Source organism: Enterobacter sp. SM3 (assembly GCF_009811935.2).
Classification (GTDB): Bacteria; Pseudomonadota; Gammaproteobacteria; order Enterobacterales; family Enterobacteriaceae; genus Enterobacter; species Enterobacter asburiae_D.
The window spans coordinates 287,248-402,590 of record NZ_CP099971.1 but is presented as its reverse complement, the minus strand read 5'-3'; the positions used below and the strand labels follow the sequence as shown (position 1 = coordinate 402,590).

101 protein-coding genes and 3 rRNA genes (2 of these 104 only partly in view) are annotated in these 115,343 nt (G+C 56.6%); 32 read left to right on the top strand and 72 right to left on the bottom strand.

The window, feature by feature from the left end:
- From GVO84_RS01760 to GVO84_RS01745, 4 genes are all read left to right on the top strand, one after another.
- Positions 1 to 856 carry the 3' portion of an ABC transporter substrate-binding protein gene (locus GVO84_RS01760; protein WP_021242935.1) on the top strand. 86 nt of this gene lie to the left of the window's left edge, so the window shows 856 of its 942 coding nt (coding positions 87-942); the start codon falls outside the window, past its left edge; its stop codon occupies positions 854 to 856.
- Positions 857 to 967: 111 nt separating this feature from the next.
- Complete coding sequence (locus tag GVO84_RS01755; RefSeq protein ID WP_159515344.1) at positions 968 to 1,654, top strand: D-lyxose/D-mannose family sugar isomerase; 687 nt, start codon at positions 968 to 970, stop codon at positions 1,652 to 1,654.
- Positions 1,655 to 1,664: 10 nt separating this feature from the next.
- Positions 1,665 to 2,525 (top strand): ketose 1,6-bisphosphate aldolase, encoded by an 861-nt coding sequence (locus tag GVO84_RS01750; RefSeq protein ID WP_159515698.1) that lies wholly within the window; start codon positions 1,665 to 1,667, stop codon positions 2,523 to 2,525.
- A complete protein-coding gene (locus GVO84_RS01745) occupies positions 2,525 to 3,529 on the top strand; it encodes a carbohydrate kinase family protein (RefSeq protein ID WP_159515343.1) in 1,005 nt (334 codons plus the stop codon). The genes GVO84_RS01750 and GVO84_RS01745 overlap by 1 nt, the downstream gene beginning before the upstream one ends.
- Here GVO84_RS01745 and GVO84_RS01740 read toward each other — a convergent pair.
- A complete protein-coding gene (locus GVO84_RS01740) occupies positions 3,526 to 4,257 on the bottom strand; it encodes a response regulator (protein WP_159515342.1) in 732 nt (243 codons plus the stop codon). The genes GVO84_RS01745 and GVO84_RS01740 overlap by 4 nt on opposite strands.
- A 256-nt stretch (positions 4,258 to 4,513) precedes the next feature.
- Between GVO84_RS01740 and fdhF the strand changes: the two genes are divergently transcribed.
- The 3 genes from fdhF to GVO84_RS01725 all read left to right on the top strand — a co-directional run bounded on the left by fdhF (position 4,514) and on the right by GVO84_RS01725 (position 7,932).
- Positions 4,514 to 6,661: a formate dehydrogenase subunit alpha gene (gene fdhF, locus GVO84_RS01735; RefSeq protein ID WP_159515341.1), complete on the top strand. Its 2,148-nt coding sequence runs from the start codon at positions 4,514 to 4,516 to the stop codon at positions 6,659 to 6,661.
- 322 nt (positions 6,662 to 6,983) lie between these two features.
- A complete protein-coding gene (locus tag GVO84_RS01730; protein WP_042719158.1) occupies positions 6,984 to 7,136 on the top strand; it encodes a Hok/Gef family protein in 153 nt (50 codons plus the stop codon).
- A gap of 121 nt (positions 7,137 to 7,257) precedes the next feature.
- Positions 7,258 to 7,932 (top strand): tetratricopeptide repeat protein, encoded by a 675-nt coding sequence (locus GVO84_RS01725; protein ID WP_121426249.1) that lies wholly within the window; start codon positions 7,258 to 7,260, stop codon positions 7,930 to 7,932.
- Positions 7,933 to 8,012: 80 nt separating this feature from the next.
- On the opposite strand, the gene gltP is transcribed toward GVO84_RS01725, so the two are convergent.
- Positions 8,013 to 9,326, bottom strand: coding sequence for a glutamate/aspartate:proton symporter GltP (gene gltP, locus GVO84_RS01720; protein ID WP_023310067.1), 1,314 nt, complete (start codon positions 9,324 to 9,326; stop codon positions 8,013 to 8,015).
- 423 nt (positions 9,327 to 9,749) lie between these two features.
- Between gltP and acs the strand changes: the two genes are divergently transcribed.
- From acs to actP, 3 genes are all read left to right on the top strand, one after another.
- Complete coding sequence (gene acs, locus GVO84_RS01715; RefSeq protein WP_159515340.1) at positions 9,750 to 11,708, top strand: acetate--CoA ligase; 1,959 nt, start codon at positions 9,750 to 9,752, stop codon at positions 11,706 to 11,708.
- Positions 11,709 to 11,795: 87 nt separating this feature from the next.
- Positions 11,796 to 12,110, top strand: coding sequence for a DUF485 domain-containing protein (locus tag GVO84_RS01710; RefSeq protein ID WP_023310065.1), 315 nt, complete (start codon positions 11,796 to 11,798; stop codon positions 12,108 to 12,110).
- Positions 12,107 to 13,756, top strand: coding sequence for a cation/acetate symporter ActP (gene actP, locus GVO84_RS01705; RefSeq protein ID WP_121426247.1), 1,650 nt, complete (start codon positions 12,107 to 12,109; stop codon positions 13,754 to 13,756). Before GVO84_RS01710 ends, actP begins: the two co-directional genes overlap by 4 nt.
- A gap of 32 nt (positions 13,757 to 13,788) precedes the next feature.
- Here the strand turns inward: actP and GVO84_RS01700 are convergent, their stop codons facing one another.
- Positions 13,789 to 14,478: an LrgB family protein gene (locus tag GVO84_RS01700; protein ID WP_159515339.1), complete on the bottom strand. Its 690-nt coding sequence runs from the start codon at positions 14,476 to 14,478 to the stop codon at positions 13,789 to 13,791.
- Complete coding sequence (locus GVO84_RS01695) at positions 14,471 to 14,881, bottom strand: CidA/LrgA family protein (protein WP_159515338.1); 411 nt, start codon at positions 14,879 to 14,881, stop codon at positions 14,471 to 14,473. Before GVO84_RS01695 ends, GVO84_RS01700 begins: the two co-directional genes overlap by 8 nt.
- Positions 14,882 to 14,983: 102 nt before the next feature.
- Here GVO84_RS01695 and GVO84_RS01690 point away from each other — a divergent pair, with 102 nt between their 5' ends.
- Positions 14,984 to 15,871, top strand: a complete 888-nt coding sequence (locus GVO84_RS01690; protein WP_159515337.1) for a LysR family transcriptional regulator — start codon at positions 14,984 to 14,986, stop codon at positions 15,869 to 15,871.
- Between the two features lie 81 nt (positions 15,872 to 15,952).
- Here the strand turns inward: GVO84_RS01690 and GVO84_RS01685 are convergent, their stop codons facing one another.
- From GVO84_RS01685 to soxR, 4 genes are all read right to left on the bottom strand, one after another.
- Entirely contained in the window at positions 15,953 to 17,599 is a 1,647-nt protein-coding gene (locus tag GVO84_RS01685) for a Na+/H+ antiporter (protein ID WP_029740207.1), read from the bottom strand.
- Between the two features lie 152 nt (positions 17,600 to 17,751).
- Entirely contained in the window at positions 17,752 to 19,101 is a 1,350-nt protein-coding gene (gene ghxP / locus GVO84_RS01680; protein ID WP_029740208.1) for a guanine/hypoxanthine transporter GhxP, read from the bottom strand.
- Positions 19,102 to 19,395: 294 nt separating this feature from the next.
- Complete coding sequence (locus GVO84_RS01675; protein WP_159515336.1) at positions 19,396 to 20,067, bottom strand: glutathione S-transferase family protein; 672 nt, start codon at positions 20,065 to 20,067, stop codon at positions 19,396 to 19,398.
- 376 nt (positions 20,068 to 20,443) lie between these two features.
- Positions 20,444 to 20,902 carry a redox-sensitive transcriptional activator SoxR gene (soxR, locus tag GVO84_RS01670; protein WP_023331806.1) on the bottom strand — a complete coding sequence of 153 codons (459 nt, stop codon included), beginning with the start codon at positions 20,900 to 20,902 and terminating at the stop codon, positions 20,444 to 20,446.
- Between the two features lie 98 nt (positions 20,903 to 21,000).
- Between soxR and soxS the strand changes: the two genes are divergently transcribed.
- Positions 21,001 to 21,327 (top strand): superoxide response transcriptional regulator SoxS, encoded by a 327-nt coding sequence (gene soxS, locus GVO84_RS01665; RefSeq protein WP_013095071.1) that lies wholly within the window; start codon positions 21,001 to 21,003, stop codon positions 21,325 to 21,327.
- A gap of 6 nt (positions 21,328 to 21,333) precedes the next feature.
- Here the strand turns inward: soxS and GVO84_RS01660 are convergent, their stop codons facing one another.
- Positions 21,334 to 22,899, bottom strand: a complete 1,566-nt coding sequence (locus GVO84_RS01660; RefSeq protein ID WP_111964200.1) for an EAL domain-containing protein — start codon at positions 22,897 to 22,899, stop codon at positions 21,334 to 21,336.
- Between the two features lie 644 nt (positions 22,900 to 23,543).
- Between GVO84_RS01660 and GVO84_RS01655 the strand changes: the two genes are divergently transcribed.
- Positions 23,544 to 23,825 carry a YjcB family protein gene (locus tag GVO84_RS01655; RefSeq protein ID WP_008503385.1) on the top strand — a complete coding sequence of 94 codons (282 nt, stop codon included), beginning with the start codon at positions 23,544 to 23,546 and terminating at the stop codon, positions 23,823 to 23,825.
- 62 nt (positions 23,826 to 23,887) lie between these two features.
- Here the strand turns inward: GVO84_RS01655 and ssb1 are convergent, their stop codons facing one another.
- On the bottom strand, positions 23,888 to 24,418 hold the full coding sequence (ssb1, locus tag GVO84_RS01650; RefSeq protein ID WP_023310055.1) for a single-stranded DNA-binding protein SSB1: 531 nt from the start codon (positions 24,416 to 24,418) through the stop codon (positions 23,888 to 23,890).
- 250 nt (positions 24,419 to 24,668) lie between these two features.
- Here ssb1 and uvrA point away from each other — a divergent pair, with 250 nt between their 5' ends.
- Entirely contained in the window at positions 24,669 to 27,491 is a 2,823-nt protein-coding gene (gene uvrA, locus GVO84_RS01645; protein WP_029740212.1) for an excinuclease ABC subunit UvrA, read from the top strand.
- Positions 27,492 to 27,494: 3 nt separating this feature from the next.
- Here uvrA and GVO84_RS01640 read toward each other — a convergent pair whose 3' ends face one another.
- The 8 genes from GVO84_RS01640 to dnaB form a co-directional block, all read right to left on the bottom strand.
- Positions 27,495 to 27,848 carry an MmcQ/YjbR family DNA-binding protein gene (locus GVO84_RS01640; protein WP_148244255.1) on the bottom strand — a complete coding sequence of 118 codons (354 nt, stop codon included), beginning with the start codon at positions 27,846 to 27,848 and terminating at the stop codon, positions 27,495 to 27,497.
- Between the two features lie 2 nt (positions 27,849 to 27,850).
- Positions 27,851 to 28,267 carry a secondary thiamine-phosphate synthase enzyme YjbQ gene (locus GVO84_RS01635; protein WP_029740213.1) on the bottom strand — a complete coding sequence of 139 codons (417 nt, stop codon included), beginning with the start codon at positions 28,265 to 28,267 and terminating at the stop codon, positions 27,851 to 27,853.
- Between the two features lie 113 nt (positions 28,268 to 28,380).
- Complete coding sequence (gene aphA, locus GVO84_RS01630) at positions 28,381 to 29,094, bottom strand: acid phosphatase AphA (protein ID WP_159515335.1); 714 nt, start codon at positions 29,092 to 29,094, stop codon at positions 28,381 to 28,383.
- A gap of 259 nt (positions 29,095 to 29,353) precedes the next feature.
- Positions 29,354 to 30,547: an aromatic amino acid transaminase gene (gene tyrB / locus GVO84_RS01625; RefSeq protein WP_159515334.1), complete on the bottom strand. Its 1,194-nt coding sequence runs from the start codon at positions 30,545 to 30,547 to the stop codon at positions 29,354 to 29,356.
- A gap of 75 nt (positions 30,548 to 30,622) precedes the next feature.
- On the bottom strand, positions 30,623 to 31,633 hold the full coding sequence (locus tag GVO84_RS01620) for an AAA family ATPase (RefSeq protein WP_159515333.1): 1,011 nt from the start codon (positions 31,631 to 31,633) through the stop codon (positions 30,623 to 30,625).
- Positions 31,630 to 32,187, bottom strand: coding sequence for a nicotinamide riboside transporter PnuC (gene pnuC / locus GVO84_RS01615; protein WP_159515332.1), 558 nt, complete (start codon positions 32,185 to 32,187; stop codon positions 31,630 to 31,632). Before pnuC ends, GVO84_RS01620 begins: the two co-directional genes overlap by 4 nt.
- Positions 32,188 to 32,209: 22 nt before the next feature.
- The gene (gene alr / locus GVO84_RS01610; protein WP_159515331.1) at positions 32,210 to 33,289 is read right to left on the bottom strand and encodes an alanine racemase; all 1,080 of its coding nucleotides are present in this window, start codon (positions 33,287 to 33,289) and stop codon (positions 32,210 to 32,212) included.
- Between the two features lie 16 nt (positions 33,290 to 33,305).
- Positions 33,306 to 34,718 carry a replicative DNA helicase gene (dnaB, locus tag GVO84_RS01605; RefSeq protein ID WP_023310046.1) on the bottom strand — a complete coding sequence of 471 codons (1,413 nt, stop codon included), beginning with the start codon at positions 34,716 to 34,718 and terminating at the stop codon, positions 33,306 to 33,308.
- 66 nt (positions 34,719 to 34,784) lie between these two features.
- Between dnaB and GVO84_RS01600 the strand changes: the two genes are divergently transcribed.
- A complete protein-coding gene (locus GVO84_RS01600) occupies positions 34,785 to 35,768 on the top strand; it encodes a quinone oxidoreductase (RefSeq protein ID WP_159515330.1) in 984 nt (327 codons plus the stop codon).
- A gap of 184 nt (positions 35,769 to 35,952) precedes the next feature.
- Here GVO84_RS01600 and pspG read toward each other — a convergent pair whose 3' ends face one another.
- From pspG to GVO84_RS01580, 4 genes are all read right to left on the bottom strand, one after another.
- Positions 35,953 to 36,195 carry an envelope stress response protein PspG gene (gene pspG / locus GVO84_RS01595; RefSeq protein WP_023310044.1) on the bottom strand — a complete coding sequence of 81 codons (243 nt, stop codon included), beginning with the start codon at positions 36,193 to 36,195 and terminating at the stop codon, positions 35,953 to 35,955.
- Positions 36,196 to 36,331: 136 nt separating this feature from the next.
- Positions 36,332 to 37,327: a tRNA dihydrouridine(20/20a) synthase DusA gene (gene dusA / locus GVO84_RS01590; protein ID WP_159515329.1), complete on the bottom strand. Its 996-nt coding sequence runs from the start codon at positions 37,325 to 37,327 to the stop codon at positions 36,332 to 36,334.
- Positions 37,328 to 37,409: 82 nt separating this feature from the next.
- A complete protein-coding gene (locus GVO84_RS01585) occupies positions 37,410 to 38,720 on the bottom strand; it encodes a conjugal transfer protein TraF (protein WP_159515328.1) in 1,311 nt (436 codons plus the stop codon).
- A gap of 172 nt (positions 38,721 to 38,892) precedes the next feature.
- Positions 38,893 to 39,381: a cupin domain-containing protein gene (locus tag GVO84_RS01580; RefSeq protein ID WP_121426231.1), complete on the bottom strand. Its 489-nt coding sequence runs from the start codon at positions 39,379 to 39,381 to the stop codon at positions 38,893 to 38,895.
- Between the two features lie 115 nt (positions 39,382 to 39,496).
- On the opposite strand from GVO84_RS01580, the gene zur reads away from it, so the two are divergent.
- Positions 39,497 to 40,009, top strand: coding sequence for a zinc uptake transcriptional repressor Zur (zur, locus tag GVO84_RS01575; protein WP_008503369.1), 513 nt, complete (start codon positions 39,497 to 39,499; stop codon positions 40,007 to 40,009).
- A 47-nt stretch (positions 40,010 to 40,056) separates the two neighbouring features.
- Here zur and GVO84_RS01570 read toward each other — a convergent pair whose 3' ends face one another.
- From GVO84_RS01570 to GVO84_RS01555, 4 genes are all read right to left on the bottom strand, one after another.
- On the bottom strand, positions 40,057 to 40,266 hold the full coding sequence (locus GVO84_RS01570) for a CsbD family protein (RefSeq protein ID WP_024906712.1): 210 nt from the start codon (positions 40,264 to 40,266) through the stop codon (positions 40,057 to 40,059).
- Between the two features lie 120 nt (positions 40,267 to 40,386).
- Positions 40,387 to 41,724, bottom strand: a complete 1,338-nt coding sequence (dinF, locus tag GVO84_RS01565) for an MATE family efflux transporter DinF (protein ID WP_159515327.1) — start codon at positions 41,722 to 41,724, stop codon at positions 40,387 to 40,389.
- Positions 41,725 to 41,787: 63 nt separating this feature from the next.
- Positions 41,788 to 42,396 carry a transcriptional repressor LexA gene (lexA, locus tag GVO84_RS01560; protein WP_024906710.1) on the bottom strand — a complete coding sequence of 203 codons (609 nt, stop codon included), beginning with the start codon at positions 42,394 to 42,396 and terminating at the stop codon, positions 41,788 to 41,790.
- A 108-nt stretch (positions 42,397 to 42,504) separates the two neighbouring features.
- Complete coding sequence (locus GVO84_RS01555; protein ID WP_023334158.1) at positions 42,505 to 42,873, bottom strand: diacylglycerol kinase; 369 nt, start codon at positions 42,871 to 42,873, stop codon at positions 42,505 to 42,507.
- 154 nt (positions 42,874 to 43,027) lie between these two features.
- Between GVO84_RS01555 and plsB the strand changes: the two genes are divergently transcribed.
- A complete protein-coding gene (gene plsB / locus GVO84_RS01550; protein ID WP_063144995.1) occupies positions 43,028 to 45,448 on the top strand; it encodes a glycerol-3-phosphate 1-O-acyltransferase PlsB in 2,421 nt (806 codons plus the stop codon).
- A gap of 118 nt (positions 45,449 to 45,566) precedes the next feature.
- On the opposite strand, the gene gntU is transcribed toward plsB, so the two are convergent.
- From gntU to GVO84_RS01525, 5 genes are all read right to left on the bottom strand, one after another.
- Positions 45,567 to 46,907 (bottom strand): gluconate transporter, encoded by a 1,341-nt coding sequence (gntU, locus tag GVO84_RS01545; protein ID WP_159737319.1) that lies wholly within the window; start codon positions 46,905 to 46,907, stop codon positions 45,567 to 45,569.
- A gap of 3 nt (positions 46,908 to 46,910) precedes the next feature.
- Positions 46,911 to 47,438 (bottom strand): gluconokinase, encoded by a 528-nt coding sequence (gene gntK, locus GVO84_RS01540; protein WP_008503362.1) that lies wholly within the window; start codon positions 47,436 to 47,438, stop codon positions 46,911 to 46,913.
- A gap of 126 nt (positions 47,439 to 47,564) precedes the next feature.
- Positions 47,565 to 48,560, bottom strand: a complete 996-nt coding sequence (gene gntR / locus GVO84_RS01535; RefSeq protein WP_021242747.1) for a gluconate operon transcriptional repressor GntR — start codon at positions 48,558 to 48,560, stop codon at positions 47,565 to 47,567.
- A 91-nt stretch (positions 48,561 to 48,651) separates the two neighbouring features.
- Positions 48,652 to 49,347, bottom strand: a complete 696-nt coding sequence (locus GVO84_RS01530; protein ID WP_000639796.1) for a pirin family protein — start codon at positions 49,345 to 49,347, stop codon at positions 48,652 to 48,654.
- A gap of 123 nt (positions 49,348 to 49,470) precedes the next feature.
- A complete protein-coding gene (locus GVO84_RS01525; RefSeq protein ID WP_159515326.1) occupies positions 49,471 to 50,508 on the bottom strand; it encodes an oxidoreductase in 1,038 nt (345 codons plus the stop codon).
- A 256-nt stretch (positions 50,509 to 50,764) separates the two neighbouring features.
- Here GVO84_RS01525 and yhhY point away from each other — a divergent pair, with 256 nt between their 5' ends.
- Complete coding sequence (gene yhhY, locus GVO84_RS01520; protein WP_045143059.1) at positions 50,765 to 51,253, top strand: N-acetyltransferase; 489 nt, start codon at positions 50,765 to 50,767, stop codon at positions 51,251 to 51,253.
- 106 nt (positions 51,254 to 51,359) lie between these two features.
- On the opposite strand, the gene ggt is transcribed toward yhhY, so the two are convergent.
- Positions 51,360 to 53,105, bottom strand: a complete 1,746-nt coding sequence (gene ggt, locus GVO84_RS01515; RefSeq protein ID WP_201283084.1) for a gamma-glutamyltransferase — start codon at positions 53,103 to 53,105, stop codon at positions 51,360 to 51,362.
- Between the two features lie 123 nt (positions 53,106 to 53,228).
- On the opposite strand from ggt, the gene GVO84_RS01510 reads away from it, so the two are divergent.
- Positions 53,229 to 53,606 carry a DUF2756 family protein gene (locus tag GVO84_RS01510; protein WP_045402505.1) on the top strand — a complete coding sequence of 126 codons (378 nt, stop codon included), beginning with the start codon at positions 53,229 to 53,231 and terminating at the stop codon, positions 53,604 to 53,606.
- On the opposite strand, the gene ugpQ is transcribed toward GVO84_RS01510, so the two are convergent.
- From ugpQ to livK, 10 genes are all read right to left on the bottom strand, one after another.
- The gene (ugpQ, locus tag GVO84_RS01505; protein WP_159515325.1) at positions 53,590 to 54,336 is read right to left on the bottom strand and encodes a glycerophosphodiester phosphodiesterase; all 747 of its coding nucleotides are present in this window, start codon (positions 54,334 to 54,336) and stop codon (positions 53,590 to 53,592) included. The two genes, GVO84_RS01510 and ugpQ, sit on opposite strands and share 17 nt — an antisense overlap.
- Positions 54,333 to 55,403: a sn-glycerol-3-phosphate import ATP-binding protein UgpC gene (locus GVO84_RS01500; protein WP_121426226.1), complete on the bottom strand. Its 1,071-nt coding sequence runs from the start codon at positions 55,401 to 55,403 to the stop codon at positions 54,333 to 54,335. Before GVO84_RS01500 ends, ugpQ begins: the two co-directional genes overlap by 4 nt.
- Before the next feature lies 1 nt (position 55,404).
- Complete coding sequence (gene ugpE / locus GVO84_RS01495; RefSeq protein ID WP_013099125.1) at positions 55,405 to 56,250, bottom strand: sn-glycerol-3-phosphate ABC transporter permease UgpE; 846 nt, start codon at positions 56,248 to 56,250, stop codon at positions 55,405 to 55,407.
- Positions 56,247 to 57,134, bottom strand: a complete 888-nt coding sequence (ugpA, locus tag GVO84_RS01490; RefSeq protein ID WP_159515324.1) for a sn-glycerol-3-phosphate ABC transporter permease UgpA — start codon at positions 57,132 to 57,134, stop codon at positions 56,247 to 56,249. The genes ugpE and ugpA overlap by 4 nt, the downstream gene beginning before the upstream one ends.
- 102 nt (positions 57,135 to 57,236) lie before the next feature.
- Positions 57,237 to 58,553: a sn-glycerol-3-phosphate ABC transporter substrate-binding protein UgpB gene (gene ugpB / locus GVO84_RS01485; protein WP_159515323.1), complete on the bottom strand. Its 1,317-nt coding sequence runs from the start codon at positions 58,551 to 58,553 to the stop codon at positions 57,237 to 57,239.
- 247 nt (positions 58,554 to 58,800) lie between these two features.
- Entirely contained in the window at positions 58,801 to 59,514 is a 714-nt protein-coding gene (gene livF / locus GVO84_RS01480; RefSeq protein WP_159515322.1) for a high-affinity branched-chain amino acid ABC transporter ATP-binding protein LivF, read from the bottom strand.
- Position 59,515: 1 nt separating this feature from the next.
- A complete protein-coding gene (livG, locus tag GVO84_RS01475; RefSeq protein ID WP_023310024.1) occupies positions 59,516 to 60,283 on the bottom strand; it encodes a high-affinity branched-chain amino acid ABC transporter ATP-binding protein LivG in 768 nt (255 codons plus the stop codon).
- Positions 60,280 to 61,557, bottom strand: a complete 1,278-nt coding sequence (locus GVO84_RS01470) for a high-affinity branched-chain amino acid ABC transporter permease LivM (protein ID WP_121426225.1) — start codon at positions 61,555 to 61,557, stop codon at positions 60,280 to 60,282. Before GVO84_RS01470 ends, livG begins: the two co-directional genes overlap by 4 nt.
- Positions 61,554 to 62,480 (bottom strand): high-affinity branched-chain amino acid ABC transporter permease LivH, encoded by a 927-nt coding sequence (gene livH / locus GVO84_RS01465; protein ID WP_047646901.1) that lies wholly within the window; start codon positions 62,478 to 62,480, stop codon positions 61,554 to 61,556. The genes GVO84_RS01470 and livH overlap by 4 nt, the downstream gene beginning before the upstream one ends.
- Before the next feature lie 46 nt (positions 62,481 to 62,526).
- Entirely contained in the window at positions 62,527 to 63,636 is a 1,110-nt protein-coding gene (gene livK / locus GVO84_RS01460; protein ID WP_159515321.1) for a high-affinity branched-chain amino acid ABC transporter substrate-binding protein LivK, read from the bottom strand.
- 424 nt (positions 63,637 to 64,060) lie between these two features.
- Between livK and panM the strand changes: the two genes are divergently transcribed.
- Positions 64,061 to 64,450 (top strand): aspartate 1-decarboxylase autocleavage activator PanM, encoded by a 390-nt coding sequence (panM, locus tag GVO84_RS01455; protein ID WP_121426223.1) that lies wholly within the window; start codon positions 64,061 to 64,063, stop codon positions 64,448 to 64,450.
- A gap of 109 nt (positions 64,451 to 64,559) precedes the next feature.
- Here panM and livJ read toward each other — a convergent pair whose 3' ends face one another.
- The 6 genes from livJ to ftsY all read right to left on the bottom strand — a co-directional run bounded on the left by livJ (position 64,560) and on the right by ftsY (position 71,545).
- Complete coding sequence (gene livJ, locus GVO84_RS01450; RefSeq protein WP_146198314.1) at positions 64,560 to 65,660, bottom strand: branched chain amino acid ABC transporter substrate-binding protein LivJ; 1,101 nt, start codon at positions 65,658 to 65,660, stop codon at positions 64,560 to 64,562.
- A gap of 197 nt (positions 65,661 to 65,857) precedes the next feature.
- A complete protein-coding gene (locus tag GVO84_RS01445; protein ID WP_159515320.1) occupies positions 65,858 to 67,123 on the bottom strand; it encodes a 4-aminobutyrate--2-oxoglutarate transaminase in 1,266 nt (421 codons plus the stop codon).
- A gap of 136 nt (positions 67,124 to 67,259) precedes the next feature.
- A complete protein-coding gene (gene rpoH / locus GVO84_RS01440) occupies positions 67,260 to 68,117 on the bottom strand; it encodes an RNA polymerase sigma factor RpoH (protein ID WP_024906692.1) in 858 nt (285 codons plus the stop codon).
- 251 nt (positions 68,118 to 68,368) lie between these two features.
- A complete protein-coding gene (gene ftsX, locus GVO84_RS01435) occupies positions 68,369 to 69,424 on the bottom strand; it encodes a permease-like cell division protein FtsX (protein WP_029741817.1) in 1,056 nt (351 codons plus the stop codon).
- Entirely contained in the window at positions 69,411 to 70,082 is a 672-nt protein-coding gene (gene ftsE, locus GVO84_RS01430) for a cell division ATP-binding protein FtsE (protein ID WP_023310016.1), read from the bottom strand. Before ftsE ends, ftsX begins: the two co-directional genes overlap by 14 nt.
- Before the next feature lie 2 nt (positions 70,083 to 70,084).
- Positions 70,085 to 71,545, bottom strand: a complete 1,461-nt coding sequence (gene ftsY, locus GVO84_RS01425; RefSeq protein ID WP_159515319.1) for a signal recognition particle-docking protein FtsY — start codon at positions 71,543 to 71,545, stop codon at positions 70,085 to 70,087.
- A 127-nt stretch (positions 71,546 to 71,672) separates the two neighbouring features.
- On the opposite strand from ftsY, the gene rsmD reads away from it, so the two are divergent.
- The gene (rsmD, locus tag GVO84_RS01420; protein ID WP_023334140.1) at positions 71,673 to 72,275 is read left to right on the top strand and encodes a 16S rRNA (guanine(966)-N(2))-methyltransferase; all 603 of its coding nucleotides are present in this window, start codon (positions 71,673 to 71,675) and stop codon (positions 72,273 to 72,275) included.
- Complete coding sequence (locus tag GVO84_RS01415; RefSeq protein WP_010436509.1) at positions 72,259 to 72,540, top strand: DUF1145 family protein; 282 nt, start codon at positions 72,259 to 72,261, stop codon at positions 72,538 to 72,540. The genes rsmD and GVO84_RS01415 overlap by 17 nt, the downstream gene beginning before the upstream one ends.
- 82 nt (positions 72,541 to 72,622) lie before the next feature.
- Here GVO84_RS01415 and GVO84_RS01410 read toward each other — a convergent pair whose 3' ends face one another.
- Positions 72,623 to 72,982, bottom strand: coding sequence for a DUF2500 domain-containing protein (locus GVO84_RS01410; protein ID WP_159515318.1), 360 nt, complete (start codon positions 72,980 to 72,982; stop codon positions 72,623 to 72,625).
- A 129-nt stretch (positions 72,983 to 73,111) separates the two neighbouring features.
- On the opposite strand from GVO84_RS01410, the gene GVO84_RS01405 reads away from it, so the two are divergent.
- On the top strand, positions 73,112 to 73,738 hold the full coding sequence (locus GVO84_RS01405) for a lysoplasmalogenase (protein WP_159515317.1): 627 nt from the start codon (positions 73,112 to 73,114) through the stop codon (positions 73,736 to 73,738).
- A 76-nt stretch (positions 73,739 to 73,814) separates the two neighbouring features.
- Positions 73,815 to 75,986, top strand: coding sequence for a Zn(II)/Cd(II)/Pb(II) translocating P-type ATPase ZntA (gene zntA, locus GVO84_RS01400; RefSeq protein WP_159515316.1), 2,172 nt, complete (start codon positions 73,815 to 73,817; stop codon positions 75,984 to 75,986).
- Between the two features lie 88 nt (positions 75,987 to 76,074).
- Here the strand turns inward: zntA and ubiA are convergent, their stop codons facing one another.
- The 5 genes from ubiA to malK all read right to left on the bottom strand — a co-directional run bounded on the left by ubiA (position 76,075) and on the right by malK (position 81,219).
- Positions 76,075 to 76,944: a 4-hydroxybenzoate octaprenyltransferase gene (gene ubiA / locus GVO84_RS01395; RefSeq protein WP_063145314.1), complete on the bottom strand. Its 870-nt coding sequence runs from the start codon at positions 76,942 to 76,944 to the stop codon at positions 76,075 to 76,077.
- Positions 76,945 to 76,956: 12 nt separating this feature from the next.
- Positions 76,957 to 77,454, bottom strand: coding sequence for a chorismate lyase (ubiC, locus tag GVO84_RS01390; protein WP_023334136.1), 498 nt, complete (start codon positions 77,452 to 77,454; stop codon positions 76,957 to 76,959).
- 180 nt (positions 77,455 to 77,634) lie between these two features.
- Positions 77,635 to 78,588, bottom strand: coding sequence for a maltose operon protein MalM (gene malM, locus GVO84_RS01385; RefSeq protein WP_159515315.1), 954 nt, complete (start codon positions 78,586 to 78,588; stop codon positions 77,635 to 77,637).
- Between the two features lie 112 nt (positions 78,589 to 78,700).
- A complete protein-coding gene (locus tag GVO84_RS01380; protein WP_159515314.1) occupies positions 78,701 to 80,038 on the bottom strand; it encodes a maltoporin in 1,338 nt (445 codons plus the stop codon).
- Between the two features lie 71 nt (positions 80,039 to 80,109).
- Positions 80,110 to 81,219 carry a maltose/maltodextrin ABC transporter ATP-binding protein MalK gene (malK, locus tag GVO84_RS01375; RefSeq protein ID WP_023310005.1) on the bottom strand — a complete coding sequence of 370 codons (1,110 nt, stop codon included), beginning with the start codon at positions 81,217 to 81,219 and terminating at the stop codon, positions 80,110 to 80,112.
- A gap of 370 nt (positions 81,220 to 81,589) precedes the next feature.
- Between malK and malE the strand changes: the two genes are divergently transcribed.
- The 3 genes from malE (at position 81,590) to malG (ending at position 85,348) form a co-directional block, all read left to right on the top strand.
- Positions 81,590 to 82,780, top strand: a complete 1,191-nt coding sequence (gene malE / locus GVO84_RS01370; RefSeq protein WP_048990584.1) for a maltose/maltodextrin ABC transporter substrate-binding protein MalE — start codon at positions 81,590 to 81,592, stop codon at positions 82,778 to 82,780.
- Positions 82,781 to 82,898: 118 nt separating this feature from the next.
- Positions 82,899 to 84,443 (top strand): maltose ABC transporter permease MalF, encoded by a 1,545-nt coding sequence (malF, locus tag GVO84_RS01365; protein ID WP_159515313.1) that lies wholly within the window; start codon positions 82,899 to 82,901, stop codon positions 84,441 to 84,443.
- 14 nt (positions 84,444 to 84,457) lie between these two features.
- Positions 84,458 to 85,348 (top strand): maltose ABC transporter permease MalG, encoded by an 891-nt coding sequence (gene malG / locus GVO84_RS01360; RefSeq protein ID WP_023310002.1) that lies wholly within the window; start codon positions 84,458 to 84,460, stop codon positions 85,346 to 85,348.
- A gap of 97 nt (positions 85,349 to 85,445) precedes the next feature.
- On the opposite strand, the gene psiE is transcribed toward malG, so the two are convergent.
- The 6 genes from psiE to pgi all read right to left on the bottom strand — a co-directional run bounded on the left by psiE (position 85,446) and on the right by pgi (position 91,841).
- Positions 85,446 to 85,856, bottom strand: coding sequence for a phosphate-starvation-inducible protein PsiE (gene psiE / locus GVO84_RS01355; RefSeq protein WP_000202963.1), 411 nt, complete (start codon positions 85,854 to 85,856; stop codon positions 85,446 to 85,448).
- 193 nt (positions 85,857 to 86,049) lie between these two features.
- Positions 86,050 to 88,146 (bottom strand): YjbH domain-containing protein, encoded by a 2,097-nt coding sequence (locus GVO84_RS01350; RefSeq protein WP_159515312.1) that lies wholly within the window; start codon positions 88,144 to 88,146, stop codon positions 86,050 to 86,052.
- On the bottom strand, positions 88,146 to 88,883 hold the full coding sequence (locus tag GVO84_RS01345; RefSeq protein WP_159515311.1) for a capsule biosynthesis GfcC D2 domain-containing protein: 738 nt from the start codon (positions 88,881 to 88,883) through the stop codon (positions 88,146 to 88,148). The genes GVO84_RS01350 and GVO84_RS01345 overlap by 1 nt, the downstream gene beginning before the upstream one ends.
- Positions 88,880 to 89,518: a YjbF family lipoprotein gene (locus GVO84_RS01340; RefSeq protein WP_126797440.1), complete on the bottom strand. Its 639-nt coding sequence runs from the start codon at positions 89,516 to 89,518 to the stop codon at positions 88,880 to 88,882. Before GVO84_RS01340 ends, GVO84_RS01345 begins: the two co-directional genes overlap by 4 nt.
- A 63-nt stretch (positions 89,519 to 89,581) precedes the next feature.
- Positions 89,582 to 89,824 carry an exopolysaccharide production protein YjbE gene (gene yjbE / locus GVO84_RS01335; protein WP_008503423.1) on the bottom strand — a complete coding sequence of 81 codons (243 nt, stop codon included), beginning with the start codon at positions 89,822 to 89,824 and terminating at the stop codon, positions 89,582 to 89,584.
- Positions 89,825 to 90,191: 367 nt separating this feature from the next.
- A complete protein-coding gene (gene pgi / locus GVO84_RS01330; protein ID WP_159515310.1) occupies positions 90,192 to 91,841 on the bottom strand; it encodes a glucose-6-phosphate isomerase in 1,650 nt (549 codons plus the stop codon).
- A 374-nt stretch (positions 91,842 to 92,215) separates the two neighbouring features.
- Between pgi and lysC the strand changes: the two genes are divergently transcribed.
- The 3 genes from lysC to GVO84_RS01315 all read left to right on the top strand — a co-directional run bounded on the left by lysC (position 92,216) and on the right by GVO84_RS01315 (position 94,926).
- Positions 92,216 to 93,565 carry a lysine-sensitive aspartokinase 3 gene (gene lysC / locus GVO84_RS01325; protein ID WP_023309996.1) on the top strand — a complete coding sequence of 450 codons (1,350 nt, stop codon included), beginning with the start codon at positions 92,216 to 92,218 and terminating at the stop codon, positions 93,563 to 93,565.
- A gap of 93 nt (positions 93,566 to 93,658) precedes the next feature.
- Complete coding sequence (gene panS, locus GVO84_RS01320; protein ID WP_159515309.1) at positions 93,659 to 94,603, top strand: ketopantoate/pantoate/pantothenate transporter PanS; 945 nt, start codon at positions 93,659 to 93,661, stop codon at positions 94,601 to 94,603.
- A gap of 50 nt (positions 94,604 to 94,653) precedes the next feature.
- Positions 94,654 to 94,926, top strand: coding sequence for a DUF3811 domain-containing protein (locus GVO84_RS01315; RefSeq protein WP_032662654.1), 273 nt, complete (start codon positions 94,654 to 94,656; stop codon positions 94,924 to 94,926).
- On the opposite strand, the gene rluF is transcribed toward GVO84_RS01315, so the two are convergent.
- The 5 genes from rluF to metH form a co-directional block, all read right to left on the bottom strand.
- Positions 94,927 to 95,799: a 23S rRNA pseudouridine(2604) synthase RluF gene (gene rluF / locus GVO84_RS01310; RefSeq protein ID WP_159515308.1), complete on the bottom strand. Its 873-nt coding sequence runs from the start codon at positions 95,797 to 95,799 to the stop codon at positions 94,927 to 94,929.
- A 54-nt stretch (positions 95,800 to 95,853) separates the two neighbouring features.
- Positions 95,854 to 96,171 carry a CcdB family protein gene (locus tag GVO84_RS01305; protein ID WP_159515307.1) on the bottom strand — a complete coding sequence of 106 codons (318 nt, stop codon included), beginning with the start codon at positions 96,169 to 96,171 and terminating at the stop codon, positions 95,854 to 95,856.
- A complete protein-coding gene (locus tag GVO84_RS01300) occupies positions 96,171 to 96,464 on the bottom strand; it encodes a type II toxin-antitoxin system CcdA family antitoxin (protein ID WP_014830260.1) in 294 nt (97 codons plus the stop codon). Before GVO84_RS01300 ends, GVO84_RS01305 begins: the two co-directional genes overlap by 1 nt.
- A gap of 95 nt (positions 96,465 to 96,559) precedes the next feature.
- The gene (locus tag GVO84_RS01295) at positions 96,560 to 98,191 is read right to left on the bottom strand and encodes a Na/Pi cotransporter family protein (RefSeq protein WP_159515306.1); all 1,632 of its coding nucleotides are present in this window, start codon (positions 98,189 to 98,191) and stop codon (positions 96,560 to 96,562) included.
- Between the two features lie 217 nt (positions 98,192 to 98,408).
- Entirely contained in the window at positions 98,409 to 102,092 is a 3,684-nt protein-coding gene (gene metH, locus GVO84_RS01290) for a methionine synthase (protein ID WP_063440326.1), read from the bottom strand.
- Positions 102,093 to 102,285: 193 nt separating this feature from the next.
- Between metH and iclR the strand changes: the two genes are divergently transcribed.
- On the top strand, positions 102,286 to 103,113 hold the full coding sequence (iclR, locus tag GVO84_RS01285) for a glyoxylate bypass operon transcriptional repressor IclR (RefSeq protein WP_159515305.1): 828 nt from the start codon (positions 102,286 to 102,288) through the stop codon (positions 103,111 to 103,113).
- 37 nt (positions 103,114 to 103,150) lie between these two features.
- Here iclR and aceK read toward each other — a convergent pair whose 3' ends face one another.
- From aceK to GVO84_RS01250, 7 genes are all read right to left on the bottom strand, one after another.
- Positions 103,151 to 104,887, bottom strand: a complete 1,737-nt coding sequence (gene aceK / locus GVO84_RS01280) for a bifunctional isocitrate dehydrogenase kinase/phosphatase (RefSeq protein WP_159515304.1) — start codon at positions 104,885 to 104,887, stop codon at positions 103,151 to 103,153.
- 51 nt (positions 104,888 to 104,938) lie between these two features.
- Complete coding sequence (aceA, locus tag GVO84_RS01275) at positions 104,939 to 106,243, bottom strand: isocitrate lyase (protein ID WP_029742132.1); 1,305 nt, start codon at positions 106,241 to 106,243, stop codon at positions 104,939 to 104,941.
- 31 nt (positions 106,244 to 106,274) lie between these two features.
- A complete protein-coding gene (gene aceB, locus GVO84_RS01270) occupies positions 106,275 to 107,876 on the bottom strand; it encodes a malate synthase A (protein WP_121426201.1) in 1,602 nt (533 codons plus the stop codon).
- 270 nt (positions 107,877 to 108,146) lie between these two features.
- Positions 108,147 to 109,076 carry a homoserine O-acetyltransferase MetA gene (gene metA / locus GVO84_RS01265; RefSeq protein WP_024906663.1) on the bottom strand — a complete coding sequence of 310 codons (930 nt, stop codon included), beginning with the start codon at positions 109,074 to 109,076 and terminating at the stop codon, positions 108,147 to 108,149.
- Positions 109,077 to 109,249: 173 nt separating this feature from the next.
- Positions 109,250 to 109,365 (bottom strand): 5S ribosomal RNA (gene rrf / locus GVO84_RS01260).
- A gap of 71 nt (positions 109,366 to 109,436) precedes the next feature.
- Positions 109,437 to 112,342: ribosomal RNA gene (locus GVO84_RS01255) — 23S ribosomal RNA — on the bottom strand.
- A 209-nt stretch (positions 112,343 to 112,551) separates the two neighbouring features.
- Positions 112,552 to 114,093, bottom strand: a 16S ribosomal RNA gene (locus tag GVO84_RS01250).
- Together the 16S, 23S and 5S rRNA genes form the textbook arrangement of a ribosomal RNA operon.
- A 560-nt stretch (positions 114,094 to 114,653) precedes the next feature.
- Here GVO84_RS01250 and purH point away from each other — a divergent pair.
- Positions 114,654 to 115,343: the 5' end (the start) of a bifunctional phosphoribosylaminoimidazolecarboxamide formyltransferase/IMP cyclohydrolase gene (gene purH, locus GVO84_RS01245; RefSeq protein ID WP_121425949.1), read on the top strand. The gene runs 900 nt beyond the window's last position; only the first 690 of its 1,590 coding nucleotides appear in the window; its start codon is at positions 114,654 to 114,656; the stop codon falls past the right edge of the window.

The following is a 115,343-nucleotide window of genomic DNA, read 5'->3' as shown; positions in this document are numbered from 1 at the left end:
CATCGGCGTGACGGTGGGCGACCTGGCCAACCCGTTCTTCGTGCAGATCACCAAAGGTGCCGAGCTGGAAGCGCGCAAGCTGGCTGGCGATAACGTCAAGGTGACGCTGGTCTCCAGCGGGTACGATCTGGGCCAGCAGGTGGCGCAGATCGACAACTTTATTGCCGCGAAGGTAGACATGATCATCCTCAACGCTGCGGATTCCAAAGGGATCGGCCCGGCGGTGAAGCGCGCGAAGGACGCCGGGATCGTGGTTGTTGCGGTTGACGTGGCGGCGGAAGGGGCTGATGCCACCATCACCTCCGATAACACCCAGGCGGGCGAAATGGCCTGTAAGTACATTACCGACCGCCTGAAAGGCAAAGGCAACGTGGTGATCATCAACGGACCACCGGTCTCTGCGGTGCAAAACCGCGTGGAAGGTTGTCAGACGGAATTCAAAAAACATCCGGATATCAAGGTGCTCTCGGATAACCAAAACGCCAAGGGCAGTCGTGAAGGCGGTCTGGAAGTCATGACCTCCCTGCTGGCGGCCAATCCGAAGATCGACGGCGTGTTTGCGATTAACGATCCGACCGCGATCGGCGCCGATCTGGCCGCGAAGCAGGCGCAGCGCAATGAGTTCTTTATCGTCGGCGTGGATGGTTCTCCGGACGGTGAGGAAGCGCTGAAGCGCGAAAACTCCCTGTTTGTCGCAACCCCGGCGCAAGATCCGCAGGTGATGGCGGCAAAAGCGGTGGAGATCGGCTATGACATTCTACAGGGTAAACCTGCGCCGAAAGCGCCGGTGCTGATCCCGGTGACGATGATCGATAAAAAGAACGTCGGTACCTATAAGGGTTGGACGGTTAAGTAACCCCCTCAGCCGGCCCTCTCCCCAAAGGGGCGAGGGTGTTCAAGTTCCCTCTCCCCTTTGGGGAGAGGGTTAGGGTGAGGGGTGGTTTTGCATAAAATTCCAGGAGTCCCCATGAAACGCTCCGACATCAATGAAATTCTCGGCCACACGCGACAGTTCTTTTCCATGCACGACGTGCATCTCCCGCCGTTTGCCAGCTTTCCGCCAACAAAATGGCAGCAGCTTGACCAGGCCGCATGGCAGGAGGTATTCGACCTCAAGCTCGGCTGGGACGTGACGGCGTTCGGCGGCAACAGCTTTGCCGCTGAGGGCCTGACGCTGTTTACCCTGCGCAACGGCTCGCCCAACGGCGTGCCTTATGAAAAAGGCTATGCCGAAAAAATTATGCACGTGCGCGACGGCCAGGTGACGCCGATGCATTTTCACTGGCGCAAGCGGGAGGACATCATCAACCGGGGCGGCGGGAATCTGATTATTGAGTTATGGAATGCCGGGGCGCATGAAGAGACGGAAAACACCGACGTGACGGTCACCGTCGACGGCTGTCGTCAGACCCACGCGCCCGGCAGCCAGCTGCGCCTCATGCCAGGGGAAAGCATCTGCCTGACACCCGGTCTGTACCACAGCTTCTGGGGCGAACGCGGCTTCGGCGACGTGCTGGTTGGGGAGGTGTCATCGGTAAACGACGACGAGCACGATAAACACTTTTTGCAGCCCGTTGCCCGCTATAACAACATCGAAGAAGACGAACCGGCGCTGCTGGTGCTGTGCAACGAGTACAACCTGTTTCGGATATAAGGGGTGAATGATGCCATTGATTTCTCTTGCCGACGGTCTGGAGCACGCCAGGACGCATCGCTACGCGCTGGGCGCGTTTAACGTGCTCGACTCCCACTTCCTGCGCGCGCTGTTCGCCGCCGCGAAGCAGGAACGCTCGCCGTTTATCATCAACATCGCCGAAGTGCATTTTAAGTACGTCTCCCTGGATTCGCTTGTCGAAGCGGTGAAGTTCGAGGCCGCCCGCCACGATATTCCCGTGGTGCTCAACCTCGACCACGGCCTGCATTTCGAGGCGGTGGTGCGCGCCCTGCGCCTGGGGTTCAGCTCGGTGATGTTCGACGGCTCGACGCTGAGCTACGAGGAAAACATTCGCCAGACGCGGGAGGTGGTGAAGATGTGCCACGCGGTGGGCGTGTCGGTAGAGGCGGAGCTGGGCGCGGTCGGCGGTGATGAAGGCGGCGCGCTTTACGGGCATGCGGACGAAGCGTTCTTTACCGACCCGCAGCTGGCGCGCGAATTTGTCGATAAGACCGGCATCGACGCGCTGGCGGTTGCCATCGGCAACGCGCACGGCAAATACAAGGGCGAGCCGAAACTCGATTTCCCCCGTCTGGACGCCATTCGCCAGCAGACGGGGCTGCCGCTGGTTTTACACGGCGGCTCCGGGATTAGCGATGCCGATTTCCGCCGCGCCATCGAGCTGGGCATTCATAAAATCAACTTCTATACCGGCATGTCGCAGGCCGCGCTTGCCGCCGTTGAGCAGCGCATGGCGAACCGCCAGCCGCTGTACGATGAATTTGCCGAGCTGCTGCTGGGGATAGAAGAGGCGATAACGGATACGGTCGCCGAACAGATGCGCATCTTCGGCAGCGCGGGGCAGGCATAATGGAACGCAAAGGCATCATCGCCGCAGGCAATATGCTGGTGGATCACGTCCACCAGATCGTGCAGTGGCCGGAGCGCGGCTGGCTGGCGGAAATCACCCACAGCGAACGCTCAACCGGCGGCGCGCCGCTCAACGTGCTGCTGACGCTGGCCAAAATGCACGTTGGACTGCCGCTGCAGGCGGTGGGGCTGATTGGCGAAGACGGCGACGGGGATTACATTCTGGCGATGCTCGACCAGTACCACGTCAACCGCCAGCGCGTGCAGCGCACCACCTTTGCACCGACCTCCATGTCGCAGGTGATGACCGATCCCAGCGGACAGCGCACCTTTTTCCACTCGCCGGGCGCCAACCGCCTGCTGGATCTTCCCGCCTTTGATCGCTTAGACGAATCGATGAAGATCTTCCATCTCGGCTACCTGCTGCTGCTCGACAGCCTGGATATGCCCGATGACGAGTTCGGCACCCGCAGCGCGCGGCTGCTGGCACAGATGCGCGACCAGGGGTATGAAACCTCGCTCGATCTGGTGTCCCGCAAGGGCGACCCGCGCTACCAGCCGCTGGTGCTCCCTGCCCTGCGTCATCTGGATTATCTGGTGATTAACGAGCTGGAAGCCGGGGAGTTTAGCGGGCTTGAGATGCGCGACGGCGACGATGCGCTGAATATCGCCCATATCGCCGATGCCGCCGCGCAGCTGCTGGCGGCAGGCGTTCGCCAGCGGGTGGTGATCCACTGCCCGGAAGGCGCGTGGGGTGAAGCACCGGGTGAGCAAGGCCGCTGGATCCCATCATGGTTACTGGAGCAGAAAGACATTGTCGGCAGCGTCGGCGCGGGCGATGCGTTTTGCGCGGGGTTTTTATACGGTTGCCATGAATCGCTGCCGCTCACGGAGAGCATTTATCTGGCGCACGCCTGCGCGCGGGCAAGCCTGCTGGCCGCCAACGCGATTGACGGCGCAAAAACGCTGGCCGAACTGCAGCTGTTTATCAAAGAGAATACCTAGGCCGCTTTCTCGCTATGGGAAACGTCGGAGGCAAACACATAGCCCAGCCCACGGATGGTTTTGATGAGCGCTGGCTGATGCGGGTTAGCCTCGATCTTCCGGCGCAGGCGCATGATCAGCACGTCAATCGTGCGGTCGAACACGTCGGCGCTTTCACTGTGGGTCAGCTCAAGCAGCCGGTCACGGCTCAGTACCCGACGGGCATTTTGCGTGAGCGCCAGCAGCAGGCCGTACTCGCCCTGGGTTAATGGCACAGGATTGCGCTGCGGATCGCTCAGCTCGCAGCGGGTGGTATCGAGTGTCCATCCGTTAAAAGCAATGCCCGCCACGGGCGCTGCCGGGACTTCAGCAGCCAGCACGCCGGTACGGCGCAATACCGCTTTAACACGGGCGACCACCACGCGCGGGTTGAACGGTTTGCCAATATAATCGTCGGCCCCCATCTCCAGCCCCACCACCACGTCTGACTCACTCCCCAGCCCGGTTAGCATCACAACCGGTAGCGCCGGCCGCTGCTTTTGCAGCTGCAGCAGAACCTGCAGGCCGTTGATATCCGGCAGCATCATATCCAGCAGCACCAGCGCGATATTCGGCTCCTGCTGTACCTGCCGCAGTGCATCCTGGCCGTTATGGCAGACAAGCACGCTAAAGACGTGCTCGCTCAGCACGTCCTGAAGCAGTTCGCAGACTGCCGTATCGTCATCTACCACCAGAATCGCCGGTTTCATCGTATGCTTCCGTCAGGGGATTATGTTAAGTCTGAACCATTCTGCCGTCGGCTCCAGTCAAATGGTTTTTTCAGTGACGGAAATTCAACCCATGTCACATCCGCTGCCCTGTCGACACGTCAATTTTGACGATTGGCTGTTTTTTGTCAGGGTTTTCACCGCGAATGAACCGTAAAGTCAGGGTATACCCATACGAAAAACATGGCATAGAAGCTGCATAGTGGGTGCGAATGATTCGATTAACTGGAGCAGACTGATGAAAAAAGTCGTCACGGTTTGCCCTTATTGTGCCTCAGGTTGCAAGATCCACCTGGTGGTCGATAACGGCAAAATCGTCCGGGCGGAGGCCGCACAGGGGAAAACCAACCAGGGCACGCTATGCCTGAAAGGTTACTACGGCTGGGATTTTATTAACGATACCCAAATCCTCACCCCGCGCCTGAAAACCCCAATGATCCGCCGCGAGCGCGGCGGCAAGCTGGAAGCCGTCAGCTGGAGCGAGGCGCTGGATTACGTCGCTACGCGCCTTAGCGCTATCAAGGCCAAATATGGCCCGGATGCGATTCAGACCACCGGCTCTTCACGCGGGACGGGGAATGAAACTAACTATGTGATGCAAAAATTCGCGCGCGCCGTTATTGGAACCAATAACGTCGACTGCTGCGCTCGCGTTTGACACGGCCCATCGGTTGCAGGTCTGCACCAGTCGGTCGGTAACGGCGCAATGAGTAATGCCATCAACGAGATAGATAATACCGATCTCGTGTTTATTTTCGGCTATAACCCGGCGGATTCTCACCCTATCGTCGCGAACCACGTTATTCGCGCCAGGCAGAATGGGGCGAAAATCATCGTCTGCGATCCGCGCAAAATTGAAACTGCGCGCATTGCGGATATGCACATCGCGTTGAAAAACGGCTCGAACATCGCGCTGCTGAACGCAATGGGGCACGTCATTATTGAGGAGAACCTGTACGACCAGGCGTTTGTCGCGACCCGTACGGAAGGCTTTGAAGAATATCGGAAAATCGTCGAAGGCTATACGCCAGAGTCGGTGGAAACGATAACCGGCGTGAGCGCGCAGGAGATTCGCCAGGCGGCACGGATGTATGCCGGGGCGAAAACCGCCGCCATCCTGTGGGGCATGGGCGTGACCCAGTTCTACCAGGGTGTGGAAACCGTGCGTTCCCTGACCAGCCTCGCCATGCTGACGGGAAATCTTGGCAAGGCGCACGTTGGCGTCAACCCGGTACGCGGTCAGAATAACGTCCAGGGCGCCTGCGACATGGGCGCGCTGCCGGATACCTATCCGGGCTACCAGTACGTGAAGTTCCCGGAAAACCGCGCCAAGTTCGCGAAAGCCTGGGGCGTGGAAAGCCTGCCGGAACACACCGGATATCGCATCAGCGAGCTGCCGCACCGCGCGGCGCACGGCGAAGTGCGTGCGGCCTACATCATGGGTGAAGATCCGCTCCAGACCGACGCCGAGCTGTCTGCGGTACGCAAAGGGTTTGAGGATCTGGAGCTGGTGATTGTCCAGGATATTTTCATGACCAAAACCGCGGCGGCGGCGGATGTGATTCTACCGTCGACCTCCTGGGGCGAGCATGAAGGCGTCTACACGGCGGCGGACCGCGGCTTCCAGCGCTTCTTTAAAGCGGTCGAGCCGAAGTGGGATTTGAAAACGGACTGGCAGATCATCAGCGAAATCGCCACCCGCATGGGCTACCCGATGCACTACAACAACACTCAGGAGATCTGGGACGAGTTGCGCAGTCTGTGTCCGGACTTTTATGGGGCAACCTATGAAAAAATGGGTGAGCTGGGGTACATCCAGTGGCCGTGCCGCGATGAGTCCGAAGCCGACCAGGGGACGTCGTATCTCTTTAAAGAGAAGTTCGACACCCCGAACGGGCTGGCGCAGTTCTTCACCTGCGACTGGGTCGCGCCGATCGATAAGCTCACCGACGAGTATCCGATGGTGCTCTCCACCGTGCGTGAAGTGGGCCACTACTCCTGTCGTTCGATGACCGGCAACTGCGCCGCGCTGGCGGCGCTGGCGGACGAACCGGGCTATGCGCAAATCAATACCGCCGACGCGAAGCGCCTTGGTATTGAGGACGAAGCGCTGGTGTGGGTGAATTCGCGCAAAGGGCGGATCATCACCCGCGCGCAGGTCAGCGATCGTCCGAACAAAGGGGCGGTCTATATGACCTACCAGTGGTGGATTGGCGCCTGTAACGAGCTGGTGACGGAGAACTTAAGCCCGATAACCAAAACGCCGGAGTATAAATACTGCGCCGTGCGCGTGGAGCCGATTGCGGATCAACACGCAGCGGAACAGTATGTGATCGACGAATATAACAAGCTGAAAGCCCGACTGCGTGAAAGCGCAATGGGTTGATGCCGTTAATTAAATGATGAACAAAGGGAGTGAGATATTCACTCCCTTTTTATTTCCGCTTAACACATTAAAAATATCAATTGTTATTCTGGAAAGCGGCTCGCAGAAATAATGTAATTCTCGCGAAAAAGAATTACATCTTTGCATTTTAATTCAGAGGGATAAGATGTGCGGCGGGTGCTTAAGACTTTCTGTCTTGAGCATTGTTGAGGGACAGAAAGTAAGAAGCCCCGGGAAATTTTCATTTACCCGAGGCTACTCCCTCAACTACCAACAGGTTGAGAGTAGCCTCTTATTCTTTTTTACACAAGGAGTAAAAGGCATGACGCCATTAAAAACTGCGTTAGGCATCGTCTTTATTATCTGCCTGACGATAGTGATCTTTACCTTTATTACTCGCGGCAGGCTCTGCGAGTTTTCAATAAAGAGTGAACATCAGGAGGTGGCGGCTAAATTAGCCTGCAACGCAGGCTAACCTCTACGGGCGAAAAAAGGGTTCCGCCCGGCTTGTAGGATGCTGAGGTCTTAATGCACCCATTTTTTTCTTCCGCCACCGCGATTATACTGCGCGGCGTGTACCCAGATGATAAGAATCCATGAAACCCATTTTTCTGTTGTTATTCTTTTTAACCTCTTTCGCCCGCGCGGATGAGATAGGCAGCCAGTATAAAGAACAGGCTGAAGCGGGTGACGCCCGCGCCCAGTATTATCTTGCCGATACGTACTTCAGTTCCGGTGACAGCAAGCAGGCAGCGCTGTGGGCCGAGAAAGCCGCTAAAGGCGGCGACGTCGACGCCATGGGGCTGCTCTCGCAAATCCTCTTTACCCAGGGAAATTATGCGCAGGCTAAAGCACTGGCGCAGCAGGCAACTATCGCGGGCAGCAAACGTGGCGCAATCATGCTGGCGCGCGTGCTGGTGAACACCCAGGCGGGGAAAACCGACTATCCGCAGGCCATTAAACTGCTGCAAACGGCGACCGAGGATATCGACAACGACTCCGCGGTTGATGCGCAACTGCTGCTGGGGTTGATTTATGCCAACGGCGTTGAAGTGGCCCAGGACGATGTGCAGGCTGCCTCGTGGTTTAAGCGCAGTTCAGCACTCTCACGTACGGGCTACGCCGAGTACTGGGCAGGGATGTTGTTCAGGCAGGGCGAGAAAGGCTTTATCACGCCAAATAAACAGAAAGCGCTCTACTGGTTGAACCTGAGCTGTACGGAAGGGTTTGATACGGGATGCGAAGAGTTTGATGCGTTAAGCGGAGAATAAAGTGCCGGGTGGCGGCTTCGCCTTACCCGGCCTACAAAACCCGTAGGCCCGGTAAGCGCAGCGCCACCGGGCTTAGGATGTTACTGGTCAGCCGTCTTATCAAAACGACCCAGCACCTCGCGTTCATACGCCAGCGCCTTTTTACGGTCGAATTTGTGTTCCCACTTGGCGATAACCAGCACCGCCAGGGCATTCCCCACCACGTTCAGCGCCGTACGCGCCATGTCGAGGATACGGTCCACACCGGCGATAAATGCCAGACCTTCCAGCGGAATACCGACGCTGCCGAGCGTGGCCAGCAGCACCACGAAGGAGACGCCCGGAACGCCTGCAATACCTTTGGACGTCACCATCAGCGTCAGTACAAGGACGATCTCCTGCCACAGCGACAGGTCAATGCCGTACAGCTGCGCAATAAAGATAGCGGCGATACTCTGGTACAGCGTCGAACCATCCAGGTTAAAGGAGTAGCCGGTCGGTACCACGAAGCTGGTAATAGAGGCAGGCGCGCCGTAGGCTTCCATCTTCTCAATGATACGCGGCAGCACGCTCTCAGAGCTTGCCGTGGAGTACGCCAGAATCAGTTCATCTTTCAGGATACGAATCAGGATCCAGATGCTCAGCCCGCACAGGCGCGCCACGATCCCCAGCACCACCAGCGCGAAGAACAGGATGGCGAAGTGCACCAGGAGCACCAGCTTCGCCAGCGGCCACAGGGAGGCAAAACCGAAGTTCGCCACGGTGACGGCAATAAGCGCAAACACCCCTACCGGCGCGTAGCGCATCACCATATGGGTCACTTTAAACATGGTTTCGGAGATAGAGCGGAACACGGTCACCAGCGGCTCACGGTGCGTCGCTGGCAGTGAAGAGAGTCCCAGACCAAACAGCACCGAGAAGAAGATGATAGGCAGCATCTCGCCCTTCGCCATCGACGCCACGATGTTGGTCGGCACCAGCGACAGGATAGTGCCCATCAGGCCATGCGCGTGGCTCTGCACGTCAGCGGTCGTACTTTGGTATTTCGAAATATCCACCGTGGCCAGCTGCGACATATCAATCCCGGAACCCGGCTGGAACACGTTCGCCAGCGTGATACCGAGGATAATCGCCACCGTAGTGATCACTTCGAAATAGATAATGGTTTTCGCACCAATACGGCCTAACTGCTTCGCATCGCCGACGCCCGCAATACCGACCACCAGCGTCGAGATCACAATCGGTACCACAATCATCTTGATCAGATGAATAAAGATATCCCCTGCCGGTGAAAGCAGGTTCGCAATCAGCCATTCGCGGCTGTCGCTGTGATAGTGAAGGTAGCTGCCCAGCAAGATGCCCAGCACAAGGGCGATTAAGATCTGCCAGGCAAGGCTGACTTTAACGTTTTTCATAGAAACTGACTTCCTCAATGAAGCGCCTTATTCACTCAAACTGCATGAATATGGAGACATACTGAAAGGGTATGAATTGTGTTGCGTTGGTTTATGGGATTTTTTAACGCGGCGTATGAGTATCATTTGCGCGACCTGTTGCGCAAGCCTTAAAGAACGACGCGTTTCACTCACAAAAGCGACGATGACGGGAGTTTGTTCTAATTCTGATAAATAACCTTTTGTTATAAAAACGCTTTTTTAAACATAAATGTGAATAATCGTCAGCATAAATTATTTTCCTTCAAAGTTTCATTCGCTCATTTTTCATACTCTTCAAACAATGCGTGATCTGTAGCCCAAATACTAAACAAAGCTTGTAAAGCCCCTACAATTAACGTTTTTGCGACATATTATTAACATCTTACAAGGAGAAAAAAAGCCATGAGCCAAATCCACAAACATGACATTCCCGCAAATATTGCGGACCGTTGCCTGATCACCCCGGAGCAGTACCACGAGAAATATCAGCAATCTATCACCGCCCCAGACACCTTCTGGGGTGATCAGGGCCATATCCTTGACTGGATCAAACCTTATCAGAAGGTGAAGAACACCTCCTTTGCGCCCGGCAATGTCTCCATTAAATGGTATGAAGATGGCACCCTGAACCTGGCGGCGAACTGCCTTGATCGTCACCTTGCCGAGCGCGGGAACGAGACGGCCATCATCTGGGAAGGCGATGACGCCTCGCAAAGCAAACACATTACCTACAAAGAGCTGCACCGCGACGTGTGCCGCTTCGCCAACGTCCTGCTGGAAAAAGGCATTAAAAAAGGCGACGTAGTCGCTATCTATATGCCGATGGTGCCGGAAGCGGCGGTGGCCATGCTGGCGTGCGCGCGTATCGGCGCGATTCACTCGGTGATTTTCGGCGGGTTCTCGCCAGAGGCGGTTGCGGGTCGTATTGTCGATTCAAGTTCAAAACTGGTGATCACCGCCGATGAAGGCGTGCGCGCCGGACGCGGTATCCCGCTGAAGAAAAACGTCGACGAAGCGCTGAAAAACCCGAACGTCAAAACGGTCAGTAACGTCATCGTCCTGAAGCGTACCGGCGGCAAAATCGACTGGAACGAGGGGCGCGACCTGTGGTGGAGCGACCTGATTGAAAAAGCGAGCGACCAGCATCAGCCGGAAGAGATGAACGCAGAAGATCCGCTGTTCATTCTTTATACCTCCGGCTCAACCGGTAAGCCGAAAGGCGTGCTGCACACCACCGGCGGCTATCTGGTCTATGCGGCTACCACCTTCAAATACGTCTTCGACTACCATCCGGGCGATATCTACTGGTGCACCGCCGACGTGGGCTGGGTCACCGGACACAGCTACCTGCTGTACGGCCCGCTGGCCTGTGGCGCAACAACGCTGATGTTTGAGGGCGTACCAAACTGGCCGACCCCGGCGCGTATGTGTCAGGTGGTCGACAAGCACCAGGTCAACATTCTCTACACCGCACCAACGGCGATCCGCGCATTAATGGCGGAAGGCGATAAAGCCATCGAAGGCACGGACCGTTCTTCATTGCGCATCCTCGGTTCCGTGGGTGAGCCAATCAACCCGGAAGCCTGGGAGTGGTACTGGAAGAAAATCGGCAACGAGAAATGCCCGGTGATGGACACCTGGTGGCAGACCGAAACCGGCGGCTTCATGATCACCCCGATGCCGGGTGCCACGCAGCTGAAGGCTGGTTCCGCAACCCGTCCGTTCTTCGGCGTGCAGCCTGCGCTGGTGGATAACGAAGGCAACCCGCTGGAAGGCGCCACCGAAGGCAACCTGGTGATCACAGACTCCTGGCCGGGTCAGGCGCGTACCCTGTTCGGCGATCACGATCGCTTCGAGCAGACCTACTTCTCGACCTTTAAAAACATGTATTTCAGCGGCGACGGCGCGCGCCGTGACGAAGACGGTTATTACTGGATAACCGGGCGCGTGGACGACGTGCTGAACGTTTCCGGCCACCGTCTGGGCACCGCTGAGATTGAATCGGCGCTGGTGTCGCATCCGAAAATTGCCGAAGCCGCCGTTGTCGGTATTCCGCACAACATCAAAGGCCAGGCGATTTACGCCTATGTCACCCTGAACCACGGCGAAGAGCCGTCGCCAGAGCTGTATACCGAGGTGCGCAACTGGGTACGTAAAGAGATTGGCCCGCTGGCGACGCCGGACGTGCTGCACTGGACCGACTCGCTGCCGAAAACCCGCTCCGGCAAAATTATGCGTCGTATCCTGCGCAAAATCGCGGCAGGAGACACCAGCAACCTCGGCGATACCTCAACGCTCGCGGATCCTGGCGTGGTGGAAAAACTGCTCGAAGAGAAGCAGGCCATCGCAATGCCATCGTAATCTTTTCTCCCTCTCCCCTCACCCTAACCCTCTCCCCATAGGGGAGAGGGGATAAAACAAACCAACCTTACCTTTGGAGACTCTGTGATGAATAACGATATTTGTCAGCAGATAGAGAATAGTGCGCACTACAGGGAGCTCGTCGATAAGCGGCAACGGTTTGCCTTCATCCTTTCCATCATCATGCTGGTTATCTACGTCGGCTTTATTCTGCTGATCGCCTTTGCCCCACACTGGCTGGGCACCCCGCTGCACGAGGGGACCAGCGTGACGCGCGGCATTCCGATTGGCATTGGCGTGATTGTGATTTCATTCTTGCTGACCGGCGTCTACGTCTGGCGCGCGAACGGTGAATTCGATCGTCTTAATAAAGCAGTACTGCAAGAGGTAAAAGCATCATGAAGCGAGTTCTGACGGCGCTTGCCGCCACACTTCCCTTTGCTGCCAACGCGGCGGATGCCATTACCGGCGAGGTCCAGCGCCAGCCAACCAACTGGCAGGCGATTATCATGTTCCTGATTTTCGTGGTGCTGACGCTGTACATTACGTACTGGGCGTCGAAACGCGTGCGCTCACGTAACGATTACTACACCGCAGGCGGCAACATTACCGGCTTCCAGAACGGGCTGGCGATTGCGGGTGACTTTATGTCCGCGGCCTCGTTCCTCGGGATCTCCGCGCTGGTCTACACCTCCGGCTATGACGGCCTGATCTACTCTCTCGGTTTCCTCGTCGGCTGGCCGATCATCCTGTTCCTGATTGCCGAGCGCCTGCGTAACCTGGGCCGCTATACCTTCGCAGACGTGGCTTCGTATCGCCTGAAACAGGGGCCGATTCGCACCCTCTCCGCCTGCGGCTCGCTGGTGGTGGTGGCGCTGTATCTGATTGCGCAGATGGTGGGCGCGGGTAAATTGATCCAACTGCTGTTCGGCCTCAACTACCACATCGCGGTGGTGCTGGTTGGCGTGCTGATGGTGATGTACGTCCTGTTCGGCGGCATGCTGGCGACCACCTGGGTGCAGATCATCAAAGCCGTCCTGCTGCTGTTCGGCGCCAGCTTTATGGCCTTTATGGTGATGAAGCACGTCGGCTTCAGCTTCAATAACCTGTTCACCGAAGCGATGGCGGTCCACCCGAAAGGGGAAGCGATCATGAGCCCGGGCGGGCTGGTGAAAGACCCGATATCCGCGCTCTCGCTGGGTCTCGGCCTGATGTTCGGTACCGCAGGTCTGCCGCATATCCTGATGCGCTTCTTTACCGTGAGCGATGCGCGTGAAGCGCGCAAGAGCGTCTTCTACGCCACCGGTTTCATGGGTTACTTCTATATCCTGACCTTTATCATCGGCTTTGGCGCGATCATGCTGGTGGGGGCGAACCCGGCGTTTAAAGACGCGGCGGGCGCGCTGATTGGCGGTAACAACATGGCGGCGGTGCACCTGGCCGACGCGGTGGGCGGTAACCTGTTCCTCGGCTTTATCTCCGCCGTGGCCTTCGCCACTATTCTTGCGGTGGTTGCAGGGCTGACGCTGGCCGGCGCGTCTGCGGTGTCGCATGACCTCTACGCCAACGTCATCCGCAAAGGCGCGAGCGAGCGCGATGAGCTGAAGGTCTCGAAAATCACCGTGCTGGTGCTGGGCGTTGTAGCGATTCTGTTAGGCATTCTGTTCGAGAAGCAGAACATCGCCTTTATGGTGGGGCTGGCCTTCTCGATTGCGGCAAGCTGTAACTTCCCGATCATCCTGCTCTCCATGTACTGGTCGAAACTGACCACCCGTGGCGCAATGATTGGCGGCTGGCTGGGGCTGCTGACGGCGGTGATCCTGATGATTCTGGGCCCAACCATCTGGGTGCAGATCCTCGGTCACGCAAGCGCCATCTTCCCGTATGAATACCCGGCGCTGTTCTCTATCGCCGTGGCGTTTATCGGCATCTGGTTCTTCTCCGCTACCGACAATTCGCCGGAGGGTAACCTGGAGCGTGAGAAATTCCGCGCCCAGTTTATCCGCTCACAAACCGGTCTCGGCGTTGAGCAGGGCCGCGCGCACTAAGCCTTTCTCCCCGGTCAATCTGGCCGGGGAGCTTAGAACATCACCCACGCCACCAGCGGCGCAATCAGCACCATTACCACGCCCGAAAGCATCATCACCAGGCTCGCGACAACGCCCTCCTGCTGCCCCAGCTCATACGAACGTGCCGTGCCCGCCCCGTGCGACGCCGCGCCAAACCCTGCCCCTTTTGCCATCCCTTCACGGATCGACAAGCGCAGGAATAGCATATCGCCGACCGCCATACCGAACACACCCGTCACGACAACAAACAGCGCCACCAGATCCGGCTGCCCGCCGAGCGGTTTAGCCGCCGCCAGCGCAAACGGCGTGGTCACCGAACGCACGGCCAGGCTGCGCTGAATTTCATCGGACAGGGTAAACAGCCGCGCCAGCCAGACGGAGCTGCACACCGCCACCACCGTGGCGGTGACAACGCCCGCGCTGAGCGACATCCAGTGGCGTTTGATAATCGCCAGGTTGTCATAAACGGGGACGGCAAACGCGATGGTCGCCGGGCCGAGCAGCCACAGCAGCCAGTGGGATTCACCAATGTAGTTTTGCCAGGAGATATGGCCGAAGACCAGCATCATCACCAGCAGGATCGGCGTGAAGACCAGCGGCATCAGCGGCAGGGCATGGAAACGGCGATACAGCCGCTTGTTGGTAAAGTAGATAATTAGCGTGGCAATCAGGCACAAGACGCTGATCTGAAAGTTAGTCATGCTTCTGCCTGCTGATTTCAAAGCGATACACTTTATCCACCACCCAGGCGGTCGCCCCCAGCACCATCATCGTACTCAGCGCGATAACGGCAAAGATTCGCCAGCCGTCGACCATCAGCAGCTGCGCGTAGTTCACCACCGCCACCACGGCAGGCACAAAAAACAGCAGCATCTCCGCCAGCAGCCAGCGAGCGCCTGCACGCACCCAGTTCAGGGGGATCACGCGACACAGAATAAGCGTCAGCATCAGCAGCATCCCCACCAGGTTGGCAGGCAGCGGCAGATGCAGCCAGCCGACAAGATATTCCGCGAAAACAAACAGTCCCGCGTAGAGCAGTACCTGAACCGGGACCTGGAGTCGTTGCACAACGGCAGGCGTAACACGGCTTAACGCCACGGCCATGGAGGGTTTCCTCAAAAATGAGACGAGGCGCCAGTATAGAGACCGCACGGAGTGGACTGAAATGAATTAAAATCATCGAAGGTATAGTTTCGAGGAATAATCATGGACATAAGAACGCTGCGCTATTTTGTCGAAGTGGTTCGTCAGCAAAGTTTTACCCGCGCAGCGGAGAAGTTGTTTGTGACCCAGCCGACTATCAGCAAGATGCTGAAAAACCTCGAAGACGAGCTGAACTGTACCCTGCTGATCCGCGACGGGCGCAAGCTGCTGCTGACCGACACCGGACGCGTGGTGTTCGAGCGCGGGCTGGCGATTCTGGCGGAGTTCCGCCAGCTGGAAGCGGAGCTGGACGATATTAATCATCTGACGAAAGGGGTCCTTCGCCTCGGCATTCCGCCAATGGTGGGGATGATGATGGCCGGGCCGATTAGCCTGTTTCGCCAGCGTTATCCCGGCATTGAGCTGAAGATTTCGGAGTTTGGTGGGTTAACCGTCCAGCAGGCCGTCACCAACGGCGAGCTCGACGTGGCAATGACCGCCCTTCCCGTTGAGGAGGAGAGTGGTCTGGCGACACTTCCGCTCTTTAGCCACCCGCTGTGCGTGCTGGTCCCCCGCTCCGGCGACTGGCTGAAGCGAGACTCGGTGAAGCCTGAACTGCTCGGCGAGCACCCTCTGCTGATCTACAACGAAGACTTTGCCCTCAGCCGCCAGCTGATGACGCTGTTTAGCCACCATAACGTCAAGCCGCGCATTGCGGTGCGCAGCGGTCAGTGGGATTTTCTGGCGGCGATGGTGCAGGCAGGCGTGGGAATTGCCATTCTGCCGCAGCCGATTTGCGAGCGTCTGGATAAAAACACGCTGCGCTGGATCCCGCTGGAGAGCGACCTGCACTGGCAGCTGGGGATGATCTGGCGTGAAGGGGTGTATTTATCGCAGAGCGCACAGGCTTGGCTGCAGTGTTGTGAGGGGTTTTGGGTGCGGTCTGAATAGTGCCGGGTGGCGGCTTCGCCTTACCCGGCCTACGGTTCGAAGGTAGGCCCGGTAAGCGCAGCGCCACCGGGCAAAACAGCACTACTGATTCTCTATCAACAGCGCTTCCAGCAGGTCCAGATCGTGCAGCAGCTTTTGCAGCGTTTCGTTGCTGATCTGCCGCGTGGCGCGCAGGTGATACAGCTCGGCGCGCTCGGAGCGCAGCGCCGCCAGGCGGAACCGGCGCTCCAGGTTCTCCTCCTGCAGCGAGCTTTCCACATCGTTACGCCCGTCCGCTCGGCGGCGCAGGTTACCAATCACGCGGGAACTGACTTCCGTCAGCAGCTGATTGTCGATGTTCTCTTCCGCATCCGCGGCCAGACGCTCTTCCATTTTCTGAATCGCGACAATTGCCACTTCGGCAGTCGCCGCCCGGGCAATACGTTCTTCTTTATGCTGCTGGGTCGAATCACCGGCATCAATATGCTGGAGTAAAATCGGCAGCATAATCACGCCGACAAACAGGGAGAACAGAATCACGCCCGCCGCCAGGAAGACCAGCTCGTAGCGCGCCGGGAAAACGTCTCCCGTAGGCAACAGCAGCGGAATGGAGAGCACACCGGCCAAAGTGATCGCCCCGCGTACGCCCGCAAAAGAGGCGATCAGCAGCTCACGCGTTGTCCACGAGCCGAACTCCATCGGCTTTTTCTTCAGGAAGCGCACGCTGAATCTCTTCATCGTCCACAGCCAGCCGAAACGCACCAGCATCAGCGCCAGGTAGATCAGCACGATGTCGGTAAACAGCATCCAGACCTCAACGTTCGGGTCGGCTTCGGCCGCCACCAGCGAGGATTCCATAATGCCCGGCAGCTGCAGGCCCAACAGCAGGAACACCATGCCGTTAAAGACAAATTCCAGCATGGCCCAGGTGCTGTTGGCACGCAGGCGCATGGCCAGCGGCGCGCGGCGCATTACGCCGGAGCGGGTGATGGTCATCCCTGCCGCCACCGCTGCCAGAATGCCCGACACGCCGATATGCTCGGCAATCAGATAAGAGGCGAACGGCAGCAGGAACAGCAGTACGATCTGCGTAGCGGGTTCATCGCCGCCCCAGCGGCTGAGGAAGCGCAATGAGCGGCCGTACAGCCAGCTCACCACGAAGCCTGCGAGAATACCGCCAATCGCTACCTTGAAGAATTCCAGCGTTGCACCGCCGACGGTAAAGACCATCGTGCCCATCGCAACGGCCACGGCAAACTTCAGGGCGACCAGGCCGGAGGCGTCGTTCATCAGCGCCTCACCCTGTAAAATCCCCATGATTTTCTTCGGAATACGGCCTTCACCCACAATGCCGGACAGCGCCACGGCATCGGTTGGCGACAGTACGGCGGCCAGCGCAAAAGCCGGTATTAATGGAATGCCCGGCACCGCCCAGTAGATCAGAAAACCAATCCCGACGACGGTGACCACCACCAGCGCCAGCGCCAGGCCGAAGATCTCGCGCCCGTGCTCAAGGAATTCGCGCGTGGGCGTTTTCCAGCCATCGGCAAACAGCAGTGGCGGGATAAACAGTACGAGGAACAGTTCGGGGTCAAATTCCACGTGCAGGCCAAACGTCGGCCACGCCAGCAGCGCGCCGATGGCAATTTGCATTAATGGCAGGGGGACCTGAAAGGGCAGTACGCGTGTAACTACCCCGGATAGCGAGACCACAAGGGTCATGATGAGTATTGTGAAGAAGATTTCCATGCGTTCCCTGTTTGCTGTGTTGCTTAAAAGCCAAACCTAAGGCGTCGTGCCTTTTATTCTATCTTCTCCAGAGTAACGCAAAAGGCAACGGGATGAGTCCTGAAAATAAAAACGGGCGGCCTCAGCCACCCGTTTTCGCATCAAAGGACAACTTAGATTGCCCAGCCGCCCGCGTAGAACGCCACCAGCGCAACGGCGATAACCACGGTGCCAACGTTCAGCTTGCGCCATTCACCGGAAACCAGACGACCAATCACCAGCGACGCGAAACCGATCATAATGCCGGTCACGATGTTACAAGTCAGCACGATGAAGACCGCGGTAATCAGGCCGGACATCGCGTCCACGAAGTCTGCAAAGTCGATTTTCGCCACGTTGCTCAGCATCAGCAGGCCAACGTACATCAGCGCCGGTGCGGTCGCATACGCTGGAACCAGATAGGAGAGCGGAGAGAGGAACAGGATCAGCATGAACAGCACGCCGACGGTGATCGCCGTCAGGCCGGTTTTACCGCCTGCCGCCGTACCCGCTGCGGATTCGATGTACACCGCCGCAGGCGCCGCGCCCACCAGGCCAGAGAAGACGCTGCTCAGGGAGTCAGTGGTCAGCGCTTTGCCGCCATCAATAATCTGACCGTCTTTATCCAGCAGGTTCGCCTGACCGGCCACCGCACGAATGGTACCGGTCGCGTCAAACACGGCGGTCATCACCAGCGCCAGCACGCTTGGCAGGATCACCGGGTTCAGCGCGCCAACGATATCCAGGCTGCCAATCAGGGAGTTGCCTTTATCATCGCTCAGCGACGGCATGGCGAAGATACCGGAGAAGTGTACGGTTGGATCGAAAATCAGGCCGACAATAGAAACGCCGATAATGGTCAGCAGAATGCCGCCCGGGACTTTCAGTTTTTCCAGACCGATAATCACCGCCAGGCCGATCAGCGACATGATCACCGGGAAGCTGGCGAAATGGCCCAGCGCCACCGGCAGACCGTCCAGCGGGTTCTTGATGACCAGACCAACGCCGTTGGCGGCGATCAGCAGCAGGAACAGGCCGATACCGATACCGGTACCGTGCGCCACGCCCTGCGGCAGGTTGCGCAAAATCCAGCTACGGATGCCGGTTGCGGAAATCACGGTAAACAGCACGCCCATCAGGAACACGGCACCCAGTGCAACCGGTACGCTGATGTGCTGACCCAGCACCAGGCTAAACGCGGTAAACGCGGTCAGAGAGATGGCGCAACCAATCGCCAGCGGCAGGTTCGCCCACAGGCCCATCACGATGGAGCCCACACCGGCCACGAGGCAGGTCGCCACAAAGACGGCCGCTGGCGGGAAGCCTGCTTTGCCCAGCATGCCCGGCACAACGATGACGGAATAAACCATCGCCAGAAACGTTGTCAAACCGGCAACAATCTCCTGGCGCACGGTGCTGCCGCGAGCCGAAATTTTAAACATGGCGTCAAGTGAACCGCCAGTACGCGCAGATGGCGTAGACATAGAAAACATCCCCTGAGAGTTTTTTAGGAAGTCCGTAAGCGAGGTGGAGACGCCACTGCCAGCTGAACGTCAAATCCTTGTGTTGCGTTTGTGACGAAAGGGCGTCACAAAAAAAGCAAACGTTTAGCTCCGCGCTTACAAACGGGTGGTCAAATTAAGGCAAACGATTATCTAGCGTAATCCCCGCCCTTTTCAACTGAACTTTCTCGTTTTTCGCTAAAATTCACTTATGACGCTGAAGAAATAAACAGAGGATGCGCAAACGTTATCGTCTATGCGCAATTTGTTTACATTTCAATCCTCGCCGGGGATAGATAACGGCCCCCCTTGCTCCAGGGTTCTTTGCCAGCCAGGGCTGCTCTCAACTTTTGTCTTCCATGCCTGAATATGCGGCAGATTAGCGATACCTCCGCGCGCCAGCAGGGCAAAGATCGGAAAGCTCATCTGAATATCGGCCATGCTGAGCGTATCCCCGGCAAACCAGCTGTTTTCGGCAAGATGTGACTCAATAAAGCGCGCATGGGTTTCAAGCTGACGGTTGAGATAGGCTTTCTGCACCCCCTGCCCCAGCGCTTTGCCCAGGGTTCTGATACCAAACGGCACCGGCGGCTTGCCGAGACTGTTGAAGACCAGCTTCATTAACAGCAGCGGCATCAGCGATCCTTCGGCGTAATGCAGCCAGAAGCGGTATTGCACCTTATGCGCCGGATCTAAAGGCTTTAGGCGTGACTCGGGATCGTACGTTTCCTGGAGATACTCCAGAATGGCGCCCGACTCCGCAAGGATCAGTCCGTTATCTTCGATGACCGGTGATTTGCCCAACGGATGCACCTTTTTGAGAGCCTCCGGTGCCAGCATGTTCTTTTCGCGCTGGTAGTGAACGATCTCATAAGGCAGGTCGAGTTCTTCCAGCGCCCAAATCACGCGGTGCGAGCGCGACTGGTTAAGGTGGTGTACCGTGAGCATGGTTTTCTCCTGTTATTCATACTTTTTAACTATAGAAAATTGAACAACACCGCGAAAAAAATTCGTCGAAAAAACGGTCAGCAAGGCTGGCGAAAAAACGGGTCTTGCATAGAATTAAAGTGTCAGCACAATCCGGAACCTCACCAACCAGCTCGACACGAGGGGTACTGACGTCGGGGGAAACCCTCCCGTGAACCAGCGGGATAGAGTGAAAGACAAAGACCGGGAAAAACTAAAGCGCCCTTATGTGGCGCTTTAGTTCTTTATGTATGCGGGGATTTTGCCGGGTGGCGGCTGCGCCTTACCCGGCCTACATTTTACGGTCTGGTAGGCCGGGTAAGCGAAGCGCCACCCGGCGAATGGGCTACACGCACGCTCAATCCTCTTCCAGCAGCCGCGCCCCCGTCCCCTGCTCGCCCAGCCGGTCACCGGGGTTACGCAACGGACAATCGCTACGCGACAGGCAGCCGCAGCCGATACAGCCATCCAGCTCGTCGCGCAGGGCGACCAGCGTATGAATACGCCTGTCCAGCTCCTCACGCCACTGTGATGACAGCTCTTTCCACTCTTTCGGGCTAAGCGTGTGACCTTCCGGCAGCACGCCAAACGCCTCGCCGATCGTGGCCAGGGGAATTCCGATTCGTTGCGCAATTTTGATAATCGCCACGTAGCGGAGCACGTCGCGGGTATAGCGACGCTGGTTGCCCCCGTTACGGATACTCTTGATTAACCCTTTGCTTTCATAGAAGTGGAGCGCCGATACCGCAACGCCGCTTCGCTTTGCCACTTCACCGGGGGTTAAAAGCGCTTTAATTCGCGGCAATCTCTTTTCCATAAAACCTCTTTACCTCAAGTTAACTTGAGGAATTATACTCCCCCGCAGAGAAAACGACGAATTAACCGAGATAGTTGTATCTACAGAGGGGCAACCTTATGTCGCATCAGCAGATTATTCAGACGCTTATTGAATGGATTGATGAACATATCGACCAACCGTTGAACATTGATGTGGTCGCTAAAAAGTCGGGCTATTCGAAATGGTATTTACAGAGAATGTTCCGCACGGTCATGCATCAGACGCTGGGTGAGTACATTCGCCAGCGCAGACTGCTGCTGGCGGCGCAGGCACTACGCTCAACGCAGCGGCCCATTTTTGATATTGCGATGGATCTTGGCTATGTATCGCAACAAACCTTTTCCCGCGTGTTTCGCCGCGAGTTTGACCGCACGCCGAGCGACTATCGCCACCAGTTGAATTAATTACCCTCAGTGCAATGGCTGCTGCTGCCAGGTCATAAATTCCTGGGGCGGCATCGCTTTCGCGAAGTGCCATCCCTGACAAAACTGGACGCCGCGCTTCAGCAGCCAGCTTACCTGCTCTGCCGTCTCTACCCCTTCCGCAATGGTTTTCAGCCGCAGGCTTTGCGCCATCTCGATAATATGCTCAGCGATCAGGTGGCTGGTGCTGTTGGTCGTTAAGGTATCGATAAATGATTTATCGATTTTCAGAATATCCACGTTCAGCGAGTAGAGGTTGTGCAGGTTCGAATAGCCGGTACCGAAGTCATCGATCGCGACTTCATAACCTGCCTGACGGAAAGCCTGAATCACCGGCGTGGTTTTTGGCACATCGATAAAACCGCGTTCCGTCACTTCTATTTTGATTTGCTGCGCACGGACGGCGTAGTGGCGAGCCTTGTCGGAGATCATGGCGATCAGCCGCGAGGAGTGGAAATCCGTGGCCGACAGGTTAATCGAAATATAGAGATGCGGGTGCTCGGCCAGGAAATGGCCCAGATCGTTGAACACCTCTTCAACGACATAGTCCGTAATCCGCTCGCTCATCCCCTCATTTTCCGCCAGCGGAATAAACTCCGCCGGGCTCATCACCTGCCCGTTAAAACCAGGCCAGCGTAACAACGCCTCCGCGCCCACGCACTGGTTGTTCTTGATATCAATAATCGGCTGATAGTGCACGCAAAGCTGTCGTTTGTTCAGCGCCCGGTGCAGTAAGCGCCCCGGCGAGTTGAGCTCACGATGGGTACGGGACCATACCAGCAAAATAATAATGCTGCAGATCATGCCCAGCGGCAGCGTCAACGTCGCCTGGTGATAAAGCGTTTCATAAAAGCGTTTATTCGATGTCGACACAATGGCCGCAATAGGTCTTTTAGGGGATGTTACGATCGTATAAAAGCGGTTATCTTTTTGAAATACCGATTCCTTATCCCGAATCATCGAATTTAATAAAGAAACATTGGCTTTCTGGCTGACGGAAAAGAAAGCATTGGTTACCGTGTCGTACACGCCCCACGAGAGAGAATGATCCGCAGACATGACTTCGCTGTATGAAAGCGGGTTGACGACCACCACATAATTTCCGCGCTGCATATATGTCATTTTATAGCCAGTATAAAATGGGGTATCGCGATAATAATAGATAGCGACGTCAGGTTTACGCGTGTAATTAGCAACAGGAATGGCGTAGGGGTGATCCGGTGTAAAAACGGTCGAACAAAGAAAATTCTGACCTTCAGCGTAAATTAAATCGGCGACAAACAGGCGGCCACGAACAACGTTCAGCATATATTGACGATGTCCCGGCGTGCAAAGCTCACCCTGATATTTTTCAGCCTCGTCCCGGGCCAGCTCAACCTGTTGAATAACCAGTTCTGTTTTGTCTAAAGCCAGTTCAGCAAATGTCCTTAGCTGGGCGCTTGTTTCAGACACGGCTCGTAGCTGGGCAAACCATAGCGCAAGCATCACCGGCAGCATAACTACCATGATGATCCCTACTACCCTGAGCATTTTGCGCCGCGCGCTACGATTCATTTCCCGCCCTATATCCCTGCATGTTGTACGCCTGTAGTAATGAAGGCCGGATGCTTTGTTAAACAGGTGATTACGTTGCATGAATCATGCGAAGTTAGCAACTGACTTTTCGTATTAAAAATCTTAAATTTCGTTATGACGATAATATTTTCCCGTAAGTTAAACTGTAAGTATTCGTTCCGTTTCAATTAAGGAAAATAATTATCCAGCCCGCAGGGGCAGGCGGGAAGATAACACAACAGACGATCGTTGATTAAGCCAAACGTCTGACAGCATGAAAAAAGTACAACTTCCTCATGACGTTTTATGCTATTTGCTCTGGGTTATTGTGCTCGTTGATTTATAAATAATCAGACTTCGCACAATATTTTCAGCTTCGGCTGAGAATAACGCCCCGCTTATAAAAACCGAATTTGCGGTATTCCCACCTGCCCGGTGGGCGTTTCCGGCACGCTGTGGGTCCATCCCCTCATGCGCCGAAGGCAGAACCAGCCTGCACAATCGCCTTTCCAGAGGAATAAAATCCTCTTTTTGCTCGCACAGAGGCTGGCGAATAAATCAACAAATGTGATATAGTTCACACATATTTTGTAACGAGAAACACCGTTTCATTCAGTTCGTCTGTTTTGTAGAGGATGGGTTTTATGGCAACCATTACTACCAGCATGGTTCTCCTGCGCTGGCCTTTGTTGAGTGCGGTACTGATGTTTTTAGCCAGCACGCTGAATATTCAGTTTCGTAAATCTGACTATGCGGGTCTTGCTGTAATCAGTACGCTGCTGGGGCTGGGTGCGGCCTGCTGGTTTGCAACGGGTCTGCTTGGCATCACCCTACTGGATATCGCCGCCGTCTGGGAAAATATTAAAGTGGTGATGGTTGAGGCGATGAGCCACACGCCGCCAGACTGGCCGATGGTGATTACCTGATCCCTTACGGAATAAAAAAACCCAGACCATGGTCTGGGTTTTTTGTTTTAAGCACTCGGAAATCAGAACGGAATGTCGTCGTCGAAATCCATTGGTGGTTCGTTAGACGGCGCCGGAGCAGACTGCTGCTGCGGACGAGACTGTGCGCCGCCGCTGAACTGGTTGCCGCCCTGCGGCTGCTGAGGCTGACCCCAACCGCCCTGCTGCTGGCTCTGGCCGCCACCTGCTGGTGCACCACCGCCCTGACGGCCACCCAGCATCTGCATGGTACCGCCCACGTTAACCACAACTTCAGTGGTGTACTTCTCAGCACCGGACTGATCGGTCCATTTGCGGGTACGCAGCTGGCCTTCGATATAAACCTGAGAACCTTTACGCAGATACTCACCGGCCACTTCGGCCAGTTTGCCAAACAGCACTACGCGGTGCCATTCGGTCTGCTCTTTCATCTCACCGGTCGCTTTATCACGCCAGGATTCGGAAGTAGCCAGCGTAATGTTGGCAACTGCGCCACCACTCGGCATGTAGCGTACTTCCGGGTCCTGGCCCAGATTACCGACGAGAATCACCTTGTTTACGCCTCTGCTGGCCATGTTCGTGTCTCCTGAATACGTTTCTTAATAGTGTAAACGCGCGAGTGTACCATTTCCATGCTGCACTTTGATAGTTGCGTAGCACGTTCCAGAGTTCTCTCGCAACTCAACATTGTTACACAGCCAATCAGAAAATGCATTCCAATACTGTATATTCAAACAGGTCAAATTGTGTCATAATTAGCCGTTTCTGACAGCCGTTTGTCCTTCAAACAAATCAGGCAATCCGTGTTCCAACCGGGAAAGGTGAATGGATAAGATCGAAGTTCGGGGCGCCCGCACCCACAATCTCAAGAATATCAACCTCATAATCCCTCGCGACAAACTCATTGTCGTGACCGGGCTTTCGGGGTCTGGCAAATCCTCACTGGCTTTCGACACTTTGTATGCCGAAGGACAGCGTCGTTACGTTGAATCACTCTCTGCGTACGCGCGTCAGTTCCTGTCACTGATGGAAAAACCGGATGTCGACCATATTGAAGGGTTGTCCCCTGCTATCTCTATTGAGCAGAAGTCCACCTCGCATAACCCGCGCTCAACGGTCGGTACCATTACCGAAATTCATGACTACCTGCGTCTGCTGTATGCCCGCGTGGGCGAGCCGCGCTGCCCGGACCACGACGTCCCGCTGGCGGCCCAGACCGTAAGCCAGATGGTGGATAACGTGCTGTCGCAGCCGGAAGGCAAACGCCTGATGCTGCTGGCGCCGATCATCAAAGAGCGAAAAGGCGAACACACCAAAACGCTGGAAAACCTGGCAAGCCAGGGCTATATCCGCGCCCGTATCGACGGTGAGGTGTGTGACCTGTCCGATCCGCCAAAGCTGGAGCTGCAGAAGAAGCACACCATCGAGGTGGTGATTGACCGCTTTAAGGTACGCGACGATCTCGCCACGCGTCTGGCGGAATCCTTTGAAACCGCGCTGGAACTCTCCGGCGGCACGGCCGTGGTCTCCGACATGGATGACCCAAAAGCGGAAGAGCTGCTCTTCTCCGCCAACTTTGCCTGCCCGATTTGCGGCTACAGCATGCGCGAGCTGGAACCGCGCCTGTTCTCCTTTAACAACCCGGCGGGCGCGTGCCCGACGTGTGACGGCCTGGGCGTTCAGCAGTATTTCGACCCGGACCGCGTGATCCAGAACCCGGAGCTGTCGCTGGCGGGCGGCGCCATTCGCGGCTGGGACAAGCGTAACTTCTACTACTTCCAGATGCTGAAATCGCTGGCGGAGCACTACAAGTTCGACGTCGAAGCGCCGTGGGCGAGCCTGAGCCCGAACGTGCACAAAGTGATCCTGTTCGGTTCCGGCAAAGAGAACATCGAGTTCAAGTACATGAACGATCGCGGCGATACCTCCGTGCGTCGCCACCCGTTCGAAGGGGTGCTGCACAATATGGAGCGCCGCTACAAAGAGACCGAATCCAGCGCGGTGCGCGAGGAGCTGGCGAAGTTTATCAGCAACCGCTCCTGCGCCACCTGTGAAGGCACGCGTCTGCGCCGCGAGGCGCGTCACGTGTTTGTGGAAAACACCGCGCTGCCGACCATCTCTGACATGAGCATCGGCCACGCGATGGACTTCTTCAACAACCTGAAGCTCTCCGGCCAGCGTGCAAAAATTGCCGAAAAAGTGCTGAAAGAGATCGGCGATCGCCTGAAGTTCCTGGTGAACGTCGGCCTGAACTACCTGACGCTTTCCCGCTCGGCGGAAACGCTCTCCGGCGGTGAGGCCCAGCGTATCCGTCTGGCCAGCCAGATTGGCGCGGGCTTAGTCGGCGTAATGTACGTGCTGGATGAGCCGTCCATCGGCCTGCACCAGCGCGACAACGAGCGTCTGCTCGGCACGCTTGTCCACCTTCGCAACCTCGGCAACACGGTGATCGTGGTCGAGCACGACGAAGATGCGATCCGTGCGGCTGACCACGTCATCGACATTGGCCCAGGCGCTGGCGTACACGGCGGCCAGGTGGTCGCGGAAGGCACGCTAAAGGACATCATGGCGGTACCCGAGTCGCTGACCGGCCAGTTTATGAGCGGCAAGCGCAAGATTGAAGTGCCGAAACAGCGCGTAGCGGCAGATCCGGAAAAAGTGCTGAAGCTGACCGGCGCGCGCGGCAACAACCTGAAAGACGTCACCCTGACGCTGCCGGTTGGCCTGTTTACCTGTATTACCGGCGTGTCCGGTTCCGGTAAATCGACGCTGATCAACGATACGCTGTTCCCGATTGCGCAGACGGCGCTGAACGGCGCGACGCTGGCCGAGCCTGCACCGTACCGCGACATCCAGGGGCTGGAGCATTTCGATAAAGTTATCGACATCGACCAGAGCCCGATTGGCCGTACCCCGCGCTCTAACCCGGCGACCTACACGGGCGTATTCACGCCCGTACGTGAACTGTTTGCTGGCGTGCCGGAAGCGCGCTCCCGCGGCTATACGCCAGGACGTTTCAGCTTTAACGTACGCGGCGGCCGCTGCGAAGCGTGCCAGGGCGACGGTGTGATCAAGGTTGAGATGCACTTCCTGCCGGATATCTACGTGCCGTGCGACCAGTGCAAGGGCAAGCGCTATAACCGTGAAACGCTGGAGATTAAGTACAAAGGCAAGACCATCCACGAAGTGCTGGATATGACCATCGAAGAGGCGCGCGAGTTCTTTGACGCCGTCCCTGCGCTGGCGCGTAAGCTGCAGACGCTAATGGACGTAGGCCTGACCTACATTCGTCTGGGACAGTCCGCAACCACGCTGTCCGGCGGTGAAGCGCAGCGCGTGAAGCTGGCGCGTGAGCTGTCAAAACGCGGTACCGGTCAGACGCTCTACATTCTGGACGAGCCGACCACCGGCCTGCACTTTGCCGACATCCAGCAGCTGCTCGAGGTTCTGCATCAACTGCGCGACCAGGGCAACACTATCGTGGTCATCGAACATAACCTGGACGTGATTAAAACTGCGGACTGGATTGTCGATCTCGGCCCGGAAGGCGGCAGCGGCGGCGGTGAAATTCTCGTCTCCGGTACGCCAGAGACCGTTGCAGAGTGCGAAGCCTCGCACACCGCGCGCTTCCTTAAACCGTTGCTGTAATTGTCACACGGAGAGTTGCTGTCGGGTGGTTTCCGGCAGCAGCTCAACCGCCTGCTGATAGGACGCGTCCACCAGGTAGTAAATCTGCGAGCCTGGAATCGTCCCGTCCAGATAGACGGTGCTCCAGTGCGCCTTATTGAGGTGCTTGCTCGGCCTCACGTCATCATGCTGCTGGCGTAGCAAATCCGCCAGTTCAGGGCTGGTTTTCAGCGACGCCGCCGGGCGGCCTTCCACCTCTTTCACCATCGCAAACAGCACATCACCCACCTTAATCTGCGTGGCTTTCCAGTCGCTGTGGACGCTCTGCTCCGCGCCGGGCTTGCTCATGCAGTACTGAAGTATCTCCGAAATTGTCATCTTTATTCCCCTTGTAGCGTGGCGATAATTTTACGCGAACCACCGTGAATGCGATGCTCTCCCAGCCAGATCCCCTGCCACGTTCCCAACATCAGCCGCCCGTTGTGAACCGGCAGCATCAACGATACGCCCAGCAGGGAGGATTTAATATGCGAAGGCATATCGTCCGCCCCCTCATAGTCATGCTCGTAAGGCGCGTTGTCCGGGACGCTCTTCAGAAAATGGTGCTCCATGTCGGACCGGACGGTGGGATCGCAATTTTCATTAAGCGTGAGAGAGGCGGACGTATGCTGAAGCAGCAGATGCAGCAAACCCGTTTTCACCCGCGACAGGTCGCGGAGTTGCCCGATGACTTCATCCGTCACCAGGTGAAATCCGCGTGGTTTTGCGCTTAAGGTCAGGGTCTGTTGGTACCACATGTGCTGCTCCGTGATGAAAGATGAATCTTTCTAAGTGTGCAGCAAGAAGACGAAAGGTAAAACCCGCAGCAGCGAGATTTGATTAAAAAAGAGTCAAACCCGCTGCCGGGTACTTAATACTCCGAGTTGACGATCACCTCTTCGCCAAACTTTCCGGCCATCGGCAGCGGTCGATACGTGGAGTTAGAGGCACGTAACACCCTGATCCCTCTGGCACCCACGTCATGCGCGGCGGTGATGTCGTTATCTGAATCGCCGTAGAATACTTTGATATTTTTCTTTTCCAGCCACTGGGTTTTGGTGTTTTGCCCTTCTTTGTCACCGGCAAAAATTACCGGATTCATGCTGGTCACCGGGATCTGGAAATCATCCTGCAGCGTTTTAGAGACGGTTTCCGTTTTGGTCTGGCTGCGGCCGGTCACAAAATAAATGCTGTCACCGCGCTTCACGTGCATGGCAATAAGCGCACGGGCAACCTCTTTCGGGATGCTGAATTCGTCCCAGCCGTTATTCATTTTTTCCCAGAATTCCGGGTTCTTCAGATACGCTTCGCTGTCTGGTGAATACGTTTTCTTACCGCGCCAGAAGCCGGGGCTTGAGAACAGCACGGTATCGTCAATGTCAAAACCTACGGCCATTGGCGCACTGCCCATCAGGCTGTTTTCGATTTGGGCCACGGAAACCCAGTGAATGGGCGCCTGCTCGGCGAGAATGGCGGCGGTGGTGCCGGTGTAAAGCGGCGTCGGGGCAGAAGCTCGCGCGACGACGGCGCTATTAAGCGAGAACAATAAGCAGGCGGCGCTGAGCGCCAGTGTGATCTTGCGCATATTTTCCCCTGAATATTCAGTTTGTTATCGTTTTATTTTGAGCGAATGGTCAAAAAACTATCCGACCATAACCCCAGCGGGAGGTGAAGGGAAGGAGTTTTTGCTTATGAAGCTGAATAAAAAGAAGACGATCACAAAGCGCGGAAGAGGCGTGTAGGCCCGGTAAGGCGCAGCCGCCACCGGGCAAGATTTTCTGCGGCCTGATGCCCTCACCCCAGCCCTCTCCCACAGGGAGAGGGAGAAAATAGGTAGTGAGTACTTACATCACAGCAGCTAACGCCTGCGCAACGCGATGAACGTTGCTGGCATTCAGACCCGCCACGCACATACGGCCGCTGGCGATCAGGTAGACGCCGAACTCTTCGCGCAGGCGATCGACCTGTGCCGCACTCAGTCCGGTATAGCTGAACATCCCGCGCTGCTTGAGCAGATAGTCGAAATTATGTCCCGGCACGGCCTCTTTCAGGACGTTAACCAGCTCCTGACGCATCGTCTGAATGCGCTGGCGCATCGCTTCCACTTCCGCAAGCCAGGACGCTTTCAGCTGTTCGTCACCGAGGACCGTCGCCACCACCTGCGCACCAAAGTTCGGCGGGCTGGAGTAAATGCGGCGCACCGTCGCCTTAAGCTGGCCGAGCACGCGACCTGCCGCTTCGGCGTCTTCACACACCACGGACAGGCCGCCAACGCGTTCACCGTACAGGGAGAAGATTTTAGAGAAGGAGTTGCTGACCAGCGCTGGCAGCCCGGCGCTGGCCACGGCGCGAATAGCGTAAGCATCTTCTTCCATGCCCGCGCCAAAGCCCTGGTAGGCAATGTCGAGGAACGGGATCAGGTTGCGGGCCTTCAGTACCTCAATCACCGCATCCCACTGGGCATTGGTGAGATCCGCACCGGTCGGGTTATGGCAGCATGGATGCAGCAGTACAATACTGCGCTCCGGCAGGGTGTTCAGTTTTTCCAGCAGCGCTTCAACGCGCACGCCGTTAGTTTCGCTGTCGAACCACGGATAGGTCGCCACTTTGAAGCCTGCGCCCTCGAAGATCGCAACGTGGTTTTCCCACGTCGGGTCACTCACCCACACGCCTGAATCCGGGAAGTATTTTTTCAGGAAGTCTGCACCCACTTTCAGCGCACCCGAGCCGCCCAGCGTCTGGATGGTCGCCACGCGTTTTTGCGCGAGCACCGCGTGATCGGCACCAAACAGCAGCGGCGCAATGGTGCTGCGATAGGCATTTAACCCTTCCATCGGCAGATAGAGCGACGCGCCGTGTGGAACAGCGTTCAGACGCGCTTCAGCTTCGGCAACGGCCTGCAGCTGAGGAATAAAACCCTCGTGGTTGTAATACAAACCGATGCTAAGGTTCACTTTGTTGCTGCGAGGATCTTCTTTGAAACGCTCCATTAAGGAGAGGATAGGGTCGCCGGCATAGGCGTCAACTTTCTGAAACACGCGATGGTTCTCCGGAATTCGATGAGGCAGGGATTTCAACAATAAACCGGAAGTGGGAGAAGGTCGAGAGCGATATCAGGCCAGCCCCTGGATATATCGGCAAATTTGATCGATTCGCGCAGAGAGTGGACCCTGCACGCGCAAAAAGGGGATATTTCGCTGTGACAGCTCCGCTTCATACCACGCTTGCTGCCGATGACGAAACGCCTCATCCTGACGGGTCCCATCCTGCACAAAGGGAAATTCATCCCCGCAGAGTACGACCAGAGAATAGTTGCGTTCGGCTAACTCAATTAATGCCTGCGGCGCGCTGCCAAACTGATCGAGCGTGTAAAACAAGGTCGTTAAAGGTGACGTATCGCACACCAGGTAAGGCGCGATACAGGATAATTCCTCTCGGCGCACTTGCTCTCGGGCTATATGCAGCAAATCCTCCAGCTCAAGAACGCCATTCTTTGCTTCCCAGTGTTCACGACCATACTCTGCAACGTACGGGACGTTTAGCGTCTGCGCTAGTGCCTTAGAAAGCGTGCTTTTGCCCGTTGATTCTCCTCCTAATAAGCAGATGCGGAAAACAAAGCTGCGATAAACCTCAGGGGACATCATCTTACGATAACGATGAACATCAGAACGTATGCGCGTTCCCGAAGGGGCATCAGGTTCCAGTGAACGCTGGAGACGAACGTGCGCAACCGGTCGTCCGAAACGTTGGCTCAACACACTGGCAAACCCATCGCCATAGTCTTCGGCAGTAAATACCGCCTGTGGCTGACAATGCAGGATGTCTTCACACAGCGTGGCAACGTAATGACGATGCAGATCGGCGTCAGCGTCGTTCGGTGGGGGCGGCGCAATATCGTAAGACGCCATCACCTGCGGAGAAAGCACAAGGTGGCGACATTGCGGGAAGCGCGTCGTTAACCAGTGAAGTCGTTTTTCAGGTTCATAACCGCGTATTTCCGGCACCGAATAGCTAATGATAAAGACCGTCTCGCACTGCTCAAGTGCCGCATTGATAAGCGCTTCATGGCCTGCATGTAATGGTGCGAATTTGCCCACAACCAGGCCGCTGGCATAACGCTTCATTGCGCGCGGATCTCCTTACGCCACTGATAAAGCCCGTGCCACGCATTAAACCAAAACAGCAGATATAACCCGGCGGTCAGATGCAGGTCCCTCATCGCATATAGCGGTACCGCCAGCGTGTTAACGGCAATCCAGACGTACCAGTTTTCCAGACGTCGTCCCATTAGCATAAACTGAGCAAGAACGCTGAGCGTCAAAATGATGGAATCCAGCCAGGGCGCCCAGGCATTGGTGTAGAGATGCAAAATCAATCCGTACACCGCCGCCACGCTCATGGCACAGGCCAGCAGAATAAAAAAATGCCCCGGTCTGGTACGCCGAACGGGCAGTACATCCCCGCGATTGCCTTTCAGCCAGTGCAGCCAGCCGGTTATGCTCGTAATGATGAAGAAGAACTGAAGGGTAACGTCAGCATATAGCTGCACAGAATAGAAGACCCAGGCATAAAGCCCGCTGCCTATGATGCCAATCCACCACGTATGGATGTTATTTCTGGCGGCCAGCCAGACGGAGAGCGCATAGGCCAGACAAGCAGCGATTTCTGAAGGGGACATTATCCTTCCCTGGAGTAAAATGTTAGTCGATGTACTTCATCGCCACCCTTGACGTCAGGCGCGTGATAAGTTCGTAAGCACTTACTTTCGTGATTTCCGAGATGCGCTCAACGGGTAAACCTTCGCCCCACATCACCACATCGTCGCCTGGCTTATCCTGGGCTTCAGGCCCCAGATCGACACAAATCATGTCCATAGCCACGCGGCCAACAATCTTCACCTCGCGACCGTTGACCAGAACCGGCGTACCCGACGGTGCGGCACGCGGATATCCGTCACCATAGCCCATCGCCACTACGCCAAGACGGGTATCACGCTCGCTGGACCAGGTACCGCCATAGCCCACCGGCTCACCCGCTTTATGGTCACGCACGGCAATCAGGTTAGAGACCAGCGACATGACCGGCTGGAAGCCAAAGTCCGGCCCCCAGGGTTTGTTCTCCAGCGGCGACACGCCGTAGAGAATGATGCCCGGTCGCGCCCAGTCGAAATGCGACTGCGGCCACAGCAGAATACCGCCCGATGCCGCAATCGAACGCATCCCCGGTTTGCCTTCGCAAAAGGTATTAAAGATATCCAGCTGCCGCTCGGTCGCACCGCACTCGGGCTCATCGGCGCGGGCGAAGTGGCTAACGATATTCACCGGTTGGCGCACGTTTTTGCACCGGCATAAGCGCTGATAAAACGCTTCCGCACTCTCCGGACGCACGCCGAGACGGTGCATGCCCGTGTCGAGCTTCATCCATACGGTCACCGGCTCGCTCAGCTCGGCGGTTTCGAGTGCGGCGAGCTGTTCTTCATTATGCACTGCCGTGTGAAGATGCTGGTCAGCGATGGTCGGCAAATCTGTGGCTTCGAAAAAGCCTTCGAGGAGCAGAATGGGTTGAGTAATGCCGCCCGCGCGCAGGCGGAGGGCTTCTTCAAGACGGGCGACGCCAAAGGCGTCGGCATCGGGGAGCGTTCGCGCGGTCTCCAGAAGACCGTGTCCGTAAGCGTTCGCTTTCACGACTGCAACGAGCTTGCTGGCGGGCGCCAGTTCACGCAGACGTTGCAGGTTGTGTCGCAGAGCGCGGCGGTTAATAACAACAGTTGCCGCTTGCATTTGAATTCCTTAGAAATTACTCATCATCATATTGAGGACCGGCATAGTTGTCGAACCGCGACCACTGTCCGTTAAAGGTCAGACGCACCGTCCCGATCGGGCCGTTACGTTGTTTACCAATAATAATTTCGGCGATCCCTTTCAGGTCGCTGTTCTCGTGATAAACCTCATCACGGTAGATGAACATGATTAAGTCGGCATCCTGCTCGATGGAGCCGGACTCACGCAGGTCAGAGTTGACCGGGCGCTTGTCGGCACGTTGTTCCAGGGAGCGGTTAAGCTGCGACAGCGCAACGACCGGAACGTGCAGCTCTTTGGCTAACGCCTTGAGCGAGCGGGAAATCTCCGCAATTTCCAGCGTACGGTTGTCGGAGAGCGACGGGACGCGCATCAGCTGTAAGTAGTCGATCATGATAAGACCGATGCCGCCGTGTTCACGGGCGATACGGCGCGCGCGGGAACGAACCTCCGTCGGCGTCAGGCCGGAGGAGTCATCGATATAGATGTTACGTTTTTCCAGCAGAATGCCCATGGTGCCGGAGATGCGCGCCCAGTCTTCATCATCGAGCTGGCCGGTACGGATGCGGGTCTGATCCACGCGCGACAGCGACGCCAGAGAACGCATCATAATCTGTTCGGAGGGCATCTCAAGACTGAAGATAAGCACTGGCTTATCCTGCAACATCGCCGCGTTTTCGACGAGGTTCATCGCAAATGTGGTTTTACCCATCGACGGACGCGCGGCAACGATGATCAAATCCGACGGCTGCAGGCCGGCGGTTTTCTTGTTCAAATCGTCATAGCCTGTGTTCACGCCGGTGACGCCATCGTGCGGCTGCTGGAACAGCTGTTCGATACGAGCCACGGTGGCGTCGAGGACATCGGCGATGTTTTTTGGGCCTTCGTCTTTATTGGCGCGGCTTTCTGCGATTTTAAAGACGCGTGACTCAGCGAGGTCGAGCAGATCTTCGCTGGTGCGACCCTGTGGATCAAAACCGGCTTCGGCGATCTCGTTCGCCACCGAGATCATCTCGCGAACGACGGCACGTTCGCGCACGATATCGGCATAAGCGCTGATGTTCGCCGCACTAGGCGTGTTTTTTGACAGTTCCGCCAGATAGGCAAACCCGCCGCAGCTGTCGAGTTGCCCAAGACGCTCCAGCGATTCCGCGAGCGTGATTAGGTCTATCGGGCTGCCCGACTCCTGCAGACGCGCCATTTCGGTAAAGATATGGCGGTGCGGACGGGTGTAGAAATCTTCCGCCACGACGCGCTCGGCGACGTCGTCCCAGCGTTCGTTATCCAGCATTAAACCGCCCAACACCGACTGTTCCGCTTCAATCGAGTGCGGCGGGACTTTTAACCCTGCGACCTGGAAATCACGCTCGCGAGGTTCAGTCTGTTTGTTGAAGGGTTTGTTTCCTGCCATAGTGAATGGAGTTACCGAGATAAAGAGTGGGTCGAAAGATTACCATATTTTTCTTACGGAGGGAGCATGGCAACGCGCATTGAATTCCAGAAACACGGTGGGCCAGACGTACTGAAAGCGGTAGAGTTCACCCCTGCCGTGCCTGGCGAAAACGAAGTGCAGGTTGAAAACAAAGCCATCGGCATAAACTACATCGACACCTATATTCGCGGCGGTCTCTACCCGCCTCCGTCAATGCCGAGCGGCCTGGGCACCGAGGCAGCCGGTGTCGTCGTCAAAGTGGGCAGCGCGGTCAAGCATATTAAAGAGGGCGACCGCGTGGTGTATGCGCAGTCAGCGCTGGGCGCTTACAGCTCCGTCCACAACGTTCCGGCAGATAAAGCCGCCCTGCTACCTAACGCCATCTCCTTTGAGCAGGCAGCGGCCTCGTTCCTGAAAGGTTTGACGGTTTACTACCTGCTGCGCAAAACCTATGAAATTAAGCCCGACGAGCAGTTCCTGTTCCATGCCGCAGCGGGTGGCGTCGGGCTCATCGCCTGTCAGTGGGCAAAAGCACTGGGCGCGAAGCTGATCGGCACCGTCGGAAATGCACAAAAAGCGCAGCGCGCGCTGCAGGCGGGCGCCTGGCAGGTGATTAACTACCGTGAAGAGAGCATTGTTGAGCGGCTGAAGGAGATCACCAGCGGCAAAAAAGTGCGCGTGGTGTATGACTCGGTGGGGAAAGACACGTGGGAAGCGTCGCTGGACTGTCTGCAGCGCCGTGGTCTGATGGTCAGCTTCGGCAATGCGTCAGGCGCGGTAACCGGCGTTAACCTGGGTATTCTGAACCAGAAAGGTTCTCTGTACGTGACTCGCCCTTCCCTGCAAGGATACATCACCAACCGGGAAGAACTTGAGGAAGCCAGCAACGAGCTGTTCTCGCTGATCGCCAGCGGTGTCATCAAAGTGGATGTGGCAGATGCGCAGAAATTCGCGCTGACCGATGCGCAGCGCGCGCATGAGGTGCTGGAGAGCCGGGCGACGCAGGGGTCGAGCTTGTTGATTCCCTGAGTCCCAAAAAGAAATTGGGCTTCCCGTGGGAAGCCCTTTCTTTTTTTAGTTCGGCTGTATGTAGGGTACAGCTCGATGAATTCTTTAGCGGCAGTCATAGTGACAGATTCGATAAGTAAATCCTATTCTGTTCTAAGCCCTGCCGCCGGAAAAGTTACAAGTATGTGACGAACCCCTCAATACCTTAGTAACGGAAGCGGTTATTGCGCTGATAACTGGGCACTTTTGGCGCTTTAATCGCCCGAATAACCCACACGACCGCAATGGCCAGCAGTAGCCACGGCAACAGTTTGATCGTCAGGGCAAACAATCCCCCAATAAACATGACCACCGTCGCCACCACGATAGCCGCCAGAATGCCGAGCAGCGAAACGCCTGTCGCTAACAGCATGACAAAAAAGCCAATCACAAAAAGTAGTTCCAGCATGGTGCTCTCCCACGAGTTCCCGAGTAATGCAGTAGGCATTACAAGAATCATGCCAGACTTAACGTGTTGTTATTAAAGTAAAACGCCCCGCGAGCGTTTGCAGGGCGTGGTGAATTTGACGAACTTTTAGCGAAAGTTATCGCTTGTCTGCCACCAGTCGCAGCGCATGTTCCAGCACCTCGATATCTGCACCGGCTTTATGCGCATTCTCGCTCAGGTAGCGTCGCCACTGACGCGCGCCAGGAATACCCTGGAACAGGCCAAGCATATGGCGGGTGATATGGCCGAGATACGTGCCATTGCTCAGCTCGCGCTCAATGTAAGGGTACATCGCACGCACGACGGCAACCGGATCGGTGTCCGCGCCTTCGATGCCAAAGATTTCGCGATCGACCGTCGCCAGAATGCCCGGGTTCTGATACGCCTCGCGCCCGACCATCACGCCATCCATATGTTCCAGATGGGCTTTAGCCTCTTCCAGCGACTTGATGCCGCCGTTAATGGACATCGTCAGGTGCGGGAAGTCACGCTTCAGCTGATATACGCGCGGATAGTCCAGCGGCGGGATCTCACGGTTCTCTTTCGGGCTGAGGCCGGAGAGCCAGGCTTTTCGCGCGTGGATGATGAACATCTCGCACTCGCCTTTCCCGGATACCGTATTGATGAAGTCGCACAGGAATTCGTAGCTGTCCTGGTCGTCAATGCCGATACGGGTTTTGACCGTGACCGGAATGGAGACCACATCGCGCATCGCCTTGATACAGTCCGCTACCAGCTGCGCGTTCCCCATCAAACATGCGCCAAACATGCCGTTTTGCACGCGGTCGGACGGGCAGCCAACGTTAAGGTTGATCTCGTCGTAGCCGCGCGCTTCTGCCAGCTTTGCGCACTGCGCCAGCGCAGCCCGATCGCTGCCGCCCAGCTGCAGGGCAACCGGATGCTCTTCTTCGCTGTAGGCCAGATAGTCGCCCTTCCCGTGAATGATTGCGCCCGTGGTCACCATTTCGGTGTACAACAGCGTATGGCGGGAGAGCTGGCGCAGGAAATAGCGGCAGTGTCTGTCCGTCCAGTCGAGCATCGGCGCAATGGAGAAACGGTGTGCAGGGAAAGCGGTCTGTAATTCTGACGACATGGCGAAGTTTTAAGCATCTGGTGGAAAAGGGGCGCTACTATAGCACAAAGAAAAGCCGGAGGCGCAGCGCCTCCGGTGGACTTTAGAACGTCATACTCAGCTGAGCCCCTGCGCCCCAGGTTTCGTCTTCACCGTACAGACCCATCAGGTCTACATGAACGGTGCTGAACGGCGCGAAACCGACACCTCCGGTAAAGACATTGCTGTCGTTACCCTTCACGTCCGCGCGATAACCCGCACGCACCGCCAGCCAGCTGAGCGGCGTAACCTCGGCACCGACACCCACATACTGCGACGTATCTTCGCTCTTGAAGCCTTTGGTTTCCGTCAAATCGCCATCGGCGGTCAGCGTCACCAGATCGTTGTGCCAGGCGGCACCGGCGGTCACCAGCGGACGGATCTGGTAGGTATCTTTATAGCTCACCACTTCTCCCGTACGGCCGTTGCGGATACGGATATCTTTGGTGTCGATATCGCGCGACATCAGGTTTTGTCCGCTCACGCCTACCGTCCAGTGTTCGCCGAAATCAGCCGCAATACCGGCATCGACGTTAAAGCCCGTGTCGTCCGTGCGGTAGCGGCTGTCGTTCCACTTGTTACTGTCGTAATCGTAGATTGAGGTGGTGTAGTTATAGACCCAGGTTTTTTGCAGTTTTGGCGTCACGCCCACGGAAACAGGGACGCCGCCGAGGTCAAACTGACGGGCAACGGCAACACCATAATCGGACACAATCGCCGCCCGGCCAGACGCCGTTGAGTTGAGATTTTTAGTGATCTGATCCGTGCCGTTCAGCGCAGCGTCCAGGGCAACACCGGCAGCCACCACATTGCTTCGTTGAATACCGCGCAGATAATCAATATCTTGCTGATCGATAGACGAGCTCACCCGGCCATGAGCATAGCCTTTCGCCATAAAGGCCACAGAAAGCACATCGTTAGGGATACTCACGGCAAGCCCTGCACCTGCCGTCGCGCGTGCGGTTTTGCCCTTGAGATAGTCCAACTCATCGGCCAGATCTTTGGCCGCGCCCTGGAATTGATTAATGGAACCTAACGGATTGGTAATAATCTCTCTTGGCGTGAGGCCATCAACCACATCCTTGTAGTGATTAATTTTGTCGTTGATGTTATCAATCTCGTCCTGAAGATTGTCTTTATCCGTTACCTGTACGCCAACGGACGGCAAAATGACCGTCACATCATCGTCCGGTTTTGCCTTTGCCAGCAACGCGGGGTTGATTAACGCCCCGCTACCATAGCTCCCGGAGGCAACGCCAGTGCCCCCCATTGCGTCACTTCGTGATTCTGTCCAGGTATTGGCTGCTCCCGCCTGATTTGCCATAAACAAGGAAACAGCGATACTCACCACCGAAAATTTAAAATTTTTTTTCACAGTATGCCCGTTATAGTCTGTTATGAAATAACCCCTGTCTGTTATCACCCAAACAGGAACGAACTATTGCTGTGAATAAGTAGTAAAAGACCCGCTATTTCTTTCCCTAAGTAAAACTCCCTTACGGCCTGTTATATTTTGTGACGGCCCTCAATATTTATAGAAGAGGAAATTATTTTTTCCCAGGTTTTCCATCATGCGGTCCAAAAAACTGGGGTGGGTGGTCAACCCAGCGATCCTCTCGGGTAGCGGCATACACCGGATTGAGGGGATAGTAGATGCGATTGTGCTTCTTGTTGGCCTCGCCTACGACCAGCAACCGCACCTCTTCCTCCGTGTTGTTAATAAAGGTGTGGCAGATACCGGTTCCGGCAGGAAACCCCACGCTGTCGCCCGGTTCAAGTTTCCATAAATAGCCATTAATCCACGCGTCTGGATAACCTTCAATCACGTAAATGAACTCTTCTTCATCGCTTTCAGCATGCGGATAGGACGTTCTGCGCCCGGGCGGTAAACGCTCATGATGGATGCCAATGCGCCCGAGCCCGAGCTTGCGAGCCAGCGGGGCGCCTATAGAAAAAAGCTCATCGCTATCTGGATAGGTCGAATCATCCGCGCCTTCTACGTCGCGCCAGTGCCGAATACAGTCAGGTTTTTTCATTGTTTATTTCCCGGTTTGTAATGGGTCAGGTATAGCACAGACTGGCGGATCTCGGTGTTTTTACCAGAACATGATAAAGTGGGGGTTTTCCGTCCTATAACATCCGGGGTGCTACATGGATAAGTCCACAAAAGAGCTGTTAGCGCAGGCCGAAAAGCTGTGCGCGCAACGCAATGTGCGCCTGACTCCGCAGCGCCTTGAAGTATTACGTCTGATGAGCCTGCAGCAGGGTGCTATCAGCGCCTACGATCTGCTCGACCTGCTCCGCGAAAGCGAGCCGCAGGCGAAGCCACCGACGGTGTATCGCGCCCTGGATTTCCTGCTTGAACAAGGGTTCGTGCATAAGGTTGAATCCACCAACAGCTATGTGCTGTGCCATCTGTTCGATCAGCCCACCCACACGTCGGCGATGTTTATCTGTGACCGCTGCGGCGTGGTGAAAGAAGAGGCTGCGGAAGGCGTGGAAGATATTATGCATACGCTGGCGGCGAAAATGGGTTTTGCCCTGCGTCATAACGTGATTGAAGCGCACGGGCTGTGCTCTGCCTGCGTGGAAGTGGAAGCCTGTCGCCATCAGGATGCGTGCCAGCACGACCACTCAATTCTTGTGAAGAAAAAGCCGCGTTAACGGCAAAAGAAAAGGCGGCTTAGAGCCGCCCTGTGGGTTATTCAGCGTTACCAGCGGTAGTCGTTACGGGTTTCCCAGTCTTTGACTTCGTTTTCCGCCTGATCTTTCGCGTAGCCGTAACGTTCCTGAATTTTACCGACAAGCTGATCGCGTTTACCTTCAATGACGGTCATATCGTCATCAGTCAGCTTACCCCACTTTTCTTTCGCTTTACCTTTGAACTGCTTCCAGTTGCCGCCGATTTCGTCTTTATTCATCATCGTGTCCTCTTAGTTAAGCGTCGGGTCGTAACGTCCGTTACGTTCTTTTCTGCTGGACGTGATAATTATTGTAGTTAAGGATTCGGCAGTTGATTTCATATTCGGAATCTTTAACCGTCACGATATATCGTGACGTGAAGAGAACCAGGTATTGTTTTGCCAGTGGCGGTGCCAGATAAAAGCCAGCGATATCCCTCGCAGCGAGAGGAAAACGGCCAGGGCCAGCCACAAACCGTGATTACCCAGCCAGGGAAGCGTCAGTAGCGTCAGGCCAAACCCTGCCGCCGCGACCGCCATGCTGTTGCGCATTTCCGCTCCGCGCGTCGCACCAATAAACATGCCGTCCAGCAGATAACACCAGACGCCGACCACCGGTAATATGACTTGCCAGATGAGATAGTGACTCGCCAGTTCGCGCAGCGCAGGGATAGACGTTAGCAATGCAACGATCTGCTCACCCAGGCAGGCGTAAACCAGGCCGAACGCCAGCGCCACCAGTCCCGACTGACGGCAGGCTGCCCGCCAGACGTCCCGAAGCTGCCCGCTTTCGCGCGCACCGTACGCCTGCCCGGAATGCGCTTCTACCGCATAGGCAAAACCGTCCAGCGCGTAGGCGGTAAAGGTCAGTAGCGTCATCAATACCGCGTTGACCGCAACGATTTCTGGCCCCAGTCGAGCCCCGAATACCGTCAGCGCGCCGAAGCAGAGCTGAAGCAGCAGCGAGCGCAGCATGATGTCACGATTAAGTGCCAGCAGCTTACGGATATTGCCGCGCCATGCGGTTTTGAGCAGCGCCAGGGAGATGCCGCGCATCGCCAGCACGCGCCAGACCATCCACAGGCCAATAATAAAGGTTCCGTACTCGGCAATCGCCGTCGCCAGCGCCGCGCCCTGCACATTCATATGCAGACCCATGACCAGCCAGACATCCAAAACGATATTGAGCAGGTTACCCACCACCAGCAAAATGACCGGCGCACGGGCGTACTGAACGCCCAGTAGCCACCCCAGCAGAACCAGGTTAGCCAGCGACGCGGGCGCGCTGAGCCAGCGGATTTCAAGGAAACGTCGCGCCTGCGCCAGTACCGCCTCGCTGCCGCCAACAACATGGAGTGCAAGGTCGATCAGAGGCGTACGTAATAAAACGATTAACGCCCCCGCGCCAAGCGCAAGGATCAGCGGCTGCACCAGCGCGCGCGCCAGACGCAGCGGATCTTTTGCGCCATAAGCCTGTGCCGTAAGCCCGGTGGTGCTCATACGCAAAAAGAGCAGCAGCATAAACAGGAAGCTGGTTGCCGTCGCGCCAATCGCCACGCCGCCAAGATAAACAGGCGAATCAAGGTGACCAATAACGGCAGTATCGACCAGACCGAGCAAGGGAACGGTAATATTGGAGAAAATCATCGGCAGAGCAAGACGCCACAATGCCTTATCGGATGCCGTCAGCAGTGACATGAAAAATACCGGGAGTGGAGAATGAAGCAGGCTACAGCGGCGCCATAGCCTGTCAGGAAGAGGTTACAGCCATTCGCCGTTGCGAATGACCCCAACCGCCAGTCCTTCGATAGAGAAGTTGTGTTCGCGGAGATCGACCACAATCGGGGAGAACTCATTGTTTTCAGGCAGTAGCTGAACGGTGTTCCCCTGTTTTTTCAAACGCTTGACGGTGACTTCATCATCAATGCGTGCGACAACCACCTGGCCGTTACGCACATCCTGCGTTTTGTGCACCGCAAGCAGATCGCCGTCAAGAATGCCGATGTCTTTCATCGACATACCGCTGACGCGCAGCAGGAAATCAGCGCTCGGTTTGAACATGGCCGGATCGACCTGGTAGTGGCCTTCAATATGCTGCTGTGCCAGTAAAGGCTCACCGGCAGCAACACGCCCCACCAGCGGAATGCCCGTCTCTTCTTCCACCAGTAGGCGGATACCACGTGACGCGCCTGAAACAATCTCAATCACGCCCTTACGCGCCAGCGCTTTGAGGTGTTCTTCGGCAGCATTCGGAGAACGGAAGCCCAGACGCTGCGCGATTTCCGCACGCGTGGGTGGCATACCCGTCTGGCCGATATGATCCCGGATGAGATCAAACACCTCTTGCTGCCTGGTCGTTAACGCTTTCATTCCGCCCCCTGGGTGTATATACAGTTATGCTGTGAGTATATACAGTCAAAGGCGATTTTGGAACCAAAAACTGCACAAAAAACCAGGGACTTAATTATTCCTCGAGGCTCATCGGAAATGTGACCAAAGCAGCGTGACCCAGGTGATTACGGCAGTGATAATCGCCAGCAACACGGCAGCAGAGCCCATGTCTTTTGCGCGGCCAGAAAGCTCGTGGAAATCTGAACCAATGCGATCAACAACAGCTTCAATAGCGCTATTAAGAATTTCCACTATCATCACCAGAAGCACGGAACCGATAAGAAGTACGCGGGTAATAGCATCAACATCAAGGAAACAGGCGATGATCACCGCGATGATAGCGGCGACGCCCTCCTGGCGAAAGGCGGCTTCGTTGATCCACGCGGCACGGAACCCTTTCCATGAATAGCCGGCGGCTTTGATGATACGCGTTAACCCAGTGGTATTATTGGCCATTAAAAGAACCTTTTATGAAAAAAAGCGTCAGTAACAGGAACTGTAGCGCGTTTCGCTACAGCCTGAAGTATGACGGGTAACAACAGAAATTTTGCGCGCTTTCTGTTATCCTTGCGCCGCAATTGCATTATTAACCAGAGGCTTTACATCGTTTATGTCCGGCTGGCCACGAATTTACTACAAATTACTTAATTTACCATTAAGCATCCTGGTAAAAAGCAAGTCTATCCCAGCGGAACCCGCGCTGGAATTGGGGCTCGATACGTCGCGTCCTATTATGTACGTTTTGCCTTATAACTCGAAGGCAGACTTACTAACGCTTCGCGCCCAGTGTCTGGCGCATGACTTACCTGACCCGCTTGAACCGCTAGAAGTTGACGGCACTTTACTGCCGCGCTACGTGTTCATTCACGGTGGACCGCGCGTGTTTACCTACTACACGCCAAAAGAAGAGTCCATCAAGCTGTTCCATGACTATCTCGACCTGCACCGCAGCAACCCCGATCTGGATGTGCAGATGGTGCCGGTATCGGTGATGTTTGGTCGTCGCCCGGGCCGTGAAAAAGGTGAAGAGAACCCGCCGCTGCGCATGCTTAACGGCATCCAGAAGTTCTTCGCGGTCTCCTGGCTGGGACGCGACAGCTTTGTGCGTTTCTCCCCTTCCGTTTCGCTGCGTCGAATGGCGGACGAGCACGGCACCGACAAGATCATCGCGCAGAAACTGGCGCGCGTGGCGCGTATGCACTTCGCCCGCCAGCGCCTGGCTGCCGTAGGGCCGCGTCTCCCGGCGCGTCAGGATCTGTTCAACAAGCTGCTGGCCTCCAAAGCGATTGCCCGCGCCGTCGAAGACGAAGCGCGCAGCAAGAAAATATCGCATGAGAAAGCCCAGCAGAACGCCATTGCACTGATGGAAGAGATTGCAGCGAACTTCTCATACGAGATGATCCGCCTGTCCGATCGTATTCTCGGCTTTACCTGGAACCGCCTCTACCAGGGCATCAACGTTCATAACGCCGAGCGCGTACGCCAGCTGGCGCATGACGGCCATGAGATTGTCTATGTTCCCTGCCACCGCAGCCACATGGACTACCTGCTTCTTTCCTATGTGCTCTATCATCAGGGGCTGGTACCGCCGCACATTGCTGCCGGTATCAACCTGAATTTCTGGCCAGCAGGCCCGATTTTCCGCCGCCTGGGCGCCTTCTTTATCCGTCGTACCTTCAAGGGCAACAAGCTCTACTCCACCGTGTTCCGCGAGTATCTGGGCGAGCTGTTCAGCCGCGGCTATTCTGTGGAGTACTTCGTCGAAGGCGGTCGTTCCCGTACCGGACGCCTGCTCGATCCGAAGACCGGCACGCTGTCGATGACCATTCAGGCGATGCTGCGCGGAGGAACCCGTCCAATCACGCTGGTGCCAATCTACATTGGCTATGAGCACGTGATGGAAGTGGGCACGTACGCCAAAGAGCTGCGCGGTGCGACCAAAGAGAAAGAGAGCCTGCCGCAGATGCTGCGCGGCTTAAGCAAGCTACGCAATCTCGGTCAGGGCTATGTGAACTTTGGCGAGCCGATGCCGCTGATGACGTACCTGAACCATCACGTTCCCGAGTGGCGCGAATCCATCGATCCTATCGAAGCGATTCGTCCAGCCTGGCTGACGCCAACGGTTAACGGCATCGCGTCCGAGCTGATGGTGCGCATTAACAACGCCGGTGCGGCTAACGCCATGAACCTGTGCTGTACGGCGCTTCTGGCTTCGCGTCAGCGCTCGCTGACCCGCGAACAGCTCACGGAGCAGCTGGATTGCTATCTGGACATGATGCGCAACGTGCCGTATTCCGTTGATTCAACTGTGCCTTCTGCTACCGCCAGTGAGCTTATCGATCACGCGTTGCAGATGAACAAGTTTGAAGTCGAAAAGGACACGATCGGCGACATCATCATTCTGCCGCGCGAGCAGGCAGTTCTGATGACGTACTACCGCAACAACATCACCCATATGCTGATGCTGCCGTCGCTCATGGCGGCCATCATCACCCAGCATCGCCGTATCTCGCGTCAGGAACTCTTGCGTCACGTTGATACGCTCTACCCGATGCTGAAAGCGGAGCTGTTCCTGCGCTGGAGCAAAGATGAGCTGGCGGGCGAACTGGATAAACTGACGGAAGAGCTGCGTCGTCAGGGGCTGATTACCGTCTCAAACGACGAGCTGCACATCAATCCTTCACGCTCCCGCACCCTGCAACTGCTGGCGGCCGGCGCGCGCGAAACGCTGCAGCGCTACGCCATAACGTTCTGGCTGCTGAGTGCGAACCCGTCTATCAACCGCGGTACGCTGGAGAAAGAGAGCCGGACGCTGGCACAGCGCCTGTCCGTTCTGCACGGCATTAACGCCCCTGAATTCTTCGACAAAGCGGTCTTCAGCTCTCTGGTGCTGACGCTGCGTGACGAAGGCTTCATTAGCGATACGGGCGATGCCGAGCCGGAAGAGACGCTGAAGGTGTACCAGATGCTGGCAGAGCTGATCACTTCGGACGTGCGTTTAACGATTGAGAGCGCGACGCAGGGCGAGTGATGTGAAAAAGCCGGGTGGTGGCTTCACCTGACCCGGCCTGGCGTTCTGCATAATATAAAGGCCCGGTAAGCGCTAACGCTACCGGGCCTTATTTTTGAGCCTTGTTAAATCACCGCATTCAGCTCAGCAGCGTAAAGGCAATCATCCCGACAATCGCACCCGTCGTGCCGAGGATGGTTTCCATCAGCGTCCAGGTTTTCAGGGTTTGCGCTTCGGTGGCGCCGGTAAATTTACCGAACAGCCAGAAGCCCGCGTCGTTAACGTGAGAGACCACAATCGAACCGCCCGCGATACAGATAGACAGCGCGGCCATCTGCGCACCGGAGTAGTTCAGCTGTTCAATCACCGGCATCACCAGACCCACGGCGGTTAAACACGCCACGGTTGCGGAACCCTGGATGATACGCACCGCCGCGGCCAGTACGAAGCAGGTTACCGCAATCGGCAGGCCCATCCCGGTCAGCGCTTCGCCCAGAGCCGGACCCACGCCGGAATCCACCAGCACCTGCTTGAACACGCCACCGGCACCGATCACCAGCAGGATAATACCCGCAGGCTGCAGCGCGGCACCGCAGATCTCCATCACTCGGTCTTTTGGCATCCCCTGACGCATCGCCAGGCCGTAAATCGCCACCAGACAGGCCACCAGGATCGCCGTGAACGGGTGGCCGATGAACTCGAACCATTCGTAGGCGCTGGAACCCACCGGCACAAAGCGCGCGGCGATGGTTTTCAGACCCACGAGAACCAGCGGGAGCAGGATCAGCGACAGGCTGAAGCCGAAGGACGGCATTTTGCCCTCGCCCAGGTGCGGCTCGGTGACGTCATCCGGAATGTGCAGCTCAACGTAACGGCTGATGAAGTTGCCCCACAGCGGACCGGCAATAATCATCCCCGGAATTGCCGCGCATAGGCCGATCAGGATCATCCAGCCAAAGTCAGCGTGCATCTGGGACGCCAGCAGCATCGGCGCAGGCCCCGGCAGCAGAAACGCTGCGGCCGCCGCCACGCCCGCAAACAGCGGAATAACCAGCTTCACGAGGTTAGTGCCGGTATGGCGCGCCATGGAGAACGCGACGCTTATCAGCAGCACAACGGCCACTTCGAAGAACAGCGGCAGCGCGCAAATCAGGCCAGCCAGGCCAATCGCGTAGTGCGCACGGCTGTGGCCGAAGGATTTCAGCATCTTGACGGCAATCTGGTCGACCGCGCCCGTCTCGTGCAAAATCTTGCCAAACATCGCGCCAAGGGCGACCACAATCGCCAGGAAGCCCAGCGTACCGCCCATCCCTTTTTCCATCGTCGCGGCGATCTTGTCGAGCGGCATACCGGAAAAGAGACCTGCACCTATAGAAACCACCATCAAAGCAACAAAAGCGTGCATGCTCGCCTTCATCACTAAAAACAGCAGCAGCAACACGGAACCCACTGCTGTTAAAACTAGCGTTAATGTACTCAAAACTTACTGCCTTTTATTAATGACCTCGATGGTGCTGGCAACAACACCTTCCAGTGACTGATCGATATCAACCACTAAGACGTCTTTCTCATCTTCACCCGGCTCCTGCAGCGCTTCGAACTGCGTCACCAGCATCTGGGTTTTGAAGAAGTGACCTTTACGCGCCTTCAGACGGCTTTCAATCACCTCGAAATCCCCTTTCAGGTAGATGAAAGAGAGGTTCGGGTTGCCGTCGCGCAGCAGGTCGCGATAGGTTTTTTTCAGCGCAGAGCAGACGATCAGGGAGACTTTGTTAGTGCGCTGCATAGCGAACGCGGCGTCATTCAGCGCCTGCAACCACGGTTTGCGGTCGTCGTCGTTCAGCGGCTCGCCGGAGGCCATTTTCATGATGTTGCTGCGCGGATGGAGGAAGTCGCCATCAAGGAACGCAGCCTGGAGTTGATGCGCCACTTCACTGGCTACGGCTGATTTCCCGCTACCGGAAACGCCCATCAGGACGTAGACGTGGTGATCGTGATTAGTCGTGCTCAAAGGGTGTCCCTCAGTCAATTGTTACGGGTAACAGTTATCGGTAACATTGTCCTGCTGGGGCAAAAGAGAAGCAATATCCAAACGTGCGCGAAGTGAATAAGTGTGAGCTACTTCAAATTTGTCAGTTCAAATAGATCCACCCGGTGACAAGGTGAAACCTAAATCTAACATTTTCGGGGTAACCGTCTCGCCACGAATGCGCGCCAGCAGGCGTTCTGCGCCAATGCGGCCCATACGTTCACGCGGGGTCAGGACGCTCGCCAGACGCGGCTCCATCACCTGGCCGATGTCGTGGCCGTGGAAACCGGCAATCGCCATATCGTCGGGGATCTTAAGCCCCAGACGCTGGCACTCAAACGCCGCGCCGACCGCAAGGTCATCGTTGGTGCAGAAAATACCGTCCAGTTGTGGATACTCGCGTCGTGCCTGACGCATCAGCTCAATACCCGACGTATAGGAAGAGGACTGCTCCACCATCACGCTGTAGGGGGTTAAGTTCGCGTCGAGCATCGCCTGCTCGTATCCCTTCTGTTTGATGATAGTACGTTCATCCAGACGCGCACCCAGATAGGCGATATGACGATGCCCACGGGCAATAATGGCCGCCGTCATCTGGCGCGCCGCTTCGAAGTTATCGAACCCAACGGCGATGTCGAGGCACGGAGACTGGCTGTCCATCAGCTCCACCACCGGGATACCGGCCACTTCAATCATTTTGAGCGTGCGGGCAGTGTGGGTACGTTCGGTTAAAATCAGGCCGTCGATGTTCCAGGAAAGCATCGATTCAAGACGCTCCTCTTCCAGTTCCGGCTTGTATCCGTAGTGGGCGAGCATGGTCTGATAGCCAAAAGCATCGGTGACGCTTTCGATTCCTCGTAATACTTCGGCGAAAACCTGGTTGGTCAGGGAAGGAAGCAGGACGCCCACCGCACGGCTGGTCGCATTGGAGAGAATATCGGGTGCGCGGTTGGGGATATAACCCAGTTCATCAAGGGCAGCGGCAATCTTGCCACGTAACGCAACGGAAACCTGCTCCGGGTTACGTAAAAAACGGCTGACCGTCATTTTGGTCACACCGACGCGATCGGCGACATCCTGAAGTACGGGGCGTTTCTTTTTCATCGTCCTGAGAAATCTTGAAGTGAGAGATTTGCTCAGTTTATCACGGACAAAGCTCAACCTTCCCCGTTTAAAGGGAAGGTTGAGTAATTATTTATACCGGCGGCAGGTCAAACAGCAGGATTTCACTTTCGCTGTCGGCGTGCACGGAGAGCGCCTGCTCATCCCAGATGGCCAGGCCATCGGCGGTGGTTGCTTTGGTGCCGTTGATGGACACTTCACCTTTCACCACCTGGATCCAGACGCGGCGGTTGGCGGCAATCTGATGAACAGACTGTTCGTCTTTCGCCAGCGCCCAGCGGTACAACTCCATATCCTGATGCACCTTCAGGGAACCTTCACGCGCATCCGGGGAGAGCACCAGCTGTTTGCCCTGCTTCGCGTCGAAGCGGCGCTGCTCGTAGCGCGGCGTGATGCCGGTCTCTTCTGGAATGATCCAGATTTGATACAGGTGCAGTTTTTCCGTTTTGCTCGGGTTGTACTCGGAGTGACGCACCCCGGTACCCGCGCTCATAATCTGGAACTCGCCCGCCGGAACCTGCTCTTTGTTGCCCATGCTGTCCTGGTGCTCAACCGCCCCTTCCAGCACATAGGTCAGGATTTCCATGTCTTTGTGCGGGTGGGTACCGAAGCCCTGGCCTGCATCAATTACGTCGTCGTTAATCACGCGCAGTGCGGAGAAGCCCATGAAGTTCGGGTCGTAGTAGTCGGCAAACGAGAATGAATGCCATGAGTCCAGCCAGCCATGATTCGCGTGACCACGTTCGTTTGCTTTGCGTAAGTAGATCATTGTTTTCACCCTCAGTTCGTTTCGATGGAGTAAGTGTGGACGCAAACCGCCTGGGATCATAGAGGGTGAAAATTGACTCCTCTGTTCAAAAATTATGAACAAGCACAGAGGAGCCGTTTTTGCTTATTTCGCGAGGGTTATCGTGGCAGGAGAAGCCTGTTCGAAGGCCCGCTCAAGGATTTCCAGGTTAGTAAGAACGTCAGATTCCTTGACGTAATTCGGCGCGCCGGCTGTGAGGGTTTCATACAGCGCATCGTAGACGCGGCCATAGTCGCCCACTTCCGGTTTCAGCTCCTCCCTGACCGTTACGCCATCATCGCTAACGTACTCCAGCACGCCCACGGAATCATCCGCCGCAAAGCCCGGTTCGCCCGGCATGATGTTGGCCTTCAGGCTGGTCTCCTGTTGGTCGATGCCGTACTTAATGAACGAGCCGCGGGTGCCGTGAACGATAAATTTTGGATAGTCGATTTTCACCAGATGGCTGGTTTTGACGATGGCTTTCAGGTCGCCGTAGAACAGCTGCGCTTCAAAGGTGTCGTCCGGGTTGGCTTTATTACGCAGGCTGCGGATGTCAAACGCCACGTGGTCCGGTCGGCCAAACAGGGAGATGATCTGGTCCATGGTGTGCACGCCCAGACCATAGAACGAGCCGTCCTGCGGCAGGCCGGGCTGAGTTTCCGCGACCGGACGGTAGTAATCGAAGTGGCTTTCGATTTCCACGATGTCGCCCAGCTTGCCGCTTTCAATCGCTTTTTTCGCCGTCAGGAAGCAGCTGTCAAAGCGGCGGTTCTGATATGGCGTAACGGTCAGGCCTTTGCTTTTCGCCAGCGCGAACAGTTCCTTGGCTTCGGCGATGGTCGGGGTGAACGGCTTTTCCACCAGCACGTTTTTGCCCGCTTCCAGCGCGCGCTTCGCGTAGTCGAAGTGGCTGTCGGCGTGGGTGCAGACGACAACCAGTTTGACCTGCGGGTCGTTAAGCACTTCATCCAGATCGCTGGTGAAATGGATGTGGGAATACTGGGGGGATTGCTCTTCCGGCTTCGCGCGGCGGCGGTAGATATGGGCCACGTGCCAGCTGTCTTTACGGTTGAGAACATACGGCAGGTGGTAGCGGGTCGTACTTTTACCAAATCCAATAAATGCGCAATGTAGTGTCATGGCTCAGTCCTTTTGGAAGGTTACTGAGTCTAACCATAACAAAAAAAAAGCCAGCTAGAAGCTGGCTAAAGTAATACTGGAAGCAATGTGAGCAATGTCGTGCTTTCAGGTTCCCGTAGGGGTCTTCCTGAATGCAGAGCAATAATAATCATTCTCATTCGCACTTGTCTACTTTTTTTTGCAAAAAATAGCGGTTGACTCAAATTTTAAAGTCATTGATGTTGAAAGGGACATTTAACTGACTGAGGAACAAGGAATGAGTGAGATAGTGATACGCCATGCGGAACCGAAAGATTATGACGCCATTCGTCAGATCCACGCCCAGCCGGAGGTGTACCACAACACGCTACAGGTTCCTCATCCCTCTGAGCAAATGTGGCAAGAACGGCTATCCGACCAGCCCGGCATCAAGCAGCTCGTCGCCTGCATAGACGGTCATGTCGCCGGCCATCTGTGCATCGTCGTCGCGCAACGCCCGCGCCGCAGCCATGTGGCTGATTTTGGGATTTGTGTCGGCGCGCAGTGGCAAAACCGGGGCGTCGCCAGCGCGCTGATGCGCACCATGATTGATATGTGCGATAACTGGCTACGCGTTGACCGCATTGAGCTGACGGTGTTTGTCGATAACGAACCGGCGATTGCGGTGTACAAAAAACACGGGTTCGAAATCGAAGGCACCGGTAAACGCTATGCCCTGCGCAACGGCGAGTATGTGGATGCGTATTACATGGCGCGGATGAAGTGACATACTCCCCTCACCCCGGCCCTCTCCCCATAGGGGCGAGGGAGAAAAGACCGCACCGTGCAATCCCCTCTCCCCTATGGGGAGAGGGTTAGGGTGAGGGGAACCATCAATACCCCGCCGACAAATCATCCACCGAACGCGGGTCCGACGCGCCAAACAGCGCCCCGTCCGGCCCCACCATAATGCTCTGGGTGCTGCCCATCGCCTCTTTCACCGCCACCTTCTGCCCGCGCTGCTCCAGCAGCTTGATGGTATCCGGGCTAAAGCCCTTCTCGACGCGCAGCTCGTCAGGCAGCCACTGGTGATGGAAACGCGGCGCGTTGGTCGCTTCGGCGACGTTCATCCCAAAGTCGATGCTGTTCACCACCATTTGCAGCACGGTAGTAATAATTCGACTCCCGCCCGGGCTGCCGGTTACCAGCCAGGTTTTTCCGTCTTTCACCACGATGGTAGGCGACATGGACGACAGCGGACGCTTCTTCGGCCCGACGGCGTTGGCATCACCGCCTACCAGCCCGTAAACGTTTGGCACGCCCGGCTTGGCGGAGAAGTCATCCATCTCGTTGTTCAGCAGAATGCCGCTGTTGCCCGCCACAATCCCGGTGCCGAAGGTGGTGTTGAGCGTATAGGTCACCGCCACCGCGTTACCGTCTTTATCCACCACCGAGAAGTGGGTGGTCTGGTTGCTTTCATACGGCGCCAGCTTGCCGGGGCGGATTTCGCTCGACGGTTTGGCCTTGTTGATGTCGATCTGATCGGCAATGGATTTGGCATACGCCTTGTTGGTCAGCGCCTGCCACGGCACCTTCACGAAGTCCGGATCGCCGAGGTATTCCGAACGGTCGGCGTAGGCGCGTTTTTCCGCTTCCGCCATCACCTGCATGGCGTCCGCGCTGCCGAAGCCGAACTTGTGCATATCGAAGTTTTCAAGAATATTGAGGATCTGCACGATGTGGATCCCGCCGGAGGACGGCGGCGGCATGGAAAAGACCTCGTAGCCGCGATAGGTGCCGCTAATCGGCTCGCGCTCCACCGCCTTGTATTCCGCCAGATCCGCTTTGGTGATGAGTCCGCCGTTTTTCTGCATCTCTTCCGCAATCTGGTCGGCAATCGCCCCTTTGTAGAAGGCGTCGGGACCGTGCTCCGCAATCAGCTCCAGGCTTTTGGCGAGGTTCTTCTGCACCAGCCTGTCGCCCTTCTTCAGCGGCTCACCGTCTTTCCAGAAGATCGCTTTGCTGTTTTCATGATTCGGAATGACTTCGCTGCCGTAGGTCTTGAGATCGTCCGCCAGGGCGTCGTTCACCACAAAGCCGTCGCGCGCCAGCTTGATGGCAGGCTGCACCACCTTGTTCAGCGGCATCGTGCCGTATTTTTCCAGCGCCAGCGAGAAGCCCGCGACGGTACCCGGCGTGCCGGAGGCGAGATGCGAGGTCAGGGATTTTTTGCTGTCAGGGTTACCCTGGTCGTCGAGGAACATATCGCGGGACGCCTGGGAAGGCGCCATCTCGCGGAAGTCGATGGCCGTCGTTTTGCCGTCTTTGGTGCGCAGCATCATAAAGCCGCCGCCGCCCAGGTTACCCGCCTGCGGATGCGTTACCGCCAGCGCATAGCCGACGGCGACCGCTGCATCCACCGCGTTACCGCCCTGCCTGAGAATATCGACGCCCACTTTTGTTGCCAGCGCATCCACTGACGCCACCATGCCATGGGTTGCCCGCACGGGATGAAAAACATCTTCCTCCACGCCGTAAGAGACCGGAGGCGCCGCTGGCGGGTTGGCCGCCACGCTAAATGTACCGCCTGCCATCAGCGCGGCGATGGCGACCCAGCGCAAAAACGTTGTTTTCATCATTATTGTTCTCCAGGTGAAGGGATCCATATTCCCCGCTTAAGCCTGGTTCACAACTCCTAAAAAATCATCGTCATGGTGAAATCAGGGTAAACTTAAGAGAGACCTCAAAAGGAGGAAATGACAATGAAACGCTTGATGATTCTTGCGGCGCTGATTCCGTTTGCCGCGCTCGCACAGCCACTCAACACCATGAACAACCCGAACCAGCAGGGTTACGTTATCCCGAGCCAGCAGCGTATGCAGACCGAGATGATGAGCCAGCAACAGCAGCAGAAAGGGATGCTTAACCAGCAGCTTAAAACGCAGACCCAAATGCAGCAGCAAAGCCTGCAAAATCAGATGAACGCCAACACCCAGCGCGTGCAGCAGGGGCAGATGCGCGAGCAGCCGCTGCCGAATAAAAACGGCGGGATGTTAGGGGGAATGACGTCGTCAGGCAGCGGACAGCAGCACATGCTGCCGCCGCAGTCGAATGGCAGTATGCTTAATCCGCAGAACTAAAGTCCGGGCCGATCAGGTCGATTGCATCGGTGCAGATGCTGTCCACGCCCCAGCGCAGCAGCTCAGCTGCGCGCTGGGGTTTGTTAACGGTGTAGACCAGAATATGCAGACCCGCGTCTTTCAGCATCTTCACCCGCGCCTCATCCAGCAGCCTGTGATTGAGATGGATAGAAACGCACGCTAAGCGCGTCGTCAGCTCGCGCCAGTCCTCGCGCCACTCGTCAAGCAGCAGCCCGCGCGGCAGCGCCGGCACGGCCGCCTGTGCCGCTTCCAGTGCGTCAATTTCAAATGAGGAGAGCAGCGGCGCGGTCATCCCTTCCCACAGCTCGCGCGCGGCAAGGGCAATCACTTTGCCCGTCAGCGGCCCGGTGCCGGTGGTCGGTTTGATTTCGATATTGGCCATCATGCCGCGCTGGCGGCAGCGGTCAGCCACTTCGGCCAGCAGCGGCAGCGGTTCGCCTTTGAATTCGCCGCTGTACCAGCTTCCGGCGTCCACCTTCAGCAGATCCCGCCACGGCAGCTCGCCCGCCACGCCCCAGCCGTTGCTGGTGCGCTCGAGGTTATCATCGTGCAGCAGGAAAATTTCGCCGTCTTTCGACAGCTTGGCGTCGAACTCGATCATCGTGTGACCGTAGCGCGCGCCAACGTCAATCGCCGCCAGGGTGTTCTCCGGCGCCAGCTTACCGCCGCCCCGGTGGGCGACGACGTGGGGATAAGGCCAGTTGCTCATACTCGTTGTCCTGTTTCACCGTCAAACAGGTGCAGATGGTTTTCCGGCAGGTGCAGCCACAGCGTGCTGCCTGCCTTAGGGCGCTCCTGATGCGGCAGGCGCACCACCATTTTTTGCTCGCCCCAGCGCCCGTGCGCCAGGTTATCTGCACCCAACATCTCCAGCGTGTCCATCACCAGCGGCACGCCGCCGTCCGCCTGAGAGGTTAAAGCAATATGCTCCGGGCGGATACCGAGCGTCATCTTACGCCCGGCGTAACCACGATAGTACCAGTTGATCGGCAATGCCATCCCGCTTTCCAGCTCAAAATGCGTGCCCGCGCTGCTGATACGCCCTTCCAGCAGGTTCATTGCCGGGCTGCCGATAAAGCTCGCCACAAAGCGGGTGGCCGGTTTCTCGTACACTTCCACCGGCGTGCCAATCTGCTCGGCGATGCCTTTGTTCATCACCATTACGCGCTGGGCGAGGGTCATGGCTTCGACCTGATCGTGGGTCACGTACAGGGAGGTGGTTTTCAGACGACGATGAAGCTGCTGCAGCTCAAGACGCATCTGCACGCGCAGCTTGGCGTCGAGGTTAGAGAGCGGCTCGTCGAACAGGAATACCGCCGGATCGCGCACGATGGCGCGCCCCATCGCCACGCGCTGGCGCTGGCCGCCGGAGAGCTCGCGCGGGCGCCGTTTGAGCAGGCCGTCCAGCTCGAGAATGCGCGCCGCTTCTTTCACGCGCTCCTCGATATGGCCTTTGCCCATGCCGCGGATTTTCAGCCCCCAGGCCATGTTCTCTTCCACGCTCATGTGCGGATAGAGGGCGTAGTTCTGGAACACCATCGCGATGCCGCGGTCTTTGGGTTCCATTTCGGTGACGCGCTGACGGTCAATCCAGATATCCCCGGACGTCACGCGCTCCAGCCCCGCCACCATGCGCAGCAGGGTGGATTTGCCGCAGCCGGAAGGGCCAACCATCACGATAAATTCCCCGTCCGCCACGTCGAGCGTGAGCGGCTGAATGACCTGGGTTTTGCCATCCCAGCTTTTGGTTACTGCCTGAAGTTTTAAACCTGCCATCTTATTTCTCGCTATCGACCAGGCCACGGACAAACGCACGCTGCATGGCTAAAACAATGACTACGGGTGGGATAAGGGTGAGCAGCATTGCCGCCATCACCTGGTTCCAGAGGGTGGTGCCTTCGCCGGTGGCGATCATGCCTTTGATGCCCGCTACTGCGGTACCGAGGTTGACGTCCTGAATAATCAGCAGCGGCCACAGGTACTGGTTCCAGCCGTAGATAAAGGTGATCACAAACAGCGCCGCAAGGTTGGTTTTCGACAGCGGCAGCACGATGTCGCGGAAGAAGCGCATCGGCGACGCGCCGTCGATGCGTGCGGCTTCAATCAGCTCGTCCGGCAGCGTCATAAAGAACTGGCGGAACAGGAAGGTGGCGGTCGCCGAGGCCATCAGCGGCAGGGTTAAGCCCGCATAGCTGTCGAGCATTTTCAGGTTGGCGATCACCTCCACCGTCGGGAAGATACGCACCTCCACCGGCAGCATCAGGGTGATAAAAATCATCCAGAAGAAGAGGTTACGCAGCGGAAAGCGGAACCAGACGATGGCGAAGGCCGAAAGCATCGACACCGTAATTTTGCCGACCGTAATGCCAAACGCCATGATGAAGCTGTTGAGCATCATCAGCCAGAACGGCGCGCTGTTGGCGCCCACGCCCTGGGTCCAGATGGTCTTCATGTTCTCGAAAAGATGTGTGCCTGGGATCAGCGTCATCGGCGTGTCGAACACCGCTTTGGTGTCCAGCGTGGCGGCAACAAACGCCACGTACAGCGGGAAGAGGATGACGATAATCCCTAAAATCAACATGGTATGGCTGAAAATCGTCAGCCCGCGACGGTTCTCAATCATTGGTAGCGCACCTTACTTTCGACATAGCGGAACTGCACCACCGTGAGGATGATGACGAGGAACATCAGCACGACGGACTGCGCGGCAGAGGCGGAGAGATCCAGGCCGGCGAAACCTTCGCGGTAGATTTTGTAAATCAGCGTGGTGGTCGCCTGCACCGGGCCGCCTGCGGTCGCCGCGTCGATCACCGGGAAGGTGTCGAAGAAGGCGTACACGAGGTTAACCACCAGCAGGAAGAAACTCACCGGGGCGATCAGCGGCAGCGACAGTCTGAAGAAGCGACGAATGGGCCCTGCGCCGTCGATGGCGGCGGCTTCCACCAGCGAGCGCGGTATAGACTGCAGCGCGGCAAAGAAGAACAGGAAGTTGTAGCTGATCTGCTTCCACACCGAGGCGAACACCACCAGGAACATCGCCTGACCGCTGTTCTGGGCGTGGTTCCAGTCGTAGCCCAGTTCGGCCAGGAAGTGGGTAATCAACCCGCGCCCCGGGTTAAACAGGAAGATCCACAGTACGGCGGCGACGGCGGGAGCCACGGCGTAGGGCAGCAGCATCAGCGTTTGATAAATACTGCTGCCGCGCACCACGTAGTCCACCAGCGCGGCGAAAAACAGCGAGGCAACCAGACCGCTGACGGTCACCAGCGCGCTGAACTTCATCGTCGTCCAGAAGGAGTCCAGGTAGTAGCTGTCGTGGAACAGCGCGGTGAAGTTGTCCAGGCCAACAAACTGGCTGGAAAGCCCGAACGGATCGACGCTTTGCACCGAGTACCACAGCGCTTCGCCCGCAGGCCAGATAAAGAAAATAACGGTGATGACCAGCTGCGGCGCGACCAGCAGATACGGCAGCCAGCGGGAACGGAACACCGGACGGGATGATGACATTGAGATTTGGTTCCTGAACAATGCCGGGTGGCGGCTACGCCTTACCCGGCCTACATGGGGCACGTCGTAGGCCCGGATCGCTACGCGTCACCGGGCATTTTTTTACGATTTGGTCGACTGCTCAAAGCGGCGCAGCAGCTGATTTCCGCGCTCTACCGCAGAGTCCAGCGCCTGCTGTGGCGTTTTCTTACCGGTCCACACGCTTTCCAGCTCCTCATCCACGATGGTACGGATCTGCGGCATGTTGCCCAGACGCAGGCCCTTGGTGAACGGCAACGGCGGCTTGTTCAGCATCTGACGCGTCGCGATGTCCGCGCCTGGGTTCTTGCTGTAGAAGCCCTGCTCGCGGGTCAGGTCGTACGCGGCTTTGGTGATCGGCAGGTAGCCGGTCTTCTGGTGCCACTCGGCGGCGTTTTCAGGCTTGGCCAGGAAGTCGAGGAACTCGGCTACGCCTTTGTAGGTGCCCTTGTCTTTACCCTGCATCACCCACAGGCTCGCCCCGCCGATAATGGCGTTCTGCGGCGCGCCCTTCACGTCTGCGTCGTACGGCATCATGCCCACGCCGTAGTTGAATTTGGCGTAGTGACGGATATCCGCCAGCGAGCCGGACGAGGCGGTGGTAATGGCGCAGTCGCCGTTGTAGAACTTCTCGGTAGATTCGTCTTTGCGCCCGAAGTAGCTGAAGTCGCCCTTCTTGTTCAGATCGGCAAGCAGCGCAATGTGCTTCACCTGCTCCGGCTTGTTGAACTCCAGTACCGCATCGGTGCCGTCGAAGCCGTTGTTTTTGGTCGCCACCGGCAGGCCGTGCCAGGCGCTGAAGTTTTCAATCTGGATCCAGCCCTGCCAGCCGCTGGCGTAGTCGCACTTCATCCCCGCCGCCTTCAGCTTCGCGGTGTACTCCGCCAGGTCCTGCCAGGTTTTTGGCGGCTGCTCCGGGTCTAAACCAGCTTTTTTGAAGGCGTCTTTGTTGTAGTAGAGCACCGGCGTAGAGCTGTTAAACGGCTGGGACAGCAGGTGGCCGGTTTTGGAATCGGTGTAGTAACCCGCGACGGTCGGCACGAACTGGGATTCATCGAAGTTGATGCCCGTCTCTTTGAACACTTCATAGACCGGCTTGATGGCTTTGGAGGCCATCATGGTGGCGGTGCCCACTTCATAAACCTGTAACAGGGCAGGCGCGTTGCCGGTACGGAAGGCGGCGATGCCCGCGCTCAGGCTCTGCTCGTAGTTGCCTTTGTACACCGGCACAATTTTGTAATCCGGGTGGGTGTCGTTGAAACGCTGCGCCAGGGAGTCAACTTCTTTACCCAACTCCCCTTCCATTGAATGCCAGAACGGAATGGTGGTGACAGCCATTGCGTTCGTCGCAAAAGCCAGACCCAGTGCCAGACCCAAAGCTGTGTGTCGTAACGATGTCATTGTCATCTCTCTTATTGTGCCGGATGCGCGATATCACGCGTTTTATGCTCGCGAGGTAACATGACATGCTCGAATTACAGAAAAATAACTGTTTGTTTACAGATAAGTGACAGCCAGGCGTCAGGGGGATGATGGTTGTGTGAAGGGGTGTAGTGGTTAAAAAAGCCGGGTGGCGGCTACGCCTTACCCGGCCTACTCGATCTCTGTAGGCCCGGTAAGCGTAGCGCCACCGGGCGATACAGACGGCTCAGCCGCCCAGGTAAGCGCTCCGCACCGCTTCGTCCGCCAGCAGCGCGTCGCCGGTATCCTCCAGCACCACGCGGCCGTTCTCCAGCACGTAGCCACGGTCAGCGAGCTTCAGCGCCTGGTTGGCGTTCTGCTCGACGAGGAAGATGGTCATCCCCTCTTTACGCAGCTGCTCAATGGTGTCGAAGATCTGCTGAATGATGATCGGCGCCAGACCGAGCGACGGTTCGTCCAGCAGCAGCAGGCGCGGCTGGCTCATCAGCGCGCGGCCTATCGCCAGCATCTGCTGCTCGCCGCCGGACATGGTGCCCGCACGCTGGATGCGGCGCTCCCACAGGCGCGGGAAAAGCTCGTACACCCACTTGATGCGGGTCTGGTATTCATCGCGGTGGGCGAAGAACCCGCCCATCGCCAGGTTCTCTTCCACCGTCATGCGGGAGAAGACGCGGCGCCCTTCCGGAACAATCGCTACCGCCTCGCGCATGATTCTGGCGGTCTGCCAGTCGGTAATGTCTTTACCATCGAACACAATCCGCCCGCTGGTGGCGCGCGGGTCGCCGCACAGGGTGCCGAGCAGCGTGGTTTTGCCCGCGCCGTTGGCACCAATCAGAGTCACGATTTCCCCCTGATTGATATGCAGGCTGACGTCGTGCAGCGCCTGGATCTTGCCGTAGTGCGCGTTGACCTTGTCGAACGTTAACATCGCTTTTTCCATCTTATGCCTCACCAAGGTATGCGCGGATCACGTCCGGGTTGTTGCGGATCTCTTCCGGCGTGCCGTTTGCCAGCGGCGTGCCCTGGTTTACCACGTAGATACGGTCCGAAATGCCCATCACCAGCTTCATGTCGTGCTCAATCAGCAGGATGGTGGTGTCGTGACTATCGCGCAGCTCGGCAATCAGCTCGTCCAGCTCTTTGGTCTCTTTCGGGTTGAGCCCTGCCGCCGGTTCGTCGAGCATCAGGATTTCCGGCTGCGTCACCATGCAGCGCACAATCTCCAGGCGACGCTGGTCGCCGTAGGCCAGGTTGCTCGCCTGACGGTTGGCGTGCTGCAGCAGGCCAATTCGGTCGAGCCAGGTGGCGGCGCGGTCGAGCGCTTCATCCTGCGCGCGGCGGAAGGCCGGGGTTTTCAGCAGGCCGGAGAACAGCCCGGTTTTCAGCTGCTGATGCTGTGCCACCAGCAGGTTCTCAATCACCGTCATCTCGCGGAACAGGCGCACGTGCTGGAAGGTACGCACCACGCCCATGCGGGCAATCTGCTGGCCCGGCAGCCCTTCCAGATGCTGGTCGCGCAGCATGATGGTGCCGCCCGTCGGCTTGTAGAAACCGGTCAGACAGTTAAAGACCGTGGTCTTTCCCGCGCCGTTCGGGCCAATCAGAGAGACAATCTCTTTCTTGTGCAGATCCAGATTCACGTTGTTGACCGCCAGCAGGCCGCCAAAACGCATCATCAGACCGTTAACGGATAATAATGGCTGACTCATGCCTGCTCTCCTTTCGCTTCCGCACTCTTAAGCTTCAGCTGTGGACGCGTCATCGGCAGCAGACCCTGCGGACGCCAGATCATCATCAGCACCATCAAACCACCCAGCATCAGCATGCTGTATTCGTTAAAGTCGCGCATCAGCTCGCGCGAGACCACCAGCAGGATGGCCGCGAGGATAACGGCGAACTGCGAGCCCATCCCGCCGAGCACCACAATCGCCAGCACAAAGGCGGATTCGGCAAAGGTGAACGATTCCGGGCTAACGAAGCCCTGACGCGCGGCAAACAGCGTTCCGGCGAAACCGGCAAACGCGGCGCTGATGGTGAACGCGGTCAGCTTGATGCGGGTCGGGTTCAGGCCCAGGGAGCGGCAGGCGATCTCATCTTCGCGCAGCGCTTCCCACGCGCGGCCCAGCGGCATGCGCAGCAGGCGGTTGATCACGAACAGGGTAATCACCACCAGCAGCAGCGCTACCAGATAGAGCCAGATCACGCGGTCGGACGGGTCATACTTCACGCCAAAGAAATTGCTGAAGGTATCCCAGCCGCCTTCGCGGGCGGTACGGCTGAACTCCAGGCCGAAGAAGGTCGGTTTCGGGATCTGGCTGATGCCGTTCGGGCCGCCGGTCACTTCGGTGTTGTTGAGCAGCAGGATACGGACGATTTCGCCGAAGCCTAAGGTCACAATCGCCAGGTAGTCACCGCGCAGGCGCAGCACCGGGAAGCCAAGCAGGAAGCCCGCCGCGGCAGAGACCAGCCCCGCCAGCGGCAGGCAGGTCCAGAAGCCGAGACCGTAATAGTGGTTCAGCAGCGCGAAGGTGTAGGCGCCGATGGCGTAGAAGCCGCCGTAGCCCAGCACCAGCAGGCCAGAGAGCCCCACCACCACGTTCAGACCGAGACCGAGAATCACGTAGATCATGGTCAGAGTGGCGATATCCACGGTGCCGCGAGACACCACAAACGGCCACGCCACGGCGGCCACCAGCAGCGCCACGAGGAACAGCTTCTGCTTAACGGTAGAGCCGTCGATTGCCGGCAGCACGAATTTCGGCCCGGAGACGTTTTTCAGCGTCTTCTGGAACAGCGGACGCAGCAGCTGGAACAGGAACACCACGGCGGTGCCGATAAACACCCACTGCCAGCGGATGTCGGGGGCGGTATCCACCACCAGCTTCGTGCCGTCCAGACCTAACTGGACGCCCATAAAGACGCCCGCCAGCACGAAGAACATGGCGGCAGAGAGCAGCGCCATTGCAAAATGCATCGGTTTCATACTTTCTCTACCTCCGGACGACCCAGAATACCGGTAGGCATCACCAGCAGAACCAGAATCAGCAGGGCAAACGACACCACGTCTTTATATTCCGTGCTCAGGTACGCCGAAGAGAGCGCTTCCGCCACGCCCAGGATCAGGCCACCGATCATCGCGCCCGGAATACTGCCGATACCGCCCAGTACCGCCGCGGTGAAGGCTTTCATCCCGGCCATAAAGCCGATGTACGGGTTGATCACGCCGTAGAACTGGCCGAGCAGGACACCCGCCACCGCCGCCATCGCTGCGCCAATCACGAAGGTCAGGGCAATCACGCGGTCGGTGTTGATGCCGAGGAGACTCGCCATCTTCAGGTCTTCTGCGCAGGCGCGGCAGGCGCGTCCCATACGCGAGTAGCGGATGAACAGCGTCAGGGCGAGCATCGCAATAAAGGTCACGACCCAGATAACCAGCTGCATGGTGGTGATAGTGGCCGCGAAGTTTTCGCTGGCTCCCACAATCCACTGGCCGTTAAACAGGCTTGGCAGCGCCACGTCGCGCGAGCCTTCGGTCAGGCTGACGTAGTTTTGCAGGAAGATCGACATACCGATGGCGGAGATCAGCGCGATCAGGCGCTTGGAGCTGCGCACCGGCCGGTAGGCGACGCGCTCAATGCTCCAGCCGTAGGCGCTGGCAATCACAATTGCGCCGACAAACCCGGCGGCGACCAGCAGCCAGCTGCTGTCGATGCCCATCATCATCAGGGCGGCGATAATCATGAAAGAGACGTAGCTACCGATCATGTACACCTCGCCGTGGGCGAAGTTGATCATGCCGATAATGCCGTAAACCATCGTATAGCCGATGGCGATCAGCGCGTAGGTGCTTCCCAGCGTAACGCCGTTAAACATCTGCTGCAGGAAATAGAGAAACTGCTCGGACATATGCAAACCTTTTTATACCCGCCCGTCATGCCGGGCGGTGGGATAATTATTTGGCGGCCGAGGACGAACCGTCGGCGTGCCACTTAAAGACACCAAACTCAAATCCCTTCAGATCGCCTTTCTCATCCCAGTTCAGCGGCCCAATCACGGTGTTCGCCCCGTGTGCTTTTAAATCTTTCACCAGATCCAGCGGCTCTTTGCTGCCGGAGCGATCCAGCGCGGTGGCCAGAGACTGTACGGCCGCATAGGTGATCCAGACGTACGGACCACTCGGATCTTTCTTCTGCGCCTTGAGCGCATCCGCGATAGCCTTGTTGGCCGGATCCTGGTCATAGCGTTTTGGCATCGTCACCAGCATGCCTTCGGCAGAATCCCCCGCGATGTTCGACAGGGAGGCGTTGCCCACGCCCTCTGGCCCCATAAACTGGGTTTTCAGGCCGGTGGCGCGCGCCTGGCGTAGCATCTGGCCCATCTCCGGGTAGTAGCCGCCGTAGTAAACGAAGTCGATGTTCTCTTTTTGCAGACGGGCGATCAGCGCGGAGAAGTCTTTCTCACCGGCGGTAATGCCGTCGAAGAAGACGATGTTCGCGCCGCCTTTTTTCAGGCCGTCCTGCACGGAGCGCGCCAGGCCTTCGCCGTACTGCTGTTTGTCATGAATAATGGCAATGCGCTGTGGCTTAACGGTGTCGAGGATGTATTTGGCGGCGGTGGGACCCTGCGAGGAGTCCAGACCGGCGGTACGCATGATATGCTGATAGCCGCGCTGGGTCAGCTCAGGGTTCGTTGCGCCTGGGGTGATCATCAGGATGCCTTCGTCTTCGTAGATATCAGACGCAGGCTGGGTGGAGGATGAACACAGGTGGCCGATCACATACTGGATACCGTCGTTGACGATTTTGTTGGCGACCGCGACGGCCTGTTTTGGATCGCAGGCGTCGTCATATTCCACGCCCACCAGCTTGTCGCCCTTGATGCCGCCCTTGGCGTTGATGTCTTTAATGGCCTGCCGCGCGCCGTTGAACTCCATGTCACCCCACTGGGCAACAGGGCCGGACATCGCACCCACTACCGCAACTTTAATGTCGTCGGCCATAGCGGCATGCGAGATCGACAGTGCGACCATCCCCGCGATTAACGTCTTCGCGTTCCTTTTCATCTCTGAATCCCCATTCGTGATGTCGTGTTTATATTTTGTTTTATTATGGTTAAAAAGCATTCTGTACTTTTAATGAACAACGCTATTTTTACCAGTGCCTTTAATGGTTTAGCGCAGGTTTTTGTAAAAAACCAGACTAAAATCTCTATTTTTCAGGCGATTAAGCAAAGATAATATTCTGAAATCAGGCAGAGATAAACAAATAAAAGTGCAGTTTGCAGCATAAAATAACGGTACAAAGCGCCGAATAAATCACTGCCCTTCAGGTTAAAATTCTGCTTATTTTTCGATCCATGTGTTTTCAAGCTGCCCATCGCGTTGCCAAAAAACTAATCACCTGGTTAATGAGAATAAAAAGAGGAAGCCGCTGAGTGAATAAATTGAGTACACTGCCCCTACTCAATCTGATTTGGACAAGTAGCTAATGAAACTGACTATCGTGCGTCTGGTGACCTTTAGCGACCAGGATCATATCGACCTGGGCAAGATCTGGCCGGAATATTCCCCTTCGTCGCTGCGCGTTGATGAGACCCACCGTATTTATGCCGCGCGTTTTAACGAGCGCCTGCTGGCTGCGGTTCGCGTAACCCTGAGCGGTACTGAAGGGGCGCTGGACTCGCTGCGCGTACGTGACGTCACCCGTCGTCGCGGTGTGGGACAGTATTTAATTGAAGAAGTGATCCGTGAAAACCCGAGCGTGACCTCATGGTGGATGGCCGACGTGGGCGTGGAAGACCGCGGCGTGATGGCGGCGTTTATGCAGGCGTTAGGGTTTACGGCGCAGGAGAGCGGGTGGGAGAAGCGCCAGGATTGATTTGTGCGGCCTGATGCGTGCGGTGCGGCCTGATGCCCTCACCCCGGCCCTCTCCCACGGGGAGAGGGAGAAAACATTAAAAAAGGCAACTTACGTTGCCTTTTTGCTTTTATTTGGCGTCGGTCGCCGTGCCGTTCGCATGCCAGTCAAACACGCCGAACTCGAAGCCCTTCAGGTCACCCTTCGCGTCCCAGGACAGCGGCCCCATGACGGTGTCGACAGTGTTCGCTTTCAGCCAGGTGGCAATCTCAGCCGGATCGGCTGACTGGTTCAGGCCCGCCTGCAGAGACTGCAGCGCCGCGTAGGTGGTCCAGACGAACGCGCCGCTTGGATCCTGTTTCTTCGCCTTGATGGCATCCACGATAGGTTTGTTCGCAGGGACCTGGTCGTAGTTCTTCGGCTTGGTCACCAGCAGGCCTTCGGCTGATTCACCCGCAATATTAGACAGGGACACGTTCGCCACGCCTTCCGGGCCCATAAACTGGGTTTTCAGGCCCGCAGCGCGCGCCTGGCGCAGGATCTGGCCCATTTCCGGGTGGTAGCCACCGTAGTAAACGAAATCAATATTCTCTTTCTTCAGACGCGCCACCAGGGTGGAGAAGTCTTTCTCACCAGCGGTGATCCCGTCGAAGAACACCACGTCAGCATTCGCTTTCTTGAGGTTGTCCTGCACTGAACGCGCCAGACCTTCACCGTACTGCTGCTTGTCGTGAACGATGGCAATGCGCTTCGGCTTCACTTTTTCAACGATGTATTTCGCCGCGGTTGGACCCTGGTCAGAGTCCAGACCGGTGGTGCGCAGGGTCAGCTTGTAGCCACGCGCGGTAAGCTCTGGTGCGGTCGCCGCCGGGGTGATCATCAGAATACCTTCGTCTTCGTAGATGTCAGACGCTGGCTGAGTAGAGGAAGAGCACAGGTGACCGATAACGTATTTGATCCCGTCGTTCACCACTTTGTTCGCGACCGCGACTGCTTGTTTCGGGTCACAGGCATCATCATATTTTACGATCTGCAGTTTTTCGCCTTTGATACCGCCCTTAGCATTAATGTCTGCAACCGCCTGCTCAGCGCCGGTAAATTCCTGGTCGCCGTACTGTGCTACCGGACCGGACATTGCGCCAACAACAGCCACCTTGATGTCTGCCTGTGCCATGGTGCTGAATGCCAACGCGATACATCCTGCCAGTAACGCTTTACCCTTCATGTTCATCCTGAGATTCCCCATTATTATGGTTATTACGATTGTTGTGATGTTGTTGTGCAGCGCTTTATGTCAGTTATAGGTGTGCTGTCCGCGCTTTTTCAGCATACTCTGCTAAAACATACCCGATTTTTATGATTTTGGAATAGCTAATTTGAAATGAATATATGCCAGGCCCGGCTGGGATTTTCGCCGGGCGTGTGGCTTTAACGTGTCAGCGACGCGGAGATAATGTCCAGCGCTTTGCGGAACTGCGCTTCAGGGATAGTCAGCGGATAGAGGAAGCGAATGACGTTGCCGTAGACGCCGCAGCTCAGAAGAAGCAGCCCTTCCTGCAACGCGCGCTCCTGCACCTGGCGGGTAAATTCCGGCGAAGGCTGACCCGTTTGCGGGTCGTTAAACTCCACCGCCACCATCGAGCCCTGCGCGCGAATGTCAGCGATATACGGGCAGCGTTCCTTCGCCTTGTTCAGCACTTCCACCAGGTGATGGCCAAGATGCGCCGAACGCGTGCAGAGATCCTCTTCATCAATTACGTCGAGCACGGCATGCGCCGCCGCAATCGCCAGCGGGTTTCCGGCGTAGGTACCGCCCAGCCCGCCCGGCGCGGGTGCGTCCATCACCTCCGCACGGCCAGACACCGCTGAGAGCGGCATTCCGCCCGCCAGGCTTTTCGCCATGGTGATCAGATCGGGCTTCACGCAGTGGTGTTCCATCGAGAACAGCTTGCCGGTGCGGGCAAAGCCGCTTTGCACCTCGTCGGCAATGAGCAAAATACCATGGGTGTCGCACAGGGCGCGCAGCGCCTGCATAAAATCAGCTGGCGCAATGTTGAAACCGCCCTCGCCCTGAACCGGTTCGAGAATAATGGCCGCGACCTGATCAGGAGCGATATCCGCTTTAAAGATGCGTTCCAGGCTTTTCAACGCTTCCGCCGTGCTGACGCCGTGCAGTTCATTCGGATACTGCGCGTGATACACCGAACCGGGGAACGGGCCAAAGCCGAGCTTGTACGGCGCAACTTTGCCGGTCAGCGCCATAGTCATAAAGGTACGGCCGTGGAAGGCGCCGCCGAAGGTAATAAGGCCGGGACGTTTAGTGTACGCCCGGGCAATTTTGACCGCGTTTTCGACCGCCTCTGCCCCCGTGGAGAAGAACGCAGTTTTAGCCGGACCGTCAACGGGCACCCGCTGGTTGATGCGCTCGGCAAGCGCGACGTAGCTTTCGTACGGCACAATCTGGTACGCCGTATGGGTAAACGCGTGGAGTTGTTTTTCAATGGCGGAAATGACTTTTGGATGGCGATGGCCGGTATTCAGCACCGCGATCCCGGCGGCGAAGTCGATGTACTCGTTGCCTTCCACGTCCCACACCGTGGCGTTTTCAGCTTTATCGGCATAGAAGTTACACATCACGCCGATGCCGCGCGGCGTCGCCTGTAAACGCCGGTCGTTCAGTTCGTTATTTTTCACCCTGTCCCCCTGAGAAAGTCGCCTGCTTAGCGCATCAGTAAGTGTTTGCCAGGGGGAGGGAATTCGCCAGAGCGGGCGCTAAAAAAACAAAACCCCCAGACTCTCATCCAGGGGTTCTCGGTGTACTTCGCGGAAATTACGCTTCGATAGCGGCGCGAAGTTTTTTCATGGCGTTCTTTTCAAGCTGACGGACACGTTCCGCAGAAACGCCGTAGCGGTCGGCCAGCTCCTGCAGCGTGGACTTGTTGTCTTCGTCCAGCCAGCGGGCGCGAATAATATCCTGGCTACGTTCGTCGAGGCCTTCCATCGCATGGGTCAGCTTGTTCGCGGCCTGATCTTCCCAGTTATCCTCTTCGATGCCGTCAGCAAAGTTAGAGGTTTTATCCTGCAGATATAGAACCGGTGCCATCGGCTGGCTGTCAGATGCGTCGTCGTCGGAGGACATATCAAAAGTCATGTCCTGCGCGGCCATACGGGATTCCATCTCACGCACGTCTTTGCTGGTTACGCCCAGCTCGCGCGCCACCATTTCCACTTCATCCTGGTTGAACCAGCCCAGACGCTGCTTGGTTTTACGCAGGTTAAAGAACAGTTTGCGCTGCGCTTTTGTCGTGGCGACTTTCACGATACGCCAGTTGCGCAGCACGTATTCGTGAATTTCTGCTTTGATCCAGTGCACGGCGAAGGAGACCAGTCGCACACCCACTTCCGGGTTGAAGCGACGTACAGCCTTCATCAGACCGATGTTACCTTCCTGAATCAAGTCCGCCTGCGGCAGGCCGTAGCCCGCATAATTACGAGCAACGTGAACAACAAAGCGCAGGTGAGACAGGATCAGCGTCTTAGCTGCTTCCAGATCGCCCTGGTAATGCAGCTTTTCAGCAAGCTCCTTTTCTTCCTCGGCCGTTAACATCGGCCAGGTGTTCGCAGCCCGGATATAAGATTCCAGGTTACCAACAGGGGCTAAAGCTAAAGTTTGCATTTCTTTGGTCATTCATTCCTCTCAATGTTTCTTCTGGTCCAGGTCGTCCCCGTCAGGCAACAACCATGCCAAAGCGTTTGAGCAACGAGATTAGCATTCACTCTTTTATCAGACAGTGATTTTATCCACAAGTTCCAGGTGCAACGGTGAATAAATTACGCACAAAATGTGACATGGAAATGATAACAGGGGGAGCGACAACAGGGACGCTTTCCCTGCAGAGCGAACATCTCGGTGCAGGGAAAGATTATATCACGCTTTTATTAGTCGGGAGTAAAGTGACGTAAATGTTGAACGGTTGCCAGCCAGGCTGCCACCCACCCAATCATCGAGCAAACCAGCAGCAGTAACAGGCACTCATCGAACCCTAAACCGCTGATATCAAACTTCGTTCCGAAAACCTGCGCCACTTCGGTCACGGCAGACGAAAGCCGCATCACCAAAATTTCTGACAATATCAGTGAAAGAAATGCGCCGGAAAAACCGAGCAGTGCACCGCCGTAAAGGAACGGTCGGAGGATGAAGCCATCCGTCGCACCAATCAGTTTCTGCACGTTGATGGTATCGCGACGGGCAAAGATGCTCAGGCGTACGCTGTTACCGATGACGAGGAAGACCGCCGCCACCATCAGCACGCCAATCATCGCCGCGACGCGTCCGACCAGCCCGGTCAAGGCAGCAAGGCGCGCAAACCAGCTGTCATCCATGCGCACTTCATCAATGCCCTTAATCCGCGTGATGCGATCGCGCAGGGTGTTAAGCGAATCGGTCCCCTGGAAATCCAGCTTCGGGATCACCACCGCCACGGCGGGCAGCGGGTTCTCTTCGAGCATATCCAGCGCGCCGCCAAAGCCAGACCAGTTACGGAACTCGCCCAGCGCGTCTTCACGTGAGAGATAGTTGACCTTCTCCACGCCCTGCTCGGCCTGGATTTGCCCAACCACCTGCGCCGCGGCGTTATCGTCGAGCGCTTTATCCATATAGACCGTGATCTGCGGGGACGGATAATACTGTGAAGCCGCCTGGTTGACGTTTTTATAGACCATGTAGCAGACGCTTGGCAGCGTCAGGGAGATGGCAATCACCATCACCGTCAGGAACGTCGCCAGCGGTTTGCTTTTCAGGTCCTGCAGCGCGCCGTGGAAGGCATAGCGCACCTGCTCGTTAAATACGTTGGTTTTACGGGAGGCCGGTTTTGGCGCGGCCTTCTGGCGCTTCGGCGCATTACGATTGCCGTCACCACCGCCCTGCGGCTTACGGAAACGGTCAAACCGGTTCCCGAACTGCCGAATCTGGTTCATTGCATCACGCTTGTTCACCGTGGCCTCCGTGCAAATGCCCGTCGCTCAGGGTCAGCATGCGGTACGAACGACGGGAAATGAGCCCGATGTCGTGCGTCGCCATCAATACCGTGACCCCTACGCGGTTGAATTCCTCAAACAGACGCAAAATCCCTTCGGACAGGGCATCGTCCAGGTTACCGGTTGGTTCATCCGCCAGCAGCACCGCAGGCTTGTTCACCACCGCGCGGGCGATGCCCACGCGCTGCTGTTCACCGCCGGAGAGCTGGATCGGGAAGTTCTTCGCTTTGTCCAGCAGCCCCACCTTATCCAGCGCCGCAGAAACGCGACGGCGGATATCGTCATAGCTGGCGCCGGCAATAATCAGCGGAATGGCCACGTTATCGAAAACGGTGCGATCCATCAGCAGGTGGTGATCCTGGAAAATCATGCCGATCTGACGACGCAGGAACGGCACCTCGCGGTTTTTCAGGCGGCTGATCTCATGGCCGCCGAAAAAGATTTTCCCGGCGCTTGGCCGCTCGATCCCACAGATAAGCTTGAGCAGGGTACTTTTCCCCGCGCCGGAATGGCCGGTCAGGAATGCCATCTCGCCCGGCTGCAGGTGGAATGTCACCCCCTGCAGCGCTTGTCTCCCACCGAGATAGGCCTTGCTGACGTGTTCAAAGCGAATCATTGTTAGTCCTCTCGGGCAAATAATGCCTCAATAAAGTCGTCCGCCTTAAACGGACGCAAATCCTCAATACGCTCGCCCACACCGATGTAGCGGATAGGAATGCCGAACTGGTCGGCCACGGAGAAGATCACCCCGCCTTTCGCGGTGCCGTCCAGCTTGGTCAGCGCGATCCCCGTCAATCCTACCGCTTCAGTGAACAGCTTCGCCTGACTGATGGCGTTCTGTCCGGTGCTGGCATCAATGGTCAGCATAATTTCATGCGGTGCGTCTTCGTCCAGCTTCTTCATGACGCGAACGATTTTCTTCAACTCTTCCATCAGGTGCGATTTGTTCTGCAAACGCCCTGCGGTATCGGCAATCAGCACGTCCACGTTTCGCGCCTTCGCCGCCTGGATGGCGTCGAAGATCACGGATGCGGAATCCGCGCCGGTATGCTGGGCAATCACCGGAATGTTGTTGCGCTGGCCCCAAACCTGCAGCTGCTCAACCGCTGCCGCACGGAAGGTATCGCCCGCCGCCAGCATCACCGATTTACCCTGCTGCTCGAACTGACGCGCCAGCTTGCCGATGGTGGTGGTTTTACCCACGCCGTTCACGCCAACCATCAGAATAACAAATGGCGTTTTGCCTTCAATATTAAGCGGTTCGTCAACTTTTGCGAGAATTTCACCCATCTCGTCTTTCAGCAGACCGTACAGCGCTTCGGCGTCGCGCAGCTGTTTGCGGCTCGCCCCTTCGGTCAGGTTGGCGATGATCTTACGGGTGGTTTCCACGCCGACGTCCGCAATCAGCAGCTGCTCTTCCAGCTCTTCAAAGAGATCGTCGTCGATCTTCTTGCCGCGGAACAGACTGATAAATCCGGAACCTAAGTTTTCTTTGGTTTTGAGCAGGCTGCGCTTCAGGCGTGCGAAGAAACCTTCTTTGGTCGGTTTTTCCTGCTCCTGAACGATCTCTTCTTCCGGCTGTTCTTCCACCGGCACGACGATGACCGCCTCTTCCGCGGCTTCCGCCGCCAGCGCCTGGGCTTCCAGCTCTTCGTCGGTCAGTTCTGGCTCAAGTGCCGCTTCTTCTTCCACCGCCTCAACGATTTCAACGGTTTCCGCTTCGGCCTGCCACTCTTCGGCAGACACCTCTTCGGCTTTCACCTCTTCCGGCAGCGGCAGCTCTTCGCGCTCGATTACAGCCTGCGGCGCTTCGGCAACGGCCTCGATGACAACCGGCTCTGGCTTCTCGCTCTCCTGAACCTGTTCAGTGACCTCAACCACCTCTTCAGCAAAGGATTCAATTTCTTCTTTGCTGTGCGCCGTTTCTTCCGCTTCGACTACCGCGGCGGTTTCTACAGGCGTTTCAGGCTGCGACTGCTCTTCAACGGCTTGTTGCTCTTCGGTTTTCTGTTCTGTTTCTTGCTCTTTTTCACCGAAGCCCAGCCAGGAAAAGAAGCCACGTTTTTTTTGTTTTGCCATCTGCGACTACACTCCTCGCGGCGCTATATACATGGAAGCTAAAAAAATGATGAAATAGTCTAACACTTTACTTAATTGACATCACCGCCCGCAATCGTAGGCCAATTGTTAACAGAGCTTTCCTGAGATGAAGAAACCCAACCGCGCCCCGGCCGGTCAAATTCGTATTATCGGCGGTCAGTGGCGAGGCCGGAAATTACCGGTGCCGGACAGCCCCGGTTTACGCCCTACTACCGACCGCGTGCGCGAGACGCTATTTAACTGGCTGGCCCCGTCAATGGTAGACGCCCACTGCCTGGACTGCTTCGCCGGAAGCGGCGCGCTCGGGCTGGAAGCGCTGTCGCGCTATGCCGCCAGCGCCACGCTGCTGGAGATGGAGCGCGGCGTGGCGCAGACGCTGCAGCAAAACCTGGCGACGCTGAAGGCGAGCAACGCCAAAGTCGTGAACACCAACACGCTGAGTTTTCTAGCGCAGAAAGGCACGCCGCATAACGTGGTGTTTGTCGACCCGCCGTTCCGCAAGGGGCTGCTGGAGGAGACGTTATCCTTGCTGGAGCAAAACGGCTGGCTGGCGGATGACGCGCTAATTTACGTTGAAAGCGAAGTGGAAAACGGTTTACCGCCGGTTCCCACTCACTGGGATCTGCACCGCGAAAAAGTCGCGGGTCAGGTTGCTTATCGTCTGTATCACCGTCAGGCACAAGGAGGATCCGATGCCGGTACTGATTAACCTGGGACGTTTGCTGATGCTGGGCGTCTGGGCGTTTTTGATTCTGAATCTGGTGCACCCGTTCCCGCGCCCGATGAACATTTTCGTTAACGTGGCGCTGATTTTCACGTCGTTTATGCACGCCCTGCAGATGGTGATGCTGAAAAACGGCCTGCCGAAAGACGGCCCGCAGATGACGGGCTGGCAGCAGCTGCGCGTGTTTATTTTCGGCGTGTTTGAGCTGCTGGTGTGGATGAAGAAGTTTAAGGCGCAGGTGAAGAAGTAAGGTGCGTTTAGTCGCCCGGTGGCGCTTCGCTTACCGGGCCTACGAAACCCCGTAGGCCGGGCAAACGCAGTGCCGCCCGGCATTACCGCTCCGGTTCAAACCCTTCAAACCGCGACCCTTTGTAGCTCAACGTCCCTTTCTCCCCCACCGTCAGCTGATGATACTGCTGCGCCTCCAGGCGGAAGGTCATCTCCAGGCCGCCCGTTTCCGGCTTAAAGCTCGCTTCATAGCGCATTGCTGTGCCCGCAGGCGTCACCTGCTGCTGGCGCGAGCGGCGGTCGTTGAGCGGCTTCTCGCGTTTGTTGGTCACCACCACGCGCTTTTGCATCAACGGTGCGGCATCGTTATCCGCCTTCTCGCGGCGCTGCTGCGCGAAACGGAACGAGGCGGCAATAACGATAATCGCCACCACGATAATGAAAAAAAGCGGCATCTTGCTCATTCTAAAATCCCATAAGATTATGCGGAAATCAGGATACCTTGCCTTCCCCGCCATTGCCAAACGCCCGCTCGCGTCACTACACTGGATCAGAAACTGATTATTCAGACTTAACAGATACAGGGAGTTAATATGCTTTGGTCATTTATCGCTGTCTGTTTTTCCGCATGGCTTTATGTCGATGCGTCGTATCGCGGTCCCACCTGGCAGCGCTGGTTGTTTAAACCGGTCACGCTGTTGCTCCTGCTGCTGCTGGCCTGGCAAGCGCCGATGTTCAACGCCGTCAGCTATCTGGTGCTCGCCGGGCTGTGTGCGTCCCTGATAGGCGATGCGCTGACTCTGCTCCCCCGCCAGCGTCTGCTCTATGCCGTGGGCGCGTTCTTCCTGTCGCATCTGCTCTATACCATCTACTTTGCCAGCCAGATGACGCTCTCCTTCTTCTGGCCGCTGCCGCTGGTGCTGCTGGTAATTGGCGCACTGCTGATTGCGGTGATCTGGTCGCGTCTGGAAGAGATGCGTTTGCCAATCTGTACGTTTATCGCCATGACCCTGGTGATGGTGTGGCTGGCGGGCGAGCTGTGGTTCTTCCGCCCGACCGCTCCGGCGATGTCCGCGTTCTTCGGCGCCGCGCTGCTGCTGCTCGGGAATGTCGTCTGGCTGGGCAGCCACTATCGCCGCCGCTTCCGGGCGGATAACGCGATTGCCGCAGCCTGCTACTTTGCCGGGCATTTCCTGATTGTGCGTTCGCTGTATATCTAAATAGCGCTTGACTCTGGAGTCGACTCCAGAGTGTATGCTGCGGTTAATGAGAAAATTATCATTGCCGGAGACTGCCATGTCGACTCCAGAAATACCCAAAAAAGTACCTCAATTCTCGGCACTTAAGCTCAGCCCGGCTCCGTCGAAAGACGACTGCTGCTGCGAAGGCGCGTGCGAAACGCCAACTCAACCCCTTCCTGAAAGCGGTAACCGCTTCAGCTGGGTCGTCAACGGCATGGACTGCGCGGCCTGCGCGCGCAAAGTGGAAAACGCGGTGATGCAGGTACCGGGCGTGAGTCACGTTCAGGTGCTGTTCGCCACCGAAAAGCTGCTGGTTAGCGCCGATAACGACGTCAGCAAGCAGGTTGAAGCCGCCGTCAGCAAGGCGGGTTATACCCTGCGTAGCGAAACGGCGCCCGTTGAAAAAGCCTCCTCCCTGAAAGAAAACCTGCCGCTCATTACCCTCATCATCATGATGGCCCTGAGCTGGGGGCTGGAACAGATTAACCATCCGTTCGGCAATCTGGCGTTTATCGCCACCACGCTGGTCGGGCTGTTCCCGATTGCCCGTCAGGCGCTGCGCCTGATGAAAAGCGGCAGCTGGTTTGCCATCGAAACGCTGATGAGCGTGGCGGCAATCGGCGCGCTGTTCATTGGCGCGACGGCGGAAGCGGCGATGGTGCTGCTGCTGTTCTTAATCGGCGAACGTCTTGAGGGCTGGGCGGCGAGCCGGGCGCGTAAAGGGGTCAGCGCGCTGATGGCGCTGAAGCCGGAAACAGCCACTCGCGTGATAAACGGCACGCGTGAAACGGTCGCCATCACTACGCTGCGCCCGGGCGACGTGATTGAAGTGGCCGCAGGGGGGCGTCTGCCTGCCGACGGCGCGCTGCTTACCGCCACCGCGAACTTTGATGAAAGCGCTCTGACCGGGGAATCCATTCCGGTAGAGCGTGCCGCGGGTGAAAAAGTGCCTGCTGGTGCCACCAGCGTCGACCGTCTGGTGCAGTTCACCGTGCTTTCCGAGCCGGGCGACAGCGCCATCGACCGCATCCTGAAGCTGATTGAAGAGGCAGAGGAGCGCCGCGCGCCGGTCGAACGCTTTATCGATCGCTTCAGCCGGATTTATACCCCTGCCATCATGCTGGTTGCCCTGCTGGTCACCGTCGTCCCGCCGCTGTTCTTTGGCGCGCCGTGGGAGGGATGGATTTATAAAGGGCTGACGCTGCTGCTGATTGGCTGCCCGTGCGCGCTGGTGATCTCCACCCCGGCGGCGATTACCTCCGGGCTGGCGGCTGCGGCACGTCGCGGGGCGCTGATTAAGGGCGGCGCGGCGCTGGAACAACTGAGCCAGGTCCAGCATATCGCCTTCGATAAAACCGGTACGCTGACCGTGGGCAAGCCGCAGGTGACCGGCGTTTATCCGCAGGAAATCAGTGAAGATGAGCTGCTTACATTGGCCGCCGCCGTTGAACAGGGGTCCACCCACCCGCTGGCGCAGGCGATTGTGCGAGAAGCACAGTCGCGCGGGCTGAACATCCCTCCGGCAATCGCCCAGCGGGCGCTTGTCGGGTCAGGGATTGAGGCCATCGTTGAGGGTAAAAAGGTGCTGATTGTCGCGGCGGGCAAGTCTTCTAATCCAGAGGTTGAGGCGTTAGAACAGACCGGACAAACCGTCGTGACCGTTATGCAGGACGGCGTCGCGAAAGGGATGCTGGCGCTGCGCGATACCCTGCGCGATGACGCCAAAGAAGCCGTGGCGGCGCTGCACAAGCTGGGCGTGCAGGGCGTTATTCTCACCGGTGATAACCCTCGCGCGGCGGCAGCGATTGCGGGTGAGCTGGGGCTGGAGTTTAAAGCTGGACTATTACCTGCGGATAAGGTCAGCGCGGTAACGGAGCTGAACGCTCACGCGCCGCTGGCGATGGTCGGTGACGGGATTAACGATGCCCCGGCGATGAAAGCGTCCACCATTGGTATTGCGATGGGCAGCGGCACCGACGTGGCGCTGGAAACGGCCGACGCGGCATTGACGCACAATCGCCTGACCGGGCTGGCGCAGATGATTAGCCTGGCGCGGGCGACGCGGGCCAATATCCGTCAAAACATCGGTATCGCGCTCGGGCTGAAAGGGATTTTCCTGGTGACGACCCTGCTCGGCATGACCGGATTGTGGCTGGCGGTGCTGGCGGATACAGGGGCAACGGTGCTGGTGACGGCGAACGCGCTTCGGCTGCTGCGTCGCCGGTAAAAACGCCGGGTGGCGGCTACGCCTTACCCGGCCTACAATTCGGCACGACACGTAGGCCCGGTAAGCGTCAGCGCCACCGGGCTATTTTTCAGGAGAAATAGCTCATCGCCAGGCCTAAAAACAGCACCAGACCGACGTAGTTGTTGTTCATAAACGCTTTAAAGCAGGCGTCGCGCTCACGCTTCGCAATCAGCTTTTGCTGGTACGCAAACAGCAGCCCCGCCACCAGCACGGACCAGTAAAACTCCCAGTTCAGCCCGTTCAGGCGACCGATCGCGACCATCAGCGCCAGTACCGCGACCTGCAGGATACCGATAATCAGCTTGTCCTGACGACCAAAGAGGATGGCGGTTGATTTGATGCCAATTTTCAGGTCATCGTCGCGGTCTACCATCGCGTATTGCGTGTCATACGCCACCGCCCAGAGAATGTTCGCCAGGAACATCAGCCAGCAGCTAAGCGGTAAGGACTCACTAACCGCCGCAAACGCCATCGGAATCGACCAGCCAAACGCCGCGCCCAGCACCACCTGAGGCAGGTGGGTATAGCGCTTCATAAACGGATACACCCAGGCCAGGGCCAGCGCCGCAACGGAAAGCAGGATGGTCATGGTGTTGAGGGTTAACACCAGCAGGAAAGAGAGCAGCACCAGAACAATGAACAGCACGCGGGCTTCTTTCCCGGTGACCTGTCCGCTGGGTAACGGACGACCGGCAGTACGCTTAACATGGCCGTCGAATTTACGATCGGCATAGTCATTCACCACGCAGCCCGCCGCGCGCATCAGCCAGACGCCGGCAACGAATACGCCCAGGATCCACAGCGGCGGCACGCCCGGCGTGGCGAGCCACAGCGCCCACAGGGTCGGCCACAATAGCAGTAACGCGCCAATCGGTTTATCGGTACGCATTAAGCGGTGATACGCCAACAGCTTATTCTGCGTCAGGCTCCACTCCATTTTTTCTTCCTCTTAGTACAACGGTGATGCCGGTAAAAAAAGCTCCGTCAGAATTAACGGCTTACCGCTCAGGCGAAGGCGGGAACGACGCCCCCAGAGTTCGGCATCACGACCAATCTCAATAAAATCTCGGGTAAGCTCAGACGAGGTGAAAAGGTAACGCCCCAGCGGCGTTTTCCCCAGACGCTGCAGCGCCAGCTCTGGCCCGGAAAGGGTGGACTCGGGCACCACCGTCCGTCCGGCAAGCCATGGCTCACCGTCAGCACAGAGTAAAATTTCGCGCAGCCAGTAACGTGGCTCCTGCGGCAGCAGCGGCAGCTCGCTGGCGATCTCATCGCCAGAGACAAACCCTTCCTGAATCAGGGTCACCGTGACCGTTTTACCCTGTTGCTCAAAACGTTTCGTCATGGAATCTTCCAGCAACAGCCAGTCAAGCTGCTGCGGATCAAGCGCAGGTATTTGGTCGAAATAGCGCAGCGCACGCAGTTGCGTTAGCGCAGGGTGTGACATGCCAGACTCTCCGATACATAACGTAATGGCATTGTATCGCAGAAACACGGATTGAGGGGGGCCAAACGTTATTTAACGATCACGATCGCAACATGGGCGCAACAGCCAGGCGGATACGAAAAAAAGTGCGCCCACTCAGGCGCACTAAACTACTAACAAATCAGCACTGTGGGGAAACGGTTACCCCTTGCCTTTTACACTGCTGATAAAGGTGGAACGGGCAGTGGTTGAACCTAAACGTTCGGCTTCATCAAGCAGTTTCAGCGCTTTATCGACATCGCCGCGCTTCACCGCCTGCTTAATGGCGTTGTTGAAGTACTCTTCGGTGTCGTTCAGTACCGGCTCAGCTTTCTTCGACGGGGCAGGCGCTGCGGTCGCCACCGGTGCGGCTGCCGTGGCAGCTGGCGCGGAATAAGCCGGGGAAGCCGTATTCCCCACCGTAACAGGGCCGTTACCGGAGGAACCAAACAGCGGGCCGACCAGTACGCTGGAACCGCTGTTCGTTTTCACCTTCAGCTTTAACGTTCCATCGGTGACGTGACGAGCAATCGGGTCTGGAATATCAGGAATCGCGTTGCCGGTACCTTTTGCGTAGGCTTTAGCCGGATCGAGCAACGTGGTGGTCTTCTGGAGATCTTGCTCAGTAGTAAAGACCAGAACGTAGAGTTTTTGCTGACCCAGCGCTGGCGTCAGGCGCATGACGCCTTCCAGACGATCGGCGCTCATCACTCCGGGTTCCTGATACGTAAAGTATTCGCTTGGGAAAAAGGCAGATGGCGTCATGTTCTGATCGAGAATCAGCACATTAGGCGAAAATACGCTTGTCTGCTTGTTGACTTCACTGGTCAGGGTAATGGCCAGCTCTCCGATATTGGCGGGTACGCTATACGCAGCGACCGGGCCGGTAATACCTGGAACATTAAGTGACTGACCTGCCGTTGAGAGCTGGGTGGTCTGGGTTTTAGACTGATCGACAGGCGTCCAGACAAGCTGTTGCAGTGCCGCTGCCGGAATAGCCGGCGCGGATGTTGTGTTTTGCGGAACGAAATTGACGTTAGCAAGCGTTACAGCAGGCGCACTTGCCAGCAGCCCTGCGGATAAACAAAGGGCAAGGAGAGTTTTGTTCATTTTCATTGTTATCACCTCAAAATGCACAGGTCAGCGGTAGCCAGGCAATAGCGCGCCGTCCCAAGGATTGAGGGGCTTGCGCCCCTCAGTTTGGTCATTACGTCAGGTTAAGACGGTATTACCACCAGATTTCCATCTGGGCGCCGAAGGACCACTCGTCGTTGTCGCCGCGGCTGAAGCTTTTCGCAGTGGTATCGCTATAGGCCATGCCTGGGGTATAACCCGCAACGGAGTTTTTACCTGAAGGCGCATAACCCCATTTCTCATCCCACTTCGCATAGGTTGCAAATACGCGGATTGCCGGACGTGACCAGATGCTGTCGCCAGCCTGCCACTGTTGTGCAAGGGTGATTTTATACTGGTTGTTGGTTTCGCCAGTTTCCTGAGATTTGACGTTGTCGTAGCCCACTTCAAGCAGAGTGCTCATGATAGGCGTCCATTTGTACATAGGACGCACGCCGACGGTCCACCATTTCGTACCGTTGTTGTTATCCCAGTTGATATCCTGGTACATACCGACGTACATCAGGTCCCAGCTATCGCCCAGGGAGATAGCACCGTGGTCAAGTACGCGCCACAGGTGACCATTGTTGTTGATGCCGTAGTTGATATCGTCAGTGGTGCCAATGTTCGAACCTTGCGACAGACCTTTACCCTGAGAGGTCATAGAATCAGTTGCATATTGCAGAACGAATTTGTTGTAGCCTTTCAGCATGCTCTGCGTGTGTTCAGCAGTGAACATCCAGCCATCTTTAGATGCGCCGTCGATCAGGTGATAATCATCACGTGGGTTTGCACGGCCGTAATCAGCCCCCAGCTCCAGGGTACCGCCCGGGTTAATTTGCATCTGGGCTAAACGCACGTCAAAGACATCGTTCGCCGTGCGGGTGGTGTAGTCATAAACGCTGTTGCTGGCGAAGGAAGAAGAACCGCCGGCTTCAGAAGAACGGGTCGCAGCCAGAGAAAGCTTACCGAAACCGACGTCGATGTTTTCCAGACCCGCACCAGGACCTGAAATATCCCAGTAGTAGAAGTCGATCATGTGGACGTCATGACGCTGATAGAAGCGCTTACCGGCCCAGATGGTGGAACCAGGCAGCCATTCAATCAGGTTTTTACCCTGCACGTTAGCTTCACGGAACGCTGGGTCAGTGGCTTCCCAGTCGTTCTGCTGCGCCACGGAGTACGCTACGTTGGTGTCGAAGTAGAAGCTCTTGTCACCTTCTTTCCACACTTCCTGGCCCAGTTTCAATTCCGCATAGGTTTCACATTCGTTACCGAGACGGTATTTACTTTGAGCACCAGTTGCCTGGAAGCACTGTTGTTCGCCGCCACTACCCGTCCAGCCGATACCGGAACGAGCATAACCATGGAAATCCACGGCCAGTGCCTGAGCAGACATTACGCCCGCTGCGACGGCAACTGCCAGAGGAAGTTTGCGCAGAGTAATCATCATTCTATCTCCTGAGATCATTGCTTTTCTTTGAACACTTCACCTGTCGGTTTCGTGTCTTCTTTTGGGATTGCTTAAACGCCTGGCTCTTTGTGCAACCGACGACATGCAGTGCCATCCTCACGGAATAGATGGCAACGCTCTGGCGGCAAGCCGATAGCGAATGTGGCACCCTCTTCTACCAACACCACGTCATTCTGGCGGTAGACCAGGTTCTGACGGATGGCGGGGATCTGGATATGAATCTGTGTTTCGTGACCAAGCTGTTCGACGACCTGAACGTCACCTTCCAGGGTCACATCAGCGATGTGGCTCGGGAGTAAATGTTCAGGACGAATACCCAGGGACATGTTTGCCCCGACCTGTACGTTGGCGCTGTCGACCGGCAGCCAGACCTGCTGGCGGTTTGGCAGCTCCACCTGTACCTGTTCAATGGCTGTCGCGGTCACTTTGACGGGCAGGAAGTTCATCTTTGGCGAGCCAATAAAGCCCGCAACAAAGCGGTCTGCCGGGTAGTGATAGAGCTCCAGCGGTTTGCCTACCTGCGCCACGCGGCCAGCATCCAGCACCACGATTTTGTCGGCGAGGGTCATCGCTTCCACCTGATCGTGGGTGACGTAAATCATCGTGCGGCCAAGACGCTTGTGCAGACGGGAGATTTCAATACGCATCTGGACGCGCAGGGCGGCATCCAGGTTAGAGAGAGGTTCATCAAGCAGGAACACGCGCGGTTCAGCCACCAGCGTACGGCCAATCGCCACACGCTGACGCTGACCACCGGAAAGCGCTTTTGGTTTACGCTCCAGCAGGTGCGCCAGCTGTAACACTTCCGCCACCTGCGTCACGCGCTGGTTAATGACCTCTTTCTTCGCGCCGGCCAGCTTCAGGCCGAAGGACATGTTTTCGGCAACGGAAAGGTGGGGATAGAGTGCATAAGACTGGAACACCATGCCTACGCCACGTTCGGCAGGCGGGATGTCGTTCATTCGGGTATCACCAATCAGCAGGTCGCCGCTGGTGATGGTTTCAAGACCGGCAATCATACGCAGCAGAGTAGATTTACCACAGCCTGATGGGCCAACAAACACCACGAATTCGCCTTCGTTGATGTCCAGATTGATGTCTTTTGACACCACAACGTCACCCCAGGCTTTCGTTACATTACGCAGCTGTACGCTCGCCATGCCCTTCTCCCTTCGTTACAACCTGTCACCGACAGAAACATTCAAGATAAGTTCACTATGGGGTATCCATTACTTTCCCGAATCCTCCACCCCCCGCCTTTTTTATGGGGGAGGAGGCGGGAGGATGAGAGAGCAGGCTCTGCGACCGCTGTGGGAGGGCTAAGGCAAAATTCGTGAAGCCGCCTGCAAAATTCGGTGGGGTTTTATGTGCGCCAGCACTCATAACTTAAATTTATGCAACGGAGATCACACAAACGGGGGGTGGGGCGTAGGGGTTGGGAGGATGGAAAGAGGATGTCAAATAAGGAGACTGAGACACGTTGAACCACTGAAGTCATACCACGAGACATCACCAAAAAGGATGGCAGCTATGAATATCAAGACTGGCGCACGCGTTTTCGCATTGTCCGCCCTCGCAGCAATGATGATTTCCGCACCGGCGCTCGCCAAAATTGAAGAAGGCAAACTGGTTATCTGGATTAACGGCGACAAGGGCTATAACGGCCTGGCCGAAGTGGGCAAAAAATTCGAGAAAGACACCGGTATCAAAGTTACCGTAGAACACCCGGACAAGCTGGAAGAGAAATTCCCGCAGGTTGCAGCAACTGGCGACGGCCCGGACATCATCTTCTGGGCGCATGACCGTTTCGGGGGTTACGCGCAGTCTGGCCTGCTGGCTGAAGTGACCCCAGATAAAGCCTTCCAGGACAAACTGTTCCCGTTCACCTGGGACGCCGTTCGCTATAACGGCAAGCTCATCGCTTACCCTATCGCGGTTGAAGCCCTGTCTCTGATTTACAATAAAGACCTGGTACCAAACCCACCGAAAACCTGGGAAGAGATCCCGAAACTGGATAAAGAGCTGAAGGCGAAAGGTAAATCCGCCCTGATGTTCAACCTGCAAGAGCCGTACTTCACCTGGCCACTGATTGCTGCCGACGGCGGTTACGCGTTCAAGTTTGAAAACGGCAAATATGACGTGAAAGACGTGGGCGTGGACAACGCGGGTGCGAAAGCGGGTCTGACTTTCCTCGTGGATCTGATCAAGAACAAACACATGAACGCGGATACCGACTACTCCATCGCGGAAGCGGCGTTCAATAAAGGCGAAACCGCGATGACCATCAACGGTCCGTGGGCCTGGACCAACATCGACAAGAGCAAAATCAACTACGGCGTGACCCTGCTGCCAACCTTCAAAGGCAAGCCGTCTAAACCGTTCGTTGGCGTGCTGAGCGCGGGCATCAACGCCGCCAGCCCGAACAAAGAGCTGGCGAAAGAGTTCCTGGAAAACTACCTGCTGACCGATCAGGGTCTGGATGAAGTGAACAAGGACAAACCGCTGGGTGCCGTTGCGCTGAAATCCTTCCAGGATCAGCTGGCGAAGGACCCACGTATCGCCGCCACCATGGATAACGCCCAGAAAGGCGAAATCATGCCGAACATCCCACAGATGGCCGCGTTCTGGTACGCCACGCGTACCGCGGTCATCAACGCTGCAAGCGGTCGTCAGACTGTCGATGCCGCGCTGAAGGATGCTCAGGGTCGTATTACTAAATAAGTCTGAAAAACGGCGGGTGGCGCGTGCGCTTACCCGCCCTACGACTACGGCACGATCCGTAGGTCAGGTAGCAGCGCCACCTGACGATAAGTTTCCACCGTTGTAGAGGAAGAACCCCATGGATGTCATTAAAAAGAAACGCTGGTGGCAAAGCGACGCGCTGAAGTGGTCAGTGATAGGTCTGCTGTGCCTGCTGGTGGGTTACCTTGTTGTTTTAATGTACGTACAAGGGGAATATCTGTTTGCCATCATGACGCTGATTTTAAGCTCTGCTGGCCTGTATATTTTCGCTAATCGTAAAGCCTACGCCTGGCGCTATGTCTACCCTGGCGTGGCCGGGATGGGGCTGTTTGTCCTGTTCCCGCTAATTTGTACCATCGCCATCGCGTTCACCAACTACAGCAGCACCAACCAGCTCGCACAGGAACGCGCAACGCAGGTGCTTCTGGACCGCTCTTATCAGGCGGGTAAAACCTTCAACTTCGGCCTGTATCCTGAGGGTGACGAGTGGAAGTTAGCACTCACTGACGGAGAGAGCGGCAAAAACTATCTCTCCGACGCGTTCAAATTTGGCGGCGAGCAAAAGCTGGCCTTAAAAGAGGCTGCGGCCCTGCCGGAAGGTGAACGTGCCAATCTGCGCGTGATTACGCAAAACCGTCAGGCGCTGACCCAGCTCACCGCCGTGCTGCCAGACGAAAGCAAAGTGACCATGAGCTCGCTGCGCCAGTTCTCCGGCACGCAGCCGCTGTATACCCTGGCGGACGACGGCACGCTGACCAACAACCAGAGCGGCGTAAAATATCGTCCGAATAACGACATTGGTTTCTATCAGTCCATTACTGCCGACGGCAAATGGGGTGATGACAAGCTCAGCCCGGGCTATACCGTCACCATCGGCTGGGACAACTTTACCCGCGTGTTTACCGACGAAGGCATTCAGAAACCGTTCTTCGCCATCTTCGTCTGGACGGTGGTCTTCTCGGTGCTGACGGTGATCCTGACCGTGGCCGTGGGCATGGTGCTGGCCTGTCTTGTGCAGTGGGAATCTCTGAAAGGCAAAGCGATTTACCGCGTGCTGTTGATTCTGCCTTACGCCGTACCGTCGTTTATCTCGATTCTGATTTTCAAAGGGCTGTTTAACCAGAGCTTCGGTGAAATCAACATGATGCTGAGCGCCCTGTTTGGTATCAAACCGGCCTGGTTCAGCGATCCAACCACCGCCCGCTCGATGATTATCATCGTGAACACCTGGCTCGGTTATCCGTACATGATGATCCTGTGCATGGGCCTGCTGAAGGCTATCCCGGACGATCTGTACGAAGCCTCGGCGATGGACGGCGCGGGCCCGTTCCAGAACTTCTTCAAGATTACGCTGCCGCTGCTCATTAAGCCGCTGACGCCGCTGATGATTGCCAGCTTCGCCTTTAACTTTAACAACTTCGTGCTGATTCAGCTGTTGACCAACGGCGGCCCGGACCGCCTTGGCACCACGACGCCAGCAGGCTATACCGACCTGCTCGTGAGCTACACCTACCGTATCGCCTTCGAGGGCGGCGGCGGTCAGGACTTCGGTCTGGCGGCGGCGATTGCCACCCTGATCTTCCTGCTGGTAGGCGCCCTGGCGATTGTGAACCTGAAAGCCACACGTATGAAATTTGACTAAGGAGGGCATCGATCATGGCAATGGTACAACCCAAATCTCAGAAACTGCGCCTCCTGGCGACGCACTTAGGCCTGCTGATTTTCATCGCGGCGATCATGTTCCCGCTGCTGATGGTTATCGCCATCTCCCTGCGTTCGGGTAACTTCGCCACCGGAAGCCTGATCCCGGACGAAATTTCCTGGGAGCACTGGAAGCTCGCGCTGGGCTTCAGCGTGGAACACGCGGATGGCCGCGTCACGCCGCCGCCGTTCCCGGTGCTGCTGTGGCTGTGGAACTCGGTGAAAATTGCAGGCATTACCGCCATTGGTATCGTGGCGCTTTCCACCACCTGCGCCTACGCCTTCGCCCGCATGCGTTTCCCGGGCAAAGCGACGCTCCTGAAAGGGATGCTGATTTTCCAGATGTTCCCGGCCGTGCTGTCGCTGGTGGCGTTGTATGCCTTGTTTGACCGTCTGGGCCAGTACGTACCCTTTATCGGTCTGAACACCCACGGCGGCGTGATCTTCGCCTATCTTGGCGGTATCGCACTGCATGTATGGACCATTAAAGGCTATTTCGAAACCATCGACGGCTCGCTGGAAGAAGCGGCCGCGCTGGATGGCGCAACCCCGTGGCAGGCGTTCCGCCTGGTGCTGCTGCCGCTGTCGGTGCCGATTCTGGCGGTGGTGTTTATTCTGTCGTTTATCGCTGCGATCACCGAAGTACCGGTTGCCTCACTGTTACTGCGTGATGTGAACAGCTACACCCTGGCCGTAGGTATGCAGCAATACCTCAACCCGCAAAACTACCTGTGGGGCGACTTTGCCGCGGCGGCCGTACTCTCTGCCATCCCGATTACCGTGGTGTTCCTGCTGGCACAGCGCTGGCTGGTCAATGGCCTGACGGCGGGCGGTGTGAAAGGTTAAGTTTCATTTTGTTATGCCACTGCAACCCTCAACTTTAGACGTATTGTATTGACCCAACTTGTGACTGTTGTTAGGCGGCCTCCGGGCCGCCATTTTTTTATTCGCGTTTCAGCCGCTTCGAGTTGCACAGCCAGAGGGTGATCACCAGCAGCAGGATCGCCGCCGAGTAGATCAGCACGTCGAGTGGAGATTTATGATCGACGATGATCAGCCGCACAATCGCGGTGATCCCAATGTAGACAAAATAACGCAGCGGGAAGTGAAAGCCGGACTGAAAGTACTTCACAATCAGAGCGATAAATTCGAAGTAGAGAAAGTAGACCACCAGGCCTTCTACCAGCGCATATTTGCTGGTTTGTTCAGGGGCGAACAGCACATCCGCCAGATGCACCGTCTCTTTACCCAAAAAGACGACCAGTATCAGGCCAAGGCTCAACAGACCGAGGTTCAGCACGGTCTGGAGGATAGTTGAGATAAACTCAACGCGCGGGCGAGTCAGGGATGTCATACAGCACCTCATTCTCCAGGGCGAGATTCCTGTATAACGCAAAAATGTGACGGGGATCTATATTTTTTGTTTATGTTTGGCGCAACGGAGAGGATTCCCCTCACCCCGGCCCTCTCCCCAAAGGGGCGAGGGGGAAAAGACAGCGCCGAGCGATCCCCTCTCCCCTTTGGGGAGAGGGTTAGGGTGAGGGGCATCAGCGGAAGTTAACGTTCTTATCACTGGTCATGTCATACAGCTGGAACTTACGTCCAAGCTGCTGACCCCCGTCACGCGTCAGCGGCGTCCAGCCCACTGCCGCACGGCTGCGGGTTGGGCCTGACGAGAACAGATCCAGCGGAATTGACACGTAGACCCCTTTGGTGAAGTCCCCTTCCCCGTATTCGTCCGGCGAGACGTTGGTGATGGTGGCGTAGCCGCCCACCACGACGCCGCTGTCGAAGTGTTTAGAAATATCCAGCGTACCGCCCTTATCGCCCGCCAGGTACTGGCCGACGCTGGCTTTCACCAGCACGTCAGGGGCGAACGACGGCGTCCAGTAGGCGGTCAGATGGCCCGTTTTGACGCTGTAGTCGGTGAACTTCATCATGTCCTGCGCGCTGCGCCAGTCACGCTGCTTGACGTAGTTGGCATCAACCCCGAACGCCCAGTTGCTGTCGACAGGACGATAAAGCACTTCCGCCCCCGCGCCGCCGTACATGGTTTCCAGATACCCGCCGTACACCTGGCCGTAGAAGCCGTTGCCGAAGTACTGGAAGTAGTTGGCCTGCAGGTTATTCACGTAGGCATCGTTCTGCACGTATTCACGCACACGGGTACGCACGCGCGGCAGCGTCGAGTCTTTTGGCGGGTTGGTGTAGTTGAATTTGTCATAGTTGTTGGCGATGTTGCCGAACAGGCTGCCGGTGGTCAGCAGGTGGTCGGTGAGCCACAGATCCGCCGTTGCCATCACGCCCAGCTGATACATGTAGAAGTTTTCCGGCCCGCCGACGGACTGGTTCAGCACCGGATCGATATGGAAATCGAAGCGCGATTTATCGATATACCAGCCCTGCTCGGTGGTGTCTGGCACCACGGGCTCGATGCGTTTTTGTACCAGCTCGGTTTCATGCCCGAGCGGCTCGCCTTCCAGATGGCGCTTGAGGCTGGCAACGTCCGTTTCGGTTGTGACCTGTGGCAGGTTGAGACGGTTCTCCGTCACGCGGATCGTGCGGATCCCCTCCGGCAGATCGTTCATAACGATCCGGTTGGCACGTTCGATCCCTTCGCGCGAGTCGCGGTATTTCACCTGCTCGCCGGTGACGTAAAGCGTATCGCCCTTGGTCTGAATCTTTGGATCCGCCAGACCGGCATTGTATTTCAACAGCGTCAGCTGGTTTGCCACCACGGAGTGCTGCAGAATCGCATCCTGCGGCTCCGGCTGGTATGCAGGTCGCGCGTTATCATTGTAGTGCGGCCGCATGTCGTTAAAGTTGGTGCGCAGCGTGAAGCCAAACATCACCGTATTGCCGCGCTCGTAGCTGAGGTTAACGTCGGCCCAGTCGGTGACGCGATAAATGGCGCCGACGTTAAACTTGCTCTTCTGCTCAATCTTCCCGGCGAAGTCCTGCGAGTAGTCATTCCCTTCATACTCCAGCTTCAGGCGTAATGGCTGCCAGGGCGTTTGATACTCCACCCCGCCAAACAGCGAGGCGGGGCCGTGGAACATCTGGTCACCGTTGATGGAACCGGCTTTTTTGTAGCTGTTATCGCGGTAGCAGTATTTATCGCTGTAGGAACAGAACGGGTTTTTCACGTTACCGCTGGTGCCCAGATAGCCCCATCCCAGGCCGAGCGAGAAGTCGAACGGGCCCCAGGCTTTGCTGGCCACGATGTATTCCGCATCGAACAGACCGGTACCACCGATATCTTTGGCACCCACGGACACCTGCGGCATCCAGTAACTCTCTTCCCACAGGCGCAGCTTGACGTCGAAGGCTTTATCTTTGTAGGTCTGATCGCCGGAGAATGCCTCAACGCTGCTGTATTGTTTCGTACGCACGTCGGTATAGCGCAGCGTGGTTTCAAGCCACGGGAACAGCTGCACCGACGCCGAGTAGTAGCGATACTGGTCGTTATCACGGTAGTTAAGGCTAATTTCTCCTTCGCGCGCCATACGCGCGGTGGGCGTTTGCAGTAAACCGACGCCGCCGAAGTCTGACTGAGACGGGCCAATGGGTGCCGGATACGTTTCTGCATGGCAGGCGGCACTCACGCAGAGCGCCAGCATGCTGTAGAGATAGGTTTTTTTCATTATTCCGGTATCCGCTGAATCAGGGAGTGAAGGATATCGGCGTTAAGCCCGTCATACGCCTTCGTCCAGAAATGGTCGGCAAAACCGACAAAAATGATGCTGCCCGGCATAGGTTCGATATGCCGTTTATTCCAGTAAGCAACGGGGGCTTTTTGTGTGTGTCCGTCAGGGTAAACCACCCAGGCGTAGCTGTTATCGGCACCGCTCAGCAGGCTCTGCTCGTCGAGGTAGCTCGCCACGTCACGACCGGGCGTAAAAGGCTTTTTACCCGGGCTGCTGATAAGCCCCATCACGGTCACCGTCGTCGGCTTCGCCGGCAGCCAGAGCGTATACTCCCCTTCAAGCGTGGGGTTGCCCTTTTCCGTGACGCGCACTTCGTCTGGATCAAGATTGACTTTCTGACGGCCCGTCACCTTCAGCGCCTGCAGCTGCTGGCGAACACTGTTAATGGCCGCCGCGTCGTCGCCATCTTCCTGCTCCGCTAACCCCGTCAGCCTGGCAAGGAGCGCTTTGTGCTGTTGTTCCGCTTCAGCGGTCTTCTGCCGTTCAGCGATTACTGCCCCTGGCCACCAGCTGTTGGCGAGCCTTGGCTGTCCGACGAGATCAATCAGATGCTCGGCGTGGGTTAAGGTGTTGGGGTTTTCACTGTCCGGCGTGTAGACATTTACCGTCCCTGCAGACCATGCCAGCGGCGCGGCAAGGCTGGCGAGAAGCGCAACGTGGATGAGCGTTTTCATGATTTCGCCGCCTTGATCAGGGTGGTTTTCACCGGGAAGAATCCGGCACCGAGATACTGCAGGGACTGGCGGATCTGCCCTTCCTCGTCGATCCAGAAGCGGTTGTGCCAGGTGGCCTGGTCGGTGGTGACTTCTTCATCCAGCACGCGAACATGGGTTTCGTCGCTGCCGACTTTCACGCTATCCGTGCCGTCCCAGCGGAAGGTCGAGCGTGCCGTGGCGTAACGCACCTGCTTATGTTCGGTCCAGCCCATCGTGCGCGTCCAGCTTGCGCCGTCGGCGATCTGGTTCGGCTTGAGCAGCGGATCGGCAGCGATATTGTTCACTTCCAGCAGGTTGTCGCCGCCCAACAGGGTTTTCACGATACGGCCATGCTGCGTCACGATGGTGGCCTGATCCTGCGTCACCCATTTCTGCTGCCCGTTTTCATCGAAAGCGAGCACCACAAACAGCTGCGGGCCATCGTTAAGCTGCATGTACTGACTGGCATAGGGCATGTTTTGAAGTTCGTCATCGGTCAGATGTACGCCCGGTGTGCCGAACATGCTTTCCCACAGTGAGTTTCCCAGCCCTTTAGTGGTGGCCGAGCACGCCTGCAGCAGCAGGCAAATCAGAATGATTGCAGGTCGCTTCACGACTCTTCTCCGAAGGGGCGAAATAACCACACCGAAGTGTGGTTATGATTAAAACACCCGCTATTACTGGGTGCTGGTTGTCGTGGTGGTCGTGGTTCCGGTATTGGAGCCATCACCGCCACCGGTTGCCGCCAGCGCGACACCCACGGCTGAACTTACGGTGCTGGCGCTGGCTGCGGTAGAACTTCCCGCAGACGCAGACGTCGCAGCCGAACCTGCCGCTTCCCCGACCTGAACCGGAGCTGCATAAACAGATGTCGCCGCAAGCGCAGATATGGCAAAAATGCCATACAGTACTTTCTTCATAACAATTTCCCTTCAATGAATGAATGGAGATTTGCCCGAAAAGAATTTCAGGCGGAATCGAGTATACACAACTCCTGCCGTGGGTTTGCCGTAAGGGGAAATAGGGAGAGGGTTTTCGGACTAATGGTTAAAATGGAAATGAAAGACAAATAGCAGAAATATATAATTGATAAAATTCAATAAGTTATAATATAGGCATATTAATGAACTACTACGTATTTTCTTAAAATAAACCGCAGCAATTAACGGGTTAATCGCCTTTTTCGGATTAAACTCAGATCCAGAATTTGAGTTAACTAACAGACATCAGGAATTATCCGATAAAAAAATGCCGGCATTAAGCCGGCACGTTTTTATGACGTTTTAATTACGCACGCCATGCTTTATAACGGTTGATCAAACCATTTGTCGAGCTGTCATGGCTGGCAATCGCTTTATCGTCACCCAGCTCTGGCAGAATACGGTTTGCCAGCTGTTTGCCCAGCTCAACGCCCCACTGGTCAAAGGTGAAGATGTTCAGGATGGCGCCCTGCGTGAAGATCTTGTGCTCGTACAGGGCAATCAGCGCGCCCAGGCTGAACGGCGTGATTTCGCGCAGCAGGATGGAGTTGGTTGGACGATTGCCTTCGAACACTTTGAACGGCACAACGTGGTCCAGGGTTGCCGGATCTTTACCCTGGTCACGGTATTCCTGCTCAACCACCTCGCGGGATTTACCGAACGCCAGCGCTTCGGTCTGCGCAAAGAAGTTCGACAGCAGCTTCGGATGGTGGTCGGACAGCGGGTTATGGGTGATAGCCGGGGCGATGAAATCGCACGGTACCATTTTGGTGCCCTGGTGGATCAGCTGGTAGAAGGCATGCTGGCCGTTGGTGCCCGGCTCGCCCCAGATGATTGGGCCAGTCTGGTAATCCACCGCGTTGCCGTTACGGTCAACGTATTTACCGTTGGATTCCATGTTGCCCTGCTGGAAGTAGGCCGCAAAGCGGTGCATATACTGGTCGTACGGCAGGATCGCTTCGGTTTCAGCGCCGAAGAAGTTGTTGTACCAGATACCGATCAGCGCCAGCAGCACCGGCAGGTTTTTCTCTGGTGCGGTCGTGGAGAAGTGTTTATCCATCGCGTGCGCGCCGGAGAGCAGCTCAACGAAGTTGTCGAAGCCCACGGACAGGATGATGGACAGACCGATCGCAGACCACAGGGAGTAGCGGCCGCCAACCCAGTCCCAGAACTCGAACATGTTCGCAGTATCAATGCCGAACTCGCTGACCGCTTTACCGTTGGTAGACAGCGCCGCGAAGTGTTTCGCCACGTGCTTGTTGTCGCCCGCGGTTTCCAGGAACCAGTCGCGCGCGCTGTGGGCGTTGGTCATGGTTTCCTGAGTGGTGAAGGTTTTGGAGGCAACCAGGAACAGGGTGGTTTCCGGGTTCACGTTCTTCAGCACTTCGGCGATGTGGGTACCATCGACGTTAGACACAAAGTGCATATTGAGGTGGTTTTTGTACGGGCGCAGCGCTTCGGTCACCATAAACGGACCGAGGTCAGAGCCGCCGATACCGATGTTAACCACGTCGGTGATCGCTTTGCCGGTGTAGCCTTTCCAGCTACCGGAGATGATCGCTTCGGAGAAGGCTTTCATCTTTTCCAGCACCGCGTTCACTTCCGGCATGACGTCTTTACCGTCAACGATGATTGGCGTATTGCTACGGTTACGCAGGGCCACGTGAAGCACGGCACGGTCTTCGGTGCGGTTGATCTTCTCACCGGAGAACATGGATTTGATGGCGTCGGCAAGCTCGGTTTCTTTCGCCAGATCCTGCAGTTTTGCCAGCGTCTCTTCGGTAATGCGGTTTTTGGAGAAATCCACCAGCATCAGGTCGTCGAAGGTCGCGGAGAACTTAGCGAAACGATCGGCATCTTTCGCGAACAGATCCGCGATGGTGACGTCTTTCATTTCATCAAAATGTTTCTGGAGTGCCTGCCAGGCAGCGGTCTGCGTTGGGTTGATGTTTTTCATTAGCAATACTCTTCTGATTTGAGAATTGTGACTGCGGTCGATTGTAGCGCCTGCAAATAAAAATTGTGATGGTTTTTATGCCATTGCCCTGGCCTGCATCAAACACAGGTGAAAAGACCCGAAAAGTATAGCTGCTGACGGAGCCTCCTGGGGCGGCGAAATGTCGCCCAAAACAGGCTAAAATGGAGCATAAAATATGGCCCTGTTATAAGTCCTGTTTCTCAGGGGTACCCCCCCATAAAAAATCCGCATAATCCCAGCATTGACAGGACCTCCCCCGCATTTTATTTATAGGGCCGTATTTTGCGCCTGCACCTGTTTTCGTTTCACTCTTGTGCCAAGGTCGCTTATTCATTCCCTGACACGAGGTTGTTATGACGAGTTTTGTGGTCGCCAAATTTGGCGGCACCAGTGTGGCCGATTACGATGCCATGAACCGCAGCGCCGATGTGGTGCTGGCCGATCCGAATACCCGCCTGGTGGTGCTGTCTGCCTCCGCCGGCGTGACGAACCTGCTGGTTTCTCTGTCTGAAGGACTGGAAGCGACAGAACGTTTCGTGAAGCTGGATGCACTGCGCAAAATTCAGTTCGACATTCTTGAGCGTCTGCAGAACCCGAACGTCATCCGCGAGGAAGTGGAACGTCTGCTGGAAAATATCACCACCCTGGCAGAAGCGGCTTCTCTGGCGACCTCCACCGCCCTGACCGACGAACTGGTCAGCCACGGTGAACTGATGTCCACCCTGCTGTTTGTTGAAATCATGCGTGAACGTAACGTTCAGGCTCAATGGTTTGACGTGCGTAAAGTGATGCGTACCAGCGATCGCTTTGGTCGCGCCGAGCCGGACGTTGAGGCGCTGGCGGAACTGACCAATCAGCAGCTGGCACCACGCCTGGCAGACGGTATCGTGATTACCCAGGGCTTTATCGGCAGTGAAGCGAAAGGCCGCACCACCACGCTTGGCCGCGGCGGCAGCGACTACACCGCCGCGCTGCTGGGCGAAGCCCTGCATGCAACGCGCGTGGATATCTGGACGGACGTTCCGGGCATTTACACCACCGATCCGCGCGTCGTTTCTGCAGCTAAACGTATTGATGTGATCGCCTTTGAAGAAGCGGCGGAAATGGCCACCTTCGGCGCGAAAGTGCTGCACCCGGCAACGCTGCTGCCAGCCGTACGCAGCGATATTCCCGTCTTCGTCGGCTCCAGTAAAGATCCGAAAGCGGGCGGGACGCTGGTCTGCAAGAAAACGGAAAACCCACCGCTGTTCCGCGCCCTGGCCCTGCGTCGTCGCCAGACGCTGGTGACGCTCCACAGCCACAATATGCTGCATTCCCGCGGTTTCCTGGCGGAAGTGTTTGGCATTCTGGCGCGCCACAATATCTCCGTGGACCTTATCACCACCTCTGAAGTGAGCATTGCGCTGACGCTGGACACCACCGGCTCTACCTCCACCGGCGACACGCTGCTGACGCAGTCTCTGTTGATTGAGCTGTCTGAACTGTGCCGCGTGGAAGTAGAAGAAGACCTGGCGCTGGTTGCCATCATTGGCAACAAGCTGTCGCGCGCCTGCGGCGTGGGTAAAGAGGTGTTCGGCGTACTCGACCCGTTCAGCATCCGCATGATCTGCTACGGCGCGTCCAGCTACAACCTCTGCTTCCTCGTGCCTGCCGATCAGGCCGAGCAGGTCGTGCAGAAACTTCATCAGAATTTGTTTGAATAAAATTCGTTAGCACGATAAACAATACCTATAAGCCGGGCACAGACCCGGCTTTTTCATAACTAAACAACACGACAATACTGCAAGGAATCCACTATGTTATCCGTCATCACACGGCTGTTCCCGTTATGGGCGCTGCTGCTCTCCGTACTCGCGTATTACACCCCCGCCACCTTCACGGGCATTGGTCCGTGGGTCGCCACGCTGCTGATGCTGATCATGTTCGGTATGGGCGTGCATCTGAAAATCGACGACTTCAAACGCGTGCTCTCTCGCCCTGCACCCGTCGCAGCAGGGATCTTCCTGCACTACCTGGTGATGCCGCTTGCGGCGTGGCTGCTGGCGATGGCCTTTAAGATGCCACCCGATCTCTCCGCCGGGATGGTGCTGGTGGGCAGCGTGGCTAGCGGCACGGCGTCCAACGTCATGATCTACCTGGCGAAAGGCGACGTGGCGCTCTCCGTCACGATCTCGTCCGTTTCCACGCTGGTGGGCGTGATTGCCACGCCGCTGTTAACTCGCCTGTACGTGGACGCGCATATTCAGGTGGACGTGATGGGCATGCTGCTCAGCATTCTGCAGATTGTAGTGATCCCGATTGCGCTGGGGCTGGTCATTCACCATCTTTTCCCGCGCGTGGTGAAGGCCGTTGAGTCGTACCTGCCCGCGTTTTCGATGGTCTGCATTCTGGCGATCATCAGCGCCGTGGTGGCGGGTTCCGCATCGCACATTGCCTCCGTGGGCTTTGTGGTGATCATCGCGGTGGTGCTGCATAACACCATTGGCCTGCTGGGCGGCTACTGGGGCGGGAAGCTGTTTGGTTTTGACGAATCGACCTGCCGCACGCTGGCAATCGAGGTAGGCATGCAGAACTCCGGCCTGGCGGCGGCGCTCGGCAAAATTTACTTCTCCCCGCTGGCGGCCCTGCCCGGCGCGCTGTTCTCCGTCTGGCATAACCTCTCCGGCTCGCTGCTGGCGGGCTACTGGTCCGGCAAACCGATTGATGAGCAAACGAAAAAAGATGCGGTGAAGCAGGGTTAATTTACGCGGCTTGCTTTACACTGAAGCCTCCCCTTCAGGAGGCTTCAGCAATGGCTACACCACGTTTGACCCAGAAAGACATGACGGAAGCCGAGCAGCGCGAACTGAAAACGCTTCTCGACCGCGCCCGTATCGCACATGGCCGCACGCTGACGAACGCCGAAACCAATCAGGTGAAAAAAGAGTACATCGATAAGCTGATGGCGCAGCGTGAGGCCGCGGCGAAAAAAGCCCGCAAGCTGAAAAAAGAGCAGGCTTATAAACCGGATGCAGAGGCGACCTTTTCCTGGTCCGCCACCACATCAACCCGTGGAAGGCGCTAATCAGCGCCCTTTCTTTTTACGCCCCGGCTGGGTAAAGCGCTTTCCGTTACCCGGCTTGCCTCGCCCTTTCTCTTCCGCCTGCGGCGCCTTTACGACCGGGCGCTTAATCGCCTGGGTTTTCGGTTTGGCTTTAGCTTTCGGCTTCGCTTCGGACGACGAGTTCTCGATAAGCTTGAACAGCTCAATCAGCTCGTCATCCGTTAAGTCGCGCCACTCGCCCAGCGGAATACCGGACAGGCTGACGTTCATGATGCGCGTGCGTTCCAGCTTCGTCACTTCATAACCGAAGTGTTCGCACATGCGGCGGATCTGGCGGTTCAGGCCCTGCACCAGGGTAATGCGGAACGCGAACGGTGCTTCTTTCTTGACCTTACACTTCTTCGTGACGGTACCGAGGATCGGCACACCGGCGCCCATGCCGCGAATAAATTCGTCCGTGACCGGCTTGTTCACCGTCACAATGTACTCTTTCTCGTGGTCGTTACCGGCACGCAGGATTTTGTTGACCAGATCGCCGTGGTTGGTGAGGAAAATCAGCCCCTGAGAGTCTTTATCCAGACGGCCAATCGGGAAGATACGGCTGCTGTGGTTTACGAAATCAACGATGTTGTCCCGCTCACCGTCTTCCGTGGTGCTGACAATCCCAACCGGTTTATTCAACGCGATAAACACCAGGTCTTCAGCATCACGCGGCTCGATGACCTGACCATTCACTTTAACCACATCGCCAGGGGCCACCTGATCGCCGATGGTGGCGCGTTTGCCGTTAAGAAACACGTTACCTTGTTCAATGTAACGGTCAGCCTCGCGACGTGAGCAGATCCCGCTCTCGCTAATGTATTTGTTTAATCGGGTTGATTGAGTTGGCAGCATAGTTTCTCCTGTGAAGGGCGAAATATACCTTACCTTGCGGCTGACAAAAAAGTGTTAGTAACCGTTGATCAAAAAATCGAGTGCATCCCGCAATGAAGCCCGGCTTTGCGTAAGATCGGCGACACGCTCGCCTAACTCTTTTGGCGATATGCCTGCCATCATGTGCATCATGACCACGCAAGGCTTACCCGCTATCTCAACGACAGGGCACACTTTCGCAGGCGGTTGAATGCCTCCCAGGTGTCTAAGCTCAACTGCGGGAGCAACCAGGACATGTTTCATCACATTGGCCACCGGATGCTGCATATTGATTAGCCAGGGATAGGCAGTTTTCCCCTTACCTTCATTCTCATAAGCAAAATATTGCTCCATCAGAACGACCTCTGAAAGTCACTAAAGGAGCCGTTTTCATCAACCCATTGGTTAATGGCCTCGATAGACGCTTTATTTTCTGCTAACCACTCTGCGCGCTGATGCGCACGAAACTGCTCCTGCAGTGCAGCCGTGAGCACGGCAGAGAGATTAAGTTTAAGCCGTCTCGCCTCTTCCAGGATTTCTGGCGCTAACGACACATTGACTGATTTTTTGATGCCATGAGTAGTGCGCATGAGAACCCCCATCGGAATGCGCATGAATTGGCGAAGTGTAGCGTAATAAACGAGCATTTTCTATTCCCTTAAAAATGTAAGGTTTGAAGAGTAAATGGCGCGTTATAAGGTGTCACGCCTCGCGAAACGGTTTTGCGAGGCGCTTTCAGAGATTAATACTCATCCCGCTCGTCGTCTTCATCAGGCTGCTCCATCACGCTATACGCCACCGCGCAGAACAACGAGTTGAGACGCTTCATATCCCCCAGCAGCCCCAGATGCAGCGAACTGGTTTCGATACTCTGCACGTTCTGCTGGTGCAGACGCTCAACGTGGGCGTGCGAATAGCGGCGGTTCAGAATGCGGAAACGGTGCTTGTTACGGCGCAGGCGGCGCGCGCTCGGCACGTCGCTGGAGAAGAAGACCGACATCGCCAGCTTGAGGTTGCTGACCAGCTGTTCGTGCAGCGCTTCCAACTCCTTCAGGCCCTCACCTGAAAACGCACGACGCGCGGCAAGGGATTTATCGGCAATCTCGCTGCCCATACGTTCAACGATATCCGACGCCTGCTCGAGGTTAAGCGACATCTCGATAATTTCCGCCCAGCGGCGAGATTCCTCTTCCGCCAGCTCGTCCTGCGGCATACGCGCCAGGTAAAGCTTGATGGCGGTATAGAGCACGTTGATATCGTCCGCTAATCTGCGCAGCTCTTTCTCTTCACGCGGCTCGCCGTGCATCACCTTTTGCAGGCCTTCGAGCATGGTTTCCATTGCGTCGCCCATGCGCAGCGTCTCGCGCGCGGCATTCGCCAGCGCCAGCGCCGGGGTATCCAGCGCGGAGGTATCCAGGTGCTTCGGTTTCAGGCGCGCATCCAGCTCCGGTTCGTCCTGAATGAGTCGTTCGCAGAAGCGGGCCATCGGCCCAGCGAACGGCACCATCGCCAGGCAGCGTACCAGGTTGTAGAAGACGTGGAAATAGATCACCAGCTCCGCCTTCGGCAGCGGAAGGTTGTCCATCAGGTTCGCCAGCGGGTGCACAAACGGCAGAATAATCAGGCTGCCCACCAGCTTAAACAGCAGGCTGCCCAGCGCCACGCGGCGGGCAGCGGCATTGGCGGCGCTGTTATTGAGCATCGCCAGCAGGCCGGAGCCGAGGTTGGCCCCGATCACCAGACACAGCGCCACCGGGAAGGAGATCGCCCCTGCGGCGGTAAGCGTGGCCGTCAGCAGGACCGCCGCCAGGCTGGAGTAGCTGACAATAGCAAACACCGCACCGATCAGCGCATCCAGCATGATATCCCCGGTCAGGGAGGCGAAGATGACCTGCACGCCGTTGGCCTGGGTGATCGGCGTGACCGCCTGCACAATCAGCTCCAGCGCCAGCAGGATCAGTCCGAGGCCAATCCCTACTCGCCCGAGCTGCCCGGCGCGCGTCTGCTTACGACCGAGGAAAAAAATAACGCCGATAAAAATCAGCAGCGGCGACAGCCAGGAGAGATCGAACGTAAGAACACGCGCCATCAGCGCGGTACCTACATCCGCCCCCAGCACAATCACCAGCGCCGGGGCGAGCGCGACCAGATCCTGCGCCACAAAAGAGGTGACAAGCAGGGTCGTGGCGTTACTGCTCTGAACCAGAGCCGTTACGCCAATGCCCGCGCAGAAGGCGAGCGGCTTCTTCTCAACGCTGCTGCTGAGGACGGTACGTAAGCGCGCGCCAAATACGCGCATCACGCCGGTACGGACGATATGGGTGCCCCATACGAGCAGTGCGACTGCAGAGAGCAGGTGTAACAGGGTCAGCACGGAAGGTTTTCCTCCTTATCGTTATCGATATTCCTGAGGTTCGCTGCGCGTTGCCATGCCGGATGGCGGCTACGCCTTATCCGGCCTACGCGTAGGCCCGGTAAGCGCAGCGCCACCGGGCAAAAGGGTTAGAACCTTATTTCAGTATAAGGGTTTAAACGTAAGAAAGAGACAGGGCGCCTCATGAGCGCCCTGTTTGTTGTAAGGAAAAGTGATTTTAGTCAGCGTCGTAGCCTAAATTCGGTGCCAGCCAGCGTTCCACTTCAGATACGCTCATGCCTTTGCGCAGGGCGTAATCTTCGATCTGATCCCGCTGCAGCTGCGCCACGGCGAAGTACTTGCTGTCCGGATGGCTGAAGTACCAGCCTGAAACTGACGCGCCTGGCCACATGGCGAACGACTCGGTGAGCTTCATGCCGGTATGGGCTTCCACGTCCAGCAGTTTCCAGATAGTGCCTTTTTCGGTGTGCTCCGGACAGGCCGGATAGCCCGGCGCCGGGCGAATCCCCTGGTAGTTTTCGCGGATCAGCTCCTCGTTGCTGAGGTTTTCGTTCGCCGCGTAGCCCCAGTGCACCTTGCGCACGCGCTCGTGCAGGTACTCGGCGAAGGCTTCCGCCAGGCGGTCGGCAATCGCTTTCACCATGATTTTATTGTAATCATCGTGCTGCGCTTCGAACGCGTCCGCCAGCGCGTCTTCTTCCAGACCGCCGGTTACCGCAAAGGCGCCGATATAGTCGGCTTTACCACTCAGCTTCGGCGCGACGAAATCGGCCAGGCAGTAGTTGGCAAAGCCCACTTTCTCGGTTTGCTGGCGCAGATGGCGGCTGACCGCCAGCACGTGGGTGCGGGTTTCATCGCGGTAGATTTCGATGTCGTCGCCCACGCGGTTCGCCGGGAACAGGCCCACCACGCCGCGCGGGTTGAGGGTTTTCTCTGCGCTCAGGGTGTCGAGCATGTCGTTGGCATCTTTAAACAGGCGCTTCGCCTCCTCGCCTACCACCTCATCCTCCAGGATGCGCGGATATTTGCCCGCCAGCGACCAGGTCATAAAGAACGGCGTCCAGTCAATGTAGTTGCGCAGCGTCTCGATGCTGGCCGTTACGTCCTGCACGCCCAGGCGGTGCGCCACCGGCGGCGTGTAGCTGGACCAGTCAAAGGCCAGATCGTTGTCGCGCGCCGCCTGAAGCGAAACAGGCGGGGTGCGCGGCTTCTTACGGCCGTGCTGGATGCGGACGGTTTCGTACTCTTTGCGGGTGCGCGCCACAAAATCGTCGCGCTGGGTGTCGGAGAGCAGCGCGGAGACCACGCCCACCGTGCGCGAGGCGTTCTGCACGTACACCGTCGGGCCGCTGTAGTTCTGCTCGATTTTCACCGCCGTGTGCGCTTTCGAGGTGGTCGCCCCGCCAATCAGCAGCGGAATGGTAAAGCCCTGTCGCTCCATCTCTTTTGCCACGTTGACCATTTCGTCCAGCGACGGCGTAATCAGACCGGAGAGGCCAATCAGGTCGGCGTTCACCTCGCGCGCGGTCTTGAGGATTTTATCCGCCGGGACCATCACACCGAGGTCGATAATTTCGTAGTTATTGCACTGCAGCACCACGCCGACGATATTCTTGCCGATGTCGTGCACGTCGCCCTTCACGGTGGCGATGACCATTTTGCCGTTGCTGGAGCCTTTCTCTTTGCTGGCTTCGATGTAGGGTTCGAGATACGCCACCGCCTGCTTCATCACGCGGGCGGATTTTACCACCTGCGGCAGGAACATTTTGCCCTCACCGAACAGATCGCCGACCACGTTCATGCCGTCCATCAGCGGGCCTTCGATCACCTCAATCGGGCGGTCTGCCTGCTGGCGCGCCTCTTCAGTATCGAGCTCGATAAATTCGGTGATGCCTTTGACCAGCGAGTATTCCAGACGCTTTTTCACGTCCCAGGAACGCCACTCGGCCTGCTGAACGTTTGCCGCCTCATCCGATTTGCTGCCGCGATATTTCTCCGCCAGGTCCAGCATGCGCTCGGTGGCGTCGTCGCGACGGTTAAGGATCACGTCCTCGACGGCATCGCGCAGCTCTGCAGGAAGGTCGTCGTAAATCGCCAGCTGTCCGGCGTTAACGATCCCCATATCCATGCCGTTGCGGATGGCGTAGTAGAGGAACACGGCGTGGATCGCTTCACGCACCGGGTCGTTACCGCGAAACGAGAACGACACGTTCGATACGCCGCCGGAGATCAGCGCATGCGGCAGCTCGCGCTTGATGTCTTCACATGCGCCGATAAAGTCCTGGGCATAGTTGTTGTGCTCTTCAATCCCGGTCGCGACGGCGAAAATGTTCGGGTCAAAGATAATGTCTTCCGGCGGGAAGCCCACCTCTTCGGTCAAAATCTTGTACGCGCGGCGGCAAATCTCGATTTTACGCTCGCGGGTATCCGCCTGGCCCACTTCGTCAAAAGCCATGACCACCACGGCGGCACCGTAGCGACGGACCATTTTCGCGTGGTGGATAAAGATATCAACGCCCTCTTTCATCGAGATAGAGTTGACGATGCCTTTACCCTGAATGCACTTCAGCCCTTTTTCGATGACCTCCCACTTGGAGGAGTCGATCATGATCGGCACGCGGGCGATGTCCGGCTCACCGGCAATCAGGTTGAGGAAACGCACCATCGCCGCTTCGGCGTCGAGCATCCCCTCGTCCATGTTGATATCGATAATCTGCGCGCCGCTTTCCACCTGCTGGCGGGCGACGTCCAGCGCTTCGCTGTACTTCTCTTCTTTGATCAGACGCTTGAACTTCGCGGAACCGGTGACGTTAGTACGCTCACCCACGTTCACAAACAGGCTGTCGTCGCCGATGGTCAACGGCTCGAGGCCGGAAAGGCGACAGGCAACCGGCAGCTCGGGCAGCTTGCGCGGCGGCAGCCCGGCGACGGCGTTGCTCATGGCCGCGATGTGCTCCGGCGTGGTGCCGCAGCAGCCGCCGACGATGTTCAGGAAGCCAGACTCAGCCCACTCGCGGATTTGCGCCGCCATGGTGTCGGCATCGAGATCGTATTCACCGAACGCGTTCGGCAGACCGGCGTTCGGGTGGGCGGTGACGTAGCATTCCGCGATACGGGAAAGCTCCTGCACGTACTGGCGCAGCTCGTCTGGCCCCAGCGCGCAGTTGAGGCCGAAGGAGAGCGCTTCGGCGTGACGCAGGGAGTTATAAAACGCTTCGGTTGTCTGGCCGGACAGGGTGCGGCCGGAGGCGTCGGTGATGGTGCCGGAAATCATGATCGGCAGGTCAACGCCCAGCGCCTCAAACTCCTCTTTCACCGCGTAAATGGCGGCTTTGGCGTTGAGGGTGTCGAATACGGTTTCAATCAGGATCAGGTCGGAACCGCCTTCCACCAGCGCTTTGGTCGATTCGCGGTAGGCGGCAACCAGCTGGTCAAAGGTGATATTACGAAACGCCGGGTCGTTGACGTCCGGTGAAATCGACGCGGTGCGGTTCGTCGGGCCAAGCACCCCGGCAACGTAGCGCGGCTTGTCCGGCGTGCGGGCCGTCCACTCGTCGGCGCAGGCGCGCGCCAGCTTCGCGGCTTCCAGGTTGATTTCCGCCGACAGGGATTCCATCTGGTAATCCGCCATGGCGATGGTTGTCGAGTTGAAGGTGTTGGTTTCAACGATATCCGCACCCGCTTCGAAGTAGGCGTTGTGGATATCCTTAATAACGGACGGCTTGCTGAGCACCAGCAGGTCGTTGTTCCCTTTCAGGTCGCAGGGCCAGTCGGCAAAGCGCTCGCCGCGGAAATCGTCTTCACTCAGACGATAGCCCTGGATCATGGTGCCCATGCCGCCGTCCAGCACCAGAATTCGTTCATTTAACTGCGCACGCAGTTGCTCTACTTTGCTGCTCACACTTGCTCCCGACAACGCTTAACAAGGCCAAAAGGCTGCGTTCCATACTGGCACAATCTCGCAGGGTGGAAAAGGCGCACAGCGGTAACATGAGACATGTTCACCATCACTCCTCCGATCAGTCAGGATAACGGTTGCAAATTCACCAAATAAAACGAAAATGATTTCCACGATACAGAAAAAGGAGATCGTCATGGTCGCGACCGTTCCCGCCAAACGCGGCAGAAAGCCTGCTGCCACTACCACCGCCCAACAGGGCGGACAGGTTCAATCGCTCACGCGCGGTCTGAAGCTGCTGGAGTGGATAGCCGAGTCGCACGGCAGCGTGGCCCTGACGGAGCTGGCCCAGCAGGCTGGCCTGCCAAACTCCACGACGCACCGCCTGCTGACCACCATGCAGCAGCTGGGCTTTGTCCGCCAGGTCGGCGAGCTGGGGCACTGGGCGGTGGGCGCGCATGCGTTTATCGTCGGCAGCAGCTTCCTGCAGAGCCGCAACCTGCTGGCGATTGTGCACCCGATTCTGCGCAAGCTGATGGAAGATTCCGGCGAGACCGTAAACCTGGCGGTGCTGGACCAGAGCGACCACCAGGCGATTATCATCGACCAGGTGCAGTGCACGCAGCTGATGCGCATGTCTGCACCAATTGGCGGCAAGCTGCCGATGCACGCCTCCGGGGCGGGGAAAGCGTTTCTCTCACAGCTGAGCGAGGAGCAGGTGACGGGGCTGCTGCACCGTAAAGGGCTGCACGCCTATACCCACGCCACGCTGGTGTCGCCCGTGCATCTAAAAGAAGATCTGGCCCTGACCCGCAAGCGCGGCTATTCGTTTGATGATGAAGAACATGCCCTGGGCCTGCGCTGCCTCGCGGCCTGCATTTTTGACGAGCACCGCGAGCCGTTTGCCGCGATCTCCATATCCGGTCCGATTTCGCGCATGACCGATGACCGCGTGACAGAACTGGGTGCGCTGGTGATTAAGGCGGCGAAAGAGGTGACGCTGGCGTACGGTGGGATTCGTTGAGATCGCTTTGCCGGGTGGCGGCTTCGCCTTACCCGGCCTACATGATGTCCTCTGAAAACCTGATGCTAAACCTCTGCTTGCGGCGGTAGGCGTACACATCTTCGACATGCCCGTTTTTGATCCGCGTTTGCAGTCCGCGCCAGTAGCTGGCACGGAACAGGTCCTCATGCATCTCTTCGAATAGCGGCCCGATGCGCGGGTCGGCGCACAGCCAATGGCGAAACTCCTCCGGAAACACATCGCCCGGCGAGACGCTGTACCACGGCTCGCCGGAAAGCTCATCTTCCGGGTAGCGGGGCGGCGGGATATCGCGGAAGTTCACCTCGGTCATGTAGCAAATTTCGTCGTAGTCGTAGAACACCACCCGCCCGTGGCGGGTGACGCCGAAGTTTTTAAACAGCATATCCCCCGGGAAGATATTGGCGGCGGCAAGCTGGCGAATTGCGTTCCCGTACTCTTCAATGGCATCACGCAGCGCCTGACCGTCGGACTGTTCCAGCCAGATATTGAGCGGCACCATGCGGCGTTCAATGTAGAGATGGCTTATCACGATTTTGTCGCCAAGATCGGTGATTTTGCCGGAGGCTTCCTGCAGTAAAAGCGTCATGAGCGCCGGATCGATCTGCTGCTTATCCAGCACAAAGTTTTCGAATTCCTGGGTATCCGCCATGCGTCCGACGCGATCGTGCTCTTTAACCAGCTGGTAGCAGGCGCGAACATGGGCTGCGGTCATCTCTTTCTGTGGCGCAAACCTGTCTTTAATCACCTTAAATACGCGGTCAAAGCCCGGAAGCGTAAACACCAGCATCACCATACCGCGAATGCCTGGCGCTTCGATAAACTGCTCGTCGGCAGCGGTGACATAGCGCAGGTACTCCCGGTAGCTTTCCGTCTTGGCGTGCTTCTGGCAGCCAATCGCCATATACAGCTCGGCGGTGGTTTTGCCCGGCAGGATCTCGCGCAGCCACTCCACCAGGGCGGCAGGCAGCGGGGCGTACACCATGAAATAGGAGCGGGCGAAGCCAAACACGATGCTGGCCTCGGCGCCAGTGGTCAGGCAGGTATCGACAAACAGTTCCCCGTCGTCGGTACGGTGAATGGGCAGCAGAAACGGCACAATGGCGGTCGGCGTAACCAGTTTGCCCACCAGCCAGGCGGCTTTATTACGGTAGAAAAGCTCGTTGGCAACCTGCAAATGGCTGTGGCTAAGCACCTCCGCGCCGAAGGTTTCGTTGAGATGGGTGTGAATATAGCCGATATCCCGGGCTTTATTCTCCCAGGGCAGGCGCAGCGGCAGATCCGTTAGCACGCGGTGCAGGAGCTTTTCCCAGCCGCGGTCGGGAAAGAAATCTTTCGCCAGCGGACGTGGAATGGTTCGAAAGCGGCGCTCGGGCTGGGAGCTGAAGATAAATAACCGCTCAGGAGATAGTGAGCGGTGGTCAAATAACCGGCAATAGACGGAGTTGAAAAAGCTCTCCGCAATCTCGAAGCGCGGGTAGTCGGGTAACAAATGGGTGTAGTGCTCCTTCACGCGCAGTAAAAATTCTGCATCCGGGCTTTTACCGTCGGTGATACAGCGCAGCTGCTCCACCACCAGACCCACGTGGTGGTCGTAGAGATGGATACGCTGCTTCATGGCCTGCTGAACCGCATGCCAGTCTGCATGTTCAAAGCGCTGCTGCGCGCCGGATGTCACTTCAAGAAAACGACCATACTGGGCATCGAAGCCCTGCAAAATAGTTTGAGCAATCAGTAATTCCAGGCCACGCGACATATATTCCCCCTCACCCCAACCCTCTCCCCGAGGGGGGAGAGGGGGAAAAGATTAGAACTGTGCTTCTTCGGTTGAACCCGTTAAGGCGGTGACGGAGGATGTGCCACCCTGAATGATGGTCGTCACGTTATCGAAGTAGCCTGTTCCCACCTCCTGCTGGTGAGACACGAAGGTATAGCCGTCTTTGCCCGCGGCAAACTCCGGCTGCTGCACCTTCTCAACGTAGTGCTTCATGCCCTCACCCTGCGCGTAGGCGTGCGCCAGGTCGAACATGTTGAACCACATACTGTGGATGCCTGCCAGGGTAATGAACTGGTATTTGTAGCCCATGTCGGACAGCTGCTGCTGGAAGCTGGCGATGGTTTTGTCATCCAGCTTTTTCTGCCAGTTGAAGGACGGCGAGCAGTTGTAGGCCAGCAGCTTGCCCGGGTATTTCGCGTGGATGGCGTCGGCAAAGCGTTTTGCCAGCGCCAGATCCGGCGTGGAGGTTTCACACCAGACCAGGTCCGCATAAGGCGCGTACGCCAGCCCGCGGCTGATCGCCTGTTCAATGCCGGCATGGGTGCGGTAGAAGCCTTCGCTGGTACGCTCGCCGGTGATGAACTCGCTGTCGTACGGGTCGCAGTCAGAGGTAATCAGGTCCGCCGCGTCCGCATCGGTACGGGCAATCACCAGCGTCGGCACGCCGAGCACGTCAGCAGCCAGACGCGCGGCAACCAGCTTCTGAATCGCTTCCTGAGTCGGAACGAGCACCTTACCGCCCATATGTCCGCATTTCTTCACTGACGCCAGCTGGTCTTCGAAGTGTACGGCCGCTGCACCGGCCTCAATCATCGATTTCATCAGCTCGAAGGCGTTCAGCACGCCGCCGAAGCCTGCTTCCGCATCCGCGACGATCGGCAGGAAGTAGTCCGTAAAGCGCGGATCGCCAGGTTCGATACCTGCGGCCCACTGGATCTGATCCGCACGGCGGAAGGTGTTGTTGATCCGATCCACCACCGACGGCACGGAGTTAGCCGGATAGAGCGACTGATCCGGGTACATGCTGGAGGCCAGGTTGGCGTCCGCCGCGACCTGCCAGCCGGAGAGGTAAATCGCCTCAATACCGGCCTTCGCCTGCTGCAGCGCCTGACCGCCGGTCAGCGCGCCGAGGCTGTTGATATAGCCTTTTTTAGAGCCACCGTGCAGCAGCTTCCACATTTTCGCCGCACCGTTCTGTGCCAGCGTGCATTCCGGATTGACCGAGCCGCGTAATTTCACCACTTCCTCCGCGCTGTAAGGACGGCGGATGCCTTCCCAGCGAGGTTGTGTCCACTCTTTCTTTAACTCTTCGATTTGTTGGGTACGGGTTTTCATGTGCAGATGCTCCATATTGTTATGCGGTGAGTTACGCCAGGAAGCGGTAGCCCGGCAGGGTCAGGAAGTCGATTAAGTCATCTGATGTGGTGATTTGCTCCATCAGGCGCGCAGCGTCGTCAAAACGTCCGCTGCTGAAGCGGTGTTCGCCCAGCTCGTCCTGGATCACCCGCATCTCTTCGGCCAGCATCTGGCGGAACAGAGATTTGGTCACCGGCTTGCCGTTGCTGAGCGTTTTTTGATGGTGGATCCACTGCCAGATGGAGGTACGTGAGATCTCCGCCGTCGCGGCATCTTCCATCAGGCCGTAGATCGGGACACAGCCGTTACCGGAGATCCACGCTTCGATGTATTGCACGGCGACGCGAATATTGGCACGCATGCCCTCTTCCGTCCGCTCGCCCGCACACGGAGCCAGCAGCTGTTCTTCAGCCGTTGGGGCATCGTCATCGCGCGTGACAAACAGCTGGTTTTTATTGTCACCGAGTACGCGGTTAAAGACCTCCATCGCCGTATCGGCCAGGCCGGGATGGGCAATCCACGTGCCGTCGTGACCGTTACGGGCTTCAAGCTCTTTGTCGGCCTTCACCTTGTTGAGCACCTGATTGTTGCGTTCTGCGTCTTTGCTCGGGATAAATGCCGCCATGCCGCCCATCGCAAAGGCACCGCGCTTGTGGCAGGTTTTGATCAGCAGACGCGAGTAGGCGCTCAGGAACGGTTTATCCATGGTCACGACCTGGCGATCCGGCAGCACGCGATCGGGATAGTTTTTCAGGGTTTTGATGTAGCTGAAAATATAGTCCCAGCGTCCGCAGTTCAGACCGACAATGTGGTCGCGCAGGGCGTGCAGAATTTCATTCATCTGGAACACGGCTGGCAGCGTTTCAATCAGCAGCGTGGCCTTGATGGTACCGCGCGGCAGGTTGAAACGATCTTCCGCATAGCTGAAGACCTCGCTCCACCAGGCCGCTTCCTGCCAGGCCTGCGTTTTTGGCAGATAGAAATAGGGACCGCTGCCTTTTGCCAGCAGGTTCTTGTAGTTGTGGAAGAAATAGAGTGCGAAATCAAACAGGCTGCCCGGAATGGCTTCCCCACGCCAGGTGACATGTTTTTCAGGCAGGTGCAGGCCGCGTACGCGACAGATCAGCACCGCCGGGTTCGGTTTGAGCTGGTAAATTTTGCCGGCTTCGTTGGTATAGCTGATGGTACCGTTCACGGCGTCGCGCAGGTTGATCTGCCCGTCGATAACTTTGTTCCAGTCTGGCGCCAGTGAGTCCTCAAAATCGGCCATAAAGACTTTAACGTTGGCGTTCATGGCGTTGATCACCATTTTGCGCTCTACCGGACCGGTGATTTCAACGCGTCGATCCTGTAAATCTTCAGGGATGCCGCGGATTTTCCACTCTCCACGACGAATGGAAGCGGTTTCCGAAATAAAGCCAGGCAACTTGCCATCGTCAATTTCCTGCTGCTGATGAATGCGTGCCGCCAGCAGCTTATTACGCTGCGGCGTAAAGCGGGTCACCAGTTCAGTCAGAAACTCTACCGCTTCCGCCGTCAAAACTTGCTGTTCTTGCTCGCCATACGGCTTGGTAAAGGCCAGTTCATCGACCGTCGTTGCCTGTTGAGTCATTACTCTGCTCCTCATCAAAGATCCAAAATCACGCCCCCGATGCGAACGAAAGATCGTTGGGTAGTTTTCGCTCAGCAGAATTAAGACTATCTATATTTTTTCTAAAATCAAAAACAATTTCCATTTTAATTATTAATTATGATTAATTGATTGATTTTATTGATATTAAAGTTGGATCGAACGGTGGGTGATATTTCGGAAATAAAAAAGGCACCCGAAGGTGCCTGATTTGAATAGCTGAAACGCTTTAGGATCGTTTAGTGCAGAAGATTACTCCAGCGTCGGATTCATGTGACGCAGATCGTATGGCGTTATCTGATAGACGTAATAGTTGAGCCAGTTGGTAAAAAGCAAATTCCCGTGGCTGCGCCAGGTTGCTCTCGGTTTGTTTTGCGGGTCGTCTTTCGGGAAATAGTTGTACGGTACATCCGGATTAAGACCCGCTTCGACATCACGGAAATACTCTGACGCAAGGGTATGCGGATCGTACTCAGGATGCCCGGTCACGAATGCAATGCGTTTATCCTTGCTGGCAAACAGATAAGCATCTCCATCTTCCGTTTCGGCCAGGATCTCCAGATCGGTGTAATCACGAATCAGCTGGGCCGGGAAATCGGCGTAGCGAGAATGCGGCGCCAGGAAAGAGTCATCGAAACCACGCGTCAGCAGCGCGTGTGGATGAAGAATGTGGTGTTCGTATACGCCGGAGAGCTTTTCAGTGCGGGTTTGCTTGGGGATGCCATAAAGAATATTCAGTGCGGCTTGTACCGCCCAACAGACAAACAATGTGGACGTGACGTGATCTTTTGCCCACTCCAGAACCTGTTTGATCTGCGGCCAGTAGGCGACATCGTTAAATTCAACCAGGCCAAGCGGCGCGCCGGTCACAATCAGTCCGTCGAAGTTTTCACCCTGAATGTCATCGAAGTTACAGTAGAAGTTGTTCAGATGCTCAGAAGGCGTGTTGCGTGACTCACGGGCATCGATTCGCAGCAGCTGAATATCAACCTGCAGCGGGGAGTTAGACAGAAGACGCAGGAACTGGTTTTCTGTTTCGATCTTTTTTGGCATCAGATTGAGAATAAGCACCTTCAGCGGGCGAATTTCCTGACCTGTCGCACGCGAAGCCGTCATCACGAAGACGTTTTCTTCACGCAAGAAATTGACGGCTGGTAGCTCGTCCTGCACCCGAATCGGCATAACTTAATATCCTCACAGCATACGTATAAACGTTTAGACATCCAGATAGCTAACGATACCCAGAAATGGTTTGAATGTCGAGTCTGCAAGAGGAAGGTGAGAAAGTTTCAAGGAGGGGGAAAAACAAAAGCAAAAAACCCCGCACCTTACGGTACGGGGTTCTTCTAATTGATGCCTGGCAGTTCCCTACTCTCACATGGGGAGACCCCACACTACCATCGGCGCTACGGCGTTTCACTTCTGAGTTCGGCATGGGGTCAGGTGGGACCACCGCGCTAAAGCCGCCAGGCAAATTCTGTTAAATCTGTATCAAGCTGAGTTGAATGCGTCGTCTCTTCGCCGAAACAGCTTCGGCGTTGTAAGGTTAAGCCTCACGGTTCATTAGTATCGGTTAGCTCAACGCATCGCTGCGCTTACACACCCGACCTATCAACGTCGTAGTCTTCAACGTTCCTTCAGGACTCTCAAGGAGTCAGGGAGAACTCATCTCGGGGCAAGTTTCGTGCTTAGATGCTTTCAGCACTTATCTTTTCCGCATTTAGCTACCGGGCAATGCCATTGGCATGACAACCCGAACACCAGTGATGCGTCCACTCCGGTCCTCTCGTACTAGGAGCAGCCCCCCTCAATTCTCCAGCGCCCACGGCAGATAGGGACCGAACTGTCTCACGACGTTCTAAACCCAGCTCGCGTACCACTTTAAATGGCGAACAGCCATACCCTTGGGACCTACTTCAGCCCCAGGATGTGATGAGCCGACATCGAGGTGCCAAACACCGCCGTCGATATGAACTCTTGGGCGGTATCAGCCTGTTATCCCCGGAGTACCTTTTATCCGTTGAGCGATGGCCCTTCCATTCAGAACCACCGGATCACTATGACCTGCTTTCGCACCTGCTCGAGCCGTCACTCTCGCAGTCAAGCTAGCTTATGCCATTGCACTAACCTCCTGATGTCCGACCAGGATTAGCTAACCTTCGTGCTCCTCCGTTACTCTTTGGGAGGAGACCGCCCCAGTCAAACTACCCACCAGACACTGTCCGCAACCCGGATTACGGGTCTACGTTAGAACACCAGCCATTAAAGGGTGGTATTTCAAGGGCGGCTCCACGCAGACTGGCGTCCACGCTTCAAAGCCTCCCACCTATCCTACACATCAAGGACCAGTGTTCAGTGTCAAGCTATAGTAAAGGTTCACGGGGTCTTTCCGTCTTGCCGCGGGTACACTGCATCTTCACAGCGAGTTCAATTTCACTGAGTCTCGGGTGGAGACAGCCTGGCCATCATTACGCCATTCGTGCAGGTCGGAACTTACCCGACAAGGAATTTCGCTACCTTAGGACCGTTATAGTTACGGCCGCCGTTTACCGGGGCTTCGATCAAGAGCTTCGCGTTACCGCTAACCCCATCAATTAACCTTCCGGCACCGGGCAGGCGTCACACCGTATACGTCCACTTTCGTGTTTGCACAGTGCTGTGTTTTTAATAAACAGTTGCAGCCAGCTGGTATCTTCGACTGATTTCAGCTCCACCCGCAGGGGCTTCACCTACATATCAGCGTGCCTTCTCCCGAAGTTACGGCACCATTTTGCCTAGTTCCTTCACCCGAGTTCTCTCAAGCGCCTTGGTATTCTCTACCTGACCACCTGTGTCGGTTTGGGGTACGATTTGATGTTACCTGATGCTTAGAGGCTTTTCCTGGAAGCAGGGCATTTGTTACTTCAGCACCGTAGTGCCTCGTCATCACACCTCAGCGTTAATAAACGACCGGATTTACCTAATCGTTCCGCCTACATGCTTAAACCGGGACAACCGTCGCCCGGCTAACATAGCCTTCTCCGTCCCCCCTTCGCAGTAACACCAAGTACAGGAATATTAACCTGTTTCCCATCGACTACGCCTTTCGGCCTCGCCTTAGGGGTCGACTCACCCTGCCCCGATTAACGTTGGACAGGAACCCTTGGTCTTCCGGCGTGCGGGCTTTTCACCCGCATTATCGTTACTTATGTCAGCATTCGCACTTCTGATACCTCCAGCATGCCTCACAGCACACCTTCAACGGCTTACAGAACGCTCCCCTACCCAACAACGCATAAGCGTCGCTGCCGCAGCTTCGGTGCATGGTTTAGCCCCGTTACATCTTCCGCGCAGGCCGACTCGACCAGTGAGCTATTACGCTTTCTTTAAATGATGGCTGCTTCTAAGCCAACATCCTGGCTGTCTGTGCCTTCCCACATCGTTTCCCACTTAACCATGACTTTGGGACCTTAGCTGGCGGTCTGGGTTGTTTCCCTCTTCACGACGGACGTTAGCACCCGCCGTGTGTCTCCCGTGATAACATTCTTCGGTATTCGTAGTTTGCATCGGGTTGGTAAGCCGGGATGGCCCCCTAGCCGAAACAGTGCTCTACCCCCGAAGATGAGTTCACGAGGCGCTACCTAAATAGCTTTCGGGGAGAACCAGCTATCTCCCGGTTTGATTGGCCTTTCACCCCCAGCCACAAGTCATCCGCTAATTTTTCAACATTAGTCGGTTCGGTCCTCCAGTTAGTGTTACCCAACCTTCAACCTGCCCATGGCTAGATCACCGGGTTTCGGGTCTATACCCTGCAACTTAACGCCCAGTTAAGACTCGGTTTCCCTTCGGCTCCCCTATACGGTTAACCTTGCTACAGAATATAAGTCGCTGACCCATTATACAAAAGGTACGCAGTCACACCACGAAGGTGCTCCCACTGCTTGTACGTACACGGTTTCAGGTTCTTTTTCACTCCCCTCGCCGGGGTTCTTTTCGCCTTTCCCTCACGGTACTGGTTCACTATCGGTCAGTCAGGAGTATTTAGCCTTGGAGGATGGTCCCCCCATATTCAGACAGGATACCACGTGTCCCGCCCTACTCTTCGAGTTCACAGCAAGTGTGCTTTCGTGTACGGGACTGTCACCCTGTACCGTGCGACTTTCCAGACGCTTCCACTAACACACAAGCTGATTCAGACTCTGGGCTGCTCCCCGTTCGCTCGCCGCTACTGGGGGAATCTCGGTTGATTTCTTTTCCTCGGGGTACTTAGATGTTTCAGTTCCCCCGGTTCGCCTCGTTAACCTATGTATTCAGTTAACGATAGTGTGTCGGAACACACTGGGTTTCCCCATTCGGACATCGCCGGGTCAAAGGTTCATATCACCTCGCCGGCGCTTTTCGCAGATTAGCACGTCCTTCATCGCCTCTGACTGCCAGGGCATCCACCGTGTACGCTTAGTCGCTTAACCTCACAACCCGAAGATGTTTCTTTCGATTCATCATCAAATTGCGAAAATTTGAGAGACTCGAACACACCATTAAAGATGTGTCGTTTCAATTTTCAGCTTGATCCAGATTTTTAAAGAGCAAAACTTCTTAATGCACTCAAAAGTACATTCAGAAGTTCATCATTCATCAGACAATCTGTGTGAGCACTACAAAGGCAGGTTCTTTAAGGTAAGGAGGTGATCCAACCGCAGGTTCCCCTACGGTTACCTTGTTACGACTTCACCCCAGTCATGAATCACAAAGTGGTAAGCGCCCTCCCGAAGGTTAAGCTACCTACTTCTTTTGCAACCCACTCCCATGGTGTGACGGGCGGTGTGTACAAGGCCCGGGAACGTATTCACCGTAGCATTCTGATCTACGATTACTAGCGATTCCGACTTCATGGAGTCGAGTTGCAGACTCCAATCCGGACTACGACGCACTTTATGAGGTCCGCTTGCTCTCGCGAGGTCGCTTCTCTTTGTATGCGCCATTGTAGCACGTGTGTAGCCCTACTCGTAAGGGCCATGATGACTTGACGTCATCCCCACCTTCCTCCAGTTTATCACTGGCAGTCTCCTTTGAGTTCCCGGCCGAACCGCTGGCAACAAAGGATAAGGGTTGCGCTCGTTGCGGGACTTAACCCAACATTTCACAACACGAGCTGACGACAGCCATGCAGCACCTGTCTCAGAGTTCCCGAAGGCACCAATCCATCTCTGGAAAGTTCTCTGGATGTCAAGAGTAGGTAAGGTTCTTCGCGTTGCATCGAATTAAACCACATGCTCCACCGCTTGTGCGGGCCCCCGTCAATTCATTTGAGTTTTAACCTTGCGGCCGTACTCCCCAGGCGGTCGACTTAACGCGTTAGCTCCGGAAGCCACGCCTCAAGGGCACAACCTCCAAGTCGACATCGTTTACGGCGTGGACTACCAGGGTATCTAATCCTGTTTGCTCCCCACGCTTTCGCACCTGAGCGTCAGTCTTTGTCCAGGGGGCCGCCTTCGCCACCGGTATTCCTCCAGATCTCTACGCATTTCACCGCTACACCTGGAATTCTACCCCCCTCTACAAGACTCTAGCCTGCCAGTTTCGAATGCAGTTCCCAGGTTGAGCCCGGGGATTTCACATCCGACTTGACAGACCGCCTGCGTGCGCTTTACGCCCAGTAATTCCGATTAACGCTTGCACCCTCCGTATTACCGCGGCTGCTGGCACGGAGTTAGCCGGTGCTTCTTCTGCGGGTAACGTCAATCGACAAGGTTATTAACCTTATCGCCTTCCTCCCCGCTGAAAGTACTTTACAACCCGAAGGCCTTCTTCATACACGCGGCATGGCTGCATCAGGCTTGCGCCCATTGTGCAATATTCCCCACTGCTGCCTCCCGTAGGAGTCTGGACCGTGTCTCAGTTCCAGTGTGGCTGGTCATCCTCTCAGACCAGCTAGGGATCGTCGCCTAGGTGAGCCGTTACCCCACCTACTAGCTAATCCCATCTGGGCACATCTGATGGCAAGAGGCCCGAAGGTCCCCCTCTTTGGTCTTGCGACATTATGCGGTATTAGCTACCGTTTCCAGTAGTTATCCCCCTCCATCAGGCAGTTTCCCAGACATTACTCACCCGTCCGCCGCTCGTCACCCGGAGAGCAAGCTCTCCTGTGCTACCGCTCGACTTGCATGTGTTAGGCCTGCCGCCAGCGTTCAATCTGAGCCATGATCAAACTCTTCAATTTAAGTTTGATGCTCGTGAATTAAACTTCGTAATGAATTACGTATGTTCACTCAGAGACTTGGTATTCATTTATTGTCCGAAGACATTAAGAATCCATGTCACTTTGAGTGCCCACACAGATTGTCTGATAAATTGTTAAAGAGCAGTGCAACGCGGCTTTCGCTCACCGTTGCGAGGTGGCGTATATTACGCTTTCCTCTTTCAGAGTCAACCCGTTATTTCAGGATTTTTTCTCTTCAACCGACCGGGTTGTTTGTGAAGTGATTCACATCCGCCGTGTCGATGGAGGCGCATTATAGGGAGTTCTCAGCAGGCCGCAACCGCTAAATGACAGAAAAATGACTGACTGCTGCATTCCACAGCAAAAACCCGCCTTATACCTTTTTACACACAGACTTATCCACAATGATACGAAAAAGTGAAAATGTGCGAGCGTTGCGCAAACGTTTTCGTTAAAATGCTCGCGCTTAATAAGGATGCCCCGTCAGGTGTGTTAGATGAGTTTTTCGTAGGAAAATTCATCTAACGCTCTCTGTAATCGTGAAATCCAGGGGATTTACCATGCAACAACGTCGTCCAGTCCGCCGCGCTCTGCTCAGTGTTTCTGATAAAGCCGGTATCGTCGAATTCGCTCAGGCACTTTCCGCACGCGGTGTGGAGCTGCTTTCTACAGGCGGCACCGCTCGCCTGTTAGCAGATAAAGGTCTGCCGGTAACCGAAGTGTCCGATTACACCGGTTTCCCGGAAATGATGGATGGACGCGTCAAAACTCTGCACCCGAAAGTACACGGCGGTATTCTTGGCCGTCGCGGTCAGGACGACGCCATTATGGAAAAGCATGACATCGCGCCAATCGACATGGTGGTTGTTAACCTCTACCCGTTTGCCCAGACCGTTGCCCGCGAAGGCTGTTCACTGGAAGATGCCGTAGAGAATATTGATATCGGCGGCCCGACCATGGTGCGCTCCGCGGCCAAGAACCATAAAGATGTGGCCATCGTCGTAAAGAGCAGCGATTACGAAACCATTATTAATGAGATGGATGCCAACGAAGGGTCCCTGACGCTTGCAACGCGTTTCGACCTCGCCATCAAAGCCTTCGAACACACCGCCGCGTACGACAGCATGATCGCCAACTACTTCGGTAGCCTGGTGCCAGCCTACCACGGTGAAAGCAAAGATCCTTCTGGCCGCTTCCCGCGCACCCTGAACCTGAACTTCATTAAGAAGCAGGATATGCGCTACGGCGAG

Bases quoted from the DNA above. Each gene is read 5' to 3' on its own strand.
- GVO84_RS01350 (WP_159515312.1), bottom strand. From the start codon at position 88,146: ATGAAAAAAACCTATCTCTACAGCATGCTGGCGCTCTGCGTGAGTGCC.
- uvrA (WP_029740212.1), top strand. From the start codon at position 24,669: ATGGATAAGATCGAAGTTCGGGGCGCCCGCACCCACAATCTCAAGAAT.
- malG (WP_023310002.1), top strand. From the start codon at position 84,458: ATGGCAATGGTACAACCCAAATCTCAGAAACTGCGCCTCCTGGCGACG.
- GVO84_RS01525 (WP_159515326.1), bottom strand. From the start codon at position 50,508: ATGACACTACATTGCGCATTTATTGGATTTGGTAAAAGTACGACCCGC.
- GVO84_RS01690 (WP_159515337.1), top strand. From the start codon at position 14,984: ATGGACATAAGAACGCTGCGCTATTTTGTCGAAGTGGTTCGTCAGCAA.
- GVO84_RS01600 (WP_159515330.1), top strand. From the start codon at position 34,785: ATGGCAACGCGCATTGAATTCCAGAAACACGGTGGGCCAGACGTACTG.
- GVO84_RS01300 (WP_014830260.1), bottom strand. From the start codon at position 96,464: ATGCTCGTTTATTACGCTACACTTCGCCAATTCATGCGCATTCCGATG.
- GVO84_RS01555 (WP_023334158.1), bottom strand. From the start codon at position 42,873: ATGGCCAATAATACCACTGGGTTAACGCGTATCATCAAAGCCGCCGGC.
- metA (WP_024906663.1), bottom strand. From the start codon at position 109,076: ATGCCGATTCGGGTGCAGGACGAGCTACCAGCCGTCAATTTCTTGCGT.
- GVO84_RS01745 (WP_159515343.1), top strand. From the start codon at position 2,525: ATGGAACGCAAAGGCATCATCGCCGCAGGCAATATGCTGGTGGATCAC.
- GVO84_RS01530 (WP_000639796.1), bottom strand. From the start codon at position 49,347: ATGATCTACTTACGCAAAGCAAACGAACGTGGTCACGCGAATCATGGC.
- acs (WP_159515340.1), top strand. From the start codon at position 9,750: ATGAGCCAAATCCACAAACATGACATTCCCGCAAATATTGCGGACCGT.
- aphA (WP_159515335.1), bottom strand. From the start codon at position 29,094: ATGCGCAAGATCACACTGGCGCTCAGCGCCGCCTGCTTATTGTTCTCG.
- GVO84_RS01410 (WP_159515318.1), bottom strand. From the start codon at position 72,982: ATGAGCAAGATGCCGCTTTTTTTCATTATCGTGGTGGCGATTATCGTT.
- GVO84_RS01740 (WP_159515342.1), bottom strand. From the start codon at position 4,257: ATGAAACCGGCGATTCTGGTGGTAGATGACGATACGGCAGTCTGCGAA.
- GVO84_RS01730 (WP_042719158.1), top strand. From the start codon at position 6,984: ATGACGCCATTAAAAACTGCGTTAGGCATCGTCTTTATTATCTGCCTG.
- GVO84_RS01510 (WP_045402505.1), top strand. From the start codon at position 53,229: ATGAAACGCTTGATGATTCTTGCGGCGCTGATTCCGTTTGCCGCGCTC.
- ugpB (WP_159515323.1), bottom strand. From the start codon at position 58,553: ATGACATCGTTACGACACACAGCTTTGGGTCTGGCACTGGGTCTGGCT.
- dusA (WP_159515329.1), bottom strand. From the start codon at position 37,327: ATGTCGTCAGAATTACAGACCGCTTTCCCTGCACACCGTTTCTCCATT.
- rluF (WP_159515308.1), bottom strand. From the start codon at position 95,799: ATGCTGCCAACTCAATCAACCCGATTAAACAAATACATTAGCGAGAGC.
- livK (WP_159515321.1), bottom strand. From the start codon at position 63,636: ATGAAAAGGAACGCGAAGACGTTAATCGCGGGGATGGTCGCACTGTCG.
- pnuC (WP_159515332.1), bottom strand. From the start codon at position 32,187: ATGTCCCCTTCAGAAATCGCTGCTTGTCTGGCCTATGCGCTCTCCGTC.
- ghxP (WP_029740208.1), bottom strand. From the start codon at position 19,101: ATGTCTACGCCATCTGCGCGTACTGGCGGTTCACTTGACGCCATGTTT.
- malM (WP_159515315.1), bottom strand. From the start codon at position 78,588: ATGAAAATGAACAAAACTCTCCTTGCCCTTTGTTTATCCGCAGGGCTG.
- ssb1 (WP_023310055.1), bottom strand. From the start codon at position 24,418: ATGGCCAGCAGAGGCGTAAACAAGGTGATTCTCGTCGGTAATCTGGGC.
- zur (WP_008503369.1), top strand. From the start codon at position 39,497: ATGGATAAGTCCACAAAAGAGCTGTTAGCGCAGGCCGAAAAGCTGTGC.
- ggt (WP_201283084.1), bottom strand. From the start codon at position 53,105: ATGATGAAAACAACGTTTTTGCGCTGGGTCGCCATCGCCGCGCTGATG.
- soxS (WP_013095071.1), top strand. From the start codon at position 21,001: ATGTCGCATCAGCAGATTATTCAGACGCTTATTGAATGGATTGATGAA.
- GVO84_RS01700 (WP_159515339.1), bottom strand. From the start codon at position 14,478: ATGACTAACTTTCAGATCAGCGTCTTGTGCCTGATTGCCACGCTAATT.
- ugpA (WP_159515324.1), bottom strand. From the start codon at position 57,134: ATGTCATCATCCCGTCCGGTGTTCCGTTCCCGCTGGCTGCCGTATCTG.
- GVO84_RS01655 (WP_008503385.1), top strand. From the start codon at position 23,544: ATGGCAACCATTACTACCAGCATGGTTCTCCTGCGCTGGCCTTTGTTG.
- malF (WP_159515313.1), top strand. From the start codon at position 82,899: ATGGATGTCATTAAAAAGAAACGCTGGTGGCAAAGCGACGCGCTGAAG.
- ftsY (WP_159515319.1), bottom strand. From the start codon at position 71,545: ATGGCAAAACAAAAAAAACGTGGCTTCTTTTCCTGGCTGGGCTTCGGT.
- GVO84_RS01405 (WP_159515317.1), top strand. From the start codon at position 73,112: ATGCTTTGGTCATTTATCGCTGTCTGTTTTTCCGCATGGCTTTATGTC.
- lexA (WP_024906710.1), bottom strand. From the start codon at position 42,396: ATGAAAGCGTTAACGACCAGGCAGCAAGAGGTGTTTGATCTCATCCGG.
- zntA (WP_159515316.1), top strand. From the start codon at position 73,815: ATGTCGACTCCAGAAATACCCAAAAAAGTACCTCAATTCTCGGCACTT.
- GVO84_RS01500 (WP_121426226.1), bottom strand. From the start codon at position 55,403: ATGGCAGGTTTAAAACTTCAGGCAGTAACCAAAAGCTGGGATGGCAAA.
- GVO84_RS01755 (WP_159515344.1), top strand. From the start codon at position 968: ATGAAACGCTCCGACATCAATGAAATTCTCGGCCACACGCGACAGTTC.
- ugpQ (WP_159515325.1), bottom strand. From the start codon at position 54,336: ATGAGCAACTGGCCTTATCCCCACGTCGTCGCCCACCGGGGCGGCGGT.
- GVO84_RS01750 (WP_159515698.1), top strand. From the start codon at position 1,665: ATGCCATTGATTTCTCTTGCCGACGGTCTGGAGCACGCCAGGACGCAT.
- livG (WP_023310024.1), bottom strand. From the start codon at position 60,283: ATGAGTCAGCCATTATTATCCGTTAACGGTCTGATGATGCGTTTTGGC.
- GVO84_RS01685 (WP_029740207.1), bottom strand. From the start codon at position 17,599: ATGGAAATCTTCTTCACAATACTCATCATGACCCTTGTGGTCTCGCTA.
- GVO84_RS01710 (WP_023310065.1), top strand. From the start codon at position 11,796: ATGAATAACGATATTTGTCAGCAGATAGAGAATAGTGCGCACTACAGG.
- livJ (WP_146198314.1), bottom strand. From the start codon at position 65,660: ATGAACATGAAGGGTAAAGCGTTACTGGCAGGATGTATCGCGTTGGCA.
- gltP (WP_023310067.1), bottom strand. From the start codon at position 9,326: ATGAAAAACGTTAAAGTCAGCCTTGCCTGGCAGATCTTAATCGCCCTT.
- ubiC (WP_023334136.1), bottom strand. From the start codon at position 77,454: ATGTCACACCCTGCGCTAACGCAACTGCGTGCGCTGCGCTATTTCGAC.
- pspG (WP_023310044.1), bottom strand. From the start codon at position 36,195: ATGCTGGAACTACTTTTTGTGATTGGCTTTTTTGTCATGCTGTTAGCG.
- GVO84_RS01570 (WP_024906712.1), bottom strand. From the start codon at position 40,266: ATGAATAAAGACGAAATCGGCGGCAACTGGAAGCAGTTCAAAGGTAAA.
- dinF (WP_159515327.1), bottom strand. From the start codon at position 41,724: ATGTCACTGCTGACGGCATCCGATAAGGCATTGTGGCGTCTTGCTCTG.
- aceK (WP_159515304.1), bottom strand. From the start codon at position 104,887: ATGTCGCGTGGCCTGGAATTACTGATTGCTCAAACTATTTTGCAGGGC.
- aceB (WP_121426201.1), bottom strand. From the start codon at position 107,876: ATGACTCAACAGGCAACGACGGTCGATGAACTGGCCTTTACCAAGCCG.
- alr (WP_159515331.1), bottom strand. From the start codon at position 33,289: ATGCAAGCGGCAACTGTTGTTATTAACCGCCGCGCTCTGCGACACAAC.
- yjbE (WP_008503423.1), bottom strand. From the start codon at position 89,824: ATGAAGAAAGTACTGTATGGCATTTTTGCCATATCTGCGCTTGCGGCG.
- lysC (WP_023309996.1), top strand. From the start codon at position 92,216: ATGACGAGTTTTGTGGTCGCCAAATTTGGCGGCACCAGTGTGGCCGAT.
- ftsE (WP_023310016.1), bottom strand. From the start codon at position 70,082: ATGATTCGCTTTGAACACGTCAGCAAGGCCTATCTCGGTGGGAGACAA.
- GVO84_RS01695 (WP_159515338.1), bottom strand. From the start codon at position 14,881: ATGGCCGTGGCGTTAAGCCGTGTTACGCCTGCCGTTGTGCAACGACTC.
- GVO84_RS01675 (WP_159515336.1), bottom strand. From the start codon at position 20,067: ATGCTCACGGTACACCACCTTAACCAGTCGCGCTCGCACCGCGTGATT.
- panM (WP_121426223.1), top strand. From the start codon at position 64,061: ATGAAACTGACTATCGTGCGTCTGGTGACCTTTAGCGACCAGGATCAT.
- livF (WP_159515322.1), bottom strand. From the start codon at position 59,514: ATGGAAAAAGCGATGTTAACGTTCGACAAGGTCAACGCGCACTACGGC.
- GVO84_RS01380 (WP_159515314.1), bottom strand. From the start codon at position 80,038: ATGATGATTACTCTGCGCAAACTTCCTCTGGCAGTTGCCGTCGCAGCG.
- GVO84_RS01345 (WP_159515311.1), bottom strand. From the start codon at position 88,883: ATGAAAACGCTCATCCACGTTGCGCTTCTCGCCAGCCTTGCCGCGCCG.
- GVO84_RS01635 (WP_029740213.1), bottom strand. From the start codon at position 28,267: ATGTGGTACCAACAGACCCTGACCTTAAGCGCAAAACCACGCGGATTT.
- GVO84_RS01415 (WP_010436509.1), top strand. From the start codon at position 72,259: ATGCCGGTACTGATTAACCTGGGACGTTTGCTGATGCTGGGCGTCTGG.
- GVO84_RS01640 (WP_148244255.1), bottom strand. From the start codon at position 27,848: ATGACAATTTCGGAGATACTTCAGTACTGCATGAGCAAGCCCGGCGCG.
- rsmD (WP_023334140.1), top strand. From the start codon at position 71,673: ATGAAGAAACCCAACCGCGCCCCGGCCGGTCAAATTCGTATTATCGGC.
- aceA (WP_029742132.1), bottom strand. From the start codon at position 106,243: ATGAAAACCCGTACCCAACAAATCGAAGAGTTAAAGAAAGAGTGGACA.
- GVO84_RS01470 (WP_121426225.1), bottom strand. From the start codon at position 61,557: ATGAAACCGATGCATTTTGCAATGGCGCTGCTCTCTGCCGCCATGTTC.
- ubiA (WP_063145314.1), bottom strand. From the start codon at position 76,944: ATGGAGTGGAGCCTGACGCAGAATAAGCTGTTGGCGTATCACCGCTTA.
- dnaB (WP_023310046.1), bottom strand. From the start codon at position 34,718: ATGGCAGGAAACAAACCCTTCAACAAACAGACTGAACCTCGCGAGCGT.
- livH (WP_047646901.1), bottom strand. From the start codon at position 62,480: ATGTCCGAGCAGTTTCTCTATTTCCTGCAGCAGATGTTTAACGGCGTT.
- malE (WP_048990584.1), top strand. From the start codon at position 81,590: ATGAATATCAAGACTGGCGCACGCGTTTTCGCATTGTCCGCCCTCGCA.
- ugpE (WP_013099125.1), bottom strand. From the start codon at position 56,250: ATGATTGAGAACCGTCGCGGGCTGACGATTTTCAGCCATACCATGTTG.
- psiE (WP_000202963.1), bottom strand. From the start codon at position 85,856: ATGACATCCCTGACTCGCCCGCGCGTTGAGTTTATCTCAACTATCCTC.
- pgi (WP_159515310.1), bottom strand. From the start codon at position 91,841: ATGAAAAACATCAACCCAACGCAGACCGCTGCCTGGCAGGCACTCCAG.
- actP (WP_121426247.1), top strand. From the start codon at position 12,107: ATGAAGCGAGTTCTGACGGCGCTTGCCGCCACACTTCCCTTTGCTGCC.
- gntR (WP_021242747.1), bottom strand. From the start codon at position 48,560: ATGAAAAAGAAACGCCCCGTACTTCAGGATGTCGCCGATCGCGTCGGT.
- malK (WP_023310005.1), bottom strand. From the start codon at position 81,219: ATGGCGAGCGTACAGCTGCGTAATGTAACGAAAGCCTGGGGTGACGTT.
- iclR (WP_159515305.1), top strand. From the start codon at position 102,286: ATGGTCGCGACCGTTCCCGCCAAACGCGGCAGAAAGCCTGCTGCCACT.
- GVO84_RS01305 (WP_159515307.1), bottom strand. From the start codon at position 96,171: ATGGAGCAATATTTTGCTTATGAGAATGAAGGTAAGGGGAAAACTGCC.
- yhhY (WP_045143059.1), top strand. From the start codon at position 50,765: ATGAGTGAGATAGTGATACGCCATGCGGAACCGAAAGATTATGACGCC.
- soxR (WP_023331806.1), bottom strand. From the start codon at position 20,902: ATGGAAAAGAGATTGCCGCGAATTAAAGCGCTTTTAACCCCCGGTGAA.
- panS (WP_159515309.1), top strand. From the start codon at position 93,659: ATGTTATCCGTCATCACACGGCTGTTCCCGTTATGGGCGCTGCTGCTC.
- GVO84_RS01580 (WP_121426231.1), bottom strand. From the start codon at position 39,381: ATGAAAAAACCTGACTGTATTCGGCACTGGCGCGACGTAGAAGGCGCG.
- GVO84_RS01660 (WP_111964200.1), bottom strand. From the start codon at position 22,899: ATGAATCGTAGCGCGCGGCGCAAAATGCTCAGGGTAGTAGGGATCATC.
- plsB (WP_063144995.1), top strand. From the start codon at position 43,028: ATGTCCGGCTGGCCACGAATTTACTACAAATTACTTAATTTACCATTA.
- GVO84_RS01315 (WP_032662654.1), top strand. From the start codon at position 94,654: ATGGCTACACCACGTTTGACCCAGAAAGACATGACGGAAGCCGAGCAG.
- GVO84_RS01620 (WP_159515333.1), bottom strand. From the start codon at position 31,633: ATGAAGCGTTATGCCAGCGGCCTGGTTGTGGGCAAATTCGCACCATTA.
- rpoH (WP_024906692.1), bottom strand. From the start codon at position 68,117: ATGACCAAAGAAATGCAAACTTTAGCTTTAGCCCCTGTTGGTAACCTG.
- GVO84_RS01725 (WP_121426249.1), top strand. From the start codon at position 7,258: ATGAAACCCATTTTTCTGTTGTTATTCTTTTTAACCTCTTTCGCCCGC.